Source organism: Roseburia faecis, assembly GCF_001406815.1.
GTDB classification, from domain to species: domain Bacteria; phylum Bacillota; class Clostridia; order Lachnospirales; family Lachnospiraceae; genus Roseburia; species Roseburia faecis.
On record NZ_CVRR01000071.1, the window covers coordinates 57,672 to 143,514 of the forward strand.

The following is an 85,843-nucleotide window of genomic DNA, read 5'->3' on the forward strand; positions in this document are numbered from 1 at the left end:
GTCGTTCGTTACAACAAATGGGGCTACATTTTTCTGATCCCGTTTATTGTTGTATATGTCGTTTTTCAGCTGATACCATTGATCAGCACAATTTATAACAGTTTTTTCGAAAATTATATGTCCGGTCTCAACCAGGTTGGACCGACATTTGTAGGTTTAGATAATTACAGAGAGTTATTCAAAAGTGGAGACGTGTGGATTTATTTTAAAAATACAATGATCCTCTGGATTATGTGTTTTATTCCGCAGATCTTTTTTTCACTCCTGCTGGGCGCATGGTTCTCCGATGTACGCCTGCGATTGAAAGGATCACGTTTTTTTAAGACCGTGATCTACCTGCCAAATCTGATTATGGCATCTGCATTTTCCATGTTGTTTTTTACACTGTTTTCAGATGCAGGTCCGATTAACTCTCTTTTGATGCAGATTGGATTTATCTCAGAACCATATAAATTTTTATCCCATACCGGAAGTGCCAGAGGCCTGATTGCACTGATGAACTGCCTGATGTGGTTCGGAAATACAACCATTCTTCTGATGGCCGGAATGATGGGAATTGATACTTCTTTATTTGAAGCGGCAGAAGTGGATGGAGCAACTTCTACACAGGTATTTTTTAAGATTACACTGCCTCTGCTTCGCCCGATTCTGATTTATGTAGTGATTACTTCACTGATCGGTGGATTACAGCTTTTTGACGTGCCACAGATTCTGACAAACGGAACCGGAAATCCGATGCGTTCTACCATGACACTGATCATGTATCTGAACAAGCATCTGTACAGCAAGAACTATGGTATGGCAGGAGCACTTTCCGTGGTACTGTTTATCATTACAAGTCTTTTGAGTCTGCTTGTATTTAAAGTATCCGGAAACGATAAGAGAAAGGGGTGATTGTGATGGCAAAAAGTAAGAAAGATGTGGAAGGCGGACTTGGTATTCATGCCAGACGTGCCATCGCATATATTGTTTTAATTATAATTTCATTTTTCTGCCTGTTCTGGTTTTATATCATGTTTATCAATGCGACGCGTTCTAAAGGTGAGCTGAAAGCAGGGTTTACGGCATTGCCGAGCGATCATTTGCTGACAAACTGGAACAATCTGGTACATGGAACACTGCCGATCTGGTCGGGCATGTTTAACAGTCTGATCATTGCAGCAGCAACCGCAGTTTTGTGTGTATATTTTTCTACCATGACTGCATATGCCATTCATGCATACGATTTTAAATTAAAGAAATTTATTTATCCGTTTATTCTGATGATTATGATGATTCCGACACAGGTTACGGCACTCGGATTTATCAAACTGATTACAGGCATGGGACTGATGGATTCCTTTATTCCACTGATTGTTCCGGCCATTGCATCTCCGGTTACGTTCTTTTACATGAAACAGTACATGGAGAGTGCGCTTCCGCTTTCGCTGATAGAAGCTGCACGTATTGATGGTTCCGGAGAGTTTCGTACGTTCAACAGCATCGTTCTGCCGTTGATGAAGCCGGCGATCGCCGTACAGGCAATTTTCAGTTTCGTCAGCAGCTGGAACAATTACTTTACACCGGCACTTGTGTTGCATGATGACAAGAAAAAGACACTTCCGATTCTGATCGCGCAGCTGCGTGGTGCAGACTGGCTGAAGTTTGATATGGGGCAGGTATATGTCATGATTACATTCTCGATCCTGCCGGTTATCGTTGTGTATCTGATTCTTTCCAAGCATATTGTACAGGGGGTTGCTCTGGGAAGCGTAAAAGGATAATAGAAAAAGAAAGGGGTTTTTACAGTGAAAAACAAAACATTATGGAAACAGGTGGGAGCGGCAGCAATTGCCGCTGCCATGGTAATGAGTACAGTACCGGCGACGCCGGTACAGGCGGCAGGCGGTAAAACGCTTGCCGTTTCTTCTCAAAAGCAGCTGAATCAGGCATTAAAAACCGAAAAAGGGAAGAATGCGGTCATTACCGTAAAAGCAGGGAAAAACGTAAAGATTACGATTCCAAAGGGAACTTATAAAGTGACCATTCGGGTGGTCGGAAAAAAGGCAGCCGTTGTAAATAATGGTACCGTCAAAGAAATTGTTGTAAACAGTAAGGGAACGGTTGCGATCAAAAACAATGGTACCATAAAGAAAGTGACGGTACAGAATGCAAAAAGTGTTTCCTTTTCCGGAAACCATAAAAAGGCAGTGCCGGTTGTTGTAAATGCCGAAGACGTTTCGATGATTCTGGCAGCACCGGCGAAAATAACCGCAAAGAAAGATGTGAACATTGTGCTCAAAAAAGGTGCGGAAAAATCATCCATAACGTGTACAAAAAATGTACAGGCACAGGTGGATAATCAGACAAAGAAAGCAATATCTGTAAAAATTGCGGATGGAACAACGCTGAAAGTGGAATCCGGTGAATCCTGCACCATAACTCCGAAGGGAAAGAAAGAAGACACTTCCGGAGAAGACAAGACGGATGAAAAAGATAAGACGGATGGAAAAGACCAGAAAACAGACGATACCTCGGACGGAAATGCTTCTTCCGGCAGTTCTTCTTCGGGCAATTCTTCTGGTGGAACAACAGTTGAGACACCTTCAAAGCTGACCGAAGCGGATCTCTTAAAACAGGGCTATCAACTGAAGTGGCAGGACAACTTTGACGGAAATTTTTTAAACCGTGCAGACTGGAATGTGGAACTGCATGAAAAAGGCTGGGTCAACAGTGAGTGGCAGGAATATGTGGATTCTGACAAAAATATTCAGGTCAAAGACGGAAAACTGCTGATCAAGCCGGTGGAAACGGTGAATGCAGACGGAACCAGAAGCTACACGTCCGGTCGTATTAATACACAGGGCAAACATGATTTTAAGTATGGATATTTTGAGTGCCGTGCAAAAGTTCCGACCGGAAAAGGCTATCTGCCGGCATTCTGGATGATGCCGACGGACGAAAATCTGTATGGACAGTGGCCAAAATGCGGTGAGATCGACATCATGGAAGTGATGGGGCAGGAAACAAATAAAGCATATGGTACCATTCATTACGGAGAACCGCATGATCAGAGTCAGGGAACCTGTACGGTAGATGCAAAAAATAATTTTGCAGATCAGTATCATACATATGCCTGTGACTGGGAGCCAGGAAAGATTACCTGGTATATTGATGGTGTGAAATTTCATGAAGAGTCCGACTGGTTTTCTGCAAAGAGCGGGCAGGGAGAAGTGGCTTATCCGGCACCGTTTGATCAGCCGTTTTATATGATTTTGAATCTGGCGGTCGGTGGCAGCTGGGTAGGGTATCCGGATGATTCGACCACCTATGCCGATCAGCAGTTTGCAGTGGATTATGTGAAAGTATATCAGAAAGACAGTTATGACGAAAATGTGGAAAAACCGGTAAAGAATGTTATTTTAAGAGAGCCGGATACAACGGGAAATTATATTAACAACGGTGATTTCTCCATAGCAGAGAATTTAAGTGATGACAAAAACTGGAAATTTCTTACCACTTTAGATGGTGATGGAAAAGCAGAAATTAAGAATCATGAGATGGTTATTTCTACAGTAAATATGGGAACCGCAGATTACAGCATTCAGCTGGTACAGCCGGATGTGCCGTTACAAAAAGGCGGAACATATAAAGTAACCTTTGATGCTTATGCGGATGAGGCGCGTACAATGATTGCAGATATTTCCGGACCGGATCATAATTATACGAGGTATTGGAAGGATACAAAAGTGGAACTTGGAACACAGAAAACGACATATACTTATGTGTTTCAGATGACAGGTTCCGATGATGCCAACGGACGTCTGGAATTTAATCTGGGAAATGCTGCTTCCACAGCAGCAGTGCACCTTTCCAATGTGCGCATTGAAAAGACCGGATATGAAGAAATCAAAGAAGACACCACAAAGAAAGTGCTTGCAGACGGAAATTATGTCTACAACGGTTCCTTCCAGGAAGGGAAGAACCGTCTGGGTTACTGGGACATCACGAAACCGGAAAATGCAACCACAGAGGTAACCGGTCTGGAAGATGGACGCCGTCTGAAAGTGGTAAGCCCAAAAGGAACTGTGGTAACAGCAGGACAGCAGGGGCTTGCTCTGAGTGAGGATACAGAATATGTGCTCAGTTTTTCGGCTCAGGCAAACGAAGCAGAAACTATGACAGTACATGTTGCCGGACAGGAATTTCAGGCAGAACTTACCAATGAAAAGAAAAATTACCGTTTTTCCTTTCAGACGGCAGCGGATCTGACAGATAAGAATATTTCCTTTGATCTCGGGCTGGGGACAACCGTATATCTCGACGATGTGCGGATTGATGAGGACAGTCTGATCAAAAACGGAAGTTTTAATGCAGGTATGGCAGGTTTTGAAGTCTATTGCTATACACCATCCAATGTAAAGTATGTTGTTGACTCCTTAAACGAAGACAATGCGGCAGATTTCACAATTGACGATACCGGGGAAGCTGACTGGCATATCCAGTTAAAGCAGACAGGGGTAAAACTCGAACAGGGACAATGGTATCGACTCTCCCTGAAAATGAAATCTTCTATCGACCGTAAAGTGTCTTATGCGTTGCAGAGAGATGGAAGCACCCATAAGGATGCAGATGGAAATGAGGACTGGACTCCATACTGCCAGGAAACCGTAGATCTGACCGGCGAATATCAGACGATCACGAAAGAGTTTCAGATGAAAGAGGATACAGATCTGGAAACGATCTTTAATATTGCCATGGGTGCAGTCGGTGGAAAACAGATCACACAGCAGCACAGAATCTGTATGGATGACATTGTGCTGGAAAAGATAGAGGCACCGGAGATCAAGCCGGAGGAAACCGGAAAGAATCTGCTGACCAATGGAGATTTTTCGAATGGAACGAATGGATGGGACATTAATGCAAATGCGGATCAGACGGCAACAACAGTAGTTACTGATGGCGGTATTGTGTTTCAGGTGAAAAATCCGGGCGAAAAAGACTGGGATGTTCAGCTTAAGCAGACTGGATTTACACTTGAAAAAGGATGTAAATATCGTGTAAAATTCAAAGTCACTTCGACGAAAGCACGAACCATAAAACTCGGCTTAATGGATAACAGTTCCCAGAAGTGGTATGGCGGAGCAGATATTTCTCTGGCGGAAGCAGAGGAAAAGGAAGTTAGTTATGAATTTACGATGCAGCAGGACACAGATAATGTTTCAGAAATGTTTATTTCCATGGGAAAAATCAGTGATAAAAATACACCAGCTTCAGACATTACGCTGACGAATTTCTCTCTTGAGAAGATCACAGAGTAGTACCAGAAAGATAGTTTAAAAAGAAAACAGAAAAGACACCATGACAGAATCCATTTTTACGACAGGGGGCGTGTCATGGCGTTTTTCTGCATATTGGGGGAAGAAAAGGGGAGAAGAGGAGTAATAAAAGGAGACATTTGAATGAGAAAGAAGAGTTGGAAACAGGTAGCGGCAATTGTCATATGTGCGGCATTATTAAGTGGATGTACGGGAGAAAACGGACAGAAAAAAAATACCGGGCGTAAGGAAGGACAGGTTGTAAATATTTATTGCTGGAATGATGAGTTTAAGGAAATTTATGACAAATATGCATCAGATCTTGCTAAAAAACACGATGTTGAAGTGAACTTTGTCATAATTTCCAGTGATAATAATGCTTATCAGATCAATCTGGATGAAGCATTAAAAGAGCAGAATACATGTATTGATGATGACAAAGTGGATTTGTTTTTAATTGAGGCAGATTACGCATCAAAATATGTAAAGTCAGATAATTCCATTGATGTAAAAAAAACAGTGGGACTGACCGATGAGGATCTGAAGCAGCAATATGATTATACAAAGAAAATTGTATCGGAAAATGGAATACAAAAGGGAGTGACCTGGCAGGCAACGCCGGGGTTGTTTGCGTATCGCAGGTCCATTGCAAAAAAGGTATTGGGTACAGACGATCCGGATCAGGTACAAAAGCAACTGAAGGATTGGGATAAGTTTGATCAGGTTGCACAGAAGATGAATGCCGCCGGATATAAAATGTTATCGGGATATGATGATTCCTATCGGGCATTTTCCAACAATGTCTCACATCCCTGGGTGGTCGGTAACAAGATTGTTATAGATGAAAATATCAAGAAGTGGATTCGTCAGACGAAGGAATATGCTCAAAAAGATTATAACAATCATACCACACTGTGGAGTCCGCAGTGGACGCAGGATCAGGGACCGGATGGGAATGTTTTTGGCTTTTTCTATTCGACCTGGGGCATTAATTTTACTCTGATGGGAAATGCATTGGCAGACAGTAGTAAACCCGCAGAAAAAGGAAATGGAATTTACGGAGATTATGCCGTGTGTGAAGGTCCACAGGCATATTATTGGGGCGGTACATGGATGTGTGCGGCGCAGGGAACCGATAATATTCCTTTTATCAGGGATTTGATGAAGCGTCTGACGTGTGATATCAAAACCATGAAGCAGATTACATTGGATACGCAGGACTATACCAATAATGAGAAAGCAATGGATGAGATTGCAAAAAGTAACTATCAGTCGGATTTCCTTGGTGGACAAAATCATATTGCACTTTTTGCAGAGGCTGCAAAGAAAATTGATATGAGTAATATATCAGATTATGATAAGGACTGCAATGAGCAGATTCAACAGTGTCTGCATCCGTATTTTGAAGGTAAAATTTCACTTGCGCAGGGAATGGACGATTTTTATAAAAAGATGGAGCAATTGCATCCGGAATTATCCCATTAATTTAGGCAGAAAGAGAGGAAATACCTATGAAGTGGTTGAATCAGATCAGTATTAAAGTAAAGGTTATGCTGCCAATTTGTATTTTGGGAATTGTTATTCTTTTGGCAAGTATTTCAAGTCTTGTAAATTCGAAAAGGCTGTTGCAGGCGGGGGTTGTAATTTCGCAGGATTGTTCGAAGAGTATTGAACTATTGATGGATATGTCATCCGAGCTGGAATCCATGGGGAAAAATATGTATGGACACTGTGATGCGGAAAATTCTATTTCCAAAGAAAGCTTTGCAACAACCATCCATGAAAAGCTGGAATCTATGGATAGTTATTTTAAACAGTATAAAAAACAGAAAAAACAGCGCGGGAAAAAGAATATTTCGGGGCATTACAAAATCGCTTTAAAAAGTATAAAGAAGGAATGGAACAGGTTCTTACCGCAAGTTCAAAAGGCGATGCGGATGGTGCAACGGAGGCAATCAATGTGATACAGAAACCTTCGGAAGATTATCTTGCAAAGAAAATCAGCAGTCTGATTGCTATGCGGAAACAGGCAATGAATCATTCATTACAAGTACAGCAGGCAGAATATGAATTTTCAAGGAATTCTGCTATTGTATTCGTTGCAGTTTCAATGCTTATGATTTTGTTTTCTCTTTGGATTTGTGTGAAAGGGATTGTAGGACCGATGCACTATATCAGTCACACATTGCAGAAAATGGTGGCAGATATTGAAAAAAATCAGGGAGATCTTTCTGTAAGATTAAAGATTTCAGGAAAAGATGAGATTGGTAAAGTTGGAAGGAATGTAAATGCATTTATTGATACGCTTCAAAATGTTATGGGACGGATTACAGACAGTTCTTTGCGTATGAACCAGATTATCCGGGAGGTGGATGACAAGGTACGTAGTTCAAACGAAAATTCGGATGATATTTCCACTGCCATGGAAGAATTATCGGCATCCATGATTTCCGTTGCAGATATGGTTTCCGGGATTACAAAAAATATGAAAGAAGTGGAAGATCGTACGAAAGAACTTTCGGAAAAATCGGATGGTCTTTTATCCTATTCAGATACGATGGATCAGAACGCGGATAAACTCAAAAATGATGCAATTTTAAATAAAAAAAATACGGGAGAAATTGTCACTGATATTATCGGAAAACTGCAGACAACAATTCAGGAAAGTAAAAAAGTAGAAAAAGTCAGTGAACTTACTAATGATATTTTAAATATTGCAGATCAGACCAATCTGCTTGCATTAAATGCATCCATTGAGGCAGCACGTGCAGGGGAAGCAGGACGTGGTTTTGCAGTAGTTGCCTCTGAAATTGGTAAATTATCGGAATCCAGCAGGGACGCAGCGGTTAATATCCAGTCCATCAATAGTACCGTGATTGGAACCGTGCAGGAATTGATAAAAAATGCTAACGCGCTGGTAACTTATATGGAACAGAATATACTTCCGGATTATGACAATTTTGTGTGCGCTGGGGCACAGTATAATGATGATGCAGTCTATATTAATGAAGTGGTTGAGAAGTTTCATCAGATGGCGGCAGATTTAAAACAGCGCACCGAGTCAGTAATGGAATATATTTCACAGATTCAGAGGGCGGTAGAAGAAGGCTCTGAAGGTATTAATCTTGCTGCAAAAAATACAGCCACGCTTTCCGAAGAAATTTCACACATTTCCAGCCAAATCATGCATAATAAAAAAATAGCTGATGTACTCAGTGAAGAAGCAGAACACTTTATTTAATAAAGGACACAGATGGAGAAGGTATGAAACGAAAAATTGCAATTATTGCAGACGGATGGCGCAGACATATTACATATGTCTGGATCCGGGGATGCAGGAATTACATCAAAGAACATGAGCTGGATATAGAAATTTCGGTATTTCACAGTTTCGGAAATTTCAGCAGGGATGAAAAATTCAATGCAGGAGAATACAATATCATCCATCTGCCGGATTTGTCACAGTTTGATGGTATTATTCTGGAAGTTACGAATATGCTGAATCAGAAAAAGAAGCAGCAGATCATACAGATTATTCAGGAGTCCGGGGTACCGGCAGTATCGCTGCTTGAAAAAATTCCGGGATTGTATCATGCAGGACCGGACAATTACGCAACAATGGAACAGATGGTGGAGCATCTGATAGTGGCTCATTCCTGCAAAACATTAAACTATGTGGGAGGACCGGCAGAAAGCCAGGAAAATCTTTTGCGTCGGCAGGCTTATGAAGATGTCCTGCAAAGATATGGAATTCCGCTTGAAAATGACAGAATCTGGAATGAAAGCTATGAAGTGGAGAGCGGTGTCCGTGCATTCATACATTTTCAGGAAAAACATCTGCTGCCGGATGCCTTTGTCTGCGCAAATGAGAATATTGCGGTGGGGCTCTGCCATCAGGCACAGCAGGAAGGATTTAAAATTCCGGCTGATTTTTGTGTGACAGGATTTGATAATTTTGATAAAGCATCTTATTACAGACCGCGGATTACGACGGTGTCATACGAGAGAGAAGTCATTGCTGAGGCAGCCATGGATCTTCTGGTACAGATCTGGGGGCAGAATACAACAGCTGACTGTAAAACGGTTCCTGTACAAATGTTGTTTCAGGATAGTTGTGGCTGTAAACCAGAACAGGTAAGAAGCAGGAGTGAATATATTGAAGACCGGATTTTTCAGGAAGTGAGGGAAATTGATCTGCACAATGAGATTATGGAATTAAAGCACAATCTTATCGAGTGTGAAGATTATAAGCAGATGGCACAGTATTTTACAAAATGTGTCTGTGGTCTGCGTTGTAAAGGCGTGCGTATCTGGATGAATCAGGATCTGGTGGAGGAATCATTGAGCGATTCCACGGGTGAGGCTTCTTATATTACAGATGGATATCCGGATACCATGCACGTGATCTGTGAAAAGGGAATGGAGCAGGAATATTCATTGTATGTGTATGTACCACTGCATTTCCGGGAGCGGGAAGTAGGGTATGTTGTTCTGGCAGACTGCGATTATATGCTTGAAAATCAGTTCTTGTTTGAAACAATGAATACGTATCTGGAATCCCTGGAATATCTGTATCGCAAACTCAGGCTTCGAAAAGCAAACGAAAAATTATCCCGGTTGTATGTGCTGGATTCTCTTACAGGGTTGTATAACCGTATGGCATACCAGGAGTTTGCAGAGCCTTTGTATGAAAAATGCAGATTGCAAAAAAAAGCGGTGACGGTTATGTTCATTGACGCGGATCATCTGAAATATATTAATGATACGTTTGGGCATGATATGGGGAATCTGGAAATTCGTGGGATAGCGGATGTGATTCGTAAAGTATTTCCACCGGAAGCCGTTTCCATGCGGTACGGTGGAGATGAGTTTGTTGTACTGCTTCCGGGATGCGAAAAAACGCAGGCTGAAAGTTTAAAGGCAGCGTTTTTAAAAGCATTGGATGAAATATCGAAAAGTCTTCATGCTGAATTTGATGTGGAAGCGAGTATCGGATATGAGGTAGTTCTCTGCGGGGAAAAAAGTCTCAATGAATGTATCAATAATGCGGATGAAAAAATGTATCAGTTTAAAAAAGCGCGGAAAGCACAGCGCGAATAAGTGCTGTTTCTGGGAACCGGATGTCCGGTTCCCATTTTTTCTGAAATGATTGCAAAAGTACGGAAAATACCGTAAGATATAGGAATGAAGAAGGAGAACGGCATGTATTATTTGATGAATAAAAATGAGAAAATTGCAAAGACGGCATTTGAAGGGGGGCTGCATGGGCGGCATCTGAGCACAACATCCCCGGAGTATGGCACGGATGGTTCATTTGCCAAGTGTTGGATCAGACTTCCCTATGCAGTGGAACCGGACGAATTTACCTACGGTGGTACTTATTACCGGGAGCATGGACCGCGGATCGGTGACAACTGGGTAAATATAGCGGTGGCATGCTAAAAGTAGTTTTCAGAAAGAGAGAATAGAACATGAAGAAGCGAATCATTTCCGTGCTGCTTGCAACAGTGTTTGCGCTGTCTGTGATTGGATGCGGAACGAAAGATACAAAGGAACAGGATGCCTATCGGCAGTATGGAATTACCTGCATGGAGAGCGGAAAGTATGAAGATGCGGTCAAGGCATTTCAGAATGCGCTTGGAGAGTCGATCGGACATATCGGGGAGAAAGAACTGGATATCTGTTTTTACAAGGCAAAAGCACAGGCACTGGACGGAAAGACAAAAGATGCACTTGCAACGTATAATGCCATTATCAAATATAATAAAGATGCACGCGCATACTATCTGCGTGGAGATCTTTATATGGATATGGGAGAAGAAAAAAAGGGCAGGGCAGATTTTGAGAGTGCTGTGCAGCAAGGCAAAAAAAATTATGAAATCTACATTGGAATCTATGAGTCTTTAAGCCGGCACGAGAAAAAGGATGAGGGACAGAAATATCTGTCTGCTGCGATGGAGATCAAAGGGGATAAACCGGAAGACGAACTGTACAAAGGAAGAATCAGTTATCTGCTCGGTGAAAACAAAGATGCCATCAGTTATCTGGAAAAAGCAAAAGAACATAAGCAGATGCTGGCATCGTATTATCTGGGACTTGCATATGATGCCAATGGAGATTCGGACAAGGCAAAGAAATGTATCGCGGAGTATATAAAGAGTGGAGTGGCTACATCCTATGATTTGTATGAACTTGGCATGCAGGAGATGCAGGATGGAAATTATAAGAATGCACTGACTTATTTTAATTCCGGTCTGGAACTGGAGAAAGTGCCGAATAAGCAGAATCTCATGAAAAGTGCCATTGCGGCATATGAGTACAGTGGCGACTTTGATTCCGCGAAAAAGATGATGAAGGAATATTTAAAGGCTTATCCGGATGATGAGGAAGCAAAACACGAGAATACATTTTTGGAGACTAGATAATGGGTGAACCAATTGTTTTAGAAGATTTTAAAGAGAGAGTTATTCTGGTGGGTGTAAGTGAGCAGGATGGAGACGATGCAGAGGATTCGCTCGCTGAGCTTGCCGAACTGGTAAAGACTGCGGGGGCATCGGTTGCCGGTACGCTGATCCAGAAACGGGAGCTGATCCATCCGGGAACCTATGTGGGAACCGGAAAAGTAGCAGAGATTGCAGAACTTTTAGAGCACACGGGGGCAACGGGAATTGTCTGTGATGATGAATTGTCCCCTGCGCAGTTAAAAAATCTGGAGACGATGTTAAATACCAAGGTGATGGACCGGACGCTTATCATACTGGATATTTTTGCAGCCCGTGCAACAACCAGTGAGGGAAAAATTCAGGTGGAACTTGCTCAGCTGAAGTACCGCCTGAGCAGATTAACCGGACTTGGCAGATCCATGTCCCGTCTGGGTGGTGGAATCGGTACCCGTGGACCGGGAGAAAAAAAGCTTGAGATTGACCGCCGTCTGATCAATGACAGGATTGCACAGCTCAACCGGGAATTAAAAGAAGTGGTCAAACACCGCGAAATTGCCAGAGCAAAAAGAGAGCGCAATGCAGTTCCGGTTGTGGCAATTGTCGGATATACAAATGCCGGAAAATCCACCCTCCTGAATCATCTGACGGACGCAGAGGTTTTAGAGGAGGATAAACTGTTTGCAACGCTGGACCCGACGACACGGATGCTGGAGCTGGAAGGACACCAGCAGGTGCTGCTGACGGATACGGTAGGTTTTATACGGAAACTGCCGCATCATCTGATTGAGGCATTTAAAAGTACACTGGAAGAAGCCAAATATGCGGACTATATTATTCATGTAGTGGATGCTTCCAATCCGCAGCGCGACAAGCAGATGTATATCGTCTATGAGACACTTGATCATCTTGGCGTTAAAAATAAAAAAATTCTGACGCTTTTTAATAAGATCGATATCAGAACCGATGATGACCCACTGCAGGATTTTCGTGCGGATCATGTTCTTCAGATTTCCGCAACGGAAAATGCCGGACTGGATGCAGTAAAAGATGTGCTGCAGGAAATGTTAAGAGAAGATAAAATTTATATTGAACGCGTGATTCCCTATGCGCAGGCAGGTGTATTGCAGCTTGTACGAAATAAGGGAGAACTTGTCTCAGAAGAGTATGTGCCGGAAGGAATTTCCATTCGGGCATATGTCCCTATGGAGGTATACGGAAAACTGTAATCGCTGTGTGTGAAATTTTATAATCCTTTCTTTTGGCTATGGTTTTAATGGAAATAAATGAAAAAATAAGTAAACAACAGGAAATACAAGTCGGAACAGGTAACTTTTTGGGAAATTAATGGGAATAGGAAATTGTGGAATATGGATGGATTTCCTAAAATATAGGCATCTAATGATAATATGATTTTACAGGAGGACAGTCAGGATGTCAGATGTTGTTGAAAAACAGCCGTTAACCGAAGATTACCTGAAGAAGATGGATGCCTACTGGCGCGCAGCCAATTACCTTGGTGCCGCACAGTTATATCTGCTGGATAATCCACTTCTTCGAGAGCCGCTTACCAGAGATCAGGTAAAGAAAAAGATTGTTGGTCACTGGGGAACCGTACCGGGACAGAACTTTGTCTATGTACATTTAAACCGTGTGATCAAAAAGTATGATCAGGATATGATTTTAATTTCCGGTCCGGGACACGGCGGAAACTTCTTTGTTGCCAATACTTATCTGGAAGGTACCTATAGCGAGGTATATCCAAATATCGGAGAAGATATGGATGGACTGAAGAAACTGTGTAAGCAGTTCTCTTTCCCGGGAGGAATCTCCAGCCATGTAGCTCCGGAAACTCCGGGTTCCATCAACGAAGGTGGTGAGCTGGGATATTCCCTGGCACATTCGTTTGGTGCGGTATTTGATAACCCGGATCTGATTGCTGCCTGTATCGTGGGAGACGGTGAGTCCGAGACCGGACCTCTTGCAACTTCATGGCAGTGTAATAAGTTCTTAAATCCGGAGAGCGATGGAGCGGTTCTTCCAATCCTTCATATGAATGGATATAAGATCAGTAATCCAACCATTCTTGCACGTATTTCTCATGAAGAACTTGAGCATTTCTTTGATGGATGCGGATGGAAACCATATTTTGTAGAGGGCGATGATCCAATGACCATGCACCGCAAGATGGCAGAGACACTTGATACCGTTATGGACGAAATCAAGGCGATCCAGAAGAATGCAAGAGAAAACCACGATACCACAAGACCAAAGTGGCCAATGATTGTACTTCGTACTCCAAAGGGATGGACAGGACCAAAGGTTGTAGACGGAAAGCAGATCGAGGGATCTTTCCGTGCGCATCAGGTTCCGATCATGATGGACAAACCGGAGCATCTGGAAATGTTAAAAGAGTGGTTACTCAGCTACCATCCGGAAGAATTGTTTGATGAGAATGGAAAACTGATTCCGGAACTGAAAGCACTTGCACCGACCGGAGACCGCAGAATCGGTTCTAACCCACATGCAAACGGTGGTAAGCTCTTACGTGACTTAAGACTTCCAGATTTCCGTGATTATGCACTTGATGTTCCGGCGCCGGGAAGCGTTGAGGCACAGGATATGGTAGAACTTGGCGGATTTGTCCGTGATATCTTCAAACTGAATGAGGATTCCAAGAACTTCCGTATTTTCGGACCGGACGAGACAATGTCAAACCGTCTGATGAAAGTCTTTGAGGAGACAAACCGTGACTGGAACAATGAAAAACTGGATTCCGATGAATTCCTTGCTACAGATGGCCGTGTTATGGATTCTATGTTAAGTGAGCATATGTGTGAGGGATGGTTAGAGGGATATCTTCTGACAGGACGTCATGGATTCTTTGCAAGTTATGAAGCATTTATCCGTGTGGTAGATTCTATGTGTGCACAGCATGCAAAGTGGTTAAAGGTATGTAATCAGCTTCCGTGGAGACAGTCCATTGCTTCCCTGAACCTGATTCTTACATCCAATGTATGGCAGCAGGATCACAATGGATTTACCCATCAGGACCCGGGATTTTTAGATCATATTGCAAATAAGAAGGCAGATGTGGTACGTCTTTATCTGCCACCGGATACCAATTGTCTGCTGTCCTGCTTTGATCACTGCATCAGAAGCCGCGATTATGTGAATGTGCTTGTTACATCCAAGCATCCGAGACAGCAGTGGCTGACTATGGAACAGGCAGTAAAGCATTGTACACAGGGTATCGGCATCTGGGAGTGGGCAAGTAACGACCAGGGACAGGAGCCTGATGTGGTTATGGCATGCTGTGGAGATACTCCGACACTGGAGACATTAGCAGCAGTTACGATTTTAAGAAAGGCAATGCCGGAGATTAAGATTCGCGTGATCAATGTTGTCGATCTGATGAAACTTGAGCCAAGCACCAAGCATCCGCATGGTCTGACAGATGCAGAGTACGATGCACTGTTCACCAAAGATAAGCCAATCATCTTTGCATTCCATGGGTATCATACACTGATCCACGAGCTGACCTATCGTCGTACCAACAGAAATATTCATGTATACGGATATCAGGAGGAAGGAACCATCACAACACCATTCGATATGCGTGTACAGAATGAGATTGACCGTTTCCATCTGGTAAAGAGCGTAATTGAGCATCTTCCACAGTTAGGAAATCGTGGCGCTTATCTGACACAGAAAATGAATGACAAGCTTGTAGAACACAAGCAGTACATTCATGAGTATGGTGTTGATATGCCGGAGATCCGTGACTGGAAATGGGATTTATAAAATAAAATATCAACAGGATTCTTTGCGGAACTGTGCCGGAGTCATCCGGTGCCGTTCCGTAAATATTTTGTAGAAATATCCTTTGTTTTTGTAGCCGACTTCGGCAGCAATCGCATCGATTGTCAGTCTGGTGTGCAGCAACAGTTCTTCGGCTTTCTGCAGACGCAGATGCTGCAGATATTCCGTATAAGTCATTCCGGTCCGGTTTTTCAGTAACCGGTTGAAATAATCTTCCTGAAAATGGAATTCTTCACAGAGCATTCGTATGGAAATGTTTTTCATATGCTGCTTCATATAATCAGAAATTTCTTCATATAAAATCCAGTTCATTTTCTGTCGCAGTTTTTTTGACAGCGAAAATTCATATTGTGTATTTAAAATACGAAAAATGCGCAGGAGAAGTCCCCGACAGATGATCGGAGAAGCCTCATCATGACGCTGTAATTCCAAAAGAAGTGATGTCATGGTTTCATCCATCTGTGAGACTGCCTCCTCTGCCTGAGGGAGAAAATGCAGATATTGCTGGAGCGATTTCTGTTCCATCAGTGCCATCTTCAGGAACGAGCTGATACGCTCTGTTGTAATCTGCCGTTTCATAATGTCCTGAAACATCACATTGGTAATGCCAAGAAACAGAAGTGTGGCAGAAGTTCCTTCCATGATTTCCTGATGCAGACAGTTTTTGTCGATCAGGCAGACTTCACCCCGGTGAAAAGTAAATTCATTGCCCAGAATTTTCTGCCGGTATTCTCCGTCAATGATATAAAACAATTCCAGATATTCGTGTGAGTGCATCTGCGTGCGCATGCCGGGTGTAAACTCTTTTTCATAAAGGAACGAGGGCTGGGAGGGCAGAATCGTTGCAGAAAGCATATGTCCGTCATGAATATCCCACAGCAGGGAAAACAGATGTTCATTTTCCGGAAGCGGATAGGTTTTGACAACGCTTTCATGAGCCGAATATTCCGGATGCAGAATCTGAAACCGGCTGAAGTTATCCGGGATCTGTGTATTTGCACTCTGATAAATCAAATGTTTTGTAAAATTCTTCAAATCCATGGAACGTCTCCTGTAAAAAATTACTCCACCATGGAGGTGGAGTAATTGTAAGTGTATGTTTTTGCCTGTTATTTATTTCATGGCATTTTTCTTGGCGATGGAAGCACGCTTGCGCATCGTAGGATCCAGAATTCTCTTGCGGATACGCAGGCTTTCCGGAGTTACCTCAAGAAGCTCGTCGGTATCAATGAAGTCAAGAGCCTGCTCTAAGCTTAATTTGCGAGGCGGAACCAGAGTCAGTGCCTCATCTGCAGAAGAGGAACGTGTATTGGTCAGATGCTTTTTCTTGCAGACATTTAACTCAATATCTTCGGCTTTGGAACTCTGTCCGATGATCATACCGGAATATACTTTTTCGCCAGGTCCGATAAAGAGCGTACCACGCTCCTGTGCGGAGAACAGACCGTAAGTTACGGATTCACCGGTCTCAAATGCAATCAGGGAACCGGTAGAACGGTAAGCAATCTCACCGCGGAATGGCTCATATCCGTCAAACATGGTATTGATGATACCGTTTCCTTTGGTGTCGGTCATGAACTCCCCACGATATCCGATCAGACCACGGGAAGGAATCTTAAACTCTAAGCGGGTATAACCGCCGGCAATGGAACCCATATTTAAAAGTTCACCCTTCCGCTGCTGCAGTTTGGAGATAACGGCGCCGGTAAATTCATCCGGTACATCCACGTAAGCAAGTTCCATTGGCTCAAGTTTTTTGCCATTCTCATCGTAGTGATAGAGAACCTCGGCTTTGCTGACTGCAAATTCATATCCTTCACGGCGCATATTCTCGATCAGGACGGACAGATGCAGCTCACCACGGCCGGATACTTTTAAGCTGTCCGGGCTGTCGGTTTCTTCGACACGGAGAGAAACATCGGTATTTAACTCACGGAACAGTCTGTCGCGGATATGACGGGAAGTGACATATTTTCCTTCCTGACCGGCGAGAGGACTGTCGTTTACGATGAAATTCATGGAGATAGTCGGCTCAGAAATCTTCTGGAACGGAATAGCTACCGGATTTTCCGGAGAACAGATGGTATCTCCAATGTGAATGTCCGCAATACCGGAGATGGCTACGATGGAACCGATCTTTGCTTCACTGACATCTACTTTATTTAAACCATCGAACTCATACAGTTTGCTGATGCGGACTTTCTCAAGTTTGTCCGGATCGTGATGGTTGACAACGACTGCTTCCTGGTTGACTTTCAGGGAACCGTTGTCGACTTTACCGATACCGATACGGCCAACGTATTCGTTGTAATCGATGGTACTGATTAAAACCTGTGTGTTGGCATCCGGATCTCCGGTCGGGGCCGGGATATAGTTTACGATCGTCTCGAAAAGAGGAGTCATGTCCTTCTTTTCATCGTCGAGATTATACATAGCGTATCCGTCTCTTGCGGAAGCGTAGATGAACGGGCAGTCAAGCTGCTCATCGGAAGCATCCAGATCCATGAAAAGCTCTAACACCTCATCAATCACTTCTGCAGGGCGCGCTTCCGGACGGTCGATCTTGTTGATGCAGACAATAACCGGGAGATTTAAAGCAAGTGCTTTCATCAGTACGAATTTGGTCTGCGGCATGGTTCCCTCGAATGCGTCTACGACGAGGACTACACCATTTACCATCTTAAGAACACGCTCTACCTCACCACCGAAATCGGCATGGCCAGGCGTATCGATAATGTTGATTTTTGTATCCTTATAAAATACAGCGGTATTTTTGGACAGGATAGTGATACCACGCTCACGCTCGATATCGTTGGAATCCATGACACGTTCCTGTACTTCCTGATTGGCACGGAACACACCGCTTTGTTTTAACAGCTCATCGACCAATGTGGTTTTACCATGATCGACATGGGCGATGATTGCGATATTACGAATGTCGTCTCTTGTTGTTACCATAAATTTAACCTTCTTTTTAATATTGTTTAACTTTACATAAATAACCTATCCTATTTTATCATAAAAAGCTGATTTCGCAAGCTTTTTTCAGCGTACACCGGCGATTTAAGCGTTTTAGATAGTTTTCGCCGGCCTTATCGACAAGGTTTGATGATTTCTACCAACCATTAAATGGTAAAACAGAAGCCTATCAAAAATTTCCACAAAAGGAAGGAGTATTCATGGCAGATAAAATGTGTGAAAACAATCAGGTCACTATTATGGGAGAAATTGTATCGGACTTTTCGTATAGTCACGAGGTATATGGGGAAGGATTTTATATGGTGGAAGTATCTGTCCACCGCCTGTCCAGTTTCGTCGATTATATTCCGGTGATGGTATCGGAGCGTCTGGTCAATGTGCAGGAGAGTGCGGAGGGAAAATGCGTCTATATTACAGGACAGTTCCGTTCATTCAACCGGCATGAGGAGCATAAAAACCGTCTGGTGTTATCGGTTTTTGCGAGGGAGTTTGAACTGGTTGAGCAGTTTGAGGAAGAAAATGCAGCCAACCAGATTTTTCTGGATGGATTTATCTGTAAGGAATCGGTATACCGAAAAACACCTCTGGGAAGGGAGATCGCGGATCTTCTGGTCGCAGTCAACCGGTCATATGGCAAATCGGACTATATTCCCTGCATCTGCTGGGGCAGAAATGCAAGATTTGCATCCGGATTCGAGGTCGGATCACATGTGCAGATCTGGGGAAGAATCCAGAGCCGCGAGTATGTAAAGAAAGTCAGTGAGACACAGGTGGAGCAGAGGGTTGCTTACGAGGTATCCGTCAGCAAGATTGAATTCCTGGAGTAGACTTGATTATTTGACGCTTTTGTGTTATCTTACATAGGATTTCATTTGGTTAAGAGATATCATGGAGGCTGAAATGGACAGAGGAGTGATTCAGGTTTATTATGGAGAGGGACATGGTAAATCGACCGCGGCAATCGGGAATGCAATTCGTATTGCCAGCGAGGGAAAAAGCGTCATTATCATTCAGTTCTTGAAGGGAAAAAATGAAAACGAACTGACATTTTTAAGCCGGCTGGAGCCGGAAATAAAAATATTCCGTTTTGCAAAATCGGATGAGTGTTTTGAGGCACTTTCCGAGGAGGCAAAACAGGAAGAAAGTATGAATCTGCGCAATGGATTCAATTACGGAAAGAAAGTCGTTACGACAGGTGCCTGTGATATGCTAATCTTAGATGAGGTACTTGGAATTGTGGACGAAAAGGTGATAAGCCCTGAAGAAATTTGTGAGCTGTTTGCCGCAAAGCCGGAAGAAATGACTCTGGTCTGCACAGGACGCGTTCTGGATGAAAAAATCCGTGAGGCAGCAGACGAGGTTTATAATATCGCACCGGAGAAATAGATTGACAGACTATGCCGGTGGTGGTAGAATGAAAGAAATACATGGGATAGAGGTCGCGTAATTCATGAGTAGCCTGTTGGATGTGGCAGACACAGTCGAATGCAGGTAAAAGGGGAAAGCGCCGAAAGAACCGGATGACTGCAGTCTGGTTTTTGGGCATGCGGTGAATAATCGTATGACTGTCAGAAGCGTATGAGCGTGGATGGAGAGCTATCAGATCTAAAAAAGGTTAGATTGACCAGCTCGTTTTGAGCTGGTTTTTTTATTTAGAAAGGAGAATAAAACAGTGGCAATTTTTAAGGGAGCCGGAGTCGCAATCGTGACACCAATGAAGAACAATGAGGAAGTTAATTATGATAAACTTGAGGAACTGATTAACCAGCAGATTGACGGTGGTACAGATGCCATCGTAATTGCAGGTACGACAGGAGAAAGCGCAACACTTACGATGGAAGAACACCGTGATGTGATCAAGGCAGCCATCGAGTTTACAAAACATCGTGTTCCGGTTGTGGCAGGTACTGGTTCAAACTGCACACGTACAGCCATTCAGCTTTCACAGGAGGCAGAAGAGGCAGGAGCAGACGGACTTCTGATCGTTACACCATATTATAACAAGGCAACACAGGCAGGCCTGATCAGCCATTATTCACAGATCGCAGACAGCACCAAGTGTCCGATCATTATGTATAATGTGCCGGGACGTACCGGATGTAATCTTCTTCCGGAGACGGTTGCCGAGCTGGTCCGCACCAAGAGTAATCTCGTAGGATTAAAGGAAGCAACCGGAAATCTGGCACAGGCTTCCAAGACGATGGCACTTACCGACGGAAAACTGGATCTTTATTCCGGTGAAGACGGTCTTGTTGTACCGCTTATGTCAATCGGTGCAGTCGGTGTGATTTCGGTATGGAGCAATGTGGCACCGGGCAAAGTACACGCAATGTGTGAAAGCTTCTTCAAGGGTGATATTAAGACAGCAAGAAAACTGCAGCTGGAGGCGCTTCCACTGGTAGATGCACTGTTTTCCGAAGTAAATCCGATTCCGGTTAAGAAGGCATTAAACCTGATGGGTATGGAAGTAGGACCTCTTCGTTCCCCACTCTGTGAGATGAGCGAGGCTAATGCAAAGAAACTTGCAGAAGTAATGAAAAATTATGGAATTTTAGCATAGATCAGGGAGGCACAAAAGAAAATGACAAGAGCGATCATGAATGGCTGCAACGGGAAGATGGGACAGTGTATCACAGGAATCTGTGCGCAGGATGAGGACATTGAGATTGTTGCAGGAATTGATACTTATGATGGAATCAAAAATGATTATCCGGTATTTGCCAGTCTGAAAGAGTGTACGGTGGATGCGGATGTAATCATTGATTTTTCCAATGCAAAAGCAGTGGATGCGCTGCTTGCATATGGTGTGGAAAAACAGATTCCGATCGTGCTTTGTACGACAGGACTTTCCGAACAGCAGCTTGCCGATGTGGAAAAAGCATACGAAAAAGTTGCAATTTTAAAATCCGCAAATATGTCTCTCGGAATCAATACTCTGATGGAACTGCTCAAAAAAGCTGCGCAGGTATTTGCGCCGGCAGGATTTGATATGGAGATTGTAGAGAAACATCATAACCAGAAGCTGGATGCACCGAGCGGCACGGCACTGGCACTGGCTGATTCCATGAATGAGGCACTGGATGAGGCATATACCTATACCTATGACAGAAGCCAGAAGCGCAAGAAGAGGGATAAATACGAAATTGGACTCTCTTCTGTTCGTGGCGGCAATATTGTCGGAGAGCATGAAGTGATTTTCGCCGGACAGGATGAGGTGATTGAATTCAAGCATACGGCATACTCCAAGGCGGTATTTGCAAAGGGCGCTGTGGAAGCAGCAAAATTTTTAAAAGGAAAGTCTGCAGGACATTATGATATGGCAGATGTCATTGCGGCAAAATAAACGGGAAGAGAGGCACTGATAATCAGTGCCTTTTTTGCGCAAAATGTTTGACAGTGCAGCTGGTTCATATTTATAATGGAAAGAAGAAACCTGACGATAAGAAAGAGGTAGAAAATGAAAAATAAAACCAGAAGGCTTGCAGCATTTTTGCTTTCTGCAGCAGTTGTCATAACTGCTGTTCCGGGAATGCAGGAACGGGTTTATGCCCAGAAAACCGGCGGATACACAGAGTCACCCAAAAGTGAAAATGTTCCGGTGGTACAAGAAACAAAATCCAGGCTGAAAAAGGCAGAAGCAGTGCCGTCCGCCTATATGAACAAGTTGTCGGAACTTACGATTCGCTATCCTGGCGTGCGTGATCAGGGAAAATATGATACGTGCTGGGCATTTTCCGCAATCGGACTTGCGGAGTTTGATCTGATTGCAGACAATCAGACGGCAGACAAAAGTATTGATCTGAGTGAATTGCAGCTTGCCTATTTTACTTATAATAATGTAGAAGACCCGCTGGGTGGAACATTTGGCGACTCTTTAAATATTATGAACCATAAAAATTATCTGACCATGGGCGGAAATTTGGATTTCGCGAGCCGGACGCTTCTGCAGTGGGAAGGGGTGACGGACGAGAACCGTGTACCGTACGCTCTGGCACCGACCACCACGACACTGGCAAAAAGTTACGCTTTTGATCAGGATGTGGCACATCTGCAGAATGTATATATTATTAATATTCACAAAAATGCTACCCAGGTGAAATGTGAGATTATGCAGCACGGATCTGCCGGGCTGGGACTGTATATGGACGGAACGGCCAACTATGTGGGATCTGCAGTCTATGCAGAAACAGGAGAGAATGTGGCAACCTATTACTGCCCGACAAGCAGTGTTGCATCGAACCATGCAGTGAATATTGTGGGCTGGGATGATAATTTTCCGGCATCTTCGTTTAAAAATAAACCGGCAGGAGACGGAGCATGGCTTTGCAGGAACAGCTGGTCGGATAAGACAGAAAACAATATCAACAGTTATTTCTGGCTTTCTTATTATGATAAATCCATCGAGGATGCTGCATGGATTTTTGATTTTGAGTCTGCGGATAATTATGATTATAATTATCAGTATGATGGTGGGGCAGATGTGGGAAAACTGCGTGGAATTTCGACTTCAGCGAATATTTTCAGGGCAAAAAAGGCAGATAATGAACTGGTGAAAGCAGTTTCAATTTCCCTTTCCAAAGATGCGAATGTTCCATATACGATCCGTGTATATACGAATCTGACAAACCTGCATAATCCTAAGAGTGGCATACTTGCAGCAAAGGTGTCCGGTACAACAACGTATGCCGGAACCCATACCATCAGGCTGAATAAAGCGGTATCCGTACCTCAGGGAACTTACTATGCGGTTGTGGTAGAACTGCAGAAAAGCGGTGTCGGACTCGATATGGAATATGCAGTCAGTGACAGCAGTTTAACCAGCCGGGTATATTGTGATTATAATCAGAGTTTCCTCTATCGCGGTGGCAGCTGGGAAGATGTGGCGGATGTAAGCACCAGTTACGGTGGAAGAATCGGAAACATCTGTATCAAGGCATATGCGGATAATGCAGGGACAAGTATCGGTGCGGTAGAGAATATAAAAGCAGTCCGCTGTGCAAAAAATGCAGTGCGTATTTCCTGGGGCAAAACGGCAGGTGCGAAAGGGTATGAAATTTATCAGGCATCCAGCAAGAACGGAACTTATAAAAAGATTGCAGCTACAACGTCCACAAAGTACAAAATTAAGACAACCTCAAAGAAGTCGGTATATTATAAAGTACGCGCTTATAAGACAACGCAGGGTATTCGGATCTGTGGGAATTTTTCGGGATCTGTTGCTGTGAAACGTTAAAAGAAAGGAAAAAGAATGACCATTTTAATCAAAGGGGGACATGTCATCAATCCGGCAACACAGATGGATGAGGTGGCAGATGTCCTGATCGAAGATCAGAAGATAAAAAAGATTGGAAAAGAACTTCCGGAAAAAGAAGCCGAACGTGTGATCAATGCGGACGGATGTTATGTGATGCCGGGATTTATTGATATGCATGTACATTTCCGCGATCCGGGATTTGAACAGAAAGAGGATATTTATACCGGGATGCAGGCCGCTGCGCATGGTGGATATACGACAGTGCTGACCATGCCGAATACAAAGCCGGTAGCAGACAATCCGGATATTGTCAATTATGTGCACAACAAAGCAAAATCCGGGAACTGTATTCATGTCCTGCAGGTTGGTGCGGTGACAAAGGGACAGCAGGGAAAAGAGCTTGCGGATATTGAAGGAATGGTTAAGGCAGGAAGTCCGGCAATCAGCGAGGACGGAAAATCTGTCATGGATGCCGCTTTGTATCGGGACGGTATGCTTGAAGCAGCGCGTCTGGGCATTCCGGTACTTGCCCATTGCGAAGATATCCATATGGTACGCGGAGGTGTCATGAATGCCGATGCAAAAGCAAAAGAACTGGGACTTCCGGGAATTACCAATTCCGTGGAGGATGTGATTGTTGCAAGAGATATTATTCTGGCAAAAGATACCGGGGCACAGCTTCATCTGTGTCATTGTTCCACAAAGGATTCCGTGCTCATGGTAAAAGTGGCAAAGGAAGAAGGTGTCCGGGTGTCGGCAGAAGTGTGTCCGCATCACTTTACGCTGTCCACAGACGATATGAAAGAAGCGGATACCAATTACAAGATGAATCCGCCACTCCGCACAAAGGAAGACGTGAAAGCACTGCGTGAGGGACTGCGGGATGGCATTATGGAAGTGATTTCCACAGACCATGCGCCACACACATTTGAAGATAAAAACCGTTCGATGCAGGAAGCACCGTTTGGAATTGTCGGACTGGAAACCGCCGCATGTCTTACACATAATGAACTGGTACTCGGTGGATATCTGACGCCGATGCAGATGGCAGCGTGTATGAGTTACCATCCGGCACAGATTGTCGGTATTGATAAGGGAGATATCCAGCCGGGAAAAGCGGCAGATGTCGTGATCTTTGATCCAGAGGAAACCTACCGCATTGACAAAAACACATTTGCTTCCAAGGGAAGAAATACACCGTTTGACGGGAAAGAAGTTACGGGACGTGTAAAGTGCACGATCTGTGACGGCGAAGTTGTATTTAATGAATTAAATAAGTAATAAATTAAGAAGGGAAATCAATCACATGATCAACAAATTAGTAGAAAAAATTAAAAAGACCAACGCACCTATCGTTGTGGGACTCGATCCGATGCTTTCTTATGTGCCGGAGCACATACAAAAAGCAGCGTTCGCTCAGTTCGGTGAGACGTTAGAGGGAGCAGCAGAAGCCATCTGGCAGTACAATAAAGCTATTGTTGATGCAACATACGACCTGATTCCTGCAGTGAAGCCGCAGATCGCGATGTATGAGCAGTTTGGTGTGGCCGGTGTAGCGGCATTCCAGAAGACGGTAGATTACTGCCACGAGAAAGATCTGGTTGTGATCGGAGATGTAAAGCGTGGGGATATCGGTTCCACATCCGCAGCCTATGCGACCGGACATCTCGGAAAAGTACAGATCGCAAGCAAAACATATACCGGTTTTAATGAGGATTTTGCTACAGTAAATCCATATCTGGGAACCGATGGTATCAAGCCGTTTGTGGATGTATGCAAAGAAGAAAAGAAAGGAATCTTTATTCTCGTAAAGACCTCCAATCCATCCAGCGGAGAGTTCCAGGATCGTCTGATCGACGGTCGTCCGCTGTATGAACTGGTTGGTGAAAAGGTAGCAGAGTGGGGAAGCGAATGTATGGGAGATTCCTACAGCTATGTTGGAGCAGTTGTCGGAGCAACGTATCCGGAGCAGGGAGAAATTCTTCGTAAAGTGATGCCGAAATCGTTCATTTTGGTACCGGGTTATGGTGCACAGGGAGGACAGGGCAAGGATCTGGTACATTTCTTTAATGAGGATGGATTAGGAGCAATTGTAAACTCTTCCCGTGGTATCATCTGTGCTTACAAACAGGATAAGTATAAAGAGCAGGGAATTACACCGGAGAACTTCGCAGATGCCTCCCGTCTGGCAGTCAAAGATATGATCGCAGACATATCCGGAGCACTTGCACAAAGATAAAAATAAAGTCGTGATTTTACAAAAGGGAGACAGTTGGATTTTATGAGCGAAAAATTTCAGGAAAATGTTACGGTGCTGAAGCAGCAGTGCATCGGAAAAGATATCTATGACATGACAATCCAGACGAAGCATATTGCAGGACATGCAAAGGCAGGACAGTTTGTATCATTGTACAGTAATGATGCCAGCAAACTGCTGCCACGTCCGATCAGCCTGTGTGGGATTGATGCAGAGGCAGGAACACTTCGTCTGGTATACCGGGTAACGGGAGAAGGAACCGGAACGGAAGAATTCTCCCGGTTAAAAGCGGGCGATACGATCCGGGTACTGGGACCGCTTGGAAACGGATTTACCGTGGAGCCGGGAAAGAAAGCTTTCCTGATCGGCGGAGGAATCGGAATTCCTCCGATGCTTGAACTTGCAAAGAGCATCAAGGCTGCCGGCACCTGTGAATTTGTCAGTGTGATGGGATACCGGGATGCACAGACGTTTCTTCTGGATGAATTTAAAGAACAGGGAGACTGTTACGTGGCAACGGAAGATGGAAGTGTCGGTGCAAAGGGAAATGTGCTGGATGCCATGAAAGAATATAAATTAAATGCAGATGTAATATATGCGTGCGGACCGACACCGATGCTGCGGGCGTTGAAAGCGTATGCAGCAGAGCAGGGCATGACCTGTTATATTTCCATGGAAGAACGGATGGCATGCGGAATCGGTGCATGTCTGGCATGTGTGTGCGATTCCAAAGAAAAAGATGCACATTCCAATGTGAAAAACAAGAGAATCTGTAAAGAAGGACCGGTATTTCTGGCTGAGGAGGTGGATCTGTAATGAATACAAGTGTGGAATTATGTGGTGTTACCTTAAAAAACCCGGTAATGACGGCATCCGGAACCTTTGGCTCCGGAGCAGAATACAGTGAATTTACAGACTTAAACCGGCTTGGTGCGGTGGTTACCAAAGGTGTGGCAAATGTACCGTGGCCGGGAAATCCGACTCCGCGTGTGGCAGAAGTCTATGGCGGGATGCTCAACGCCGTGGGATTGCAGAATCCGGGAATTGATCTGTTCTGCGAGAGAGATATTCCATTCCTGAAAAAATATGATACTAAAATTATTGTAAACGTATGCGGACACTCGACAGAGGAATATGTGGAAGTGGTAAAACGGCTGGCAGAAGAGCCGGTGGATATGCTGGAAATCAATATTTCCTGCCCGAACGTAAAAGAGGGTGGAATTGCTTTTGGACAGGATCCGAAAGCGGTAGAAGCAATCACAAAGGAAATGAAAAAGTATGCAAAACAGCCGGTGATCATGAAACTGAGTCCGAATGTCACAGACATCACAGAGATGGCGCGTGCAGCGGAAGCAGGTGGTGCGGATGCCTTGTCTTTGATTAACACGATCACGGGAATGAAGATTGATATCAACCGGAGAAAATTTGTTCTTGCAAACAAGACCGGTGGGATGTCCGGTCCGGCCATTCATCCGGTAGCCGTGCGTATGGTTTATCAGACGGCACAGGCAGTAAAGATTCCGATCATTGGAATGGGAGGAATTATGAATGCTGCAGATGCGATTGAGATGATACTGGCGGGTGCGACAGCTGTATCTGTCGGCACCGCCAATTTCCAGAATCCGGCAGTGACCATGGAAATTGTAGAAGGGATTGAGCGCTACATGGAAAAATATCATGTGAGCGATATCAAAGAACTAATCGGTGCCGTTTCGGAATAATAAAGATATGGTAACTGCTTACTGTTTTTGAATATATTGTACCAGGGATTTCATTTTGGCAGCAATGTTTTCCAGAATCTGTGTGTTTACGGTCTCTGCATCCATTGTTTCGGATGCATGGGCGGTCAGTTCTTCAGAAACTGCGGAAATTGTCTGTACGGAATCTGAAATTGCCTGATTAGAGTTACGCAGATCTGTGGTATTGCTGGTCAGTTCCTCGCAACACAGTAAAAGTAACCGTTAAATAACAGCCGGATCCGTATTTAAGAACAGCATCCGAAACTTTGCGGGGCGGATCGCCTCGCAGGGTTGGGGATGCTGTTTCTTTTTATGATTCGCGCATTGAAAACCCACCGGAAGTATGCTAAAATTTAATAGAAAACTGCGAAATAACAAGGGCAGAATGCCTTTTGATACAGGAGGAAAGTATACAATGGAAAGTTACAAGAGTGAGTTCATTGAGTTTATGGTAGAGAGTGATGTTCTCAAATTTGGCGATTTTACACTGAAGAGTGGAAGAAAATCGCCATTTTTTATGAATGCAGGTGCATACGTGACAGGTTCCCAGTTAAAGAAACTCGGAGAGTATTATGCAAAGGCGATCCACGCCAGTTACGGGGATGATTTTGATGTGTTATTCGGACCGGCATACAAGGGAATTCCACTGGCTGTTGTTACCGCAATTGCATTCAGTGAATTGTACGGAAAAGAGATCCGTTACTGCAGTGACCGCAAGGAAGCCAAGGATCACGGGGCAGACAAAGGCGGATTTTTAGGAAGCAGCTTAAAAGATGGAGACCGCGTGGTGATGATCGAGGATGTGACGACATCCGGCAAGTCCATGGAAGAAACTGTTCCAAAAGTACGTGGGGCTGCAAACGTTGAGATCGTTGGTCTTATGGTCAGCTTAAACCGCATGGAAGTCGGACAGGGCGGCGTAAAGAGCGCACTCGATGAAATTCATGAGAAATATGGTTTTGAAGGAAAAGCAATTGTTACCATGGAAGAAGTGGTAGAACACTTATATAATCGGGAATGTCAGGGCAGAATTGTAATTGATGACACGATCAGGAAAGCAATCGATGCCTATTATGAGCAGTATGGATGCAAATAAGCAAAAAGGTTGTAGGAAAGAGAGACGCATATGAGAAACCGGAGAAGACGTGGCTATAAGTTTACCGAGAAAAAACATTCCAGACAGGGAATACTGGCCACGGTATTAGCACTTGCTCTTCTGGTATGGTATCTTGTGTTCCTGAAGCTTGCTTTTCAGGGAGGCGGTTCGCTGTCTGCTTATTATGGGAGCGCAGGAGTCGTTGCGATGATCGCAACATTTGTTGTTCTTGTCATCGCAGCCAAAAGTCTGCGGGAAGAAGATTCCTTCCAGTTGTTTCCGAGACTGGGACTGGGACTGACCCTTTTGGATATGGTATGCTGGATCGGAACCTATATCTGGGGATTTTTGAGCTAAAAATTATAAGAAGGAAACAAACTATGAGCTTTAGAGAGATCAATCACAAAAATAACGAGGAATACTGGGAACGGCTGGAACTTGTGATGGAGCGCATTGAGGCGGTCAGCGAGGAGGAAGCCTCCAGTGTGGAAGAACTGTACCGGAGATATTTCTTTGAAATGTCGGAACTGTTTCTGGTTTTGTATAAATTAGCAGAAGCGTCCCTGAGTGGAAAACTGGCAGAAATTTCCACGCTGGAAGGGAAAAAGATCAATCGCCGTCTGTATCTGGATGTGCAGGAAGATTATGCGGACAGTTATGCAAACCCGGCATATGCCGTCAGTAAGATGGGCTGGGAATACGGACCGCTGCTCTCGGCATTGGATGCCAGACTGCATGGAATTTATACCAGCTGTATGGAAGGAAATATCCGTTATCTGTGTATTTATGCGGAACTTTTTGTGGAAATTTACAACTGTTTTGAGGATGCACAGAATCTGAATGTGCACGAGATCAGAAAATGCATTTATTCTTTTATGCATGATTACACAGAAATTTTTAATGCGGATGCGATCTGCAGACTGATCGATCCGGAATATGATTATTTCACCCAGATCGTGATGGAAGCGGAGCTGGATCATCCGGCATATCTGTACCGTTATGGTCTGTATATCGGAAAAGATGAGACGGAGTCCGCACATTTTCTGCATTCCTTGACAAAGCAGCAGATGCAGGCAATGGCGGATACATTTACCGAAGGATACCGGATCGGATTTGAAACAACCGGAAAAGATATTTCTAAAAAGTCGGTAGTGGAGATCCGTTATCCGCTGGGATTCGAGCGGATGGTACGCGCCGCCGTACACAATTTTAAAAAGATCGGATTGCAGCCGGTGCTGCGTCCGTACTCTATTTCCCTGAACAAGCAGTTTACTTACGATCACAAAGAGGATCGCGGGCTGTGGCTGGATAAGGCACTCATCGAGCGGGGACTCGAAGTTGACCGTACTGTCTGGGAAAATCACAAAGCGATTGCTCCAAATTACGGAGGACCGGCAGTGATCGAAATTTTCGGGACAAAGCCGTTTTCGCCGGAGCAGAAAGAGGAGCGCGTTACCTATACCGACAAACAGAGGGAAATCGATGTGTATGAGCGCAGCGAGAAGAGCCAGCTGATCAATCATTACATTCACGGGGAGGAACGCAGTTTTACGATTATTGCTTACCCGGTTCCGTCCATCGGAGAAAAATACGAAGAAATCTTTGCGGAAACGGTGCATATCAATACGCTTGATTATATGCTTTACCGCAATATGCAGCAGAAGATCATTGATGTGCTGGATACGGCGGACCGTGTGCACATCAAAGGCTGTAACGGAAACCGCACGGATCTGTATGTAAAGATTCATCCGCTTTCCGATCCTGCCAAAGAGACCGCATTTGAAAACTGTGTGGCAGATGTCAATATTCCGGTAGGGGAAGTGTTCACATCTCCGGTATTGCAGAAAACAGAAGGAAAGCTGCACGTCACACAGGTCTATCTGGGGGAATTCCTTTTCAAGAATCTGGAACTGGATTTTGAAAACGGAAGAATTACAGCTTATTCCTGTACAAATTTTGATTCTGAGGATGAAAACCGCAAGTATATAGAGGACAATATTCTGTTCCATCACAAAACACTTCCGATGGGAGAGTTTGCAATCGGAACAAATACCACCGCATACCGGATGGCACGGAAATATCAGATCGCGGATAAGCTTCCGATTCTGATTGCGGAAAAGACAGGTCCGCATTTTGCGGTCGGAGACACCTGTTACACGTACGATGAGGACAACATGACATACAATCCGGATGGAAAAGCGATCATCGCAAGGGACAATGAAATTTCGATCCGGCGCAAAGAAGATATTTCAAAAGCATATTTTAACTGTCATACCGATATTACGATTCCGTATGATGAGTTAGGAGCGATTACGGTAGTACGTGCAGATGGCACGACGACAGATATTATAAGAAACGGGCGGTTTGTCGTTCCGGGAACGGAACCGTTAAATGAGCCGCTGGATGCAATGGAACCATAAATTTTTTCACATATAGGAGGATATTTAAAATGGCACAAGTAGGAATTGTAATGGGCAGTGATTCAGATATGCCGATCATGGCAAAGGCAGCAGACATCTTAGACCAGCTGGGCGTCAGCTATGAGATGACGATCATTTCCGCACACCGCGAGCCGGATGTATTTTTTGAATATGCAAAGAGTGCGGAGGAAAAAGGATTTAAAGTGATTATCGCAGGTGCAGGTATGGCAGCACATCTGCCGGGCATGTGCGCAGCAATCTTCCCGATGCCGGTCATCGGAATCCCGATGCACACCACTTCTCTTGGCGGAAGAGATTCCCTGTACAGTATCGTGCAGATGCCGACCGGTATTCCGGTAGCAACCGTAGCAATCAACGGCGGAGCAAATGCCGGTATTCTTGCAGCAAAGATTCTTGCAACCAGTGATGCGGATTTACTTGCACGCCTGAAAGAGTATTCTAAAAACTTAAAAGAGCAGGTTGAGGCAAAGGATGCCAGATTGCAGGAAGTGGGATATAAGAACTACTAATTAGATTTATTAACATTTATGATTGGTAAAATCGAAAAATACCCGATATACTATAAGCGACAATAATAGATTAAAACACAGATATTAGGAGGAAAAATAAATGGATTACAAGAACGCGGGCGTAGATATCGAAGCAGGATATGAGTCAGTGGAACTGATGAAGAAGTTTGTAAAGGGAACCATGCGTCCGGAGGTATTAGGCGGACTTGGCGGATTTTCCGGTGCTTTTTCGCTGGATGCGATCAAGAATATGGAAGAGCCGGTTCTTTTATCCGGAACCGATGGATGCGGAACCAAGGTAAAACTGGCTTTCCTGATGGACAAGCATGATACGATCGGTATTGATGCCGTTGCAATGTGTGTCAACGATGTAGCCTGTGCCGGTGGTGAACCGTTATTTTTCCTGGATTATATTGCATGTGGAAAAAATTATCCGGAGAAAATTGCAACGATCGTAAGCGGTGTGGCAGAGGGTTGTAAGCAGTCCGGATGTGCACTGATCGGTGGAGAGACTGCAGAGCATCCGGGACTGATGCCGGAGGATGAGTATGATCTGGCCGGATTTACCGTAGGTGTGGTTGACAAGAAGGATATCATTACCGGAGAAGACGTAAAAGCCGGGGATGTGCTGATCGGTATGGCAAGTTCCGGTGTACATTCCAATGGATTTTCTCTCGTGCGCAAGATTTTCCGTATGGACAAAGAAACCTTAAATACATATATGGATGAGCTTGGAACAACGCTTGGCGAGGCTCTTCTTGCTCCGACCCGTATCTATGTAGGCGCATTGAAGTCTATCAAGAACGCCGGAGTACGTGTGAAAGCCTGCAGCCATATTACCGGTGGTGGTTTCTATGAGAATATTCCACGTATGCTTCCGGAAGGAAAGCATGCCGTAGTGGAAAAGAACAGCTACCCGGTTCCTCCAATCTTTACCCTTATGGCAAGAGAGGGAAATGTAGATGAGCATATGATGTACAATACTTACAACATGGGACTTGGAATGGTTCTTGCAGTCGATCCGGCAGACGTGGACAAGACGATGGAAGCAATCAAAGCAGCCGGAGATACTCCATATGTGGTTGGTAAGATCACAGACGGAGAGAAGGGTGTAACATTATGCTAAAAATCGCAGTATGTGTATCCGGCGGCGGAACCAATCTGCAGGCCATTATCGATGGAATTGAACAAAAAACAATCACAAATACAGAGATTGCGGTAGTGATCAGCAATAATCCGGGAGCATACGCTTTGGAACGTGCAAAAAAGCACGGAATTGAGGCAGTATGCATCAGCCCGAAGGAGTATGAGAGCCGTGCGGCATTTAATGAAGATTTTCTGCGCAGACTTGATGCGTATGAGGTGGATCTGGTTGTGCTGGCAGGATTCCTTGTCGTCATTCCGGAACAGATGATTGCAAAGTACAGAAACCGCATCATCAATATTCATCCGTCTTTAATTCCGTCTTTCTGTGGAACCGGATATTATGGGCTGAAAGTGCATGAAGGTGCACTTGCCCGCGGAGTCAAAGTCACAGGTGCCACCGTGCATTTTGTGGATGAGGGAACGGATACCGGTCCGATCATTCTGCAGAAAGCGGTAGAAGTGCAGGAGGGCGATACGCCGGAGATCCTGCAGCGCCGTGTCATGGAACAGGCAGAGTGGAAGATTATGCCACAGGCGATCGACCTGATCGCAAATGGAAAAGTGACGGTGATGGGCAAAACCGTACATATCAGTAAATAGGAAATGCATCACATATAGGAGGATAATCATGAAAGTTCTTGTAATTGGAAGCGGTGGACGTGAGCATGCAATCGTAACAAGCGTTGCCAAAAGTCCGAGAGTTGACAAAATATACTGTGCACCTGGAAATGCGGGAATTGCAGCTTTAGCTGAGTGTGTGCCGATCGGAGCCATGGAGTTTGACAAGCTCGTTGCGTTTGCAAAGGAGAAATCCATTGATTTTACCATCGTTGGTATGGATGATCCGCTGGTTGGCGGAATTGTGGATGTCTTTGAAGCAGAAGGCTTAAAGGTATTCGGACCGCGCAAAAATGCAGCGATTCTGGAAGGATCGAAAGCATTCTCCAAGGATCTGATGAAAAAGTATCATATTCCGACAGCTGCTTACGAGAACTTTACTGATCCGGAAGAAGCTTTAAAATATCTTGAGACAGCAAAGATGCCAATCGTGTTAAAGGCAGACGGTCTGGCACTCGGAAAGGGTGTGCTGATCTGCAATACACTCGAAGAGGCAAAAGAAGGCGTGCGTACGATCATGGAAGATAAGAAATTCGGAAATGCCGGAAATACGATGGTAATCGAAGAATTTATGACCGGACGTGAAGTATCGGTTCTGACCTATGTGGATGGAAAGACCATCCGCATCATGTCTTCCGCACAGGATCACAAACGTGCCAAGGATGGAGATCAGGGACTGAATACCGGCGGTATGGGAAATTTCTCTCCAAGTCCGTTCTATACAAAAGAAGTAGATGAATTCTGTAAGAAGTATATTTATCAGCCAACTGTAGATGCTATGGCTGCGGAGGGAAGACCATTTACCGGAGTTATTTTCTTCGGACTGATGCTGACAGGGGAAGGACCAAAGGTTCTTGAGTACAATGCCCGTTTTGGAGATCCGGAGGCACAGGTCGTTCTTCCACGTATGAAAAATGATATCATTGATGTCATGGAAGCATGTGTCGATGGAAAACTTGACACGATTGATCTGCAGTTTGAGGACAATGCAGCTGTCTGTGTTGTACTTGCATCTGACGGATATCCGGTTTCCTATGAGAAAGGATTCCCAATCAGCGGACTTGAAAAGTTCGAGGGCAAGGATGATTACTTCTGTTTCCATGCAGGAACTGCATTCGATAAGGAAGGACGCATCGTAACAAACGGCGGACGTGTCCTTGGCATTACTGCAACCGGAAAAGATTTAAAAGAAGCAAGAAAGAAAGCCTATGAGGCAACCGAATGGGTGGATTTCGCAAATAAGTATATGCGCCATGATATCGGAAAGGCAATTGACGAGGCATAATGAAAAAAGGAATCATATTTGATATGGACGGAACACTCTGGGATTCCGCTGCGGAAGTGGCAGAGTCCTGGAATGAGACCGTAAAAAGAGCCGGCTACGACAGAAAACCGATTACGGTAAAGGACATCCAGTCAGTAATGGGAAAGACGATGGATGTGATCGCACGGATTCTGTTTCCGGATCTGGAAGAAGGCGAACGCCAGAAACTTCTGGCACAGTGTGGGGAAGAAGAAAATGAATATCTCCGGATACACGGAGCAACTCTCTACCCGGATATCCGCAGGACAATGGAACAGTTGAAGAAAAAATATCATCTGTATATTGTAAGCAACTGCCAGTCCGGATATATAGAGGCTTTTCTGGATTATTACAAACTGCACGATCTGATAGAGGATACTGAGTGCTACGGAAATAATGAAAAATCAAAAGGAGAGAATATCGCGTTACTGTACAGGCGGAATGCATTGGATGATGCGGTATATGTAGGTGATATTCAGGGAGATTACGATGCAAGCATGGATGCGGGGGTTAAATTTATTCATGCGGCATACGGGTTTGGTACAATAGAAGACAAGGTTCCTGAAATTCACAAATTCTGTGAATTGGAGAATGTGGCAGATCAGGTTCTGCTGTAGATAAGAGGTTACTATGCGGGAGCAGAAAGAACAGGAAAAGCAAAATGAACTTCTCAGGGTGGTTGCAGAGCAAAACCATGAGAGATTGATAGAATATGATGTAAAAGAAGACCGGGCAGTGGTTTATGCGATAGAAAATGACCGGTTCGAGGTCCTTTTTGATATCGAAGATTATGTAAAGAAGAACCATTATGGATCTGTTTTTATTGATCCGGAAGATAAAAAGGTATTTCGCAGAGCGATGCATGCCTGCCTGCAAAAAGAAGGGACTGTTACGGTCGATGTCCGTTATTGCGAAAAAGAAAATCAACCGGAATGGTACCGTTTTTATCTGGTGAGTATTGCGGAAGAAGATGGAAAAACAGATCGTATGGTGGGGCGTTTTTGCTGTGTGCAGCAGGAGAAAGCCATCACGGAACGCATGCGGCGCCGGGCAGAGATTGATGTACTGACGAATGTGTATAACCATAAGGCATTTGAGGAATACTGCGCAAAAGAGCTTGCGGAATGTACAACAAATGCCTTATTTGTCATGCTTGATATTGATGATTTTAAAATGATCAATGATACGCAGGGACATGCGGTAGGGGATATGGTCTTAAGCCAGACCGGAAGTATTTTAAGTGAAGTGATCGGTGACCGGGGAATTGTCGGCAGGCTTGGGGGAGATGAATTCGCGGTGTTTGCTTCCGGCTTTCAGAATTCTGTTGAAATGGAAGAATTTTGTGTCTCCCTGCGTGAAAATTTGAAAAAGATTATCTTTGATATGGAATATTCCGTATCTATCGGTGCTGCGAAACTGGATGGACGAAGAATCAGTTTTCCGGATTTTTATTATGAGGCAGACCGGGCAGTTTACGCGGCGAAAAGAGGCGGAAAAAACCGGATTGTTTTTTATGATCAGATCAAAGAAAATCAGGAGCCGGAAACGGCAGATCCGGTGGAACCGATTCTCGCACAAGGCAATGAAAAATCCATGTTAAGACAGCTCCGTACCTGTATGGAAGCGCTTGGAAGAGAGGGAATCGGAGATGCCCTTATGCAGACATTTGAAGCGCTGCGCCAGTATTTTGACGCGGACTGTGTTGTGCTTGCCTATGCAAAAGAGGGCGGTATCCGCTATGTGGAAGAGTGTCACAGGGATACGGCACAGATGATGGCAAGACTTGTGACCGAGGAAATTGAGTCAGGAGATGCAGAAGGAGTTATTCAGGAAATAGGACAACTCGGGGACGTGGTGATTCCGGATATCAAGTCGCTGAGAGAAAGTCATCCGGTGATCTATGAATATCTGGCAGAACTACGTGCATGGTCTGCAGCCGGGATTTCTTTGTATACAGGAGATCATCTGCTTGGAATTTTAATGGTTCTAAACCCACACAGACATCTCGGGGAGGCTGAGATTCTTTCCATGCTTGGTGCGGCACTGGCTGCGCGGATTGAACTTCGCAATCTGCAGGAGCAGCAGGAATATGACCGCACACATGACAAACTGACCAATCTCTGGAACCGGGAGGGATTGTCCGTTATGGCACGTACTGGTGCGGACAATATGTTCTGTTCACTTGGCGTGATTACAACCGATGTGATCCATCTGTCGGAGATTAATAAACAGTTTGGCTATATCAGCGGCAACCGCAGACTGATGGAAGTTGCGGATTTATTGAAATCCCTGTTTCCCAATTACCGGATTTACCGGTATGATGAGGATGAGATGCTGGTTTTGTGTATCAACATTAAACGGCAGGAAATGGAGCAGCAGGTGGAAAATCTGCAGAAAAGGCTTGCCGGACTTGGCTTTGGCGTGGCGATGGGATACAGCTGGAGTGCACATCCGCAGACACGCAGCCAGATTGCAGAGGCAGAGGTTCTTATGAGCAACGATAAGCTTAAGCTGATGCATGGCACAACCGTGATGAAGCGCATGGAGCAGAGCGTGATAGATGAGATCAACGATCTGATGGAGCGAGGAAGGTATCTGGTATATCTGCAGCCGAAAGTGGATATCCACACAGGGCGCACAGAGGGCGCGGAGGCACTGATCCGGCAGCTGGATGATGAACTGGGCATTGTGGGACCGGGGATGTTTATTCCGGTGCTGGAACATTACAATCTGGTGCATATGATTGACCTGTTTGTTCTGGATGAAGTATTTCGTTATCAGAAGGAACAGATCCGGGAAGGACATCGTACGGTGCCAATATCCGTGAATTTCTCGAAGATGACGATCATGTATCCGGAACTTATTGAAAAAGTAACGCAGATGGTTCAAAAATATGATATTCCGGTGGAACTGATCCATATTGAGGTAACGGAGACGGTGGGAGACATGGATCATGTTCTGATTGAAAATGTTGCAAACAGCCTCAAAGAACTCGGATTCAGGCTCTCAATGGATGATTTCGGAAGTCATTATTCCAATCTTGCGGTACTGATCCAGTATGATTTCGATTCTGCAAAGATTGACCGGTCCATGGTAACTGAAATTACCAATAACCGCAAAAGCCGGATTCTCCTCGACTATATGACTTCCATGATCAATGATCTGGGAATTCACTGTATCGTCGAGGGAATCGAGACAAAAGAGCAGGTAGATATTTTAAAGAAAACAAAGGCAGAGATGATCCAGGGATTTTATTTTGGAAAACCTGTGCCAAAAGAAAAATTTTATGAGGCCTTTATCGCAGAATAGGGGAGTGGATCACACAAACGTCAGGCTGTTGCTGACGCAGAGTGTCCCGTACCCGCTCTGCGGATTGGGGTAGGAAACGGAAAATGGAAGCTGTCTGGCACCTCGGATCAGATATGCTTTCATTTTTTCGCCATATAGAAAAGGATCATTGTTCTGTAGAATGCCCCACTGCATGAGCAGTGCGCAGCTGCCGCTTACAAAAGGAGCAGCCATGGAGGTGCCGCTTCGGGATTCGTAACCGCCCCCGACAGCACAGCTGGTGATGTCGACACCGGGAGCGACCAGATCCGGTTTGACCTGTCCGGTATTCCAGGTATATCCTCTGCCGGAAAAAGGGGCGAGCGTATTGGTGGAAGAATCGTAGGCACCGACGGTAATGACATTTCCGGCGGTGGAAGGTATCGTGAGAGTGGTTTCCGTTGTCGGTGTGAGAAATTGTGTGGCAGCCCCGCGGATAGCGGCCGCCGGCATCCACAGATCAATAATTCCTTCGATGACAGACCGTGCTTCTGCGGTAAAAAACCAGACACCTCCCGAAATATAGTCCCGCCGCGGCAGCAGATCGATGGCAATTTCCTGATACAGACTATAAGGGGAGGGAAGTCCGTAGTACACCAGAATCTGTGTGGTGCCAAAGGAAAAGCGCCAGCTGCCGGGCTGATTGGGAATTTTAAATGAGGTTCCGAGACCCGGAGGAGTCAGCTGAAAACGAATATCATCCCAATAATTTTTCCAGATCTGAATCGAAAGAGAAGATTCATAATTTCCAACGGCAAATTCAATTCTGGCAGATTCTAAAGAAGCCAGTCGGGCGCTGGCATGCCCGCCGTTGTTTCCCTCATTTCCACTTCCGACAACAATATTAATGCGTCCGAGATTTGAGACATAGTCCAGGTAGGTTTCCAGAAGGGATGTTCCGCTGTGGGAGCCGTAAGTATTTCCAAAACTCAGGTTGATGACAAGAGGCACGGTATGTTCGATGGCATATCTTACGGAAAAATCGACCGCCTGCATCAGTTCGATCGTGTTTGGAAATCCCTTTGGATCGGGCGAGCCGAGTTTGACGGCAAGAAGTGAGGATTCCGGGGCAACTCCGCGGTAGAGTCCGCCGGAGGCACGGCCGTTTCCGGCGGCAATACCGGCGACATGGGTTCCGTGCCCTGTGACATCTGTGCTGGGTACAAGTTCCATGCGCTGCTCAAAAGTGTCTGCCTGAAGTGCCGCATTGATCTGTTCCGGAGAAAAAAGTGTACCCTGTGAATAACCGGCGGGGGCAAAGCGTCCAGCAGAAGGATCAGCGAGGATGGTCTGGTCCCAGAGAGCAACCAGCCGTGTGGTTTTGTCCGGATTGCAAAAATCGGGATGCGCATAGTCAATACCGGAGTCTATCACAGAAATCAGAATGCCTTTTCCGGTCAGACCATAGCTGCTGTTTTCCTGAATGGCACTCAGACAGGAAGCCTGCCGGGCAGAAACAATCTCAAAGAAAAGCTGTCTTGGACGTTCGATATATATTACTTGTGGAAAGGCGGCAAGTGATGGAATGTCGTCCTCGGAGATTTTCACTATGGCATAATTTCCAAGGAGAAAGGTAAAGGAAGAGGAAGGAAATTCATTCTGTAACGTCTGTGGAGAACCGGTGTACAGAACAATCAGGTTCCAGAACCCGTCAGAGCTGCTCCCTGTGGACAGATCATCGGAAGCGTTTCGTTCGACGGGAGTTGCCTCAAGCGAAGCGCGCAGAGAAACATCAATTTTCTGATTGAAGTCCATCGTATTCATATTATCCATAAAATCGCACCGTCTGATGTATTTTGATAGATACATCTATAGCTTTTTAATGAAAATTTATGTACAATAAGGACATATTATGCTTAATAGAAACCACGAAAAAGCAAAGGAGATTTTATGTACGCTGATGAAAATGTAATCAAGATCAAGCATGCGGTTCTGCGTGAAGTCGCAAAACTGGCATTTGAAGGGACTCTTGATGCTCAGAGAGACCACATCGCGGTTCGTCTGATTCCGGGCCCGACACCACAGTTCCGTTGCTGTATCTACAAAGAGAGAGAGATTATCCGCCAGCGTGTCCGTCTTGCAGAGGGCAAAGCCCCAGGACCGGAGGATAATGGAAATGTGATTCAGGTAATCAGTGCAGCCTGTGAGGACTGTCCGATTTCCAGTTATACCGTTACAGAAAACTGTCAGAACTGTATGGGAAAAGCATGTATCAATGCATGTAAATTTGGTGCTATTGAGGCAGGTCGTCATCGTTCCCATATTGATCCGCAGAAATGTAAAGAGTGTGGACGCTGCGCAGCCGCATGTCCTTACAACGCAATTGCACATTTAAAGAGACCGTGTAAATTTGCATGTCCGGTCAATGCGATTACATACAATGAATACGGTATTTCTGTAATTGATGATTCCAAGTGTATCCGCTGTGGTAAATGTATCCATAGCTGTCCGTTCGGAGCAATCGGATCTAAGACATTTATGGTTGATGTCATCAATGCCTTAAAGTCTGATAAGAAAGTATACGTGATTGCAGCACCTGCTACCGAGGGACAGTTTGGTGCAAACATCACAATGGGAAGCTGGAAGAAAGCTATGCAGGAAGTTGGATTCAACGGATTTATCGAAGCCGGATTAGGTGGAGATATGACCGCTGCTTCCGAAGCCGCAGAGTGGGTAGAGGCATACAAGGCAGGAGAGAAGAAAGTAACTTCCTGCTGTCCGGGATTTGTCAATATGGTGCGTCTGCACTTCCCGGAGATGGCAGATAAGATTTCCACAACCATCTCTCCAATGTGTGCGGTATCCCGTATGATCAAAGCACAGGATCCGGATGCTGTGACTGTATTTGTCGGACCATGTGTAGCAAAGAAGTCTGAGGTTGTCGATCAGAAGATTGAGGGCAATGCAGATTATGTGCTGACATACAGTGAGATGCGTGCCATCATGAGTGCCAAGGGCGTAGAACTGCAGCCAAGCGATACCAGCTATCAGGAGTCTTCCGTATACGGCAAGCGTTTCGCAAACTCCGGTGGAGTTACCGCAGCAGTTGTCGAGAGCATGAAAGAGATGGAAGCTGGCATTGAGCCGAAAGTATGCAAGGCAAACGGTGCCGCAGAGTGCCGCAAGTTCCTGATGCTTATGAAGGCTGGCAAGCTGCCGGATGACTTCATTGAAGGTATGGCATGTGAAGGAGGCTGCGTCGGTGGACCAAGCTCCTTTAACGATATGCTTGTGACAAAGAAGTTCCGTGACGAACTTCTTCAGAAAGCAGATGATCGTCAGATTCTTGACAATTTGAAGAATTATCATATGGAAACATTCTCCATGCACAGAGAAGAAGAGTAATATTAAGATGGGGCCGTCGCTTGCGATGGCCTCGTTTTTTATTCCACAGTGGTTAAGGACAATAACAGTAGCTGGTGAGCAGATGCAGTCCTTTGTAAATGCACTGGCAGATAATGAGAACGCATGGCTTATTACAGAAAAACAAAGTGGAGCATGCATCGGATATGTTACGATGGATATTCCGTATCCACAGCTTGCAATTGGGGAGACCGGTTATGTGATTGGCGAGAAATACCAGAGGAAGGGCGTGGGCAAATGCGCGAAGAGATATTAAGGAAGCGTTAAGGTTTTTTAAGGAAAAGAAGATGGTTTGCAGCAAATGAATGTGATATCGTAAACACATGGAACATGTTAGTAAGAAAAAGAAAGGGAAATGGTTATGTTAGAAGTTGTACATGTGACAAAACGATACCGTAAGGTGCTTGCAAATGATGATATCAATCTTACCATAGAGGATGGGCGCATCGGAGTACTGCTTGGACCTAACGGTGCAGGAAAAAGCACGATTATAAAATGTATTATGGGATTTCTGAAATATCAGGGACAGATACAGGTAAATGGTCTCGAAAACAAGTCCATCGAGGCGAAAAAGATCATGGGATATATTCCGGAAATTCCATCGTTGTATCCGAACCTGACTGTGGATGAACATATGGAATTTATTGCACGGGCATATAAATTAAAGGATTATAAAGCCTATAAAGATGCATTGCTGGAACGGTTTGATCTGACAGATAAGAAGAAAAAATTCGGGGATGAGCTGTCAAAAGGGATGCAGCAGAAACTGTCCATCTGTTGTGGACTTTTGCCGAGACCACGGCTGGTACTGTTTGATGAGCCAATGATCGGACTGGACCCACATGCCATCAAAGAACTGAAAAAGGTGTTTGAGGAATTGCGGGATAGTGGCTGCATGGTACTGGTCAGCACGCACATGATTGACAGTATGGAAGAATTATGGGATACCACGTATATCATGAAACAGGGGCGGGTAGCCGCTGTGGTTGAGCGTGAAAATTTAAAGGATAACAATAAAAGTCTGGAAGATATTTTCTTTGAGATTACAGAGGGCGCGGCTCTGGAGAGAGAGGTGTAGGTGATGCGGTTATGGGGTTATTATGCATGGCATACCTTTTGGAACACGATAAAAAAGATGTTTCGAAGTACATTTCTCGTGATCATTCTTGCCATTTTTGGATTTGGAATCATATTTGGACTGATTGGTGGCGTGGTCGGTTCCATGGTAGAAAAGCAACAGTCGCTGGAAACTGTGGAATCGTCTTCGGAGGCGGATCGCGTACAGGAAGAAGCAATGGAAGAGGAAGAAACGCAAAAAACGCCACAGGAGATTGCCGCAATCAAAACCTATGTGGAAGCCGGAGTGATGATTGTTTTTCTTGCGATATTACTTTGGGGAATGTATTCCGGTTCTAAGGACGGTACGGATATTTTCCAGATGGCAGACGTGAATCTGTTGTTTACGGCACCGATGAAACCACAGTCCGTGTTGATGTTTCGACTGAGTTTTCAGATGGTGGCAACAGTTTTCGCGTCCATATATCTGGTTTTTCAGATTCCAAATCTCGTTGTAAATATGGGATTGGGGGCATCGGCAGTTGTAGCCATTTTTGCAGGGTGGATTCTGCTTCTGGTGTTTCAGAGACTTATGATTGTATTGACATATACGGTCTGCACCACACACGAAAAATTAAAACCATATGTGTTTCCTTTGATCGTGGGAATTGTTGTACTGCTTGGAATGATTGCAGGAGGAACATATCTGGCGAATGGGCAGAACCTGCTTGAAGCAGCACAGATGACTTTTGCCAGTCACTGGCTGCGGTATCTTCCGGTCATCGGCTGGTACAAAGGCATGATTATGTGTGCAGTGAATGGGGAACTGTTTTCGTTTCTGGTTTATCTGGGATTGCTGCTTGTAAGTGTGGCGGTACTGATTTTTGCCATCTGGCATATGAAAGCGGATTTTTACGAAGATGCGCTGGCTTCCGCGGGAAAACGTGCACAGATGCTTGAGGCAGCAAAAGAAGGACGGGTTATTGCAGGAAAAGCACATGCAAAAAAGCAGCAAAAGGAAGGAAACTTAAAGGGCTGGGGCGCATCCGTGTTTTTTACAAAGGAAATTTATTGCCGTAAACGTACGGCAAAATTTGGAATCATAACCAATACGATGCTGTTTTACCTGCTGGTCAGTGTCGGTATTTCCCTGTTTTGTGTCAGGATCATGGAGGTGTCCGGATTTCTGGTGCCGGGCTGTATTTTGTTTTTTGTACTTTTCTTCCGGAATATGGGAAATCCGATTGCACAGGAGACTGCGCGAAACTGGCTGTTTCTGGTGCCAGAGAATCCATACAAGAAAGTTTTCTTCGGGGTGCTTGCAGGAACATCCCTCTGCGCGATGGATCTGCTTCCGGCATTTGTGGTTTCGGCATTGCTTTTGCATGAAAAACCGGGAATTATGCTTCTGTGGTATCTGACGTATCTGGTGGCGGATTTTATGTTTTCGGAAGTTGGGCTTTTGCTGGAAGCTCTTGTTCCGGCGTCTGCGATGGATACGGTTAAGAGTATGATCCAGATTTTGCTGCGTTGCATTATTTTAGTAATTGTTGCCGTTTTTCTGGCAATTGGATATTTCTTTGGCGGAATTGCAGGGGCTTTAGTGTTTACCTGTGCAGCTTCTGCCGGAATCGGCGGAGCGATTTCACTGATTTATCCATGGATGCTGCATCAGGGCAGATAGGAGACTGCTCGCAGCCCATATAAAATAAAAAAAATTGCACTTGTCGAACATTTGTTCTTGTGATATGATGTAAAAAGAACGGATGTTCGGCATTTTTGCGGAGGGATACTGGATATGAGAGAAATTTTGCAGATGGATCGTATCATGGAAAAACTAACCATACTTTCGGCAGCTGCCAGATATGATGTTGCGTGTACTTCCAGCGGGGTGCAGCGTGGAGGAGATGGTACGCATACGGGAAACGCATATGCAAGTGGAATCTGTCATGCATTTACCGGGGATGGGCGCTGCATTTCACTGCTTAAGATTTTATATACCAATGATTGTATCTATGACTGCAAATATTGCAGGAACCGTTGCAGCAATGATGTGAAGCGTGTCAGTTTTACACCGGAGGAAATCTGTAAGCTCACGATGGAATTTTACCGCAGAAATTATATCGAAGGATTGTTCTTAAGTTCCGGAATTTTACATTCTCCGGATTATACCATGGGACTTTTATATGAGACCCTTTATTTATTGCGCACAAAATATCATTTTAACGGATATATACATGTAAAAGGAATTCCGGGAGCATCAGCGGATCTGCTGGAATTAACGGGGTATCTTGCAGACCGCATGAGTGTAAATTTAGAACTTCCCACGGCCGATGCGCTGCGGCAGATTGCGCCTAACAAAGTGCGTAAAAACATCCTTTCCCCGATGCGCCAGTTACAGAATGGAATTCGGCAAAGCCGCGAGTTTCACGGGGTATCGAGTATGAAAAGCCGGATGTATCTGGATGAGAAAACCTATTATAACCAGATGGCAGAGATGAAGGAAAGTTATGCCCGTCTGCAGGACTACCACGACGGAATTGCTGCCATCCGGGAGCATAAAGCGCGACAGAGTGCAGTACAAAGCTGGGGAGAAGAAATTGCCGGTGGGGAGAATTCCAGCAGAGTGAGAAACGTGCAAAAGAAACTTCCGCAGATAACGCGGGGATTGATGCGGCCGGATCGTTATTTTGTGCCGGCAGGACAGAGTACACAGATGGTGATCGGGGCATCGGATGAAAGTGATTATCAGATCATTTCGGTTTCAGAAGCTTTGTATCAGAAGTTTGAGATGAAGCGGATATTCTATTCTGCATTTATCAATGTGAATCATGACAGTTCCCTGCCAGATTTGCCCGGACCACCATTGTTACGTGAGCACAGGCTCTATCAGGCAGATTTTCTGTTGCGGTTTTATGGATTCCGCGCAGATGAATTGCTGTCAGAGAAAAATCCGAATTTTAACGAACAGATTGATCCGAAGTGTAATTGGGCAGTGCACCATCTGGAACTGTTTCCGGTGGAAATTAATCGTGCGGATTATTATACGCTGCTTCGTGTGCCGGGGATCGGAACAAAAAGTGCCCGCCGGATTATGGCGGCCCGGCGGTACGCAAAGCTGGATTTTTCAGATTTAAAGAAGATCGGTGTTGTTTTGAAACGTGCAGTGTATTTTATCACCTGTAAAGGAAAGATGATGTATCATACCCGTATGGAGGAAGGATATATTACACGGAATCTGATGTATCAGGAACGTCCGATGCAGATGCTGCTTTCGGATGGAACGGTGCAGACCTATGAGCAGTTATCACTGTTTGATGACAGGGGGAAAATTGTAGTATGAGTGAACAGATCGTGCTTCGATGTGAGGATTCTCTGGAAGGAATTTTTACAGCACTTTTCGATGCGTTTGTGTGTAAAAATAAAATGAAAGCTCCTTATACAGACAGTATTTCCATTGCGGCCGGTGAAGGAGAAATGACTTTGTTTGCCAGGGAGATCGAAGTACAGACAGATGCGCAGAAAGTGCAGAAGACGGTTTACAGTATACAGTCAAGACTGGGGTATCCGGTGTATGATACACTGCTTCATGCATTATGCCATTTTGCAGAGGACCGGGGGACAGCAGTTCTTGGATATCTGGTGCGTGCATTTGCACAGGGACGTGGTATTTCCGATCAGCTTGCCGATCCGTTTGCACTTCGGGTGATGGAGTTGTCCCGCAAGGTAGACAATGAGCTGGATAAGCTGCTGGGATTTGTGAGATTTCAGGATCTGGGAAGTATTCTTGTGGCGCAGCTTGCACCAAAATGCAATATGGTTCCATTGATGATGGATCATTTTTCGGATCGTTTTCCGGATGAAAATTTTATTCTCTACGATGAAAACCGAAACCTTGCTGCCGTCCATGAAGCCGGACACCGCTGTGTTCTGGTGAGTGGAGAGCAGCTTCAGATTCCGCAGGGGCATATGGATTATTTTGCTGTGCTATGGAAACAGTATTTTGCCACCATGGAAATCCGGGAGCGTCACAATGAGCAGTGTCAGAATCATCTTCTGCCAAAATGGTATCGCAAATATATGACGGAGTGGAATTAATAAATAGAAACGAAACTTGAAAACATTTCTTAAAACCAATATAATGAATAGAGTTGCAGTTATAAAACTATGGCAGAAAAGAATGATAGCAGCTGGCACATAGGAAAATTGGAGGAATGGAAATGGAACGTTGGGATATCTACGATAAAAATAAAGTGCGGACAGGAAGAACCATGGAGCGGAATCATTTCAATCTGGCAGATGATGAGTATCATCTGACGGTACTTGGCGTGATCAGGCGTCCGGATGGCAGATTTCTGATTACTAAGCGTGTGATGACCAAAGCATGGGCACCCGGATGGTGGGAAGTTTCCGGTGGTGCTGCGCAGGCAGGAGAAGAATCGGAAGAGGCAGTGCGCAGGGAAGTTTTAGAAGAGACCGGACTGGATGTAAAAGAAGCGGAAGGTGGTTATGTATTTACCTATCACAGAGAAAATCCGGGCGAAGGAGATAACTATTTCGTAGATGTTTATCGTTACACGATGGATGTTACAGAACAAGATGTCCATCTGCAGACGGAAGAAACAGACGGATGTCGGTTTGCTACACCAGAAGAGATCAGGGAACTCGCAGATCAGGGAATTTTCCTGCATTATGATAGTATCAAACGGGTATTTGAGGACTAATTACAATGGATAGGAGAATATTTTAAAAGATGTATTCCCATACGCAAAAAAAGGAATGTTGCAGAAATGCAACATTCCTTTTTTTAATCGTTGTATCCAATATCTTATTCTAAAGAAAGAAAAAGGTACATAGAAACTAGATTAGTCGGCAATTATTTCACTACTGTTACGTTAACTGCCTGAGGACCTTTAGCGCCATCAGTGATTTCGAATTCTACTGCTGCACCCTCTTCGAGAGATTTGAACCCCTCCATGTTAAGTCCTGAGTAATGTACGAATACATCGTGGCCGTCTTCAGCGGTGATGAATCCGTAACCCTTCTGGTTGTTAAACCATTTTACTGTACCTTTGTTCATCGAAAGTACCTCCAATATATTTGTGTTGCCTTGCAACTATGCTAAGAATAGCATAACCAATTGGAAATGTAAAGCAAAATCTTCGTGAAATAGCCGGATTTTAAAGCACTTCAAAAGAAATGTCGTGTTGTGAGAGAAATTGTCTGACAAATTTGTCCCATTCCGGTTCTAATGTCTTATCTGTGGAAAAAATGCGGTAAGAAATTCCGGTAGTCAGTGTAAGCATCTGATTTTGAAATTTGATGTTCATGGACATGGCGGAAATATCCGCCGGGGTATAGGAACTTCCGATTCGTTCCATGGTGCGTTTTTGATTTTCCGGCGACAGCATCAGGACGAATTTAAAGGAGGATGGAGCCTTTTTTCCTTTGATCAGGTCAAAGATGCGTGGACGGAGCATGGAGAATGGAAGAAAATGAAAAGTTTTAATACCGAGTTCTTCGGCTTCTGTATCTGTATAGAATCCTTTGGTAATAGTTCCATCAATCACATAGCTTGCAAAAGAAACGACAATGCCCTCCTGAAGCAGAAAATGGTCAAAAATTTCAGTTTTGAGAAATTTATTCATAAAATCTTTTTTGTTTGTTAATGCAAGAGCCAGCATAAAAAACCTCCCCATTGTGAAACCGATAAAACGGCAGCTGATATAGTTTAATTTTAGCATGAGTGACTTCATCTTTTCAATCATAATGTGTTATAATGCCACTGATTGATAGAAAATGCACGGTTACTGCTCACAGGTTCCCCTGCGAACCGTAACGATGCAATCACTTAAGAAAAGAAGGGAAACTATAACTATGAAAGAATCATTTTTGATAGATGTTTTAAAAAAAGGAGTATCACCGTTTCATTGTGTGGAAGCAGCCATGCAGACGTTAGAGGAATCCGGCTTTGAGGAACTAGAGTATGCCAGACCATGGAATCTGAAAAAAGGAAAGGCTTATATGATGAATCATCATGGAACAACGCTCTATGCATTTACAGTTGGAGAAAACTTCCGTGCGGATGCAATGCTGCGCATGGCAGCTGCACATACAGATTATCCATATCTGCGGATCAAACCAAATGCGGATTTTGTGACAGACCGGTATGCGCAGGTGAACGTGGAAGTATATGGCGGACCGATTTTAAATACATGGTTTGATCGTCCGCTGGGGATTGCAGGGCGCGTGATCGTTCGAAGCAAAGATGTGTTTGCCCCGAAGACCATGCTGTATCGTTCCGGTCGTCCGGTTCTTATTATTCCAAACCTTGCCATTCACATGAACCGGGAAGTGAATAAGGGAGTGGCAATCAATAATCAGGTAGATTTGATGCCGGTTGCGGATATGCTGCCAGAAGAACAGCAGAGTACCGATTATTTCCTGTCATTTCTTGCGGAAGAGCTGGCAGTAAAAAAAGAGGATATTCTGGATTTTGAACTGAATACATACTGTGTGGAAGAACCGGCATATGTGGGGATAAAAGAGACACTGCTGTCTTCTCCGCGACTGGATAACCAGACATCCGTTGCGGCACTGCTGGCAGCCATCGTGGAAGGAACACGGACCGATGGTATCAATCTGATCGCACTGTTTGATAATGAAGAAATCGGAAATACCAGCAAACAGGGCGCAGCATCGATCTTATTGCATGATATGGTAAAACGCATCTACCGATCGCTTGGCTGCAGTGAGGAAGAAACGGATTGTGCGATGTATGGAGGTATGCTGCTTTCCGTGGATGTGGCGCATGCACTGCATCCGAATCATAAGGAGAAAATGGATATTACCAATCATCCGGTGCTTGGGGATGGATTCTGTATCAAAGAGGCATGTTCCCAGTCTTATGCGACGGATGCAAAGGCAATCGGAATTCTGCGGCAGCTCTGCGATCAGAATAAAATCGCATACCAGAGGTTTGTCAATCGTTCCGATGTGCGCGGGGGTGGTACACTGGGATCGGTTGCATCCACGCTGTTTCCGGTCCGCACAGTGGATATTGGAATTCCGCTCTTATCGATGCATTCTGCACGGGAACTGATGGGACGAACGGATTTTGATGCTCTGGCATCAGCTGTGACGGCATATTTTTCCTGAAAAATATGAAGAAACTATAAAATATGCCTTTTTCCCCTTTTCAAATATCTGAAACCGTGTTATGATATGAACATAGTAATGAATACTACATGTAATAGAAAATAAAAACTTTTTATAAAGTAATGATAAACACACGCACTTCATAAAATGATAGACGTATTTTAGAAAAGAGGGATGGATATGAGTCAGTATAAAATTGTAATTGACAGTTGTGGAGAACTTCCTGAGGATTTAAAGGCAGATGGACATTTTTGCACAGTGCCGCTTTTGCTGGATGTGGATGGATATCAGATCACAGATGATGAAACTTTTAATCAGAGAGATTTCTTGCAGAGAGTAAAGGCATGTATTCACAGCCCGAAATCTTCCTGCCCGTCTCCGGAGCGTTATATGAGAGCTTATGAGGGAGAGGCGGAGCATGTATATGTTGTGACGTTGTCCGGAAAATTGAGCGGATCTTACAACAGTGCGGTACTTGCAGCAGATCTTTATCATGAAGAGCATGAGGATTCCAAGCAGATTCATGTATTTAATTCCAAGTCGGCCTCGATTGGGGAAACCCTGATCGGATTAAAGATTCAGGAGCTGGAAGAATCCGGTGCATCTTTTGAAGAAATTGTAACAGAGGTGGAATCTTACATTTCTTCCATGAACACATTTTTTGTCATTGAGACACTTGAAACACTGCGCAAGGCTGGCCGTCTGAGTGGACTGAAAGCATTTGTGGCAAATACTTTAAACATCAAGCCGGTAATGGGATCCACCAAAGAAGGAACGATTCAGCAGCTTGGTCAGGCAAGGGGCATGAAGAAGGCACTTTCCAAGATGGTAGAGGATATGTTCAAAGTAACCAAAAACTGCGAGAACCGTGTGCTTGCCATTTCCCACTGCAATTGTCCGGAACGTGCACAGTTTGTGAAGGACACAATTGAGAAAGTCGCAAAATTCAAAAAGATTGTAATTGTCAATACGGCCGGGGTATCCAGCATGTATGCAAATGAAGGCGGAGTGATCCTTTCGGTATAGGATTTTGCACTTGAAACAACCGTCATATAGAAGTAGAATACGGGGAGAAGCTTTTTATAAGCTTCTCCCTATTTTTGTGAGTCAGGTACCGGCTGCCGAAAGCAGTTTACAGATACCTGCAGGGAGAATAAAGATGTATTCATATGAAGAAGTATTGGATCAGATAGAAAATGGAAGACGGTTTGGAAACCGGCCGGGAGTGGAAATTACCGGAATCATGTTAGAACAGATGGGACAGCCGCAAAACGGGATGCCATTTATTCATGTGGCGGGAACCAACGGAAAAGGATCGGTCTGCGCATTCCTGACATCAGTTTTCCGGGAAGCCGGATTAAAAGTCGGAACATTTATTTCTCCACACCTGATTGATTTTGAAGAGCGTATCATGGTTGATGGCAGACAGATTTCCAGAGAAGATGTGACACGAATCGGCAATGTTCTGCTGGAGCAGGAATTTGGCGTGACACCGACCATGTTTGATTATTGCGTGCTTATGGCGGTACTGTATTTTAAAGAACAAAACTGCGATCTTGTAATTATGGAGACCGGCCTCGGAGGCAGACTTGATTCTACGAATGCACTGGGAAATCCGGTGGTATCGGTGATCACACGGATTGGTTATGATCACATGAACATTCTTGGAAATACCATAGAAGAGATTGCACAGGAAAAAGCGGGAATTATCAAAGCCGGAGTGCCGGTGGTAATTGCACCGCAGGAATCGGAAGCACTTGCGGTGCTGCAAAGGGCGGCCGCAGCAAAGGGAGTACGTGCGCGGTGTGTACAGGAGAATGACCTGCAGGGGGCAAAGGCAGTACAGCCGGGACTTTTGGGTGCTTATCAGAGAGAAAACGCCGCTACAGCCATGTGTGCGGCACAAGTGGCATGGACCGGATGCCGGATAGAAAAAGAGAAGATGAAAACCGTTATTGCCCGTGGAATTCACAGAGCGGTATGGCCGGGGCGTATGGAAATTTTAAGTACAGAACCGTTTCTGATGGTGGATGGTGCACACAACAGTAACGGAATCCATGCATTGCGTACAAGTCTCGAAGAATTGTATCCGGAGGAAAAGTTTCATTTTGTGATGGGTGTGATGGCAGACAAAGACTATGAAAAGATGATCGGGGAACTGTTGCCGATTGCCATGGATTTTGTAACCGTCACACCAGAGAGTGCACGGGCACTGCAAGGGGAAACACTGGCAGAAGATATCAGAAAACAAGGGGTGCCTGCACACGCAATTACAAAGGTTGCAGAGATTCCGGAACTTTTAACACCAAAAGAAAAGACGATTGCGCTGGGGTCTTTGTATTTTATCGGGGAATTAAAAAGCGTATATCAGAATAGGGCATAACAGATGCAGGAGTATCCATATGGCATTGCAATATGAAACAACAAAAGAACATACAATTACCGTTACCGGGTATGAAGGAACCATAAGACATCTGGTCATTCCGGATCAGGTGGATGGATGTCCGGTGAAAACGATCGGCAAAAATGCATTTTCCGCAAGGGAAGATTTAGAGAGTGTAAGTATTCCAAAGACGGTGGAAACGCTTGGAAGATATGCATTTTATAACTGTAAAAAACTCAAAAACATTTCGCTGTACGACAGTGTGGAAGACTATTATGACGGCGTGATCAAACAGTGCCATTGTCTGGAAGAAGTGAAGCTGACGCAGCTTAGAGGAGACTATTCGGTGATGAAAGAACTTCTGGCAGATACCGACCGCAGGCTGCATTTTCGCATAGAGCCATGTGGGCTGCAGCTGACGTTTCCGGCATATGTATACAATTTTGTGGAAGATGTGGAGGCTCGGGTTCTGCATCACAAGATTGAGGGAAGCGGGTATCCGTACCGGGAATGTGTCACAAGAAAAGGCGTAGATTTACTGGCGTATGACCGTCTGTTTGCGCAGGTGGTAAATGATGATTATCGCACGGCAATTGAGATTGCCTGTGACCGGCTGATGCATCCGATTGAGCTGGAGAACCATCTGCGGGAACAGTACGAACAGTATCTCGAACAGAATGCAGAGGTGATCCTTAAGGTGCTGATTCCGGAGAATAAGGTGGAAGAGATTTCCTATCTTTGTGATTCCTGCCTGATTCCGGAAGCGGCACTTGCCGATGCCCTTCCGCTGGCATCGGAGGAAAAGATGAGTCAGATTGCAGCAATACTGATGGAATATCAGCGGAGTAATTTCGGAAAGAAGAAAGCATTCACCATGTCTTTGGACTGGTAGGAAAAGGAGAACGATGAAGACAAGGGAACAACTGGAAGCAACCGGAAATAAAATATTAAACAGTGTCAGGACAGAACTGTATCTGTCGATGCGGTTTATGGGACCGGCACTCGGAAGTCTGGGATTTGCCATGGATCTGTCAACGAGAACAGTGGGCACGGATGCGGTATATATCCGGTTCAATCCGACCTATCTGCTGCAGACTTATATTGAACGGCCGGAAATTTTAAATCGGACATATATGCATATGCTCATGCACTGTCTGTTCCGGCATATGTTTTCCGCAAAACAGCACGAGGATGCACAGCTGTGGGATCTCTGTTGTGATATTGCAGTGGAATCGGTGGTGGATTCCATGGATTATCCGACCATTTTGCGTGTGACTTCGGATTTCCGGCAGGAGTGGTATGAAAAACTGGAAAAGGAAGTTTCAGTGCTTACAGCGGAAAAACTGTACCAGTATTTTATGCTGCGCAAACGCGATCCATATCTGGAAGAATCCCTCCGGCAGGAATTTTTGCTCTGTGACCACAGTTTCTGGCAGCGCATGGAGAAAGAACCGTCGCAGGAGCAGAATAAAAACCAGCCCCCGGTGCCGCAGGAGAATCCGCAGATGGACAGTGATCAGCAGGAAAATGCCGGGGAGAAAACGTCTGATGCAACGCCGCTTGGAAAAACCGATCCAAAGGAAGACGAGTGGAAAGAACATGCAAAGCGTATCGAAAGCGATATGGAAACCTATGCAAAAGACGCGGCGGCAGATGCGGGAAAGCTTGCATGGATGTTAAAGCTGAGCAGCCGGGAGCGAAAAAGCTACAAAGAATTTTTAAAGAGGTTTGCAGTTGTGAGAGAAGAAGTTTCCGTGGATATGGATTCGTTTGATTACGGATTTTACATGTATGGACTGCAGCATTACGGAAACATGCCTCTGATCGAGGAAAACGAATTCCGGGAGGCAAAAAAGATCGAAGAACTTGTTATTGCAATCGATACTTCGGCCTCCTGCAAGGAAAAACTTGTGCAGCAGTTTTTGAATGAGACGGGGGCAATTTTAAAGCACCAGGAGAGTTTTTTCCATAAAGTGAATATCCGCATCATCGAATGTGATAACCAGATTCAAAAAGATATTCCAATCAAAAATCTGGATGAAATCGGGAAATATACCGAGCAGTTTTCCGTTTCCGGAGGGTATGGAACGGATTTTCGGCCGGTATTTTCCTATGTAGAGAAATTAAGAAACAGCGGGGAACTCAAAAACTTAAAAGGACTGATGTATTTTACGGACGGGTATGGAGAATATCCGAAAAAACCGACGGATTATCAGACGGTATTTGTTTTTTACGGGGATGACACACCGCAGAAAACTTTTTCGGGAGAGCCGATAAAAGTGCCGGACTGGGCAGTGAAATTATATTTGTCAGAGGATACAAAAGGATAGATAAAGGAGAAATTTTATGAACATCAAACAGGCAAAACAGGAAATCATAAATACGGTTCAGGCGTACCTGACAAAAGATGAGACCGGGGAGTATGCGATTCCTGTGGAACGACAGCGTCCGGTACTTTTGATCGGGCCGCCTGGAATCGGTAAGACCGCAATTATGGAACAGGTGGCGCAGGAGTGCGGAATCAATCTGGTTTCTTATACGATCACACATCATACGAGACAGAGTGCGATCGGACTGCCGTTTATCTCGAAGAAAACCTATGATGGGGAGGATGTATCGGTCACAGAGTATACAATGAGTGAAATTATCGCCTCGATCTATGATCAGATCGAACAAAGCGGAATTCATGAGGGAATCCTGTTTCTCGATGAAATCAACTGTGTATCCGAGACGCTGGCTCCGACGATGCTGCAGTTCCTGCAGTACAAGACATTCGGAAATCACAGGGTACCGGATGGCTTTGTCATCGTTACGGCGGGAAATCCTCCAGAATACAACAAGTCGGTGCGGGATTTTGATATTGTTACTTATGACCGTGTCAAGCGGATTTATATAGAAGAAGATTTTTCTGTGTGGAAAGAGTATGCGTATAAAGCGCAGATTCATGGAGCAATTCTTTCTTATCTGGAGATTAAAAAGAACAATTTCTATTCGGTTGTGTCGGATCTGGATGGAAAACGGTTTGTGACCGCCCGTGGATGGGAAGATCTCTCACAGGTCATGAAAGTGTATGAACAGCTTGGATTTGCCATAGACTATGACTTTGTTGTGCAGTATCTGCAGGACGAGGAGATTGCCCGCGATTTTGCTGCTTATTATGAACTGTACAATAAGTATAAGAATATTTACCGTATACCGGAAATCTTAGAGGGTAGTATACCGGAAAACAGTATGACGATCAAAAATGCACCGTTTGACGAGAAGCTGAGTCTGCTGGGGCTGCTTTTGGACAGCCTGGGACAGGAATTCATTTCTTATTACCGGAAAAAAGCTGCACAGGAAGCTTTTTTTGAGCAGCTGGGATTTTTGCGGAGCGATCTGAAAGAAGGACGGGGAAGCGGAAAAGAAATTCTGGAAAGACAGATTTCTTCTTATGACACCATGATCACTCACCGGAAAAAGGCCGGCATGATCGACAGGGAACAGGAAAAAGCCATGTGTGCGGCACTTCAGGCAATGAATGACTGCCTGACGGCACTGGCAGTCGAAGGAACCGGTGATGCAAAAGGAGATTTCTTATGTGTCAAGAAACTGTTTGATGAGAGGGAGCAGATCCGCCAGAAGGAAATTTCAGATGCAGGCCGTCATCTGACGCATGCATTTGAATTTCTTGCACGGGTATTTGGAGAGGGACAGGAAATGGTAATCTTTTTGTCCGAACTTTCGGCCGGTTATTACAGTCTGAAATTTGTCAGTGAATGTGGAAATGATGCCTATTATAAGTACAACAAACTTCTGCTTTTGAAAGAACGCACACAGGAGTTAAAGGACGAAGCAATGGAACTTCTGGGACTTTAGGGAATCAGGTTATGGTTTTTATGAATTTTTTTGATAGAGAAATTTCATAAGATCTATAGACAAATACTTCAGATTGTACTAAAATATGTAAAAATAATAGTACATCCAGTATTCCATAACGAAAAGTTATAGAACACTTGAATTGGAATAGAAAATGGAGGAAATGAAAATGGAGAAAAAAAATCTTGACTGGGGTAACCTGGGATTTGGTTACATGACCACAGACTACCGTTATGTTGCAAATTACAAGGATGGAAAGTGGGACGATGGAGCACTGGTAACAGATCCTACCGTTACATTAAATGAGTGTGCAGGTGTATTCCAGTATTCACAGTCCTGTTTTGAAGGATTAAAAGCATACACAACAGAGGACGGACATATTGTATGTTTCCGCCCGGACTTAAATGCAAGCCGTATGAAAGATTCCTGTGAGAGACTTGAGATGCCGGTATTCCCGGAGGATCGTTTTGTAGATGCCGTAGAGCAGGTAGTAAAGGCAAATGCAGCATGGGTACCTCCATTTGGTTCCGGAGCAACGCTTTATATCCGCCCATATATGATCGCTACAAACGCTGTTATCGGCGTAAAGCCGGCAGATGAGTACCAGTTCCGTATTCTGGTTACACCGGTAGGACCTTACTTCAAGGGCGGCGCAAAGCCAATTACAATCCGTGTTTCCGATTTTGACCGTGCAGCACCACACGGAACCGGACATATCAAAGCCGGACTGAATTACGCTATGAGTTTACATGCAATCGTAGATGCACATGCTCAGGGATATGCTGAGAACATGTATCTTGATCCTGCTACAAGAACTTATGTAGAGGAGACCGGTGGAGCAAACTTCATTTTCATTACCAAGGACGGAACATTCGTAACACCAAAGTCAGACAGTATTTTACCTTCCATTACCAGAAGATCCCTGATGGTTGTTGCTGAAAAGTATCTGCATATGCCGGTAGAGCACAGACCGGTTAAATTCTCAGAAGTACCTGATTTTGCAGAGTGTGGACTCTGTGGTACTGCAGCCGTTATTTCTCCAATCGGAAAAGTTGTTGATCATGGCAAAGAGATCTGTTTCCCGAGTGGAATGGAAGAAATGGGACCATATACTAAGAAACTGCGTGAGACACTTACCGGAATCCAGATGGGCGAGATTGAAGGACCGGAAGGCTGGGTTCACAAGATTATGTAAGTTTTTTCTCAATACGACGAATTTGCGGCGGGCTGTTTTAGAGATAAGGTTTCTTAAAGCGATGAATTTGCGGTGGACATGATTTTGGTTTGAATTTTCTACAAATTAGCTCCGGCGTTGATTTCAGGTAGGTTTTAGCAGGGGGATATGTTTTTGCTATTAGCTTTCCCTGATGGAACACCGGAGCAGTTGCAGAAACTTCAAACCAAAACAGTACACGCGCAAATTCTGTGGATTGGAGAAAATATAAAGAAAAGAGCGATTGCCGCAAATTCTGGCTATGAGATAAACATAAAGCTTTAGAATTTGTTAAAAGAGAAAATTTGTGGAAGAAAATACGCGCGATGGAAGTTTTCATATTTAGAAAATTTCTATACGCGCGTATTTTTTATAATTTATAGAATTTTGCGTCCCCCAATCTTAAACTTATCTTTTCTCCAATCCTCAGAATTTGCAGCCTCAATTTTAAACTTATCTTTTCTCCAATCCACAGGAAGAAGGCGTATATTTCTTTCGGAAGAACAAATTTGCAACTTGCTCTGGCACTCATAACGTATAGCTAATTGCGTAAAATGATAAAATTACACAAAAGGACGTGAAATCAACGCCAGAGCTGACTTGCAAATTTTTCTGGAGAAAGAAAATGTACGCCTTCTTCCGTCGCATCGAGAAAACTTATGTTTGAACCACAAAACCCATTGACAGATACGCAATATGTGAGAAGATAGAAATAAGCCCCACAAAGGGGCAAAAATAATACAGGAGATATGCATTTATGGCTCCAACCTATCGAAAGAGATATAAAAAACGAAGAACAAGAAAAGAACAGCTGCAGATGCGCATTTTAATGATTCTCATTGCCGTAATTTTGCTTGGATCCATTCTGGGAATCATACATAAAGTGAAGCAGGAACGGGCGCAGCAGACGGTGTCTGACAGCAGCTGGGATATTACAGATAAAAAATACGTTGACCAGAGACCGGAATTAGACGTGGAACTGCTTCCGGTCAATGAATATTCCCGTCCGGGGCTTGCACTTAAAAAGGTTCGTGGAATTGTCGTTCATTACACGGCCAATCCGGGAACGACTGCCATCCAGAACCGGAATTATTTCGCAGGGCTGGAACAATCTCACCAGACCAAGGCAAGCAGTCATTTCGTGATCGGGCTGGATGGAGAAATTGTACAGTGCATTCCCTGCAATGAAATCGCATATGCATCCAATAACCGAAACAGTGATACAATCGCAATCGAATGCTGTATTCCGGATGACACCGGAAAATTCAATGACAGTACGTATCAGTCATTGATCCAATTGACAACCTGGCTGATCGGAAGATATGATCTTGGAATTGAAGATGTGATCCGGCATTATGATGTGACAGGTAAAAACTGTCCGAAATATTTTGTGGAACATGAGAGTGCATGGGAAGATTTTCATGATGATCTGGCGGCTTACATCGAAAAAAATGGAGTGGACAAAGAATAAAAAATCATCTACAATAAATTAAATATAGGAAGTATTCTGAATAATTAACGGAACAGAGGAGAAATTTTTGATACAACTATTTACGGAATTACAGGAAAAGAAAAATGTAAGGAGTAATCTGAGTGCTCTGCGTGCCAGCCTGAAAGAAGCAACGGAAGAGCAAAAAGCGCAGGCTATAGAATTTGTACGCGGGCATGAAGATCTGGTGTTTGGATTTTTACAGGAAGAGGATGCAAAGACGCGGAAGAATGCAGCACTTCTTCTGGGAGACCTGGCAGTACAGAATGCGTTGCAGCCGCTCTGGAAAGCATATACCCGGGAACAGACACTGTTCGTAAAAAGTGCATATCTGGAAGCCATGAAGGCACTTCATGCAGAAGAAATCCTTTCGCAGCTGAAAGATCGTCTTGCAGAGCTGGAAGGAGAGCCGGTCACCGAAGAAAACCGGAAACACCGGGAAGCAGAACTGCGGGCACTGCGGGCAATCCTGATTCAGTATGAAGGAATCGATACCCATCATTTTGATATAAAACAAAAGAACAATCATGTACTTTTGGTGACAAACCGCAATCATCGCGGAATACTGGAAAATCAGACCGGTGGAAAGGCGCATCCGCTCGGTGTGATTGTACAGACGGATGATCTGTTGCAGCTGTTGCAGATCCGCACATATCGGGACATGTTGTTTTTACTTCCGGTCAAAGGACTTCTGGAGCAGGAACCGGAAAAAGCAGCAGAGGCGGTGTGGAAGCCAATGCTTGCAATCTGTGCAAAATACCACCGGGAAGACAAGCCATTCTTTTTCCGGATTGAGTGCAGATCCGCAATGACACTGGAACAGAGAAGTCGGTTTGTCAAAAAGCTTGGATCTGCCATTGAACAGTTGTCGGATGGAAAACTGGTGAATTCTCCGGGGGATTATGAGGTAGAACTTCGACTGATTGCAAATCGTGAGGGAAAGTTTTTCCCGGCACTGAAATTTTATACTATTCCGGATCACCGGTTTGCGTACCGGAAACATGCAATTGCCGCTTCCATGCACCCTTCCCTTGCGGCATTGATTATGGAACTGGCAGCACCATATCTGAAAGAAAATGCGCAGATTATTGATCCGTTCTGCGGCGTGGGCACCATGCTGATCGAGAGGGATATCCGTGTTCCGGCACGTGAAAAATATGGTACGGATATTTTTGGAGAGGCAATTGACGGAGCACGGGAGAATGCGGCTCTGGCAGGAGAACAGATCAATTTCATACACAGGGATTTCTTTGATTTTAAACATGATTATTTGTTTGATGAGATTGTAACCAATATGCCGGTGCGGGGAAAAATGACGCGGGAGCAGCTGGACCGTCTGTATGAGAAATTTTTCCGGAAAGCATTAACCATTCTGGAAAAGGAGGCTGTGATTGTAATGTATACAGGAGAGATTGGATTTGTGAAGAAACAGCTGCGTCTTCACAGGGAATTCTCTCTTTTGGAAGAATATTGTATGCAGAGTAAGGCAGGATGTTATCTGTTAATTATAGGAGTAAAGAGGTAATGGCATGAACGATGATACGAATCTGATAGATATATCAATGTTACAGCAGCTGCAGGATCAGTTTTGCTGTGCAGATCATTTGTATCTGATGTGTGTGGATAAGAATAAAGGTGTTGTGACAAAACCGTTTGGAACAGAAGAACAGGTGGGGTTTTTACGGACACAGGTAGATAAACATGCCTACATGGAACTGGTAGACCAGATGCAGCATGACCGGATGGAAACGGTTGTGGAGCGGGAAACAGCACAGGATTTCATGAAATTGTGTGCTGTTTCCACAAAAGTAGAAGATCAGCTGCAGGTTGTCTGGATTGTTATGGGTATTATAAAGGAGCGGCTGACACCAGAGGTTCATCTGCCGGAGGGAATGCTTATTACGACGGAGGAGCAGTTTTACGCATCGGTAGAATTTCTATCACTGCTTTCCGGACAGTTGTTTGAGAGTCGCAGAAATCAGATGATCGCGCAGAAAGCGGTTGAAAAGAGTTCTGTTTCCGAGCTGGCGATGGAATACCAGCTGCACCGCAGCCGGGCAATGACCGAAATTTTGCAGATGATGGATTCGGATAACAGTTTTGAAAAAGTGGCTGAGGATATTTTGCGGGAGGCCTGTGAAAGTCTGGAAATTTCCGGTGGATGTCTGTTGCGCGAGAATACAGGGGAAAATACGGCAGACATGATCTGCGAGTATACAAAAGAACCAGACAAGTCCATTCTTGCAGAGGGGCAGCATATTCCGATCGGTGCACTGCCGTTTTATAATGGTAAAACTTATATGATCTCATCGGACTCCATCATGCCGGAACCGTTTGCACATTTATTTAAAACCTGTCATATCAGTGCCGGAATTTTTGAACCGATTGAAATACAAAACCGCACGGCGATGTATTTTTGCGTGTATGATAATGAAAAAACAAGAATCTGGGAGAACAGAGATATCAAATTTGTCAGTGATGTGCGAAGAGTTGTGCAGAGCATCATGCTTAAAAGAATTGCAAAGAATTCGCTGGCAAGTTCCTATACATCTTTAGAGGCGATTCTGGAAAATACCGGATGTGGAATATATGTGGTTGATTACCATACCCATGCAATTCTTTATATGAATCACAAATTCAAAGAACTTTTCTCTCGCAGTATCGCGGGAAATCATCTGGAAAAAATGCTGTTTTCCGACCGGGAAACAAAGCGCAGCCAGTATTATGAGGAAATTTATTCGGTTGTTGAGGAACGCTGGCTGGATGTGCATAAGACCGAGATTGACTGGGTGGATGGCAGAAAAGTTGCCATGTGTACACTCTATGATATTACCGAAAAGAAAATTTATCAGAAAGAAATTGAAAATCAGGCGAACAATGATTTCCTGACAGGGTTGTTTAATCGCATGCGCTGCGAACAGGATCTGGGACAGTTTATACGAAAGACCCGGGAAAAAGATGCAACAGGAGCGTTGCTTTATATGGGACTGGATGATTTTAAGCATATCAATGACGGGCTGGGACACCAGTATGGGGATATTCTGTTGAAAGCGATTTCCCATAGCCTGCGCAGGATAGATGGGATTGAGAATACCTGTTACCGCATGGGAGGGGATGAGTTTGTTGTGATTATTCCGGATTCCGTGTATCCGGAGCTGGAACGGATTGTGCGGGATGTGACATCCATATTTAAGAAACCGTGGTTTTTAAAGGGAGAAGATTATTATTGCACCATAAGTATGGGGATTGTATATTTCCCGAAGGACGGAGAAACGGTGGAAGAACTTGTCCGTAAAGCAGATATTGCCCTGTTGTCGGCAAAACGCAGGGGCAAAAACCGCGTGGAATACTATGATGGGATGGACGCATCTTCCTCATACCGCAGACTGGATCTGGAGAAAAATATGCGTACTGCAGCCATGAATGCATGCACGGAATTTGAAGTGTTTTATCAGCCGATCATTGATGTCTGTCAGCCGGGAGAGCCATGCTGTGGTGCAGAAGCATTGATCCGCTGGAATTCAAGTGCACTTGGATTTGTGAATCCGGCAGATTTTATTCCACTTGCGGAATATCTGGGACTGATCAATCCAATCGGTGAATATGTAATGAAAAATGCGGCATTGCGGTGCAAATACTGGAATGATATGGGGCATCCGGAGTATCATGTCAATGTAAATTTGTCGGTTGTACAGCTGTTGCAGAATGACATTGTAAAGAAGGTTGCAAAGGTTCTGGAAGAAACCCGTATCATACCACAGAATCTGACATTGGAAGTAACGGAAAGCCTGGCGATTAATGATATGGTCCGGATGAAGAAGATATTAAGTGAGATCCGGAATCTTGGTGTACGCGTGGCACTGGATGATTTTGGAACAGGATATTCATCCCTCAATCATATCCGTGAGATGCCGTTGGATGTGATCAAGATTGACCGTTGTTTTATTGAACATCTTGGAGAAGACGATTTTTCCAATGCATTTGTGCGGATGGTATCGGAACTGGCAAATGCCATCAATGTACATGTGTGCGTGGAAGGTGTGGAGACGAAGCAGCAGAGGGATATTGTAAAGCAGATGGGAATCCGTATGATTCAGGGATTTTTTTATGGAAAACCGATGAAGATTGAAGAATTTGAAAAGAAATATCTGATATAAGGTGAATGCTATGTATGCAGAAGAACAGGTTTGATTGTTAATGGGAGGAAAAATGCTTAATCTGAAAGGACCGTCTGATAAGAAAAGTAAAAATATAATTGGTATTATACAAAGCTGCCTTATCCTGGTATTGGTAATTCTTATTATTTTTATGATGATACAGATTAGCTGGTTACAAGGGACAGCGCGTGTAATAAATTATGCAGGTCTGGTACGTGGAGCTACACAGCGTGAAGTAAAATTAGAAATTACAGAAAACCGGAATGAAGAATTAATGAAATATTTGGATGATATTCTGAGTGGGTTAAGATATCAAGATGGACATTATGAACTGGTAAAACTCTATGATAAAGAATATCAGGAAAAATTAAAGATTCAGAGTGATTACTGGGAAAAATTGAAAACAGAAATTGAAGCCGTAAGAAGTGTGGGATATGAAAATACAGATATTGTCAATATGAGTGAGATTTATTTTAAGATGGCAGATGAAACTGTATTTGCAGCAGAAAAGTATTCCGAAAAGATTGCCACAAAGATTCGCACCATAGAGATTCTGTCTGCGTTTGATATGCTGTGTCTGGTGATATTGGTTATTGTGCAGACCCTGATGGCAATGAAGATGGCGGTGAAAAATAAGCTGTTAGAACACAGGGCATATACAGATGCCCATACCGGATTGCCAAACAAAAGTGCCTGTAAGGAACTTCTTGGTAATAAAGAAATAATTAGTGAGCCTACCGCATGCATAATGTTTGACCTGAATAATTTAAAGACGGTAAATGATACAATGGGACATTCGGCAGGAGACCAGTTAATATTGAATTTTGCCCGGCTTTTGCGCAATGTGATTCCGGAAAAAGACTTTGTTGGAAGATATGGTGGAGATGAATTTATGGCAGTTATTTATCATACAAGCCAAACAGAGGTTGAGGAAATATTAAAATGTTTATGTCTCGAAAAAGACCGGTTAAACAACAGGGAAGACAAAATGCTGATTGACTATGCATATGGATGGGCATTATCCACAAACGACGGTAAATATACAATTCAGACATTGCTCGATAAGGCTGACTCTTATATGTACGAAAACAAAAAATTATGTAAGAGATATAAACGGATATCTGAGGTTGAATTTTTTTAGTCTTATAACAGGGAATCAGCATCTGTCAAATGCTGGTTCCTTTTATTTATTTTATCAGGAAGGAAGAGAAGCCGGCAAAGGTTCGGGAAGAAAACAGGCTTTGAGGGATGTCCTGAATGTGATCCATGAAAAAACCTCTTGCATTTCCGGAGAGGGTGTGTAATATAGTACATGCAGCGGCAGATTGGGGGCACCACCTTCAGTCGCTATATAAAATTAATGCACAAAGGGATACGATAAGGAGGATGTTATGTACACAGCATTAACAATTGCTGGAAGTGATTCCAGTGGAGGCGCCGGCATTCAGGCAGATATTAAGACAATGACAGCAAACCATGTTTACGCAATGAGTGCGATCACGGCTTTGACTGCCCAGAATACGACCGGTGTAACAGATATTATGGAGGTAACCCCGAAGTTTTTGGCAGAGCAGCTGGACAGTATTTTTACGGATATCTATCCGGATGCGATTAAAACCGGAATGGTTGCTTCTGGTGAACTGATTGGGACGATTGCGCAGAAGCTGACAGAGTATCACGCAAAAAATATTGTCGTAGATCCTGTCATGGTGGCAACCAGTGGAGCAAGACTGATCAGTGAGGATGCTATCAGCACATTGAAAAGTAAATTATTACCGCTTGCAACGGTGATTACGCCAAATATTCCGGAAGCGGAAGTGCTTTCCGAAATGCAGATCAAGACCGATGCAGATATGGAAAAAGCAGCAGAAATTATTTGTGACACATTGGGCTGTGCCGTTTTATTAAAAGGTGGTCATCAGTTAAATGATGCCAATGACCTGCTCTACCAGAAGGGTAAAGAGCCGGTATGGTTTGAGGGAAAGAGGATTGACAATCCAAATACACACGGGACAGGCTGTACGCTTTCTTCTGCGATTGCATCAAACCTTGCAAAAGGAAGAGATCTTGAAACGTCCGTGAAGTATGCAAAAAATTATATTTCCGGTGCACTTGCCGCCATGCTTGACCTTGGAAAAGGAAGCGGACCAATGGACCATGCATTTGCAATTGAAGGAGAATATTAGTATCCGGCAAATGTGAGGCCGGGTTTATCATAGGTTAAGAGGAGTGTACAAATGGAAAAAAAAGGAACTTCCGTGTTCAGTAACGGATTAATTTGGTTTGGAGCAGGTGTATCCCTGGCGGAAATACTGACAGGTACTTATTTTGCACCGCTTGGATTTGGAAAAGCCATGGCAGCAATTTTACTGGGACATCTGATCGGCGGACTTATGATGTTTGCAGCAGGAATGATTGGAGCGAAAGAACGAAAAAGTGCCATGGAAACTGTGAAAATGAGTTTTGGCGAGAGAGGAAGCCTTCTGTTTGCTGTCTTAAATGTGTTACAGCTTGTAGGGTGGACCGCAATTATGATTTATGACGGAGCACTTGCGGCAGACGGGGTTTTGCATACCGGAATCTGGGTATGGGCGATCATTATCGGCGCACTGATTGTTGTCTGGATTTTTGTCGGACTTACGAATCTTGGCAAGTTAAATACGGTTGCCATGACCGCACTTTTTATTTTATCTCTGGTTCTTTTTAAAGTGATCTTTTTTGGAACCGGAAGCGCGGCTCCGGTCGTGGATGATGGAAGTCTTACATTTGGTGCGGCTGTGGAACTTGCCGTGGCAATGCCGCTTTCCTGGCTGCCACTGATCAGTGATTATACAAGAGAAGCAGAAAAACCGTTTGCCGCAACACTTGTCAGTGTGGTTGTCTACAGTCTGGTCAGCATTTTTATGTATATGATTGGTATGGGGGCTGCTATTTTTACCGGCGAATATGATATTGCGCAGATTATGTTAAAAACAGGGTTTGGCGTTGTGGGACTTCTCATCATTGTATTTTCCACGGTTACGACGACGTTTCTGGATGCATATTCCGCAGGAGTTTCAAGTGTTTCCATTTCTTCAAAAATTAAGGAGAAATGGGCAGCGATTGTTGTTACCGTGATTGGAACTGTGGCAGCAATTGTTTATCCGATGGATAACATTACAAATTTCCTGTATCTGATTGGTTCTGTATTTGCCCCGATGATTGCAGTGCAGATTGCAGATTATTTCATTTTAAAGAAAGCAGATGCTGGGGAATCCGCATTTCAGTGGAGAAATCTTGTGGTGTGGCTGGTCGGTTTTGTACTGTACCGGGTGCTGATGCATGTGGATACACCGGTTGGAAATACGCTGCCGGATATGGTGATTACCGTAATTGTCTGTGTGATTGTAGAGAAAATTGCAGCAGCAGTAAAAGAAAAATAAGGTGTTATCATCCTACACCTATTAATCATAAGACTTTTTGTTTGACTTTTTAGAAAAAGAGAAATATAATAATTTTCAAACGAGTAGCAAACGAGCGTAAATCCAGTTTTGCTGCTCGTTTTTAATTTTATAATGCCATGAAAAAGTGTGTAGCTTATCAGCGTAAGTCCAGCTTGTGAGATAAGTACATGCTTTTTTTATGTAGAAAAAGGAGGATTCAGTTAAGATGGCAGAAAGAAACAGGATGAAGGAGATGCCGGTCAATAAGCTCATGGTACAGATGGGAATACCGATGATCTTGTCGATGGCATTGCAGGCGGTCTACAATATTGTGGACAGTGCCTTTGTCGGAAACATGAAGGAGGGAAGTGAAGCCGCTTTAAATGCACTTACGCTGGTGTTTCCGGTGCAGATGCTCATGGTAGCGGTAGGAATCGGAACCGGTGTGGGGACGAATGCACTTCTTGCGCGGACACTTGGACAGGGAAACAGCAAAAAAGCAGCAAAAGTTGCGGGAAACAGTTTATTTCTTGGAGTAATTATTTATGCGGTATGTCTGCTGTTTGGAATTTTCGGAGTGAAAGCCTATATTTCATCGCAGACGGTTGATCCGGAAGTAATTTCGATGGGAACCGGCTATCTAAGGATATGTTGTGTGATGTCGTTTGGAATTATCTTCTTTTCCCTGTTTGAAAAGTTATTACAGGCAACCGGACGTTCACTTTATTCTACAATCGGTCAGGTTGTGGGGGCAGTGGTAAATATTATTCTTGATCCGATCATGATCTACGGGATCGGACCTGTTCCTGAAATGGGAGTAGAAGGTGCTGCATATGCGACGGTAATCGGACAGGTTGCATCGGCAGTATTACTCTTTATTTTCCATACGAAATTAAATAAAGAATTTGCGCATGGAACAAAATACATGAAACCGGAGGGTGGAATTATAAAAGAGATTTATTCGATCGGACTTCCGGCGATCATTGCACAGGCATTGATGTCTATTATGGTTTATGTAATGAATCTGATCTTAAAATTTAATCCTTCGGCGCAGACCGCATATGGATTGTTTTATAAAGTGCAGCAGTTTGTGTTGTTCCTTGCATTTGGTCTGCGTGATGCGATCACACCGATCATCGCTTTTTCCTATGGGATGGGAAGTAAAAATCGAATTAAGGATGGTATGAAGTACGGACTGATTTATACAATCGTACTTATGGTTCTTGGTGTGGCGATCACGGAAATTTTCCCGGGTGCATTTGCAACTTTATTCAACGCAGGGCAGTCAAGAGAATATTTTATCGGAGCAATGCACATTATTTCTATCAGTTTTCTTTTTGCAGGAATCAATGTCGCATATCAGGGAATTTATCAGGCATTGGACGGAGGCATCGAGTCGCTTGTGATTTCGCTGCTTAGACAGCTTGTAATTATATTGCCGTTGGCAGGCATTTTCTCTATTTTCGTCCGAAACGGACAGATGGGAGTTTCGCTGATCTGGTGGGCGTTCCCGATCACAGAGTTTATCGCGTGTCTGGCCGGCTATGTATTTTTAAAGAGAATCCGTAAAACAAAAGTAGATGTTTTAAGCGAAAGGGAGATGTGATTATGGCAAAAAGAATTATTACGATCAGCAGAGAGTTCGGAAGCGGTGGTCGTTTTATTGGGGAAGAAGTGGCAAAGCAGCTTGGCATAAAGTATTATGACAAGGATATCATTGCGCAGATTGCGGAGCAGTCCGGATTTTCAGCGGAATATATTGAAGAAAAGGCAGAATTGTCTCCGAAGAAAGGACTGCTTGCCTATGCGTTTGCAGGACGTGACATCACCGGAAAATCCGTGGAAGATATGGTGTATGAAGCGCAGAGAAAAGTGATTTTGGAGATTGCGGAAAAGGAAAGCTGTGTGATCATAGGACGGAATGCGGATTTTATCTTAAAAGACAAAGATAATGTGCTGAACGTTTTTATACATGGGGATATGCCGGAAAAGGTGGCGCGTATCTGTAAACTGTACAATGTTACCGAAGAGGAAGCAGAAAAAATGATGGCAGATATCGATAAAAGGCGTATGACAAATTATCGATTTTATACGGATCAGAAGTGGGGGATGGCAAAGAATTATACATTGTCACTGAACAGTTCCGAGCTTGGATATGATCTGTGTGAGAAGATCATAATGGATTGCAAGAAATAGAAGAAAACAAATGTGCAATTAAGAGATACCATACATGTGACACCCAGATCTGACGGAAGTTGTTTTGCTATTTTTTCAGTATTTCCAGAACGGGAATAATAAATGATAATTGCATTCATATAACTCTTCCTTTCATTATCCAACACTGTGTTGTACAATATTATAAAAGTTAGAGAAACGTTTATCAACCAACAAACAGATGAACTGGCTTCGTTGATACACACTTTATATATTAGTGGAGCACAGGGAGTGTTGTTGGATTGACTTGTCCTTAAAATGCGGTAAAATTTAAGGGAAAGAATGAAAATTAGGGGAATGAGAAATGAAGATAAGAACAGCAACCATGGATGATCTTAACGAGATTGCAAATGTAGAGGCAGAGTGTTTCCCAGCAGCGGAGGCTGCAACGAAAGAAGAATTTGCCGGTCGAATCCGGTATTATGGAAATCACTTCTGGATTATGTTGGAGGAAGACAAACTGATCGCATTTGTAGATGGTTTTGTAACCGATGAGGCAGATTTGACAGATGAAATGTATGAGAAGGCTGCTATGCACAACGAGGATGGTGCATGGCAGATGATATTCGGTGTCAATACACTTCCGGATTATCGTAAACACGGATATGCAGGACAACTGATCCAATGTGCAATCAAGGATGCAAGAGAGCAGGGCAGAAAAGGTCTTGTGTTGACCTGCAAGGAAAAACTGATCAAGTATTATGCAAAATTTAGTTTTGTTGATGAAGGCGTGTCCGATAAATCCACACACGGAAACGCTGTGTGGCATCAGATGCGGCTGACTTTTTAATTCATTGTAATGCGTATAAGTAATCGAAAAATCAATCGTATTTTTTTACGATTGATTTTTTGATTGCTTTTGCATATAAATAGCTTACATTGTTTTTGCAACGATTTTCTCATCGTCATTCTGAATCTCGTTGGTGCTTTTTTCTTTCTTATGATTGATAAATAATGTCCGGAAGATCAGTCTTGCAAGCGGTCCTACAAAAATAAGCTGCAGCGGAAATGCCATGATAAAATTTTTGCAATAGGTCATAAGATAATCCGGTGTAAAGTTGGCGGTAAATCCATGTCCGTGATAGACACCGATCACACTGGCGAATGCAACCTGCCAGATTACCGTGAAAGTCTGGATGGCAAAGATGATAAAAATCGGCCGGTCGCCAGGCTGGACAACGCGGAAGGCACACATTTTTGAGAGATGACCGGACACGAAATAGGCAAGCAATCCGATGATGATATACTCTATCCACATTCCCTTCAATGCAATAAGAAAGGTCGTATTTGTAAAGCTTCCTGTTGCGAGTACCGTGTTATAGACTGTCATGACATAGACCATCATCCATGCGGTGATCGCTGTAAAAAATATGGATTCTCCTCGTGTTCTAGGCATTTTCTTTTCCTCCGTTGTATTTTTGAATCGCATCAAGAATGAGTTTCATAACCATAGTGTTTCCTTTCCGACAACAAAAAAAGACAACAAATGCTGCCCGTCCGTCTGACAGTGGACAGGTGACATTTATTGTCTGATATGTGTCTTGTATTTAATTTGTTTTTACAACTCTTGCATTTTAGCAGAAAAATGAAATTAAAGTCAAGTAAAAAATTTTTTACGGTTGTTTTCTATGGCGTTTCCGGTTGTTAATAAATTCTATGCATGCTATATTGGTAGGAGTGAGGTAAGAGTAACGAGGATAAGAACAGCAACAATGGAGGAAAATCATATGGGGTTGGTCCAAGCGTTACGATAGCAACTGCGAATCATCCGATTGAGCCATCACTTCGTGAAAATGCGATGCAGTATAACAAGACCGTTCATATTGGGGAAAATGTTTGGATCGGCGCAGGGACTATTATAGTTCCGGGAGTTACAATTGGAAAAAATTCAGTAATTGGCGCAGGAAGTGTTGTTGTAAAAGATATTCCTGATAATGTTGTTGCGGTAGGAAATCCATGTCGTGTGCTGCGTAAAATCGGAGAACATGATCATGAATTCTTTTATAAAAATGAAAAGATTGACTGGGAAAATCTGTAGAACTATGATAAAACTAACAAAGAAAATTAAAAAGTTATAATGGTCTCGATTTTCTTTACCATTGAATTTTTTTTTTAAAGATATGGTATACTCGGTTTAATCAGTTGAACGAAAGCGAGGATATTAAAATGGATATATTAGAGACCATGAAAGCGCGACACAGCGTAAGACAGTATAAAAATCAGGCAATTGAATCTTCAAAGAGAGAAAAAATCAATGCGTTGATAAAAGATGTTAATGCGGAAAGTAAACTGTCGATACAGGTTTTTTACGATGAACCGAAATGTTTTGATTCATTTATGGCTCATTACGGAAAATTTGAAAATGTAAAGAATTATATCGCGATTGTCGGAAATAAGAATGATCAGGAAAAGGCAGGATATTATGGCGAGAAGATTGTGCTGAAATGTCAGAAACTTGGGCTTAATACCTGCTGGGTGGCAATGACGCATGGAAAATCAAAAGCGCAGATCAAAAGAGGACAGAAGCTACTCATTATTATCTCACTGGGATATGGAGAAACACAGGGAGTTCCACATAAAAGCAAAAGTATCGCAGAACTTGGACAGGCGGATCAGAAGAACGAATGGTTTGAAAAAGGTATGGAAGCGGTAAGTCTTGCACCAACTGCTGTCAATCAGCAGAAGTTTTATTTTGAACTGAAAAACGGAATTGTAACAGCCAAAAATCTTGGTGGTTTTTATTCCAGGATTGACCTTGGAATTGTAAAATATCACTTTGAGGCCGTGACAGGACATGAGGTAAAATAATGCCGGACATTATTATCGTAGAGGACAACAGGGAGATCGGAACACTTTTGTGCGATTTCCTGCGAAAAGAAAATTATACGGTGAGCCTTGTGGACACCGGGGAGAAGGCGCTTCAGATCTTTGAGCAGTACGGTGCCAATCTTGTTGTGATTGACATCGGTCTGCCGGGGGTGGACGGTTATTCCGTCTGTTCCAAAATAAGGGAGACTTCAAACGCACATATTATGATCGCGACTGCAAGAGACGACAAGGAAAGCACATTAAAAGGCTTGCAGATCGGCGCGGATGATTACATCTGTAAGCCTTATGATATCGATATTCTGATTGCCAAGATCAACGGCATTTTCAAACGAAAATATGCATTGGACGAAATCGTATGCGACAATCTGAAATTGAACAATGTCACGCAGACACTCACCGTGAACCAAACACCGGTCAATGTCACGGAAAAGGAATTCCAGCTGCTGAAACTGCTGGTCGAAAATAAAGGAACGACATTGAAGAAAGAATACCTGTTCAACCGCATCTGGGGAAGCGACAGTGAATCGGAGCCGCAGACGCTCACGGTACATATCAAGTGGCTGAGGGAAAAGATCGAGAAGGATTCGAAGAAGCCGAAACACATTATTACGGTTTGGGGAACGGGATACCGATATGAATAATTACAAAAAATTTGCAGCAAAGTTTTGTGGAGTGGAGCTGCTTATTATTGCACTTGCAAATATCGTTTATTATGTGACAGCAAATAATCAGGAACCGTGCATTTCGCGTGTGCAGGATAAAACCGAAACAATCTACAAGATCATTTATGCACAGACAGACTACAGAACCTGGATTCTTATGGACGTTGTCCTTGGAATTCTGTTTTTGCTGTCTGTTTTTCTGATCTGTTATATCGGAAAGAAGATCATAAAGCCGTTTGAACAGATGCAATCGCTGACCGAGGAGCTGGCGAAAGGAAATCTTTCGGTGCCGATCAAAGCCGAAAAAAGCAAATTCTTAGGCAGATTCCTATGGGGAATGGATATGCTGCGCGAAACATTGGAGAGCAACAAAGAAAAAGAACTCGCGCTGCAAAAAGAAAAAAAGACGCTGATCCTGTCGCTGACACATGACATCAGGACGCCGTTATCTGCGATCCGGCTGTATGCGAAGGCGCTGGCAGAAAATCTTTATACGACCGGGGAGCGGCGTGTCGAAGCATGTCAAGGGATTGAAAAGAACGTAAAAGAGATTGAGGAGTATGTCAATGAGATCACGCTCGCATCGAGAGAGGATTTCCTGCAACTGAGTGTCAATCCGGGGGAAGTGTATCTGTCCCATGTGATCGATGCGATCCGGGGACTTTATGAGGAAAAACTGCATAATTTACATACCGGATTTCAGATTGCATCCTACACGGATCTGTTGCTGAAAGGGGATGCGGACCGGCTGATCGAGGTGTTGCAGAACCTTTTGGAAAACGCGATCAAATACGGGGACGGCAAGTGTATTTCCATCGACTTTTCGGAGGAAGAGGACTGCAGGCTGATCACGGTAAGAAATTCCGGTTGCAGCTTAAAACAGGAAGAACTCATAAATCTGTTTGATTCTTTTTATCGCGGAAGCAATGTCGGTTCGGCAGACGGTTCGGGACTCGGACTGTATATCAGCCGGCAGTTGATGCAAAAAATGGATGGGGAAGTATTTGCGGAAATTAAGGAAGATGATTTCTGCGCGACAGTTGTTGTGCGAAAGGCATAATGTGCATTTAAGGATTGTTTAATAATTTCTCCTGTAAGATGAGTACATCAAACGAGGGGAGGAACGTTAAAATGCTTTTTCGTATTTTGAAAAAAGATTTGAAAAGAAAAAAAGTAATGAATGCAATATTGCTTTGTTTTATTCTGCTGGCAACGATGTTCGTAGCGAGCGGAATCAGCAATGTTGTTTCCGTCATGAACGGAACGGATTCCTATCTGGATAAGGCGGGGATCGGCGATTATGTGGTCATCTCGATGGGTGCGGACAGCAAAGCGTCCATCGATGAGATCCTGCATGAGATGGAATCCATCCGGGATTATCGCATTGAGCCGGTTGTATTCGGAGAAAAATCCAATCTGAAAGATATGCACGGAGAAGAACTGGAGGCAAAGAATTCTGTTATTTACCAGTCCATCGAGGACAGCCGGCTTAAATTCTTTGATAAAGAGAATAAGCAGATTACCCAGATCAAGCCGGGGCATGCATATGCAACCGGTGATTTTATGGAGAAAAATCATTTGCAGCCGGGGGATAAAATCAGGATTACGCACAACAGTATTTCTTTTATGGATGTTTTAATCATATTGCGAAAGGTACCGAAGGGGGCAATGATTCAGGCAACAGAAAATGGATTGGTTTGGTATCTCTAATACGACAGATTCCAGTTTTTGAAACTGAGAAATTGGTATTTTAAGAGGAGGTATGTATTATGAATATAGGATTTTGGTCATGTATAATTTTGATTATACCATTTGTAATTATAGGTGTGTTGTTTGCGATTTTTAAGGAAAAAGCAGCTAAATTTGTTTCAGGATTTAATTCATTTTCTAAAGAAGAACAGGCAATGTATGATAAAGCTCAGATCTCTCGTGATATAAGAAATCAGTGCTTCATATGGACTGTTATAATGTTGGTAGGAGCGATATTATCCTGCTTTTTAACCCCGTATATGGCTATACCAACTTATATTATTTGGTTAGTTCTGTTTTTTAGAGAAGTCCACTTTGATAATCATAAAGCGTTAAAAAAATATTTATTAAAATAAATTATTGTTTGCAGGAGATGCTTATTTATGAAAAAAGGAATAAACAAATCAATCTTATTTTATGTTGTATCAGCTCTGTTTTTGATAGCCTCAGCTATAGGCTTAACGAGTGGAAATGAAAATACTATGGCTATAGTATGGTTAAGCCTTGGTTCCGCATTTTTTTGCTTAGGTTCGACTTATAAGAAAAAGGAAAACAATAAAACAAATACAGATGATAAATAATTTCCTGTGTGTATTGCTGGAAAATTGATATTTACCAAGCTGTTTAATTTTGAAAATTTCTTTGAAAAACTATTGACTCCTACGTAACGTAATAGTTTAGAGTATGCTTATCGAGAGGAGGAAATGACAATGATGACGGTGAATGAAGTAAGTAAATTAACAGGAGTGAGTATACGCACTCTGCAGTATTACGACACCATTGGACTCTTAAAACCTATTGAATATACAGAGTCAGGTTATAGGTTGTATGACGATACATCCTTGGAAAGGCTGCAACAAATTTTACTGTTTAAAGAATTGGAATTTCCGCTTAAGGAGATTAAAAAGATAATCGATGCTCCTAACTTTGACAGGAACAAAGCATTAGAGCAGCAGATTGAATTGCTTACGATGAAAAAGGAGCATCTTGAAAATCTTATTAGTTTCGCTCGAGGAATAAAAGGAATAGGAGTGAAATATATGGATTTTAAAGTATTTGATACAAGAAAGATTGATGAGTATTCTAAACGAGCAAAAGAACAATGGGGACAAACCTCTGAGTTCAAGGAATTTGAAGAGAAAACAAAGAACTGGACGAAAGATGACGAAGCTACTGCCGCCAATGAGTTTATGCAATTATTTGTTGAATTTGGACAAATGAAGGAAATGAACCCGGCAGATGAGCAGGTGCAGTTGCAGGTAAAGAAACTTCAGGATTACATTACGAATCATTTTTATACATGTTCTGATAAGATTTTATGTGGTCTTGGAAGAATGTATGCTGGTGGAGGAGAATTTACGGAAAATATTGACAATGTTGGTGGTACAGGCACTGCGGAGTTTGCAAGTAAAGCCATTGATATATTTTATATGAGCAAAAAATAACTTCGGGTTTGTCTGACTCATAAATAATTTAATAACAGGATTACAAGCACTTTAGCCACAACAGGTTAGAGTGCTTTTTTCATGCCCTGCAGTAAAAGGAAAGAGGTGAACAACAAGTATTGATATTTTTAAACCTGGTGACAAGATCCTGGCACTTCTTGAGGCTGTGTTTGGGTTTTGAAACAATCAGATATCCCTGGTCTTTGCATGCTTGGACAGTCACCGGTCAGCTTTAAGGGCGCAGTCATTGAGTGGATTGAGCCGGTCTTTGTAGCGGTTGGTTCATCCCTTTATCAGTGTTGTTGAATACATCCTCGACAGAATTTGTAGAAAGCGCAAAAGAATCGAGCAAATATTTAAGAGAAATAGGAAAGTATCATTTTGTATTGGCTTTGGCAGCAGCAGAAGTGGTTGCGGCGGGAGTTCCGCGTAAAGTGATTCGTAAAATAAATTTTATTTTGAATGTTAAGTTTGAAAAAAGATATTGTTGTCATATGTAAATTATGATATAATTTGCATATGCTATAAGCGGAGGTGACTAATATGTTAACATTACAAGAATCTATAAGACCATCTGCTGATTTGAGAAATCATTATGCTGAAATATCAAAGCAATGTAAGGAAAACAAAGAAGCAGTTATTATTACAGTAAATGGTAGAGGCGATACCGTTGCACTTTCGTATGAAGAATACAAAAATATGAAAGCGAGAATAGAACTATTAGAAGTATTAGCCGAGGCGGAAGATGATGTGAAAAATGAAAGAGTAGCCCCGATAACTGAGACATTTGATGACTTGAGAAAAATGCTTCAGGAGGATAATGATGAAGTATGAGATAATTAGAACTGATACAGCGGATGCCGGCATTAGAAAAATAATCTTGTACGTTGCTCAGAATTTTGGAAATACAGTTGCACTTGAGAAGCTTGATCAGATTGAGAAACGAATTCTTGATTTGGGAGATGATCCGTATATTGGAACAGATCCAAGATATTTGGTTCTTAAGAGGCAGGGATATAAAGTCCTTGTTTTAGAAAAAGATCTTGTTTTTTACAAAATTGATGAGGGTAATAAAAAAGTAGTTGTATATGCTATTGTAGATCAACGACAGGATTATTTAAATATAATACGAGGGTTATAAAAATGTGGTAAGATAATAAGCAAGATAAGGAAGTAATATGTCGAATTATAAACCACCATATACAATTACAAATAAAATGTTGGAATAAAAATAGAGGCAAATTCATTATCACTGTCAGAGGTAAGAGATGTTATAAACGGAAGAATCGTTTTGGGGGACAGGCAGGAGATTCAGGAAGTAAAAAATGCATATATGGCTTATGGAGAAGTTAGGACTAAAATTAAGGGAAACATTTCGAAAGAATTACATGAACCCGGCGCTGGAACTTGGAATTGTGCAAATGACAATTCCGGATAAACCGAATAGCAGGAATCAGAGATATGTGAGAAAATAAAAGGATTAATATAGAAACGTGAACTTTAATGCGTGGGAAGCCGTATTATCCATGAACTGAAACAGACTGCCAGGGGCAGAGAATTGGCAGTTGTATCGGTGTATTTGTACCTTATGCGGGAGTTGCCGGGGTGGCCTGGTCATCTTTGATTGCAAGAACATTTTCAGCTATAGTCATCACAGTCCTATGCTTTTCATAGAAAAATCCGGTACGATATTTGAAATAGGGCTACCGCAATCCCACTGGCTTTAGACGGTGGGTTAAGGTAGCAGGAAGCGGAGGTTTGTGTGATACTTGCGTTATGGGAACGTGGAAATCAAAAAACAGACACAAATATTTGTTACAGTATCATATTATTTTCGTATGCAAGTATAGAAAGAAATTGCTGATGTCAAAACAAATATCAGATGATATAAAGCAGTTTTCTTATGAGATATGTCAAAAGATAAAGTCATTATCAGATATATGGAGACAGATAAAGATCATATTCATTACATGATAGAAACAGAACCAACAATGTCTATCAGTAAAATGGTAAATCTGATGAAGAGTTATACAGCATATCATATTTGGAAAAAATATCCGGATTATCTACGAAAACATTTCTGGAAAGAACATACTTTTTGGACGGACGGATATTTTGTCTGCAGTGTAGGAAATGTTTCAGAAGAGATGCCACGAAAATATATAGAAAATCAAGGGTAGGAAGGTGGCGACAGTAGGTGTTAAAAGCATATAAATACAGGATATATCCTAATAGCGAACAAAGAATTCAGATTGCAAAAACATTTGGCTGTTGCCGTTTTGTTTACAATCAGACATTGGCATATCGGAAAGAAATATACGAGAAAGAGAAAAAGTCAGTTAGTAAAACGGATTGTAATAATTACTGTAACAGAGAATTAAAGAAAGACTATGAATGGTTAAAAGAAATAGATAAATTTGCTCTGACCAACGCAATCTATAACATGGACGCTGCATATCAAAAATTCTTTAAGGAGCATGCAGGATATCCGAAATTCAAGAGTAAACACGATAACCATAAATCATACACAACAAACTTCACAAATGGAAATATTGCGGTAGATTTTGAGACAGGGAAGATAAAATTGCCAAAATTAAAAGCGGTAAAAGCAAGGTTACACAGGGAATATAGTGGGCAGATTAAGTTAGCGATCGTTTCGCAGGTTTCCAGTGGAAAATACTATGTGTCCATACTTGTAGAAACGGAGCATAAGGAACTGGCACATACAAATCATAACATAGGAATCGATTTAGGAATTAAAGATTTATGTATTACTTCCGATGGGAAGGTATATGAGAATCTAAAAATTATAAAAAAATACGAGAAACAGCTTGTAAAGCTGCAAAGGCAACTGTCACATAAAGGAAAGAGAAGTAAGAACTACTATAAAACAAAGAAAAAGATAGCATTATGCCATGAGAAAATAAGGAATATAAGAAAAGATTATCTACATAAAGTTTCACATGAGATTATCAGCGAAAACCAAGTGATAGTTTCAGAGAATTTACAGATAAAAAACATGGTAAAAAATCATCATCTGGCAAAAGCCATAAGTGATGTATCATGGTATGAGCTGACAAGACAGTTAGAGTATAAGGCAAAATGGAATGGCAGGAAATACATCAAAATAGATACATTTTATGCTAGTAGTCAATTATGTTCTGTTTGCGGGTATCAGAATCCAGATACAAAAGATTTGTCAGTGAGGACATGGATATGTCCGAAATGCGGAGCAGAACATGACAGGGATATCAATGCCGCGAAAAATATACTGACAGAAGGATTAAGACAAATAGCATAAAGAAATATATAGGGCAGGGACTGTCCAAATTAACGCCTGTGGAGATAGTAGGTTACGAGGTCGCTGAAGCAGGAAGCCCATTGGCTTAAGATAATGGGTAGTTCACACAATCGGGGATGATAAATTTATGTTTCAGGCTATTGCGCATGCGTAAGTATGATTTATGTGATATTGTATAAAAATAAAAATGTGAAAAAACACATTGATTCATATGAAAAGATGTAATATAATACATTAAAATACACCAAAATATTTTGGGGAAGGAGAATGCATACGCATGAAACGTAAAATAACGTCTAAGTTATATGAGTGGAAAAATATGTCAGATGGAAGAATGCCATTGCTTATTTATGGTGCACGTCAGGTTGGAAAAACATTTGAAATGCGTGAGTTTGGATCATTATATTACAAGAATACGATTTATGTAAATTTTGAAACAGACGAAAGAATTGGAAAATATTTTGAAACAGATATTCATGCAGATCATGTGATAGCTGTTTTGGAAAAATACTATCAGGTAAAGATTGTACCTGAAAATACACTCATAATTTTTGATGAAATTCAGATGTGTGAAAGAGCATTAACTTCGCTAAAATATTTTTCAGAAGAAGCTCCGGAATATCATGTAATGGCTGCCGGAAGCCTGCTTGGTGTGGCGGTGAACCGGGAAAAATATTCATTTCCGGTTGGAAAAGTTCAGATGCTGACCATGTATCCAATGGATTTGGAAGAGGTGTTGTGGGCAAAAGGAAAACAGATGCTTACAGACACGATCCGGGAACATTATGAAAATAATCAGCCGTTGAATGAGATGCTCCATGAGGAGGCTATGCAGGAATTTTATCATTATTGTATTGTTGGGGGAATGCCGGCAGCGGTGAAAGCTGACCTTGCAAAAGACAGTCCTATAGAGCAGACGGAAATCAGACAGATGTTATTAAATTCTTATATTGCGGACATGACAAAATATGCGAATAAGTCAGATACAGTGCGCATTTTTGAAGCATATGATTCCCTTCCGGCACAGTTGGCAAAAGATGCTAAAAAGTTCCAGTATAAGTTGATAAAATCGGGTGCGCGTGCATCTCAATATGGAGATGCGATTGACTGGCTGATTCGGGCTGGAATTGTAAATAAGTGTATGAAATGTAGTCAGGGATTTTATCCGGTTGCAGCATATCAGGATGTGAGTACATTTAAATTATACTATAGTGATATGGGTATTATGTCTGCCAGAATGGGAATGACGCTGGAAGCATTGAGGAGTAAGGAAACAGAGCATTTTCGTGGTATATTGACAGAGAACTACGTTGCAATTGCATTGAAAACGAATGGCTATGATCTTCATTATTGGGAGTCAGATAATACGGCAGAAGTAGATTTCCTGATACAAAAAGACAGTCATGTAATTCCGGTTGAATGTAAAGCGGGAAATCATGTGAAAGCGAAAAGTATGATGGTTTATATGGAAAAATATGATCCGGTTTATGCCATCAGGATTTCAACAAGAAATTTTGGAATGGTAAAGGGGATAAAGTCTGTGCCATTATATAGTGTATTTTGCACTTGATATACGAGGCTTCACTACAAATGAATCATTTGAAAAACAGTACCAGTTATTACTGGGAAAAAGATTTATTAAATGTTTCACTTTCGTCTATGTAAAGTGTATATTCTGCCAAGCAGACACCTTCTTTCTTCTATAGTATTTAATCTCTTACCTAAACCAAAAGCCACCTTTTACAGTGGCTTTTTACAAGTGAACTATATTCTAATTTTTATTTCTGTAATCCCCAAAGGATAAACCTACATGTGAATAATATTCTAAGCGTCATTCACGCACTTGCGTATACAACATTAATTACCATGTGGTTTGGTCGGTAAAGTACAGGCGAAACTGTATTCACGACTATCTTCATAAAGTGACCAGAGCAGTAGTGAATTATTGTAAAGCAAATGATATCCACACGGTTATTATTGGCGATATCACAAATATTCGAAGGAATAAGAATCTGGGAAAAGTGACAAATCAAAAACTTCATGCACCACAAGTAACAAAAGAATATGCAAAGAAATGTAACAGAACGAACAGGGGATTGTATAAGGTGTTTTATTTAAAACAGTCTCCAAAATTTCTTGAAATATCAAATGCTTTATGCTATATTGAATATAAAGAAAGACACCTGCTGGAACAGATGCCTTTCAGTTCGGATAGTATCCATTCCAAAAGTGGATGCTCCCAAGTATGCATTTTCTCTTATGAGCACAGCCTTACCTGTTTGCCGACAGGTAAGGCATTTTTATTTCTTCTTATTATTTCTCTTATCGAGAAAGGTAAGAAACGCAATAATCAAACTACCAAAAGACATCAACAAAGCTAATATCCCAATGAAAATCGTAATGATTTCATAAGCTGTCATATGCGCCACCTCCCTTCTTATGTATTCCAGTAAACTGTCATTAAGCTCGGGAGGCTACCACCCCTGTCATGGGCTTTCCGTAAGAAAATTGTATCATACCAACATAAGGGTTTCAACAATATTCGACAGCGTGATTTTTCATTTTTTCCAAATAAAAACACATATTAATAGTGAAACAAAAGTGCTCTATCATAAAAATGGGAAACACATATTAATAATAAGAATAAAAATCGAAGGAGGAAAAAATATGAGAAACGATGATAGTTATGAAGCCTACAAAAGGAAATTTAATCTGGGGGTTGTTGGTGTAATTATACTTATGCTGGTGCTTTGGTTTGGGAATTTTGATGGTTCGAACCACAATTGGGAGCTACTGGTTAAAAATATAGGCACCACCAAAGCAACTTATCGGTGTAGTGATTCTTCCATCACTGATCTTATCACTGATCTTTTTTGGGACGAACATAATCAGGAAATGCTTGAAAAATATGTGAAAGAAGAACGGGAATGGGAATCTACTCATGAATATGACCATTTTTTGGAAGATTTGGGATTATATAGTGTTATTTGCCTCGATGGTTGCATTGGTTGCGCCCCATGGCGCACCTTTGGCTGTACCACTGTAGTAGATAGTGGTTAAAGAAAATGCGTTTTCAAATAAATTTGTGGGTATATTTGTAAGGTTATTTGATAATGTTACACTAATAAGATTACTACAAGATTCAAACACACCCTGTTCTATATAAGTTACGCTATTCGGAACAACTATGGCCGTTAAGCTTTCATTTATCTGATTCGTCCGCATGTGCTGAGGTAGGGGAAACAACCATTCCAACAGCAAGCGCCCCTGTTAAAATTTTTGCTACTAACTTTTTTAATTGGCTATTTTGGCTGTATACCAGAAAAATAGGGTGTTATATTCTTTGGGAGCAGAACAAAGAAAGATATCGACAGGATGGAACTTCCTGGGATTGTATATGTGATATGCAAAAAGACGCATGGTCAAAATTTTCTTTAGACTCATTGGTGACGAATAGAGATAAAAAATTTTGTGATGCAGATACGCTTACTGAAGAAATGAAAGAATTATTGATAGAGAAGATATTGGTTTATAGCAATAATGTATTGGAAATATACTGGAAAGCAGATTTCATAAAATACTTTTCTGATACAAGCAGGATCATTGGAAAGGAGACAGGAAAGAATGAGTGAAACAGCAATCAAGGCACCAAAGGTGAATCATTGGATTTTTGTGTTAAAAGACGGAAAATTTGTATTTGATAAAAAGACATTGGAAGCTATTGACAAGGTATATGCAATATTAGAGGCTGTTGAGCCTTGCGGAGAGGATAACAGAAGAGAGTTGTGGCTGAAAGCGGAGCGTGGAACTATAGACGATTATGACGACTACGAAAGCCTAAAGGATGAAGAAGTCGTAGAGAATTATGAAGAGTTTGAGAAAATGTGGCATGAAGAATATCCAGACGAAATAAGCTGGTATCATCTTGTGACAATAGAACGGGATGATTACAGGGCAATATTTCTTGGAAGAGAGCTGATCTATCAGTCCAGGATTCTGGAAGCTCACTCTTCATATGAGTACAATGTTGAAGAACTATTTGTATGGATGCAGGATGCAGTTAAGAAATGTATTGCTTAAATGAAGGAAGGAACCTATAATGAGGATGTGAATGATAATCTAAATGCCAGACAGAGAACAGGTACAATATCAAGAAAAGATTACTGGGATATATTCCCTGAACGAAAAGATTCTTATCTGTCAGACATTACAGCCGCTACGACATCGGAGAAAGGGAGCAGGATATTATTGCTCTTGTCGGAGTTGGAAAAAGCAACCGTGAGATTGCAGACGAACTGTTTCTGAGTGAGGGAACCGTCCGCAATTATATCAGCAGCATTCTCGATAAGCTTTCTCTGCGTGACCGCACCCAGCTTGCAGTATTCTATTTGACGAAGGTGCGCAACTAGCAACGAAAATTTAATCGAATCAGAAAACCAGTCCTTAAAGGCAGATGGTAGCTGCTCAAAGGGCACAAGCGAAAATAGTCATATAAACAAAAGAAGGGGGAAAGACGAGTTTATGCCATTTATGGGTATAGAGCATTGGACTATTGCAATATGCGATGATGATGAAATATTTCTTTCGAGGTTGGAGAAACAAATAAGGGCAGAATTGCAGCAGCTAAATGTAGTGGGGGAAATTGTATCATACACGGATAGTGAGAAATTGTTGGAGACAAAACTGCATCAGACAGAAATTTTTTTTCTTGATATTGATATGCCGGAAGTAACGGGTATGGAATTGGCTGCCAAGTTGGAAGAACAAAATCCGCAGGCAATTGTTATTTTTATCAGCAATCATGAGGAGGCTGTATTTGAGGCAATTCACTATAAGCCATTTCGTTTCATTAGAAAAGCGTATTTACAGGCGGAACTTTCGGAAGCGTTGCAAAGCTTGAAAAAACAGAAGGAGAAGAGAGCGCGATTTATTACATTAGATGTAAAAGAGCAACAGATTGTGCTTCCGGTAAAGGAAATCGTTTATATAGAGAGTCAGGCTCATTACCTACTATTTCATGTAATGAATTCTGAGCGTGAAGAACAGGTTGTGCGAAGCAGAGGAAAAATATCTGATTATGCAGAAAAAATGCTTATTTTCCATTTCCTGCGTCCGGGAAAAAGTTATCTTGTAAATAGCATGTGGATACAGAATTTTAATTTGAAGGAAATCACTGTAAAAACAGGGCAGCATATTCCGGTCAGTAGAGATAAGAAGGAAGAGGTAAAGAAACAATATTTTGGTTATATGAGGAGTCGGATATATGAAATGGATTAGTTTCATAATAGAGATTGCGGCCTGCATTATCAGTTTTGGAATTTGCACAGCGGTAATTCGGGCGCAATTTAGACCTAGAGACGAATTGGCATGGTGGAAGTATCTTGTGTTTGGAATCACATTTACAGCAGTTACTTATTTTGAAGTGGGGTCGAATCTGATTGCGTCATTTATTGGAATGGGAATATGTATTTTTTTTGCCCAGAGATATTTTGAAGGACGGTTTGCTTCAAAAGTCATCTCTGTTATTATGATTAATGTATTGACAATTCTGATAAGTATCATATGTCTTTATGTTATTTCAGCATTCAGCGGAGTGACAATGGAAAAACTGACGATGTATGGGAATTCGATGAGACTTATCGAGGTTTGTGTCATGAAGAGTCTCTGCATTTTTATCGCATATGCTTATATAAGAACTATAAAAAGACAGAGAGAATTTGTACAACAGGAATTGCTGATAAGCGGGATTTTTTTTGCTTGTTTTTTTGTTGTCTCTCTGTTTTTTATTATCCTGTTAAAACAGGTTATGTTACCGCGAATCTTACAGATAGCTTTTGCAGTAATAACGCTTTTGTTTCTGGGAATCATTCTTCTTGTGTTGTGGCTCTTGAACCACTTGCAAAATCAAAATCGAGAACTGCTTGAGAACAGTATTTTGCGAACTCAGTTGAGGGAGCAGGAGAAACTGATGAAAGTATCAGAGGAAAGCAACCAAAAAATCCGCGAAGTAAGACATGATATCCGACGTTATTTCTCGAACTATCTCCAACTTTTGGAAGAAGGTAAGGTAGAATTAGTTAAAAAAGAAATGCAAAAGACTTTTGCCACGAAACTGTCAGAGAAACAGCAGATTTATACCCCTAATTTGATGTTGAATGCTGTTATCAATGAGAAGAAGGAGATATGTGAAAAGAACCACATACGATTTGTGATTCATGTGAAGCTTCCGGAGAATATAGATACGATAGAACTGGCAATTGCTTTGTCGAATCTTTTGGATAACGCGATTGAAGCTGAGCAGAAAGAGCAGGAGCAGGAAATTCATCTTAACATGGAAGTGGTAGATGAAATGTTTAATCTAATTGTAGAGAATCACATTCAAAACTCTGTTCTTTGTGTAAATCCTAAACTTGTCACATCGAAAAAAAATAAGGCTGAACATGGATTGGGAATCCCGACAGTTCGGGAGATTGTCAATCAGTATCAGGGATTTTTAAATATATCGGAAGAAGCAAATAATGTGATTGTACATATGGTAATTCCACTTGCTAATTTTGCCAAAAACAGGTAAAACTTGCCAAACGAATTGTAAAGATTAAGAAATCAGTTATCATCAGATTGAAAGGACGTGTGTTTATGTCTGGATTATCAAAAATGATAGCTGATTTTTTTGTTCGTGAAAATGTAATTGAACATGAGGAATATGAGATTTATAAATATGGTTCAGATATATTAATTGAAAATATAGGTACAACTATATTTTTGATTTGTCTGGGTTTTATTTTCAATAAAGAAATCAGTACACTCATTTTTATTGCTGTATTTGCCGGTATAAGACGATATTCGGGTGGTTATCATGCTAAGACAAAATTAAAATGTTATATTTTGACTATCACAAATTGGGCAGTTGTAATAGTGTTACAGAGGCTGCAACAAAAATTTGGGTTCACTAGATTTGGAATTGAACTTATTATATGTTGCATGGTTTTCATGGTTATGTTCTTTTTTGCACCAGTAGAGAATCCAGGAAAGCCATTGTTTGAACGGGTTAGAATTGTAAATAAAAGAAAGACACTTATCATAACATTGATGGTTATCATTATATCGTTAAGCATAAGGATAAAATTGCCGGACGCATCATTTGCTATTCTGGTAGTTTTAATAGAAGTAGCGCTACTAATTATATGGGGGAAGGAGCTTCCTGTATACTTTAAAGAGTAAAAGGAATTGACCCAAAAGAATACCTCAAGTAAATTTAGATTATTACTGACCTGCCAGTTGGTAAAATCTAAAAACACAAGAGGTATTCAAGATGA

The 85,843-nt window shown here is 42.8% G+C and carries 82 protein-coding genes, 4 pseudogenes and 1 riboswitch (1 of these 87 running past the window's edge); of the genes and pseudogenes, 77 read left to right on the forward strand and 9 right to left on the reverse strand.

From position 1 onward, the window contains the following. The 11 genes from M72_RS14450 to M72_RS14500 form a co-directional block, all read left to right on the forward strand. On the forward strand, positions 1 to 894 hold the 3' portion of the coding sequence (locus M72_RS14450; protein WP_022045187.1) for a carbohydrate ABC transporter permease. 21 nt of this gene lie to the left of the window's left edge; the window shows 894 of its 915 coding nt (coding positions 22-915); its start codon lies off the left edge, out of view; it ends in the stop codon at positions 892 to 894. A gap of 5 nt (positions 895 to 899) precedes the next feature. Then, positions 900 to 1,763, forward strand: coding sequence for a carbohydrate ABC transporter permease (locus M72_RS14455; protein WP_055068785.1), 864 nt, complete (start codon positions 900 to 902; stop codon positions 1,761 to 1,763). Between the two features lie 24 nt (positions 1,764 to 1,787). Next, the gene (locus M72_RS14460) at positions 1,788 to 5,300 is read left to right on the forward strand and encodes a carbohydrate binding domain-containing protein (protein WP_055068724.1); all 3,513 of its coding nucleotides are present in this window, start codon (positions 1,788 to 1,790) and stop codon (positions 5,298 to 5,300) included. 141 nt (positions 5,301 to 5,441) lie between these two features. Continuing rightward, positions 5,442 to 6,782, forward strand: a complete 1,341-nt coding sequence (locus tag M72_RS14465) for an ABC transporter substrate-binding protein (RefSeq protein WP_022045184.1) — start codon at positions 5,442 to 5,444, stop codon at positions 6,780 to 6,782. A 26-nt stretch (positions 6,783 to 6,808) separates the two neighbouring features. Further along, the gene (locus tag M72_RS14470; protein ID WP_055068725.1) at positions 6,809 to 7,261 is read left to right on the forward strand and encodes an MCP four helix bundle domain-containing protein; all 453 of its coding nucleotides are present in this window, start codon (positions 6,809 to 6,811) and stop codon (positions 7,259 to 7,261) included. Then, a complete protein-coding gene (locus M72_RS14475) occupies positions 7,195 to 8,538 on the forward strand; it encodes a methyl-accepting chemotaxis protein (protein WP_082413931.1) in 1,344 nt (447 codons plus the stop codon). The genes M72_RS14470 and M72_RS14475 overlap by 67 nt, the downstream gene beginning before the upstream one ends. A gap of 23 nt (positions 8,539 to 8,561) precedes the next feature. Next, a complete protein-coding gene (locus M72_RS14480) occupies positions 8,562 to 10,397 on the forward strand; it encodes a diguanylate cyclase domain-containing protein (RefSeq protein WP_055068727.1) in 1,836 nt (611 codons plus the stop codon). Between the two features lie 102 nt (positions 10,398 to 10,499). Further along, positions 10,500 to 10,739: a hypothetical protein gene (locus tag M72_RS14485; protein WP_022045181.1), complete on the forward strand. Its 240-nt coding sequence runs from the start codon at positions 10,500 to 10,502 to the stop codon at positions 10,737 to 10,739. 29 nt (positions 10,740 to 10,768) lie between these two features. After that, a complete protein-coding gene (locus M72_RS14490) occupies positions 10,769 to 11,722 on the forward strand; it encodes a tetratricopeptide repeat protein (protein WP_022045180.1) in 954 nt (317 codons plus the stop codon). Further along, positions 11,722 to 12,966: a GTPase HflX gene (gene hflX / locus M72_RS14495; protein WP_022045179.1), complete on the forward strand. Its 1,245-nt coding sequence runs from the start codon at positions 11,722 to 11,724 to the stop codon at positions 12,964 to 12,966. Before M72_RS14490 ends, hflX begins: the two co-directional genes overlap by 1 nt. A gap of 205 nt (positions 12,967 to 13,171) precedes the next feature. Further along, positions 13,172 to 15,541 carry a phosphoketolase family protein gene (locus M72_RS14500; protein WP_022045178.1) on the forward strand — a complete coding sequence of 790 codons (2,370 nt, stop codon included), beginning with the start codon at positions 13,172 to 13,174 and terminating at the stop codon, positions 15,539 to 15,541. Between the two features lie 9 nt (positions 15,542 to 15,550). On the opposite strand, the gene M72_RS14505 is transcribed toward M72_RS14500, so the two are convergent. Together M72_RS14505 and typA are read right to left on the reverse strand one after the other, a co-directional pair. Next, positions 15,551 to 16,600, reverse strand: coding sequence for a helix-turn-helix transcriptional regulator (locus tag M72_RS14505; protein ID WP_022045177.1), 1,050 nt, complete (start codon positions 16,598 to 16,600; stop codon positions 15,551 to 15,553). 72 nt (positions 16,601 to 16,672) lie between these two features. Continuing rightward, positions 16,673 to 18,517, reverse strand: coding sequence for a translational GTPase TypA (gene typA, locus M72_RS14510; RefSeq protein WP_055068728.1), 1,845 nt, complete (start codon positions 18,515 to 18,517; stop codon positions 16,673 to 16,675). Between the two features lie 221 nt (positions 18,518 to 18,738). On the opposite strand from typA, the gene M72_RS14515 reads away from it, so the two are divergent. The 19 genes from M72_RS14515 to M72_RS14600 all read left to right on the forward strand — a co-directional run bounded on the left by M72_RS14515 (position 18,739) and on the right by M72_RS14600 (position 38,210). Then, positions 18,739 to 19,365 (forward strand): single-stranded DNA-binding protein, encoded by a 627-nt coding sequence (locus M72_RS14515; protein WP_022045175.1) that lies wholly within the window; start codon positions 18,739 to 18,741, stop codon positions 19,363 to 19,365. Positions 19,366 to 19,438: 73 nt separating this feature from the next. Next, positions 19,439 to 19,924 carry a cob(I)yrinic acid a,c-diamide adenosyltransferase gene (locus M72_RS14520; protein WP_022045174.1) on the forward strand — a complete coding sequence of 162 codons (486 nt, stop codon included), beginning with the start codon at positions 19,439 to 19,441 and terminating at the stop codon, positions 19,922 to 19,924. A gap of 39 nt (positions 19,925 to 19,963) precedes the next feature. Further along, a riboswitch (Lysine riboswitch) is annotated at positions 19,964 to 20,145 on the forward strand. Positions 20,146 to 20,210: 65 nt separating this feature from the next. Further along, on the forward strand, positions 20,211 to 21,098 hold the full coding sequence (gene dapA, locus M72_RS14525; protein ID WP_022045173.1) for a 4-hydroxy-tetrahydrodipicolinate synthase: 888 nt from the start codon (positions 20,211 to 20,213) through the stop codon (positions 21,096 to 21,098). A gap of 21 nt (positions 21,099 to 21,119) precedes the next feature. After that, positions 21,120 to 21,881: a 4-hydroxy-tetrahydrodipicolinate reductase gene (gene dapB, locus M72_RS14530; RefSeq protein ID WP_055068729.1), complete on the forward strand. Its 762-nt coding sequence runs from the start codon at positions 21,120 to 21,122 to the stop codon at positions 21,879 to 21,881. 114 nt (positions 21,882 to 21,995) lie between these two features. After that, complete coding sequence (locus tag M72_RS14535) at positions 21,996 to 23,771, forward strand: lectin like domain-containing protein (RefSeq protein WP_022045171.1); 1,776 nt, start codon at positions 21,996 to 21,998, stop codon at positions 23,769 to 23,771. 15 nt (positions 23,772 to 23,786) lie between these two features. Beyond that, complete coding sequence (locus M72_RS14540; protein ID WP_055068730.1) at positions 23,787 to 25,073, forward strand: dihydroorotase; 1,287 nt, start codon at positions 23,787 to 23,789, stop codon at positions 25,071 to 25,073. Between the two features lie 25 nt (positions 25,074 to 25,098). Continuing rightward, complete coding sequence (pyrF, locus tag M72_RS14545) at positions 25,099 to 26,031, forward strand: orotidine-5'-phosphate decarboxylase (protein ID WP_055068731.1); 933 nt, start codon at positions 25,099 to 25,101, stop codon at positions 26,029 to 26,031. A gap of 42 nt (positions 26,032 to 26,073) precedes the next feature. Next, a complete protein-coding gene (locus tag M72_RS14550) occupies positions 26,074 to 26,865 on the forward strand; it encodes a dihydroorotate dehydrogenase electron transfer subunit (RefSeq protein ID WP_055068732.1) in 792 nt (263 codons plus the stop codon). Continuing rightward, positions 26,865 to 27,770 (forward strand): dihydroorotate dehydrogenase, encoded by a 906-nt coding sequence (locus M72_RS14555; RefSeq protein ID WP_055068733.1) that lies wholly within the window; start codon positions 26,865 to 26,867, stop codon positions 27,768 to 27,770. The genes M72_RS14550 and M72_RS14555 overlap by 1 nt, the downstream gene beginning before the upstream one ends. Positions 27,771 to 27,825: 55 nt before the next feature. Then, a complete protein-coding gene (locus M72_RS17750) occupies positions 27,826 to 27,948 on the forward strand; it encodes a hypothetical protein (RefSeq protein WP_261291844.1) in 123 nt (40 codons plus the stop codon). Between the two features lie 255 nt (positions 27,949 to 28,203). After that, positions 28,204 to 28,884, forward strand: coding sequence for an orotate phosphoribosyltransferase (gene pyrE, locus M72_RS14560; RefSeq protein ID WP_022045167.1), 681 nt, complete (start codon positions 28,204 to 28,206; stop codon positions 28,882 to 28,884). Positions 28,885 to 28,914: 30 nt separating this feature from the next. After that, positions 28,915 to 29,241 carry a DUF6142 family protein gene (locus M72_RS14565; protein ID WP_022045166.1) on the forward strand — a complete coding sequence of 109 codons (327 nt, stop codon included), beginning with the start codon at positions 28,915 to 28,917 and terminating at the stop codon, positions 29,239 to 29,241. A gap of 23 nt (positions 29,242 to 29,264) precedes the next feature. Then, positions 29,265 to 31,304, forward strand: a complete 2,040-nt coding sequence (locus M72_RS14570) for an aminopeptidase (RefSeq protein ID WP_055068734.1) — start codon at positions 29,265 to 29,267, stop codon at positions 31,302 to 31,304. 29 nt (positions 31,305 to 31,333) lie between these two features. Continuing rightward, positions 31,334 to 31,834, forward strand: a complete 501-nt coding sequence (gene purE / locus M72_RS14575; RefSeq protein WP_022045164.1) for a 5-(carboxyamino)imidazole ribonucleotide mutase — start codon at positions 31,334 to 31,336, stop codon at positions 31,832 to 31,834. Between the two features lie 100 nt (positions 31,835 to 31,934). Continuing rightward, on the forward strand, positions 31,935 to 32,960 hold the full coding sequence (gene purM / locus M72_RS14580; protein WP_055068735.1) for a phosphoribosylformylglycinamidine cyclo-ligase: 1,026 nt from the start codon (positions 31,935 to 31,937) through the stop codon (positions 32,958 to 32,960). Further along, on the forward strand, positions 32,954 to 33,580 hold the full coding sequence (gene purN, locus M72_RS14585; RefSeq protein ID WP_055068736.1) for a phosphoribosylglycinamide formyltransferase: 627 nt from the start codon (positions 32,954 to 32,956) through the stop codon (positions 33,578 to 33,580). The genes purM and purN overlap by 7 nt, the downstream gene beginning before the upstream one ends. 28 nt (positions 33,581 to 33,608) lie before the next feature. Next, a complete protein-coding gene (gene purD / locus M72_RS14590) occupies positions 33,609 to 34,883 on the forward strand; it encodes a phosphoribosylamine--glycine ligase (RefSeq protein ID WP_055068737.1) in 1,275 nt (424 codons plus the stop codon). Next, a complete protein-coding gene (locus tag M72_RS14595; protein WP_055068738.1) occupies positions 34,880 to 35,518 on the forward strand; it encodes an HAD family hydrolase in 639 nt (212 codons plus the stop codon). Before purD ends, M72_RS14595 begins: the two co-directional genes overlap by 4 nt. Before the next feature lie 13 nt (positions 35,519 to 35,531). Continuing rightward, a complete protein-coding gene (locus M72_RS14600; RefSeq protein WP_055068739.1) occupies positions 35,532 to 38,210 on the forward strand; it encodes a bifunctional diguanylate cyclase/phosphodiesterase in 2,679 nt (892 codons plus the stop codon). Between the two features lie 9 nt (positions 38,211 to 38,219). Here M72_RS14600 and M72_RS14605 read toward each other — a convergent pair whose 3' ends face one another. Continuing rightward, positions 38,220 to 40,001 carry a S8 family peptidase gene (locus tag M72_RS14605; protein WP_261291845.1) on the reverse strand — a complete coding sequence of 594 codons (1,782 nt, stop codon included), beginning with the start codon at positions 39,999 to 40,001 and terminating at the stop codon, positions 38,220 to 38,222. 117 nt (positions 40,002 to 40,118) lie between these two features. Between M72_RS14605 and M72_RS14610 the strand changes: the two genes are divergently transcribed. The 7 genes from M72_RS14610 to M72_RS14640 all read left to right on the forward strand — a co-directional run bounded on the left by M72_RS14610 (position 40,119) and on the right by M72_RS14640 (position 47,371). Then, complete coding sequence (locus M72_RS14610) at positions 40,119 to 41,573, forward strand: 4Fe-4S dicluster domain-containing protein (RefSeq protein WP_055068740.1); 1,455 nt, start codon at positions 40,119 to 40,121, stop codon at positions 41,571 to 41,573. Between the two features lie 7 nt (positions 41,574 to 41,580). Then, positions 41,581 to 41,847: a GNAT family N-acetyltransferase gene (locus tag M72_RS14615; protein ID WP_055068741.1), complete on the forward strand. Its 267-nt coding sequence runs from the start codon at positions 41,581 to 41,583 to the stop codon at positions 41,845 to 41,847. A 105-nt stretch (positions 41,848 to 41,952) separates the two neighbouring features. Next, positions 41,953 to 42,669: an ABC transporter ATP-binding protein gene (locus M72_RS14620; protein WP_022045155.1), complete on the forward strand. Its 717-nt coding sequence runs from the start codon at positions 41,953 to 41,955 to the stop codon at positions 42,667 to 42,669. Positions 42,670 to 42,672: 3 nt separating this feature from the next. Beyond that, positions 42,673 to 44,331, forward strand: coding sequence for a putative ABC exporter domain-containing protein (locus M72_RS14625; RefSeq protein ID WP_261291848.1), 1,659 nt, complete (start codon positions 42,673 to 42,675; stop codon positions 44,329 to 44,331). Between the two features lie 114 nt (positions 44,332 to 44,445). Continuing rightward, positions 44,446 to 45,990, forward strand: a complete 1,545-nt coding sequence (locus tag M72_RS14630) for a putative DNA modification/repair radical SAM protein (protein WP_055068743.1) — start codon at positions 44,446 to 44,448, stop codon at positions 45,988 to 45,990. Beyond that, positions 45,987 to 46,745, forward strand: a complete 759-nt coding sequence (locus tag M72_RS14635; RefSeq protein WP_055068744.1) for a TIGR03915 family putative DNA repair protein — start codon at positions 45,987 to 45,989, stop codon at positions 46,743 to 46,745. The genes M72_RS14630 and M72_RS14635 overlap by 4 nt, the downstream gene beginning before the upstream one ends. A gap of 122 nt (positions 46,746 to 46,867) precedes the next feature. Continuing rightward, positions 46,868 to 47,371: an NUDIX hydrolase gene (locus tag M72_RS14640; RefSeq protein ID WP_082413932.1), complete on the forward strand. Its 504-nt coding sequence runs from the start codon at positions 46,868 to 46,870 to the stop codon at positions 47,369 to 47,371. A 152-nt stretch (positions 47,372 to 47,523) separates the two neighbouring features. Here M72_RS14640 and M72_RS14645 read toward each other — a convergent pair whose 3' ends face one another. Together M72_RS14645 and M72_RS14650 are read right to left on the reverse strand one after the other, a co-directional pair. After that, positions 47,524 to 47,727: a cold-shock protein gene (locus M72_RS14645; RefSeq protein ID WP_022045150.1), complete on the reverse strand. Its 204-nt coding sequence runs from the start codon at positions 47,725 to 47,727 to the stop codon at positions 47,524 to 47,526. Between the two features lie 100 nt (positions 47,728 to 47,827). Beyond that, entirely contained in the window at positions 47,828 to 48,415 is a 588-nt protein-coding gene (locus M72_RS14650; protein WP_243275987.1) for a DUF5721 family protein, read from the reverse strand. 109 nt (positions 48,416 to 48,524) lie between these two features. Here M72_RS14650 and M72_RS14655 point away from each other — a divergent pair, with 109 nt between their 5' ends. The 7 genes from M72_RS14655 to M72_RS14685 all read left to right on the forward strand — a co-directional run bounded on the left by M72_RS14655 (position 48,525) and on the right by M72_RS14685 (position 57,241). Then, complete coding sequence (locus M72_RS14655; RefSeq protein ID WP_055068746.1) at positions 48,525 to 49,805, forward strand: M18 family aminopeptidase; 1,281 nt, start codon at positions 48,525 to 48,527, stop codon at positions 49,803 to 49,805. A gap of 180 nt (positions 49,806 to 49,985) precedes the next feature. Next, on the forward strand, positions 49,986 to 50,831 hold the full coding sequence (locus M72_RS14660) for a DegV family protein (RefSeq protein ID WP_055068747.1): 846 nt from the start codon (positions 49,986 to 49,988) through the stop codon (positions 50,829 to 50,831). Positions 50,832 to 50,964: 133 nt separating this feature from the next. Then, complete coding sequence (locus M72_RS14665; protein ID WP_082413933.1) at positions 50,965 to 52,188, forward strand: bifunctional folylpolyglutamate synthase/dihydrofolate synthase; 1,224 nt, start codon at positions 50,965 to 50,967, stop codon at positions 52,186 to 52,188. A gap of 19 nt (positions 52,189 to 52,207) precedes the next feature. Then, on the forward strand, positions 52,208 to 53,080 hold the full coding sequence (locus M72_RS14670) for a leucine-rich repeat domain-containing protein (protein WP_055068748.1): 873 nt from the start codon (positions 52,208 to 52,210) through the stop codon (positions 53,078 to 53,080). 13 nt (positions 53,081 to 53,093) lie between these two features. Continuing rightward, on the forward strand, positions 53,094 to 54,518 hold the full coding sequence (locus M72_RS14675) for a vWA domain-containing protein (RefSeq protein ID WP_055068749.1): 1,425 nt from the start codon (positions 53,094 to 53,096) through the stop codon (positions 54,516 to 54,518). 16 nt (positions 54,519 to 54,534) lie between these two features. Continuing rightward, a complete protein-coding gene (locus M72_RS14680; RefSeq protein WP_055068750.1) occupies positions 54,535 to 56,046 on the forward strand; it encodes an ATP-binding protein in 1,512 nt (503 codons plus the stop codon). Positions 56,047 to 56,215: 169 nt separating this feature from the next. Next, positions 56,216 to 57,241 (forward strand): branched-chain amino acid aminotransferase, encoded by a 1,026-nt coding sequence (locus M72_RS14685; RefSeq protein WP_055068751.1) that lies wholly within the window; start codon positions 56,216 to 56,218, stop codon positions 57,239 to 57,241. Between the two features lie 37 nt (positions 57,242 to 57,278). Here M72_RS14685 and M72_RS17390 read toward each other — a convergent pair whose 3' ends face one another. Then, positions 57,279 to 57,599, reverse strand: coding sequence for a hypothetical protein (locus M72_RS17390; RefSeq protein WP_206541836.1), 321 nt, complete (start codon positions 57,597 to 57,599; stop codon positions 57,279 to 57,281). A gap of 417 nt (positions 57,600 to 58,016) precedes the next feature. Between M72_RS17390 and M72_RS14690 the strand changes: the two genes are divergently transcribed. The 9 genes from M72_RS14690 (at position 58,017) to M72_RS14730 (ending at position 69,331) form a co-directional block, all read left to right on the forward strand. Further along, the gene (locus M72_RS14690) at positions 58,017 to 58,730 is read left to right on the forward strand and encodes a peptidoglycan recognition protein family protein (protein WP_055068752.1); all 714 of its coding nucleotides are present in this window, start codon (positions 58,017 to 58,019) and stop codon (positions 58,728 to 58,730) included. 67 nt (positions 58,731 to 58,797) lie between these two features. After that, entirely contained in the window at positions 58,798 to 60,273 is a 1,476-nt protein-coding gene (locus M72_RS14695) for a TRM11 family SAM-dependent methyltransferase (protein WP_055068753.1), read from the forward strand. Positions 60,274 to 60,277: 4 nt separating this feature from the next. After that, the gene (locus tag M72_RS14700; protein ID WP_055068754.1) at positions 60,278 to 62,905 is read left to right on the forward strand and encodes a sensor domain-containing phosphodiesterase; all 2,628 of its coding nucleotides are present in this window, start codon (positions 60,278 to 60,280) and stop codon (positions 62,903 to 62,905) included. Between the two features lie 52 nt (positions 62,906 to 62,957). Beyond that, positions 62,958 to 64,046, forward strand: a complete 1,089-nt coding sequence (locus M72_RS14705; protein ID WP_055068755.1) for a GGDEF domain-containing protein — start codon at positions 62,958 to 62,960, stop codon at positions 64,044 to 64,046. A gap of 250 nt (positions 64,047 to 64,296) precedes the next feature. Next, positions 64,297 to 65,091: a bifunctional hydroxymethylpyrimidine kinase/phosphomethylpyrimidine kinase gene (gene thiD, locus M72_RS14710; protein ID WP_022045137.1), complete on the forward strand. Its 795-nt coding sequence runs from the start codon at positions 64,297 to 64,299 to the stop codon at positions 65,089 to 65,091. 51 nt (positions 65,092 to 65,142) lie between these two features. Further along, positions 65,143 to 66,327, forward strand: a complete 1,185-nt coding sequence (cytX, locus tag M72_RS14715; protein WP_055068756.1) for a putative hydroxymethylpyrimidine transporter CytX — start codon at positions 65,143 to 65,145, stop codon at positions 66,325 to 66,327. Between the two features lie 226 nt (positions 66,328 to 66,553). Continuing rightward, positions 66,554 to 67,933 carry an MATE family efflux transporter gene (locus tag M72_RS14720; protein WP_055068757.1) on the forward strand — a complete coding sequence of 460 codons (1,380 nt, stop codon included), beginning with the start codon at positions 66,554 to 66,556 and terminating at the stop codon, positions 67,931 to 67,933. Positions 67,934 to 67,935: 2 nt separating this feature from the next. Next, on the forward strand, positions 67,936 to 68,523 hold the full coding sequence (locus tag M72_RS14725) for a cytidylate kinase-like family protein (RefSeq protein ID WP_055068758.1): 588 nt from the start codon (positions 67,936 to 67,938) through the stop codon (positions 68,521 to 68,523). A 322-nt stretch (positions 68,524 to 68,845) separates the two neighbouring features. Then, complete coding sequence (locus M72_RS14730; protein WP_055068759.1) at positions 68,846 to 69,331, forward strand: GNAT family N-acetyltransferase; 486 nt, start codon at positions 68,846 to 68,848, stop codon at positions 69,329 to 69,331. A gap of 84 nt (positions 69,332 to 69,415) precedes the next feature. Here the strand turns inward: M72_RS14730 and M72_RS14735 are convergent, their stop codons facing one another. Further along, complete coding sequence (locus M72_RS14735) at positions 69,416 to 69,937, reverse strand: DUF2798 domain-containing protein (protein WP_141652763.1); 522 nt, start codon at positions 69,935 to 69,937, stop codon at positions 69,416 to 69,418. A gap of 336 nt (positions 69,938 to 70,273) precedes the next feature. On the opposite strand from M72_RS14735, the pseudogene M72_RS14740 reads away from it, so the two are divergent. From M72_RS14740 to M72_RS18325, 16 genes and pseudogenes are all read left to right on the forward strand, one after another. Continuing rightward, positions 70,274 to 70,579, forward strand: a pseudogene (locus M72_RS14740) (DapH/DapD/GlmU-related protein); the annotation flags it as partial. A 128-nt stretch (positions 70,580 to 70,707) separates the two neighbouring features. Next, entirely contained in the window at positions 70,708 to 71,349 is a 642-nt protein-coding gene (locus M72_RS14745; protein ID WP_055068761.1) for a nitroreductase family protein, read from the forward strand. After that, positions 71,349 to 72,011: a response regulator transcription factor gene (locus M72_RS14750; RefSeq protein WP_055068762.1), complete on the forward strand. Its 663-nt coding sequence runs from the start codon at positions 71,349 to 71,351 to the stop codon at positions 72,009 to 72,011. The genes M72_RS14745 and M72_RS14750 overlap by 1 nt, the downstream gene beginning before the upstream one ends. Next, positions 72,004 to 73,092 (forward strand): sensor histidine kinase, encoded by a 1,089-nt coding sequence (locus M72_RS14755; protein WP_055068763.1) that lies wholly within the window; start codon positions 72,004 to 72,006, stop codon positions 73,090 to 73,092. The genes M72_RS14750 and M72_RS14755 overlap by 8 nt, the downstream gene beginning before the upstream one ends. 116 nt (positions 73,093 to 73,208) lie before the next feature. Beyond that, on the forward strand, positions 73,209 to 73,742 hold the full coding sequence (locus M72_RS14760; RefSeq protein WP_206541837.1) for a hypothetical protein: 534 nt from the start codon (positions 73,209 to 73,211) through the stop codon (positions 73,740 to 73,742). A 59-nt stretch (positions 73,743 to 73,801) separates the two neighbouring features. Beyond that, positions 73,802 to 74,137, forward strand: coding sequence for a DUF3784 domain-containing protein (locus M72_RS14765; protein WP_055068765.1), 336 nt, complete (start codon positions 73,802 to 73,804; stop codon positions 74,135 to 74,137). Between the two features lie 27 nt (positions 74,138 to 74,164). Next, on the forward strand, positions 74,165 to 74,362 hold the full coding sequence (locus tag M72_RS14770) for a hypothetical protein (RefSeq protein ID WP_055068766.1): 198 nt from the start codon (positions 74,165 to 74,167) through the stop codon (positions 74,360 to 74,362). A gap of 129 nt (positions 74,363 to 74,491) precedes the next feature. Beyond that, a complete protein-coding gene (locus M72_RS14775) occupies positions 74,492 to 75,226 on the forward strand; it encodes a MerR family transcriptional regulator (RefSeq protein ID WP_055068767.1) in 735 nt (244 codons plus the stop codon). A 177-nt stretch (positions 75,227 to 75,403) separates the two neighbouring features. Then, complete coding sequence (locus tag M72_RS17755) at positions 75,404 to 75,532, forward strand: hypothetical protein (protein WP_261291849.1); 129 nt, start codon at positions 75,404 to 75,406, stop codon at positions 75,530 to 75,532. A gap of 237 nt (positions 75,533 to 75,769) precedes the next feature. Continuing rightward, on the forward strand, positions 75,770 to 76,060 hold the full coding sequence (locus M72_RS14780) for a type II toxin-antitoxin system Phd/YefM family antitoxin (RefSeq protein ID WP_055068768.1): 291 nt from the start codon (positions 75,770 to 75,772) through the stop codon (positions 76,058 to 76,060). Then, positions 76,047 to 76,367: a type II toxin-antitoxin system RelE/ParE family toxin gene (locus M72_RS14785; RefSeq protein WP_314733830.1), complete on the forward strand. Its 321-nt coding sequence runs from the start codon at positions 76,047 to 76,049 to the stop codon at positions 76,365 to 76,367. Before M72_RS14780 ends, M72_RS14785 begins: the two co-directional genes overlap by 14 nt. 199 nt (positions 76,368 to 76,566) lie before the next feature. Next, positions 76,567 to 76,701 (forward strand): Fic family protein, encoded by a 135-nt coding sequence (locus tag M72_RS16590; protein ID WP_314733831.1) that lies wholly within the window; start codon positions 76,567 to 76,569, stop codon positions 76,699 to 76,701. Between the two features lie 301 nt (positions 76,702 to 77,002). Continuing rightward, positions 77,003 to 77,406, forward strand: a pseudogene (gene tnpA, locus M72_RS16595) (IS200/IS605 family transposase). Between the two features lie 17 nt (positions 77,407 to 77,423). Then, positions 77,424 to 78,527: an IS200/IS605 family element RNA-guided endonuclease TnpB gene (gene tnpB, locus M72_RS14795; protein WP_055068770.1), complete on the forward strand. Its 1,104-nt coding sequence runs from the start codon at positions 77,424 to 77,426 to the stop codon at positions 78,525 to 78,527. 277 nt (positions 78,528 to 78,804) lie between these two features. Then, complete coding sequence (locus M72_RS14800; protein ID WP_055068771.1) at positions 78,805 to 80,097, forward strand: ATP-binding protein; 1,293 nt, start codon at positions 78,805 to 78,807, stop codon at positions 80,095 to 80,097. Positions 80,098 to 80,383: 286 nt separating this feature from the next. Further along, positions 80,384 to 80,566, forward strand: a pseudogene (locus M72_RS18325) (IS200/IS605 family accessory protein TnpB-related protein); the annotation flags it as partial. A gap of 261 nt (positions 80,567 to 80,827) precedes the next feature. On the opposite strand, the gene M72_RS18330 reads toward M72_RS18325, so the two are convergent. Next, complete coding sequence (locus tag M72_RS18330) at positions 80,828 to 80,947, reverse strand: putative holin-like toxin (RefSeq protein WP_226948254.1); 120 nt, start codon at positions 80,945 to 80,947, stop codon at positions 80,828 to 80,830. Between the two features lie 247 nt (positions 80,948 to 81,194). Here M72_RS18330 and M72_RS16965 point away from each other — a divergent pair, with 247 nt between their 5' ends. Continuing rightward, on the forward strand, positions 81,195 to 81,587 hold the full coding sequence (locus M72_RS16965) for a hypothetical protein (RefSeq protein WP_055068773.1): 393 nt from the start codon (positions 81,195 to 81,197) through the stop codon (positions 81,585 to 81,587). Here M72_RS16965 and M72_RS18290 read toward each other — a convergent pair. Next, positions 81,501 to 81,752, reverse strand: coding sequence for a leucine-rich repeat protein (locus M72_RS18290; protein ID WP_226948264.1), 252 nt, complete (start codon positions 81,750 to 81,752; stop codon positions 81,501 to 81,503). The two genes, M72_RS16965 and M72_RS18290, sit on opposite strands and share 87 nt — an antisense overlap. 272 nt (positions 81,753 to 82,024) lie before the next feature. On the opposite strand from M72_RS18290, the gene M72_RS17760 reads away from it, so the two are divergent. The 7 genes and pseudogenes from M72_RS17760 (at position 82,025) to M72_RS14840 (ending at position 85,748) form a co-directional block, all read left to right on the forward strand. Beyond that, positions 82,025 to 82,159 (forward strand): hypothetical protein, encoded by a 135-nt coding sequence (locus M72_RS17760; RefSeq protein ID WP_261291847.1) that lies wholly within the window; start codon positions 82,025 to 82,027, stop codon positions 82,157 to 82,159. Continuing rightward, a complete protein-coding gene (locus M72_RS14820) occupies positions 82,152 to 82,607 on the forward strand; it encodes a hypothetical protein (protein ID WP_055068775.1) in 456 nt (151 codons plus the stop codon). The genes M72_RS17760 and M72_RS14820 overlap by 8 nt, the downstream gene beginning before the upstream one ends. Next, positions 82,608 to 82,832: a hypothetical protein gene (locus M72_RS17395; RefSeq protein WP_055068776.1), complete on the forward strand. Its 225-nt coding sequence runs from the start codon at positions 82,608 to 82,610 to the stop codon at positions 82,830 to 82,832. Next, a pseudogene (locus M72_RS18145) lies at positions 82,736 to 82,936 on the forward strand (response regulator transcription factor); the annotation flags it as partial. The gene M72_RS17395 and the pseudogene M72_RS18145, both read left to right, overlap by 97 nt. A gap of 121 nt (positions 82,937 to 83,057) precedes the next feature. Then, positions 83,058 to 83,804 (forward strand): LytR/AlgR family response regulator transcription factor, encoded by a 747-nt coding sequence (locus tag M72_RS14830; RefSeq protein WP_206541838.1) that lies wholly within the window; start codon positions 83,058 to 83,060, stop codon positions 83,802 to 83,804. Then, positions 83,791 to 85,098 (forward strand): GHKL domain-containing protein, encoded by a 1,308-nt coding sequence (locus tag M72_RS14835; protein ID WP_055068778.1) that lies wholly within the window; start codon positions 83,791 to 83,793, stop codon positions 85,096 to 85,098. Before M72_RS14830 ends, M72_RS14835 begins: the two co-directional genes overlap by 14 nt. Positions 85,099 to 85,163: 65 nt before the next feature. Further along, positions 85,164 to 85,748, forward strand: a complete 585-nt coding sequence (locus M72_RS14840; RefSeq protein WP_055068779.1) for an accessory gene regulator B family protein — start codon at positions 85,164 to 85,166, stop codon at positions 85,746 to 85,748. Positions 85,749 to 85,843: the final 95 nt, after the last annotated feature.

Coding starts and splice junctions, on each gene's coding strand:
- purN (WP_055068736.1), top strand. CDS start 32,954: ATGCTAAAAATCGCAGTATGTGTATCCGGCGGCGGAACCAATCTGCAG.
- M72_RS17395 (WP_055068776.1), top strand. CDS start 82,608: ATGAAGGAAGGAACCTATAATGAGGATGTGAATGATAATCTAAATGCC.
- M72_RS16965 (WP_055068773.1), top strand. CDS start 81,195: ATGAGAAACGATGATAGTTATGAAGCCTACAAAAGGAAATTTAATCTG.
- purD (WP_055068737.1), top strand. CDS start 33,609: ATGAAAGTTCTTGTAATTGGAAGCGGTGGACGTGAGCATGCAATCGTA.
- M72_RS14675 (WP_055068749.1), top strand. CDS start 53,094: ATGAAGACAAGGGAACAACTGGAAGCAACCGGAAATAAAATATTAAAC.
- purM (WP_055068735.1), top strand. CDS start 31,935: ATGGATTACAAGAACGCGGGCGTAGATATCGAAGCAGGATATGAGTCA.
- M72_RS14535 (WP_022045171.1), top strand. CDS start 21,996: ATGAAAAATAAAACCAGAAGGCTTGCAGCATTTTTGCTTTCTGCAGCA.
- purE (WP_022045164.1), top strand. CDS start 31,334: ATGGCACAAGTAGGAATTGTAATGGGCAGTGATTCAGATATGCCGATC.
- M72_RS14515 (WP_022045175.1), top strand. CDS start 18,739: ATGGCAGATAAAATGTGTGAAAACAATCAGGTCACTATTATGGGAGAA.
- M72_RS14620 (WP_022045155.1), top strand. CDS start 41,953: ATGTTAGAAGTTGTACATGTGACAAAACGATACCGTAAGGTGCTTGCA.
- M72_RS14490 (WP_022045180.1), top strand. CDS start 10,769: ATGAAGAAGCGAATCATTTCCGTGCTGCTTGCAACAGTGTTTGCGCTG.
- hflX (WP_022045179.1), top strand. CDS start 11,722: ATGGGTGAACCAATTGTTTTAGAAGATTTTAAAGAGAGAGTTATTCTG.
- M72_RS14760 (WP_206541837.1), top strand. CDS start 73,209: ATGAATGCAATATTGCTTTGTTTTATTCTGCTGGCAACGATGTTCGTA.
- M72_RS17390 (WP_206541836.1), bottom strand. CDS start 57,599: ATGAAAACTTCCATCGCGCGTATTTTCTTCCACAAATTTTCTCTTTTA.
- M72_RS14610 (WP_055068740.1), top strand. CDS start 40,119: ATGTACGCTGATGAAAATGTAATCAAGATCAAGCATGCGGTTCTGCGT.
- M72_RS14550 (WP_055068732.1), top strand. CDS start 26,074: ATGAGCGAAAAATTTCAGGAAAATGTTACGGTGCTGAAGCAGCAGTGC.
- M72_RS14830 (WP_206541838.1), top strand. CDS start 83,058: ATGGGTATAGAGCATTGGACTATTGCAATATGCGATGATGATGAAATA.
- M72_RS17760 (WP_261291847.1), top strand. CDS start 82,025: ATGAAAGAATTATTGATAGAGAAGATATTGGTTTATAGCAATAATGTA.
- M72_RS14690 (WP_055068752.1), top strand. CDS start 58,017: ATGGCTCCAACCTATCGAAAGAGATATAAAAAACGAAGAACAAGAAAA.
- M72_RS14820 (WP_055068775.1), top strand. CDS start 82,152: ATGAGTGAAACAGCAATCAAGGCACCAAAGGTGAATCATTGGATTTTT.
- M72_RS14670 (WP_055068748.1), top strand. CDS start 52,208: ATGGCATTGCAATATGAAACAACAAAAGAACATACAATTACCGTTACC.
- M72_RS14645 (WP_022045150.1), bottom strand. CDS start 47,727: ATGAACAAAGGTACAGTAAAATGGTTTAACAACCAGAAGGGTTACGGA.
- M72_RS16590 (WP_314733831.1), top strand. CDS start 76,567: ATGGAGAAGTTAGGACTAAAATTAAGGGAAACATTTCGAAAGAATTAC.
- M72_RS14745 (WP_055068761.1), top strand. CDS start 70,708: ATGGATATATTAGAGACCATGAAAGCGCGACACAGCGTAAGACAGTAT.
- M72_RS14475 (WP_082413931.1), top strand. CDS start 7,195: ATGGAACAGGTTCTTACCGCAAGTTCAAAAGGCGATGCGGATGGTGCA.
- thiD (WP_022045137.1), top strand. CDS start 64,297: ATGTACACAGCATTAACAATTGCTGGAAGTGATTCCAGTGGAGGCGCC.
- M72_RS14480 (WP_055068727.1), top strand. CDS start 8,562: ATGAAACGAAAAATTGCAATTATTGCAGACGGATGGCGCAGACATATT.
- M72_RS14775 (WP_055068767.1), top strand. CDS start 74,492: ATGATGACGGTGAATGAAGTAAGTAAATTAACAGGAGTGAGTATACGC.
- M72_RS14465 (WP_022045184.1), top strand. CDS start 5,442: ATGAGAAAGAAGAGTTGGAAACAGGTAGCGGCAATTGTCATATGTGCG.
- M72_RS18290 (WP_226948264.1), bottom strand. CDS start 81,752: ATGCGGACGAATCAGATAAATGAAAGCTTAACGGCCATAGTTGTTCCG.
- M72_RS14630 (WP_055068743.1), top strand. CDS start 44,446: ATGAGAGAAATTTTGCAGATGGATCGTATCATGGAAAAACTAACCATA.
- M72_RS14650 (WP_243275987.1), bottom strand. CDS start 48,415: ATGATTGAAAAGATGAAGTCACTCATGCTAAAATTAAACTATATCAGC.
- M72_RS14635 (WP_055068744.1), top strand. CDS start 45,987: ATGAGTGAACAGATCGTGCTTCGATGTGAGGATTCTCTGGAAGGAATT.
- M72_RS14780 (WP_055068768.1), top strand. CDS start 75,770: ATGTTAACATTACAAGAATCTATAAGACCATCTGCTGATTTGAGAAAT.
- M72_RS14540 (WP_055068730.1), top strand. CDS start 23,787: ATGACCATTTTAATCAAAGGGGGACATGTCATCAATCCGGCAACACAG.
- dapB (WP_055068729.1), top strand. CDS start 21,120: ATGACAAGAGCGATCATGAATGGCTGCAACGGGAAGATGGGACAGTGT.
- M72_RS14700 (WP_055068754.1), top strand. CDS start 60,278: ATGAACGATGATACGAATCTGATAGATATATCAATGTTACAGCAGCTG.
- cytX (WP_055068756.1), top strand. CDS start 65,143: ATGGAAAAAAAAGGAACTTCCGTGTTCAGTAACGGATTAATTTGGTTT.
- M72_RS14840 (WP_055068779.1), top strand. CDS start 85,164: ATGTCTGGATTATCAAAAATGATAGCTGATTTTTTTGTTCGTGAAAAT.
- M72_RS14755 (WP_055068763.1), top strand. CDS start 72,004: ATGAATAATTACAAAAAATTTGCAGCAAAGTTTTGTGGAGTGGAGCTG.
- M72_RS14720 (WP_055068757.1), top strand. CDS start 66,554: ATGGCAGAAAGAAACAGGATGAAGGAGATGCCGGTCAATAAGCTCATG.
- M72_RS14505 (WP_022045177.1), bottom strand. CDS start 16,600: ATGGATTTGAAGAATTTTACAAAACATTTGATTTATCAGAGTGCAAAT.
- M72_RS14625 (WP_261291848.1), top strand. CDS start 42,673: ATGCGGTTATGGGGTTATTATGCATGGCATACCTTTTGGAACACGATA.
- M72_RS14605 (WP_261291845.1), bottom strand. CDS start 40,001: ATGGATAATATGAATACGATGGACTTCAATCAGAAAATTGATGTTTCT.
- pyrE (WP_022045167.1), top strand. CDS start 28,204: ATGGAAAGTTACAAGAGTGAGTTCATTGAGTTTATGGTAGAGAGTGAT.
- M72_RS14685 (WP_055068751.1), top strand. CDS start 56,216: ATGGAGAAAAAAAATCTTGACTGGGGTAACCTGGGATTTGGTTACATG.
- M72_RS14485 (WP_022045181.1), top strand. CDS start 10,500: ATGTATTATTTGATGAATAAAAATGAGAAAATTGCAAAGACGGCATTT.
- M72_RS14800 (WP_055068771.1), top strand. CDS start 78,805: ATGAAACGTAAAATAACGTCTAAGTTATATGAGTGGAAAAATATGTCA.
- M72_RS14725 (WP_055068758.1), top strand. CDS start 67,936: ATGGCAAAAAGAATTATTACGATCAGCAGAGAGTTCGGAAGCGGTGGT.
- M72_RS14785 (WP_314733830.1), top strand. CDS start 76,047: ATGATGAAGTATGAGATAATTAGAACTGATACAGCGGATGCCGGCATT.
- M72_RS14570 (WP_055068734.1), top strand. CDS start 29,265: ATGAGCTTTAGAGAGATCAATCACAAAAATAACGAGGAATACTGGGAA.
- M72_RS18330 (WP_226948254.1), bottom strand. CDS start 80,947: ATGACAGCTTATGAAATCATTACGATTTTCATTGGGATATTAGCTTTG.
- M72_RS14655 (WP_055068746.1), top strand. CDS start 48,525: ATGAAAGAATCATTTTTGATAGATGTTTTAAAAAAAGGAGTATCACCG.
- M72_RS14500 (WP_022045178.1), top strand. CDS start 13,172: ATGTCAGATGTTGTTGAAAAACAGCCGTTAACCGAAGATTACCTGAAG.
- M72_RS14750 (WP_055068762.1), top strand. CDS start 71,349: ATGCCGGACATTATTATCGTAGAGGACAACAGGGAGATCGGAACACTT.
- M72_RS14835 (WP_055068778.1), top strand. CDS start 83,791: ATGAAATGGATTAGTTTCATAATAGAGATTGCGGCCTGCATTATCAGT.
- M72_RS14600 (WP_055068739.1), top strand. CDS start 35,532: ATGCGGGAGCAGAAAGAACAGGAAAAGCAAAATGAACTTCTCAGGGTG.
- pyrF (WP_055068731.1), top strand. CDS start 25,099: ATGATCAACAAATTAGTAGAAAAAATTAAAAAGACCAACGCACCTATC.
- M72_RS14665 (WP_082413933.1), top strand. CDS start 50,965: ATGTATTCATATGAAGAAGTATTGGATCAGATAGAAAATGGAAGACGG.
- M72_RS14770 (WP_055068766.1), top strand. CDS start 74,165: ATGAAAAAAGGAATAAACAAATCAATCTTATTTTATGTTGTATCAGCT.
- M72_RS14765 (WP_055068765.1), top strand. CDS start 73,802: ATGAATATAGGATTTTGGTCATGTATAATTTTGATTATACCATTTGTA.
- M72_RS14730 (WP_055068759.1), top strand. CDS start 68,846: ATGAAGATAAGAACAGCAACCATGGATGATCTTAACGAGATTGCAAAT.
- M72_RS14640 (WP_082413932.1), top strand. CDS start 46,868: ATGGAACGTTGGGATATCTACGATAAAAATAAAGTGCGGACAGGAAGA.
- M72_RS14660 (WP_055068747.1), top strand. CDS start 49,986: ATGAGTCAGTATAAAATTGTAATTGACAGTTGTGGAGAACTTCCTGAG.
- M72_RS14555 (WP_055068733.1), top strand. CDS start 26,865: ATGAATACAAGTGTGGAATTATGTGGTGTTACCTTAAAAAACCCGGTA.
- typA (WP_055068728.1), bottom strand. CDS start 18,517: ATGGTAACAACAAGAGACGACATTCGTAATATCGCAATCATCGCCCAT.
- M72_RS14455 (WP_055068785.1), top strand. CDS start 900: ATGGCAAAAAGTAAGAAAGATGTGGAAGGCGGACTTGGTATTCATGCC.
- M72_RS14470 (WP_055068725.1), top strand. CDS start 6,809: ATGAAGTGGTTGAATCAGATCAGTATTAAAGTAAAGGTTATGCTGCCA.
- M72_RS14565 (WP_022045166.1), top strand. CDS start 28,915: ATGAGAAACCGGAGAAGACGTGGCTATAAGTTTACCGAGAAAAAACAT.
- M72_RS14705 (WP_055068755.1), top strand. CDS start 62,958: ATGCTTAATCTGAAAGGACCGTCTGATAAGAAAAGTAAAAATATAATT.
- M72_RS14615 (WP_055068741.1), top strand. CDS start 41,581: ATGGGGCCGTCGCTTGCGATGGCCTCGTTTTTTATTCCACAGTGGTTA.
- M72_RS14680 (WP_055068750.1), top strand. CDS start 54,535: ATGAACATCAAACAGGCAAAACAGGAAATCATAAATACGGTTCAGGCG.
- M72_RS14735 (WP_141652763.1), bottom strand. CDS start 69,937: ATGCCTAGAACACGAGGAGAATCCATATTTTTTACAGCGATCACCGCA.
- M72_RS14520 (WP_022045174.1), top strand. CDS start 19,439: ATGGACAGAGGAGTGATTCAGGTTTATTATGGAGAGGGACATGGTAAA.